Genomic DNA, 93,362 nt, shown 5'->3' on the forward strand with positions numbered 1-93,362 from the left:
CTGCGGTTGATGCGAGAACGGGCGTCGTCCTGCGGGCGGCAGGCGAGCCGCACTGCCGACTCGTCGACCGGGTCCGGCACTCCACCACCGACGCGCCCGCCCCCGACCTCAGGACACCGTGAACCCTCAGGACACCGCGAAAGCCCCCGCCTTCCCCTGGATCGGCCTGCTCACGCTCGCCGGCGCCGTCTTCGTCTCCGTGACGAGCGAGTTCCTCCCGACCGGGCTCATCCCCGATATGTCGCGCGACCTCGGGGTGAGCATCTCGCTCACCGGCCAGCTCGTCACGATCTTCGCCGCGACCGTCGTCGTCGCGACGACTCCGCTGACCCTGGTGACCCAGCGCTTCTCGCGCAAGAGCCTCCTCCTCGTGGCGCTGTGCACCATCGCGGTCGCCAACGTCCTCGCCGCGCTCGCCCCCACCTTCGGGCTGCTCATCGGCGCGCGCATCCTCGGCGGGCTCGCCCACGGCCTCTTCTGGGCGATCGTCGCCGCCTACTCCGCGCACCTCGTCGCTCCGGAGCAGCTCGGCCGCGCGACCGCGATCACGGCGGGCGGCGGATCCGCGGCCTTCGTCCTCGGCGTCCCCCTGGGCACGGCGCTCGGGCATGCGTTCGGCTGGCGGCCCACCTTCGCGATCCTCGGCGGCGTCGTGCTCGTGCTCGCGCTGATCGTGGTGAAGTTCCTGCCCGCGGTCGACCACCACATCCCGCTGCGGACCGGCGAGATCCGCCTGCCGGCGCGGAAGGACCGGACGCTCCCCCGCATCATCGGCGTCTGCGTCGTCATCCTGCTGGTGCTGATCGGCCAGAACACCCTCTCGACCTACATCACGCCCTGGCTCGAGAACGCCTCCTTCGCCCCCGACACGGTGCCGCTCGTGCTCTTCGCGTTCGGCGGCGCAGGGGCGGTCGGACTCGTCCTGGCCGGCTTCGCGACCGACCGGTTCCCCCGCTCGGGCTTCGTGGTCGCCGCGATCGCGGTCGTGCTGGCGCTCGCGGGCCTGGCCGTCGCCGCGGGCACCGGCGCCGCCACGGCCGTGGTCGTCGCCGCCGTGGTCTGGAACATCGCGTTCGGCGGCATCCCGGCGATGCTGCAGACCCGGATGCTGCGCACCTCCTCCTTCCAGCTGCGGAGCCTCGCCGCGGCGCTCCAGACGACGGCGTTCAACATCGGCATCGGCGGCGGCGCGGTCGTCGGCGGACTGGCGATCGACGCGAGCGGGCTCGACGTGCTGCCGTGGGTCGCGATCGTCATCGTCGCGGTGGGGCTCGTCGTCAGCCTGATCGTCGACGCCCGGGCGACGGCGGCGGTGCGGGCGGAGGCGGTTCCTACTCGCTGATCCTGTTCATGACGGAGGTAGAACGTGCTCCGGCGCGCGCCGATCCGCGTGTTCACGCTCGAGCTGGAACGTTCTTCCTCCGTTGTGAAGACGGCGGCCTCCGGCTTCGTGGACACGGCGGCGTTCCTCCGGCGCGAACACCGGGATGTCGTCCGCACGGCCGACGCTGCGCCGCGGGGAGCAGGGGATACGGTCGAGGGATGAGAGACGGAACCCGATGAGCCCGAGCACCCTCGAGCCGCCGCTGGCCCTCCCCTACTACGGGGCTCCGCCGATGGCGGCGCTCCGCCGCTTCTTCGGCAACTACCTCCGCTTCCGCGGGAGGGCGAGCCGGGCCGAGTACTGGTGGATCATCCTCCTCGGCAGCGTCCTCACAGGGCTGCTGCAGCTGGCCGACGGCGGTCCGTGGCGCCTCGACTTCACGCTGACCCCGTACCCGAGCGGCGCGCCGTTCCAGACCTTCTGGGTGTCGCTCGCCGCGGGCGCGATCGCCCTGGCGACGTTCCTCCCGTCGCTCTCGCTGATCTGGCGGCGGCTGCACGACGTGAACCGCAGCGGGCTGTGGATCCTCGCGATCCTCGTGCCGATCGCCGGCTACGTGTTCCTGCTGATCCTGTTCGTGCTGCCGCCGCGGCCGGAGGGCGCGCGGTTCGACTGAGGGGCGGACGCGTCGGTGGTGGAGTGCCGGACCCGGTCGACGAGTCGGCAGTGCGGCTCGCCTGCCGCCCGCAGGACGACGCCCGTTCTCGCATCAACCGCAGGAACCGTGATGCGCCCGAGCCCCAGGGTCGTGTAACCGGCTTCCTTCTCACCGGTGACCCTGGACGTGCCGATCGCGAGACAGATCACTGACCAAGCGAGAGCGGCGAAGAACAGCACCAGCTGCACGAAAAGGGGCAGACGCGATCCCGGAGGAAGGACCGCGAACCCGACGAAGAGCCAGATACAGGCGATCGCCTGGGCGAGAGTTCCCCACCCGGTGCTGAGAACACGTGTAAGCGCAGACCAACCGGGCAGCACTTCCACCCTCTCCGGCACCAGCGCAGGTACCCTCTCCGCCCCCGACATCATGCGCCCTCCGTCGGCGGCGCCAGGGCGACAGCGCCAGCGGCGCGCGCATCAGCCCGCTGCACCGCCCGATAGACCGTCGACCGCGCGACCTTGAACTCCGCCGCGAACTCGGCAACGATGCAGTTCCCGGCACGATGCTCTGCGACCAGATGCGCCTCGATCTTCGGCGACAGCTTCGGCTGACGGCCACGCAGACGCCCCTTGGCCTTCGCGACCTTCATCCCCTCACGAGTGCGGGCACGAATCAGATCCCCCTCGAACTCCGCGACCATCGCGAGCACGTCGAACAGCAGCCGGCCGATCGGATCCTCCGGATCGTGGACCGATCCCCCGATGCTGAGCTTCACCCCGCGGCGGGTCAGCTCATCAACGATGTCGCGAGGGTCTGTGATGGACCGCGCGAGCCGGTCGAGCTTCGTCACGAGCAGAGTCGATCCGGCGTTGCACGCAGCCAGCGCCTCTCGTAGCGCGGGACGCTCGCGGTTCCGGCCGGTCAGACCCAAGTCGGCGTAGATCCGATCGGATGGGACGCCGGCCGCCCGGAGCGCGTCCCGCTAAGCGGTCGCATCCTGCTTGTCGGTTGAGACGCGGGCGTATCCCACGAGCGACCGTGCGCTCAGTGTGTCAGTTGACGCCCCACCATCGGGCATCTCATCGGGCGGGTCTATTGCGACAAACAGCGCCGCGAGATTCCGGTCTCATGCGCGGCCATCCTGGGCGGCCGGATGACGACCCCTCATCGGACGCCGGACGCATCGACGCACTAGCCCTCCGAGGCTCGCGCCGCACTACCGTCGAATGCGCCCGACCAAGGCACCCCTAATCCAGTAAGGGGGTGTCCTGCCCGCAGCACGGTGAGGGTGGCAGCCCGTTCGAGCCGGGCCGGGTCAGAGGAGCCTCGCGCTGCGGGCGCGAGGCTCCCGCTCGACGCGGAGAGCGATTCCCTATCGGTACGCATGTCCAAATCCTCGCGCATCGAACAGGGGCCGGAGAGGCTCCTCGACGCCGGAGCGGCTGTCCTCATCTACTCCGGAGGTGTCCGTTAGGGGGACTTGGGTTCAGCCGGTCGTTGCAATACCACCGTGAGTCGGAGTGTTGGCGATGGGATCGAAGTTGAAGCAGCGTGCCCGGGGTGGCGCGGTTCTGGGAGCTGCCGAGGGAAGGGTCGAGTCGGTCGGCGGCCCGTGATGCTGTCGGCGTGCCGGTGAAGAGCCGCTCAACGGAGCAATCAGCTGCTTTCCGTCCGTCGCCTCGCAGGGGGTGTCTGCTCGGATCTTATGCTTGATTCGTCACATTGTTTAGTGGTTCAGTATCGCGTCGACGTTTTCGGTCGTTCCGTATCCCACCATTCGATGAGGTTGGCGTGCAAGATTAGCGCGAAGGCTTCGACTGCAAGGTCGCCTCCGGTGGTCAGGGAATCGATTGCGGCAGGGTCCCACTGGTCGAGATTCACTACCTCGTCAGTGGAGGTGGGTGTAGCTCGAATGGTTGTGTCAACGCTCCATCCGTTTGAGCTGTGGGTTGCGGTAGCCGCGATGACGTCGTACGGGGTGGAGTAGTGGCGGCGCATCCACCCCACGACGTCGGCGAGGTCGCGGGTGTCGGTCAATCGTTCTCGATCGGGGTGTAGACGGGGCATCCGGTCCCGTAGGGCGGTTGGATGATGGGTGCGGCGGTGGTGCTGCTGGTAGATCGGGTGTTTATGGTGCTGTCGATTTTGTAGGCGTTGACGATGCCGATGGGGTTAGCGAGGGCATCGGAGCCGTTGTAGGCGTTATATCCGAAGAGAACGAAGTAGACGGGTGTGCAGTTCGCGTCGTAGAGCGTCTTAGAGCCTGAGCTCCCGGGTGCGTAGAGGCCGTAGCTGAGTGTCTGCTGAATATCGAAGTTGGTGTCCGCGTCAAAGTGGCCGCGAGCGATGATGTGATTCAGTCCGAACCGGGAATTTCCGCAACGCAGCGGCAGGTGCGACAACCGTACCCAGGACGAGCGCAACGAACACCGTGGCGATTTTGCCAGCGGACCGATTTCGTGAGGTGTGCATGACTATTACGACCTTCATCCAAGTCCCCGCGCTCACCCCTTGTGAGCGGTCGTCGTGCACGTCTAGGTCTACTCCGCATAGCTCGGCAATACAACCCTGGGTGTTGCCGACACCCGGGCTTGGCAGCGGGACACGCATGCACTTCGAAGATCATCAGTGGGACAGTGTTCGTGGCAGCGAGCTGCAAGTTGGCGTCTGCGGGAGGGCCGTTCCCCGCACCAGCCCGGCGCGCGGGATGCGCCGCGCGCGGGCGCGGGCGGCAGCGTTCCGCAGGACAGCCGCTCGCGGCCATCACTGCTACTGCAGCGACCAGCGCCAGTTCCGAGCGCAGTAGGAACATCCCGCGCTGATGTCCTCCGGCCCGAACGTCGGAGTAATGATCGACGGTGCGAGCTTCACCGCCACAGGCTTCGCGGGACGATACCGCTGCCCGCAGACGTCTAGGCGCCCGGCCAACCATCCCCATACGGTATGCGCGCGGAACGGCCTAAGCCGCTCACCTCGTGCCATAACCTCGTGCCATGCGCACCCTTGAGCGGCTACTGCTCGCGGCGCTCATCACTGCTGCCTGCGCTCTTGTGGCGACGATCACCCTCCTGGGGTTGGCGTCCCTCGACTCCCCTCGGGACACGACTCCGCCATACGACCCCACCCCCTCGGTCCATCCGACCGCTCGTCCAATACCTCAGAAGATCGATGGCTGACCGGTCAATGATCTCTATACGGAACGTGCCGTGGTCTGCTCAACCGACGATCACGGCGGTACGCAGAGCCAGAACCCAGCTGGTGACGGCGCCGACCACCCCCAAGGCGAGCAGCAGCGACCTCCATCGAGCGTGGGAGCGCGTGCTGACGCGCATCGCTACGACCAGGAGAACGAGGGTCGCGAGGGCGACAGAGCACAGAGCCGGCCACGCGACGTGGAACCCCGTGCATTGAGGAGGAAGGGACTCGTTGCACGCAAACGTGAATCCGTCGAGGAAGACGCCCGCGACGAGGGCGAGGAGAGTGATTACGCCCGCGATCACGGCGGAAGCATTGAGCGACAGTGTCTGCACACCATCACTCTCGGACCAGCGAGTGAACGGCAGGAGCGCACTGGTCCATCCGGGTCGGATCTGTCCCGGAGACCGATCCCCATACGGGACGCAGGATTAGCTGAACTCGGCGCTGCTCAAGATCTGCGGACGAGCGTCGGAAGAACGCTGTGGTCGACGGTCTCGACGACAGCTGCGGTGACGACGGGCCCGACGGTGAAGCGGCGGGGTGGCGGATAGCTTCGCCGAGAAGGCGCCCGCGCAGCTCAACGAGGAGCGCGACGATCCGGGTTCGCATCTCAGGTCGCCGCCCCTACTCCTCGGGGGGCCTGAAGACGCGGCCAGCCGGGGTCGTGAGACGCATGACGACGGCGGCTCGTGCCCCACATCTCCCGCATTACGGGTCCATGTAGCCCCTGCGCGCATCGAGGCTCTTTTGTATACCACCGTCAGCGAACGTTTCGAGGTGTATGCGGTTCTGCGCGGTCACTGCAGCTCAGAGGAAGGTTGTAGCATCGTGGAAACCTGCCCGAAACGGTGTTTGGGATACAAAAGAGGAGTCCTCGCGGTGACCATCACTCTGGAGCCGCTTCCCCCCTCGCCCTGCTGGGAGCTACACATGTCAGCTGTATCCCGCACCACCGCTCCGCCCGCCTCCGGACACACGGTCGCCTCCGTCCTCGACTCCATCGGCTTCACCCGCGCGCAGTTCTGGATCTTCCTACTGATCCTCGCCGGGGAGTTCTTCAACACCCTCGAGCAGAACTCGGTGGGTGCCATGGGCAGCCACATCAAGGAGACGCTGCAGATCGGCGACATCCAGCTCACGACGATCAACACCGCCACGGTCATCGGCGGACTGATCGGCCGCGTGCTGGCCGGCTACCTCGCCGACCGATACGGCCGCCGCTTCTCGCTCAGCCTCAACCTGCTGATCTACACGCTCGGCGGCCTGCTCAGCGCCGTCGCGATGAACTACGAGATGCTGCTCGTCAGCCGCCTGATCGTCGGCATCGGCATCGGCGGCGAGTTCATGATCGGCCTGGTCATGCTCTCCGAGATGGTCTCCACCCGCTTCCGCGGCACCGCGATCGGCGCCGTCAACGTCGGCGCCGGGGGCCTGGGCAACTTCCTCTCCTACGGCCTGTTCCTGCTGCTGCTCGGCCCGCTGGAGACCCCGCTCGGCGGCCCCGACTCGGTGTGGCGCTGGTCGTTCGTGATCCTCGCCGTCCCCGCGCTGCTGGTCGTCTTCTACCGCCGCAAGCTGCCGGAGACGCCGCGCTGGCTGCTCTCGCAGGGCCGCACGGAGGAGGCGAACCGCTCGCTCGCGATCCTCGCCTCGAACTCGCTCACCCCCACCACTGACCGCCCGCCCGTCGAGCTGTCGCCGGACGACCTGCCGCCCGTGCGGATGTCCGCCTCCCCCGCCGCGGTGTTCAGCCGCCCGGTGATCCGCCGCACCGCCGCCCTCGGCGTCGCGTCCTGGATGGCCTTCGGCTCGCAGGTCACGCTGAACTTCCTGATGCCGACCCTGCTGGTCGAGCGCGGCTACTCCGTCTCGGAGAGCCTGCTCTACACGATGATCATGAACATCGGCTCGCTCCTCGGAGCGACGACCGCGGCCCTGATCGCCGGTCGCGTCGGCCGCCGCACCGCCGTCGGCGCCGCCGGAGTCCTCGGCTGCCTCACCGCGCTCGCCTTCGCCGGCTTCGGGAACGGCACCGGGGCGATCCTGATGCTCGGCGCGCTCTTCCAGTTCTTCACGATGGTCACCAACACCACCCTCGCCACCTGGACCGCCGAGATCTTCCCGACCGCGATCCGCGCCTCCGGCGCCTCGATCGTCAACGGCATCGGCAACATCGCCGGAGCGGTCATGCCGTTCCTCGCCGTCGCGCTCTACGGCTCGTTCGCCTTCGCCGGCGTCTTCGGCCTCGCCGCCGTGATGTACGCGGTGCTCGTCGTCGCCTCCCGCTTCGCCCCGGAGACCCGGGGACGCTCGCTCGAGGACGTCAACGAGAACGCGATCGCCGCCGCCCACTGACCCACCCCCGCCCCCGGCGCTCCGGCGCCGGGGGCGCGACCCACCACCGGACAGCACCACAAGGAGCACCATGGACACCCTCACCGTCTCGGCCACCGCCAACGGACTCAACTACCTCCCCGAGTACGTCGCCGACGTCGGCGGCCTGTTCGCCGAGCGCGGCCTCGCCGTCACCGCCACCGCCTGCGACCCCTGGACCGGCGTCCTCGACGACCTCGACTCCGGTGCCGCCGACCTCGCCCTCGGCGGGCTCTGGGTCCCCGGGATGTACGCCGGCACCAGCCGCGAGCTGACCGTCGTCGGCCAGCTCAACCACCGCTTCCCGATGACGATCGTGGCCCGCGACGGCTCCGGACCGGTCGGCCTGGACTGGCTGGCCGGCAAGGTCGTGCTCGCCCCGGGCGCCGGCGGCAGCGCGCCGTTCGAGTTCACCGCAGGCCTGATCCGCGAGGCCGGCCTCGACGTCTCCGCCACCCGCTGGGCGCGCGACCTGTCCACGGCGATGATGCTCGAGCTCTACCGCGACGGCCTCGGCGACGCGATCGTGCTCGACCTGCTCTCCGCGAAGGAGCTCGTCGCGGCCGGCGGCGGGCAGATCGTCTTCCGCCACCTCGACGCGGGCGTGATGCCCAACAGCGTCTACTACACCCGCACCGAGCGGGTCGAGGAGCTCGCCGACCGCACCGAGCGCTTCGTCGACGCGATCGAGACGGCGATGCAGCGGATCACGGCGGGCGAGGCCGGCGCCGAGATCGACGCGGTGCTCGCCGCGCGCTGGCCCGACCGCGACCCGGTGCTCCTGCACGAGGCCGCCGACGAGATGGCCGCCGGCGGGGTCTGGGACACGACCGTGATCGACGAGGCCGCCTCCGACCGCTGGATGCGGATCCTCGCGGAGGCCGGGCTCGTCACCCGCGCCCCCTCCCTCGCCGAGCTGACCGGCCGCACGACGGTCGGCGCGCGCTGATGACGCTCGTCCTCGCCTTCGAGCAGATCGCCGGGCTGCTCCCCGACGTCGACGTGCTCGGCGCGGTCGAGCAGGTGTTCGCGGACCTCGGCTCCGGGGCGCTGCACCAGGGCGCGCCGACGGCCCTCGCGGGCGAGGACGACGGGCTGATCCTGCCGATGGCGGTCCGCTCCGACGCCCTGGGCCTGGCCGCCGTGAAGCTGATGGCCGACCTGCCCGGCAACGCGGCGCGCGGGCTGCCGACGCAGCGCTCGACCATCCTGGTCACCTCGCTGCTCACCGGGGAGTGCGTGGGCGTCCTGGACGGAGCGCTGATCACCCGGGCGCGCACCGCCGCCGCCTCCGCGGTCGCCACCCGGCATCTCGCCCGGGCGGACAGCCGGGTGCTCGGGCTGATCGGCGCCGGCAACCTCGCCGTCGCGCACGTCCGCGCGCTGCAGGCGGTGCGCGACCTGGACGAGATCGTGGTCTGGTCGCGGTCGGACGCGACGCTCGACCGGTTCGAGGAGGCGGTGGGGCGCCCCGTGACCCGCGCCGCGGATCCGCGGGCCGTCGCCGAGCGCTCCGACGTGCTCTGCACGCTGACGCCGTCGGTCGAGCCGATCGTGCGCGGCGCCTGGCTGCACGCCGGCCAGCACGTGAACGCCGTGGGCGCCCGTCCGCGGCCGGAGCACCGCGAGCTCGACTCCGCGGCGATGGCGCTCGGCACGCTCGTCGTCGACAGCGCGGCCACCGCGCGGGCGAAGTCCGGAGACCTCGTCCTCGCGATCGCGGAGGGCGCCCTCGACGCGGCGGCCGGGCTGCTCGAGCTCGGCGACGTCGTGGCCGGCACCGCTCCCGGCCGCACCCGGGACGACGAGATCACCGTGTTCGACTCCGTCGGCCTCGCCGCGCAGGACCTCGCGGTCGCCGCCGCGCTGATCGATCTGGCGCGGCTGCGGGACGCGGGCAGCGCTGTCCGGCTGTCCGGCGTCCCCGCGGCGGCGGGCCGCTGATGCGCATCGCCGTCGTCAACTGCAACACGACCGAGTCGATGACCGAGACGGCCGCCGCCCGCGCCCGGCTCGCCGTCGGGCCGGGCACCGAGATCGTCGCGATCACGCCGAGCTGGGGCGTCGCCTCGGCCGAGGGCTGGTACGACAGCTTCCTCAGCGCCGCCGCCGTCCTGCACACCCTCGAGCGGCTGCCGGCCGGCATCGACGGCGTCGTGATGGCGGGCTTCGGCGAGCACGGCCGCGAGGGCGCCCGCGAGCTGCTCGACGTGCCCGTCGTCGACATCACGGAGGCGTCCGCGCACCTCGCGATGCTGCTCGGCCGCCGCTACGGAGTCGTCACCACCGTCCGCCGCGCGGTCGGCCAGATCGAGGACAGCCTCACCACCGCCGGCCTCATCGCGCACTGCGCCGCGATCGAGGACACCGGCCTCGGCGTGCTCGAGCTGGAGGAGGATCCGCAGGCGACCCTCGACGCCTTCGTCGCGGCGGGCGAGCGCGCGATCGCCCGCGGCGCCGAGGTGATCTGCCTCGGCTGCGCGGGGATGGCGGGGCTCGAGGAGCACGTCGGCGCGCGGCTGCCCGTGCCGGTGGTCGACGGGGTCGCGGCGGCGGCCGCGCTCGTCGATACGCTCGTCCGGCAGCAGCTCGGCACCAGCCGGATCGACAGCTACGCCCGCCCGCTGCCGAAGGAGCGCAGCTGGCCCGGCGGCTGAGCGCGGGGCCGAGCGGGGTGGCCGGCGGACCGCACAGGCGGGGCCGAGCGTGTTGAATGGTCGCACCGGCGTCGCGAGGAGGACCGTCATGACACTCGCCAGCACCGAGGAGTCGCTCGCCAGCCAGACCTACCGGACGCTGCGCCGGCAGATCATCCTCGGCCAGCACTCGCAGGGATCGCGGCTGGTCGAGGCCTCACTGGCCGCCGAGCTGCACGTCTCACGACTGCCGGTGCGCGAGGCCGTGCCGCAGCTGGCCAACGAGGGCTTCGTGCGGATGCTCCCACGCCGCTCCACCCGCGTCGCCCAGTGGAGCATCGAGGACGTCGTCGAACTCTTCGACGTCCGACTCAGCCTCGAGACCCTCGCCGCGCGGCTGGCCGCACAGGCCGTCGCCGCCGGCGCGTCACTGCAACCGCTGCTCGACGCGATCGACGCGGAGCACCGCGCCCTCGACAGCGAGGACTGGCTCGAGGTCGCCGAGACCTCGACCGTCGTGCACGAGGCAATCGTCGAAGTCGCCGGCAGCGCCCTGCTCTCCTCGCTGATGCGCGCCGTCACTGGGCGGATGACGTGGCTGTTCTACCTCACCAGCGCACGCGACCAGCGCCAGCAGTCCGACGAGCACCACGGCCTCCTCGACGCGATCCGCGCCGGCAACGACCGCCTCGCCGAGTCGATCGCCTTCACCCACATCGAGAAGGGCCGGGCGCCCTCCCTCGCGATGATCGCCGGACAGTAGCCACCAATGTGAGGCGGTGCCCCTGCGACCGGTTAACCATCCCCTTTCGGGACGATCCGGAGCGTCCTCGCAACGCTGCGCGTTCGTCGTGTTGCAACTCCTCGTCGTGCAGACATGTACAGAGTGAGGGGCCGAGGGGGTGCAACGTGGAGAAGGGCGATCGCGACGTCTTCGAGGAGCTGTTCGCGGCGAACTTCGACGACCTGATCCGCTATGTCCGGCGTCGCGCCCCGGAGCAACTTGTGGACGACGTGGTGGCCGAAACGTTCCTCATCGCGTGGCGCCGGCGCGGGGACCTTCCCGCGCATCCGCGTCCCTGGCTCTTCGCCACGGCCTCGAACGTTCTGCGCAACGCCGTCCGGCGGGAGGCGCGCGAGCATCTTGTCGCTGAGCGCGTCTGGCTACCGGGCGCAGCCGATGCCGACAGCTCCGCCGAGATCGATGCGCTCCAGGCGCTGCGATCGATGTCCGCGGCAGACCAGGAGGTGCTCGCCCTGCACGTCTGGGAGGACCTCTCGGACGCGGAGGCGGCGAAAGTGCTCGGGTGCAGTCGTGCCGCATTCTCGATGCGCCTGTCGCGGGCGAAGAAGAGGTACGCGGCGATCCTCGACCCGACTCGGCCGAGCCGTGCGCGGCTCACCGCGCTCCCCACGGAAGGTCTCTCATGACGAGCACCGACGAACTGCACGCCCTCAAGCGGGCCGACCCCGCACGCCGAGGAGACGACGCGGCCGACGCGGAGCGACTCCACGAGCGCATCCTCGTCAGCATCGAGTCCGAGACAACACACCGCGAGAGCCCGAGGACGGATATCCGTCGGCGGCTGATCGTGGGCGTGTGCGCGCTCGGGTTCGCTGCGTCTCTCGTCGCCGTAGCGGCGATCGCCGGTCGTCCAGCGGCTCCCGTCAGCACGGTGGCGCTGAGCGCAGGGGGGATCTCCCCTTCGGGCCTGGCGAGCTGGACGCCTGAACCGGAGGCAGGCGCACGCAGCTCCTCCGTCCTTGAAAACTGCATCGACACCCTCGACGCCAACTCGAACACCTCCGAGCCAGCTGACGTCGTGTCGGCGGACACACGGGGCACCGTCGAATCAGTGCTTGTCGAGAGCGGTCCCTACGTGGCCTGGTGCGTCGGAGAGAGCGCCACCGTCCCGACCTATCTACTGCTCGACGGCCCCGGCAACGCCACTCAGGCTCCTTCATCCGGCTCGATCGAGCTCTTCGCGTCCGGAGGGCACCTCCCGCCGGACGGTTACGGCTTCGCCGCCGGCACGGTCGGTCAGGACGTCGCCAGCATCACGCTGACCGAGGACGGCCATGAGGTCGCGGCGACCATCTCTAACGGGTGGTGGTCCGCCTGGTGGCCTAGCACCGACGACACCCTTCTCCTCGATGGAAGCATCACCATCGAGAACACGGATGGCGGAACGACGACGATCGGCGCTCAGACGCTCCAATGAGCCATCCCCATACGGGACGGCCGGTACGCCGCCTCTCCCCGACGGAATCGTGCGACGATCACCGCGTGAACTCACAAGTTAGGGCCTTCGACAAACGCTGGCGAGCCGAGTGGGGCGATGACGTGGCGCCGATCGGATGGCACATGCGCGCGCTCGGCTCCGGGGCCGACCGGTGGAGCAGATTTCACACCCTGCCGAAGTCGAAGCAGTACCCCGAGAGCCTGGAGGAGATGCAGACGGTTCTCGATCGCTACGTCACCTTGCTGACCGAGGTCGCGGGCGATCCTGCAGCCCCTCTGCTCGTCATCGCGCAGGAATGGGATCGAGACGACCTCGCGTGGACTCCGTGGATCGAAGCTCTTCTTCCCGATGCCGTCCACTGGAGAACCTCCGTGCACGACGAGACCCTCTACGATCTCCCAGCTCTGACGATCAGCTTCGGGCCACACCGACCCGAAGAACTCGAGCCACTGTTCCGCGCCGTCTCGAACGAGGAGGCGCACGTCGCCGTCACCGACGCCACCGCGAGCTGGCTCTTCGCCCCCTACGACGGAGGTGTCGACGTCTTCCTCAAGGACAAGCGACAGCAGGAAGACCTGCGAGCGAGTTTCTCGGACTGGCTACCGACGCCAGGACTTCCCGGTTCACCACCCGACAGCAACTGACGACCGGAACGGGTTCCGGCAATCGCAGCAGAGCGTTCGGTGAACCATTCCCATACGGAACGGCACAGAACGGTTGCAGCCGTCCGGCGTGCGGCGCTCCCGGCAGAAGAGGATCATCCCTGTCATGCCAGCATTCACAGGGCGGCCCTGGGTGTTCGACGCACTCGGGTCGAGCTCCGACCTCGACGCTGCGATCGAGTCGGCAGAGGACGACGGCGGCCTCGTCCGTCTCGACGCGCGGGCGATGCGGACGGCCGACGAGCTCTGGGACGTGTACGGCCGTCACTTCTCGTTCCCCACCACAGTGGAGAACTGGCCGGCCTTTCACGAGTACATTCGCGACCTGTCCTGGTTCCAGGCCTTCTCCTACTTGACCGTCATCGAGCACGCCGCGTTCATCCTCGCCGATGAGCCGCTGGAACGAGCGACCTTCCGTCGGCTGCTGAGCTCCGCCGGGCAAGCGTGGGAGAACAGCCCCGTGAAAGAGTTCCGCTTCAACTCAGTGTTCCTGTTCGACGTGAGCCCATCGACCGAATGACGCGAGGCGGGATCCAGTCGCTCGCAGGACCGCGACACGCTTCCGCAAGGGGCGCCCGTCCCCGTGGGTTTTCTTCGCGCCAGCCGACCTGATCGCCGGGAAGACTCCGGGGAGGGATCCGCTCGGCGGTACTGTCCACGCATGAGAGATGTCGACCAGCCCTTCGCCTTCGCGAAGATCGAGTGGCTCTCGCCCGAGGCCGGCGGACGCCGTAACGGGCCCCCGGCGGGCGTCTATGCCGTGAACTGCTTCGCGGTACACCTGAAGCCACGACACATCGGTCGCAGCGAACACTTCAGCGTGATCATGCAACGCGTGAACCCCGACTCGGCCGAGCAGTGGAAGCTCGACTTCTTCTCGCACAAGATTGCCGCCAGAGAGGTGAAAACCGGAGGGACGCTAGCCATCGCCGAAGGAGGCAGGCTGGTTGCGGTCGCTGAGATCCTCTCTCTTGTGGCGCCGTCCGCTCGCAGCAGCATCCCCCGCTAGACACTCAGAGGGGCCTCGCGGGTCCCAGTGAACGATCCCCATACGAGACGGCGGGCTCGGGAGCTCGTCATCTAATTGAGAGCGAGGTGCAACGATGAGCGCATGGATGAAGCGGCGACAGTACGGCGCGCTGACCTGCTGTGGCAGGAAGGTCGCCGAGCGGTCGCTCTTGAGCTCTTGCGCATGCAGGTTCGCCGCTTCCCCTCGGACACGATGGCCAGGCTCGCGCTGATCGCGAAGTACCGTGAGCTCGGCGCCCCCGACCAAGCAGGTCGCTGGGGGCTCGCTCTGGATGGCGAGACTTCGGACTTTGAACGAGACAGGGCTGCGCGCCTACTGGCAGGGGCAGGCGTCCGCGACCGGGATCTGCCCGACTTCCTCGCTCTGCCCTCTCGCGATCTTCCTCAAGAAGCTCTCGAGTTGCTCCCTCTGGTCGAGCGCTATCGCGCACGGTTCGATGAAGAGCACCCCTACGGGGAACCACCGCCGGGAGACCGGCTCGATTTCTCTGCCATCGTCCTCTTGTTCTCTTCAGCCGGGCTGACCATCGTTGCAATGGCGATTGTCTGGGGTGGCGTAGCCCTCGGCCTGCAAATGACCGCCTTCGCTCGATGGTCAGGTCTCGCCTGCGTCGGCATAGCCGCTCTCGGTTGCGTGACACGGGGCTGGTGGTGGTTGCGCTCAGGATCTCGAGTGCTCGGCTGGGCCTGGCTAGCGCCGGCCGCGATCGTCATGGCCGGAGTCATCCTCCTCATCACGGCCGCAGCTCACAACGGCGGAGAGCTTCATTTCACTGGGAAAGAGTGAATCGACGCGCCACCCGACGAGCGCGTCGCATGACGTCCCACGCGACCGGTCAGCGATTCCCTTTCGGGACGCGTGTGGTGGGTAGCGTCCGCCCTACTCTGACGGGATGGAACTCCGGACCGCGAAGACCCTAGGCATCCTCGCGATGGTGATCGGAACCCCAGTCGCCCTCCTCACCCACACGATCGGCTGGGTTCAGACCGGCTGGGAACCCGCCGCCGTGCAGTGCCAGCACAGCGAATACCCCGACGGGATCGACCTCTACTCCAGCCGCGTATCGGGCGAGAAGATCCTCTACCCGCTCGGCCTGTCCTGCCCCTACGCAGCCAGCGAGACCTCACCGGGCATCACCATCCGTCACTACAGGTGGGACGCCACCGCCCTCTTCACCGCAGCCGCCGCACTCGCTCTCGCGGGAACCGTCGTCGCGCTCAGAGCCGAACGCAAGCAGGAGCTCATCACCGAGTCGCAGGAAGAACGAGCGACGACATAGCGCAGCGCCCCCTCTGCCGGTCAACGATCCCCTTACGGGACGGCCGGTACGCCGACTCTCTCCCCGACAGAATCGTGCATCCGTGTCATGCCATCAGGGGTGCAGGGTTGAGCCAGACTGGCCGAGTGTCAGCACTGCGCCATTGGGCGCCATTCCCCTTCATCGCAGTCGCCATCGTCGCAACGGTAATTCTCACCGCTCTCCACCTGGTCGAGCTGTATGTGCTGACTACCCAGCAGCTCGCGCAGGTCGGGACTGGGCAAAATACCGCGGGAATAGTCGCGTTCTTCGCGGTCTACCTCATTCCGTCCGCCCTGATCGAAGGTGTGCTCATCGGGCTTGCTGCGTTCGCTGCCGCTCGGCTCCTGAAGCGCGGACGTCGAGTCTCGCAACGCGCGATCGCACCGCTCGTCGGTCTGGTCGCGGCGGTCGTCGCCCTCTGCCTAATGGTGGTGCCGTTGATCGGGTACGCCACAGGTGGGCTTCTCCAGCTGGGCGCCGGGATCGCGGCCCTCCTCTCGGGCGAAGCCGGAAGCGGCCCGGCGAACCTGATGGCAGCCATCGCGCTCGCCCTCCTCCTATACGTCGGAGCCTTCACCCTGAGTGCACGCCGCCTCTTCAATACCGCTGCGGCCGCGGACGCTCACGCCCGCTGACATCTACAGCTCCTCGGATGGACCCGCTGGACGATCCCCGTACGGGACAGCAGTGCCGAGACGCGCTTGAGGACAACACCGACCGAGCGCGTCGAGAAGTCCCGCCGATGTCAGGAGGGGTCGCGGTCTCCGCGCACTGTGAGGAACCAGGCGGTGTCATTGTCCGCGTTCGATGCGATGGCGTCGACACTCGATATCGGCTTCTCGCCAAGCGACGCGGGATCGATCTCGTGTGGGCCATCGGCGCAGTCGATCGCGTCGAGGGTGGTCGTCGTCCTCGTCGCCGGTCCCCCAGCCGTGGAAAGCGATCCGATTTCGAGGTCGATCACTCCTTCACCGAGGCAATCGAAGGTGATCGCGGTCGGCAGCGCCGGCCTCTCGAGGGTGACTTCGACGCGGCCGCCGTCATCGTCGGCCTCGACGTTCAGCGAGAGGACCGCTACGACGTCGCGATCCGTTGCCACGTCCGCCTGGCGCTCTTCGCGCCACTGCGTGATTCGAGGATCTTCACCGGGTACCGGTGTGCAGCCGGCGAGAGCCGCCACAAGAACAAGGCCAGCTGCTGTGTGGATGGGGCGGTGCCTCATTGCTCCACAGTAGAGGCACAGGACGCCGAAGAAGACCCATCATCACAGCGCCAGCGCTCGTCTCCTTCGCAGCGCGATACGGTGTGCTGACGAGGCACAGGGGGATGCGGTGGAATCGACGACGCGCCTGAGGCGGGTGGCCGGAGCGGCAGTGGCGGCGCTCACGATGACGCTCATGGCCGGGTGTTCCGGCCCCGACACCGAGGCGTACACCGATTTCGAGCGGGCGCAGGACGAGCGGGACACTCTTCCCGACGTCGGCACCGTAGGAGACGGCTACGACCCCGCCTCGATCCGTTACGTCGGCTCAGCCGACGGACTGGACGTCTGGATCGGGTCGCAGACCACGACCGGAGGCCGGTGCGTCATCGTGGACGGAGACGGCGACAACGAAGACGGAAGCGGCTGCGGGGATGAGCTGTCGCTGAACGGAGCATGGGCCGTCCAGATTCACACCGATGGCGCCGGTCCAGACGACCCCACTGGCCTCGACTGGACGAGCCTTGGCGAGAACGTGTCCATCCGCCGGTACTAACCACCCTGTTCCTCACGTCGACCGCGCGGACGAGCACGTGCGAACGACCCCTACCGGCCGCCCGGTCGACCATCCCCATACGGGACGCCGCGCTCGGAGCATCTCGCCTTGCTCGCGCAGCGTCGTGCGGAGGATCATCTCGAAGGTGGCAGATGATTGGTACCGCGATCCTGGGTGGGATGCCGCTGACCGTGACGAGTTCGAGCGTCGTCTCAGCCGAGCACGACCGCACAACCGTCAGCAGTACCTCAAGCTCAAGGCCATAGCTCTTCGTGACGCGGGCCTGATCGACGCCGCTCGATCCCTGCTCATCCGCGCAGTGGACTACCCCGAGCCGGATCTCGCCGTTGAACGCGCGCATAGTCGCGAGTTGCTCGGAAACATTGCTGTGCAGACCGGCGACGTGGAGGAGGCCCTGCACCAGTACCGGACGGTGATCCAGGAGAATCCGACCTTGAACGGCACATCGGGGTCGATACGCATCGCTGCCGCCGAGGTGCTCCTCACCCGAAAGGGGCCAGGAGACGTCGAGGAGGCCATCGCCCACCTCGACTCGTGGCCGGCTGAAGTCGGCTTCCAACTCTCGTCCGAGATCTTCCGGTGGCATCTAGCGCGCATCAGCGCGGCCACGATCAAGCGCGACGTCGACGCCGTACGAGAGTCTGCACGCGCTGCTCTGCAACTGGTCGAGGCCCCACCTCAATTCCGGTTCCACCCGACCGTCGGCCTCGTTCACACGGACCGCAAGACGCTGCGCCAGCTGCGTCGCTGGGCGAGGTGAACCCAAGCCACCTGCTCCAACAGCAGATGATGCTCTCAGCATCTCTCTAAGCCATCCCCCGACGGAACGCCCATGCGCTCTCTTCGGCACTGCTCTGGTAAGCGCCGAACTACAGCTGGGGAGAGACTTGGGGCATGTGGTTAGAGGGAATCGCGCTTGAGCGGCGGTTACGCGAGCTGGACACCCCTGGGCCCGGCGATGAGCCGGTTGACTTCGACGGTCAGCGACTGGCAGCAAAGGTGGACGCCCTCGTCGCACTGCTCGATGAGAGCTTTCCCAGGGCTGTAACGGCGGATCGTCCCTGGGAATGGCAGGACTCCGCGACCTTCACGCACGTCACGGTCGACGGTGCAGCAAACCGCACTTCGGCGAACCTCGTCATCTGCATCAGCCGACACGGAGACCTTTGCTTCATTGCCCTCGAAGCCCAGGAAGCGTATACACGCGAGGAGTTCGATGCGCTGGTCGAACCAGAGGACTTGTCATCGATACTGGCAGCCCTCGACACCGTGAACTTCACAGTCACTGCCGAAGAAACGCTCTGGGCCCGATACGACGGACCGCGCGTGATGAGCAACTCGAGCTGGATCGAACGCTACTTCGGGTATCCGATTTGAGCGCGCCCGGCGAGCAGGTCCGCGCGCCGAAGCTGCGTTGAGCGGTAACCCATCCCCTTACGGGACGAACCAGCTTGCCCCGCGGGAGCCGACATGAGCAGTGAACCGTCAGGGCGTGCTCTGCGCCCCACGTACGGTCAGGAACCAAGCCGTGTCGCGATCGGCGTCAGTTGTAGCCGCGCCGACGAGATTGATGGGGTCGGTGCCGAGGGAGGCCGGATCGATGTCGAGTGGGCCATCGCCGCAGTCCACGGTCCGGACAGTGGTCTTGCCTGTCGTGACCGTGCCGGTCTTGGAGTCGGAGTCGAGCTGCAGTTCGACTGTGCCATCCCCGAAGCATTCGAAGGTAATGGCGCCGGGCAGCACCGGTTGGTCGAAGGCAGATACCAGCCGATCCCCCTCCCGTCCCGCGCTCGAATCGGACGACAGCACAGCGAGGAAGGGACCTCCCGCGTCGATGTCAGCCTGACGATCCGAGCGCCACTGGGTGAGCTGTGCGCGATCAACGGGCTCCGGCGCGCATGCGGTCATGGTGCCCACGACAGCCAGTAGGAGTGTGAGTGCAACAGAACGACGACTCATCTGCCCACCCTAGGTCCGACCGAATTAGGTCGAGCGAGTCTCATCGTCCGGCATGGCGGAAAGTGTCGCACTGGGCGATCCCCTTACGGGACGCTCTCGGTCGCGAGTCGGTTGCTCCTCGTGGTGAGAGCCGCGTCACGCCTACTGTTCTCCCGTGGGAGAACTCAAGGGAACGAGCGCGGCGGCGGTCGAGGCCGCTTCTCGTCGCGCCGAGGGGTGGATACGCCGTGGTTGAACGTCTGGACAGTTGGGATCCGAGCGGGCTCTCGCCGGACCGGCAGACATCACCCCGCCAACGACGGTCGGTGAGACTGTCGATCGCGCTGGGCGCTCTAGCCGTCGTGGCGGCCGCGGTTCTGTGGGTGGGTGATCTGCTGTTCGGAGTGCATGGCCCTTCCCACTACGTCAGCATCACCAACGACACCGGAGCCTCACTCACCTGGTCCTGCTCCTGGTCCGATCTTCACCTCGCCGCCGCGGAGACGGGTCAGCTGCGCATCCTCGACCAGCCCGACCAGGACTACGGCTGCGTCCCACAAGCAGCGACCCCCTTCGTAGCGGCGGCGCACAACAACGACATCTGCCCGTCGCTCAACTCGATGACCGAGGGAAGGCAGTTCACGGCAACCGACTTCGCGAAGACCTACCGCTGCCCGTAGCTGCATACGCGACCGGTGAACGATCCCCAAACGGGACGCCTGTAAGACGGTCCGTCAAATGGGTCGAGTGCAGGCTTCGTCAATCGCTTCTTGCTCGTCGTCGGTCAGCCACGCTTCGCTCGTGCTGGGGAACCATCCCTGGTTCGGCCACTGGTCGATGAAGTCGGTGCGGCTGGGCGCGTCGGGGTTCTCGATGCCGTTCGCTTCGTAGCAGGGCACGAGGTACTCGGTCAGGTAGCTGTAGAGGTAGTCGATCTGCTCGGACGTCATGGGCACCACGGGGGTCGTGGGATAGCTCGACCAGCAGGTGAACGCGGCGACCGATTCGGCTTCCGTCGAGGCGGACGTCATGATGCTGACGGGTCCGCCGCCGGCGGCGTTCGAGCCGAGGTCGACCGTTAGGCCGGCCGCGGTGAGGCAGCCCAGGAGTGCTGTCGAATCGTTCGGGTCGCGGTATTCCTGGAACGGGTCGGCGGGTCTCGTCGCGTCAGGGAAGCCTGCCAGGACTCCTTCCCATTGGCGGTCCTGCTCCTGGATGCGCAGCTGCTCCTGCTCGTCGGGCGCGAGAGGTGTTGGGGCGGGAGAGGGACCAAGATCGGGCATCGGGTAGGCGACGACAGAGGAACTGGTCGCCTCAGGGGTGGGGCCAGGTGCGAGAGCCCACGTCGAAACCAGGGCGACCGCGAGGACGATGACGGCTCCGGCGGCGACGATCCAGATCACCCTCGCGCGGCCGGCTGGCGTGGGGTGGGTGCGGCTCTCGCCCAGGGCGGCGGCCGCGATGGATTCCGGTTCGTCGAAGGACCGCACGCGCTCGATGGCTTCTGCCGGCTCGAGGCCGGCCAGCTCCTCATCTATCCCGTCTCGGATCGCGGAGGCGACGTCACGAGGGACGGGCCGTAGCGCCCGATCGAGCCGCTTCAAGTAGGTCTGGACCTCGCGGGGTGCGCTGGTCGGGGTCATGTGTCGTCTCCTGCCACGATCGCTTGGACGGAACGGGTGAAGGGCTCCCACTGGCGGCGGAACTCGCCCAGCTCGGCCTGTCCGGAGGGGGTGAGCTTGTAGTACTTCCGGACCGGGCCCGAACCGCTCTCCCCTGCGTAGGAGGCGATCAGACCGCGATCCTTCAACCGCCCGAGCACCGGGTAGAGCGTGCCGATGCTGGCGATCATGCCCAGCGACACCAGCTCCTCCGACAGGCGCCAGCCGTACATCGGCTCCCGCGATAGGAGCCCGAGGGCGCAGTACTCCACCACGCCCTTCCGGATCTGGGCCCCCACGTCGACTGTCATGCTTTGCATGTTAGCGTGCGATGCATACTAGCGGTGGTGGGAATCTGTCGGTCCGACTACCGCGCGACAACCAACGAAGGTGTCCCACGATGACGACTGCTTCCACCGCGTCACGTCTCTCGACTTCAGCATCCGATGGATCTGTGAACGCGTTCATCGGCTGGACCGCCGCCGGCGTGGTCACTGTGCTCGCCGCCCTGGTTCTGATGTTCAGCAGCTTCATGGTGGCTCTGGGGATCACGGACGCGGATCCATCCGAGGGAGCCATCGCGATCGGCGCCGGCGGTGTAGGTGTCATCATCTGGATCGTCGTTGCCGCTGTCGGAGGTTACGTCGCTCCCCGGAGGCTTTCGCGTCGACCTGTTCTCGTCGCGTGGCTTCCAGCTGTGGTGAGTGCCCTCTGGTGCGGGATCGCTATCGGCCTGTTTCCCGTCCTGCTCGAGAAAGTCGTCTTGCCGATGTCGTTGACCCCTGTGCCGATGAGCCAGCCGCTCCTTTTCCAAGCGATGATCCTCACGGCCGGAGCCATCCCGGCTGGAGCTGGGTTGCTGGTGATCAATCTCGTGTTGCGCGTGATCAGAGCTCGCTGCGGCCGAGCCGCGGCGCACGAGAGGTGATGCGCCTGACGTCGGGAGTCAGAGCTCCTCGTGATCCATGGCGAGAGAGGACTGGACATCAACTAGATGAGGCACGGCGTCGGCTCAGTGCCCAGACGAGCGCGCCCGCGAGGAGCACCGCGCAGGTCAGCCCGGCGACGTGCACGACGAGCGACGGCATTCCGTTCTCGGGGAGCAGGAAGCCGTAGGGCACCCACCCGTCGGTCGCTCCGCGGACGAGCACGACGACGACCCAGACGATCGGGTAGGGCAGGACCACCCACAGCCGGCGCCAGGAGAGCGGTCCGCGGTCGGCGACGACGATCCAGTCGAGGAGGACGAGCGCGGGGAGCACCACATGCAGGACGGCGCTGACCCAGGGCGGAGCCGTCCCGGTACCGGGTACGAGGGTGTTGTAGATCACGGCGACGACGATCGAGTAGGCCGTCGCCGCGCCGCGGACGTAGCTCAGCCACACCGGCGTCGGACGGCGGGCGAGCGCGACCGATCCGGCGACGATGAGCACCGCGCTCGCGAGCAGGCTGGTCTGGTTCGTGAAGTAGCCGAAGTAGTCGAACGGATTCGGGTCGCCGGCCACGATGCTCAGCGCGTAGGTGTGGAGGATCACCGCGACCGCGGCTGCACCGACCGCGATGCGCGCTACACCCACGAATGGGCGGGTCGGTGCCGGGGAACTCATCGGGTCAGCCTAGGAGCCGTCGGGCTTCCTGCTGGCCCGCGCCAGACGTTCCCCTTCCCGAACCGTGCTGAGCATTTCAGGCCGAGACGCGACCACGAGGAAAGTGGTGACGTCGCTCAGCCTGAGCCGGTGGGGACGTTCTCGAAAGTGCGCAGCACGGTCGCGGTCGCGGCATGCCTAGTGGTCATGACGGGATGCACGGCGCAGCCTGCACCGTCGGCCCCGCCTCTGGCGACGAACTCGGACGACGGCTTCACCTCCCCGCTGACCGGCGACCTAGGCGTAGCGACGTTCACCGGGAGCGACGGGACCACCGGCGCCGTCCAGTTGAGCGCGGCGGACGGCCGGCTGGCCCTGACATCCGACGAGCTCGTCATCCCCACCGCGTCTTCCGGTTCCGTAGCGGTCATGGGAGCGCTCGATCCGATCGACGCGGATACCACCTGTTTCGACGTCGATTTCCCGATGCGTCTCGCGGACGCGGAGTCAGGGAAGCCCTACAAAGCGTGGCGGAACCTCGCAGAGTTCCATGGCGACCCGACAGCGATCAATCAACTCGTTCTCACGACCCGCCCGCAGGACGACCCCGACTGCTCAACCAAAATCCTCGCCATCGCTGACGTCCAGTGGAACGTGGAGCCGCAGCGCAGCACCCTCGTGGCCCGGGACGCCGGCCCACGTGCAGCAGCGCGTGGCGAGGTGTCATCCACGGACGGAGTGCCGACGTCGTACACGGTCGCTCGCAACGACCTCGCAGAGGACGTCGCGGCACGATTCGGCATGACGGCCGATGACCTGTTCTACCTCAACCCGTTCCGCTTCCCTTCGGACGAGATTCTGCGCGTCGGTGAAGAGCTGAACCTCACTGTCGCGGCGCGATGACCTCCCCCCGCGGGTACTCGATACCGGGCCTGGCGTTCCGGCTCTTGATCAATCCTTCGGAGTGCAGTGCATGATGTCCCGATGAACGTTGGAGAGCCCCCGCAACCGAGTGCAGCGACGCCCATCGTTCTCGCCTTGGTCTTCGGCGGTCTTGCAGCCGCCCTGGGAGCCGTAGCCTCCATTTACATGTGGGACCCGAGCGAGACGTGCAGGACCCGCGGCGGAGGCAGCCTGACGGGAGAGGGGTTCCTCTGGAACCCGCTGTGCTCAGATGGTTCAACCGTTCAGCCGATATGGATGACGTTGTCGACTGCTGCGGCGTTGATCGTGGCCGTGACATGCGTCGTCATTGCGGCCAGCCGTCAAGTTGAACGTGACGGACAGGAAATTGCGTCGCCCGACGTTCTGCACGACTACTCGCGCCAGACCCTGCCGGAGGACAACGGGCTCCGCAAGCTGGGCGATGAGTGGTGAGAGATGGCAACTCCGGGGGGGGGGGGGCACCCTCCCGATGAGCGTTAGACAGTCTCCTCGGCCGGATCACGCGATCCCCCTCGTTTTCACCGTGATCTTCACCGTTTTCGCCGCCGCTCTCGGGTTGATGTCCTCTCTCTACATGTGGGATCCGGCAGAGGCGTGCGAGGTTCGTGGAAGCTACTCCAGCTCCGAGAGCTTCCTGTGGAATCCGCTGTGCGTGGACGGTTCGGCTGTCCAACCGCTGTGGATGACGGTGGCTGGCGCTGCCGCATTGATCGGTGCCGGCGTCTGCGTCGTCCTCGCGATCGCTTTTCGAGTGCTCAACCACGAGCGGGAAGTCCCGCCGCCCGTCGTCTCGCACTGGGAGTGAGCAGTCAAAGGTAGATTCGCCGGATGACGACGACTCGGACCTCCCACTCGACTCTCGCCCTGCTGCTCGCCGTTCCGGTGTTCGCGCTCGTCGGTTGCGCCGGTTCGACGGCGGGGGCTCCGGCATCGACGTCGGCCGCCGCGCCGGCGTCGACCGCGACCGCCGCCCCGACGTCCGCCCCGGCTACTCCGGCGGCGACCGCGACTGCGGGTGCGGCGGCGGCTGGTCCGGTGTGGCCGGCGGACCCATGCCGGGACACGCAGCTCACGGTCACGGTGGAGGACCGGCCCGAGCTTTCCGGGGCGGGCCAGGAAGGGTTCGCGATCGTGCTCACGAACGCCTCGGATCAGGCGTGCTCGTACTTCGGGTGGCCGGGCGTTCTGATGCTCGGCGCCGATGGGACGCAGCTCACCACCGCCGGCACGTTGGGTGCGGAAGCGTTCCCGGGGGCTCTCGCTCCGGGTGAGTCGGCGCAGGCGGAGGGCCAGCTCTCGGCGGTCGGCGCATACGACTGCACGCCGACGACCGCGACGACCGTCCGGGTGCTCGTCACCTCGGACGGCGCCGGACCGGGAATCGACACGCCCTCCGATTTCCAGGTCTGCGGCGGGGACGGTCGCAGTGACTTCACGACCGGGCCGCTCATGCCGGTGTCCTGACTCTTCTGAGTCCCGGCTGCAGTCATGGATGGGTTCGAGGGTGGAGACAGCTTCGTGCTGTTCCTGGTTCTAGGTGCCCTTCCCTTCCTCCTTCTGGTCGCCGTGGTTTCGGTCGTCACGATCGGCATCCTTCAATGGATCGGAGGGCGGGGGCGGCCCCGTCCGTAGACTGAGTGCAACCACCCCTTCGGCACGGCGCCGACCGGAACTCAAATGAGTAAATGAAGCAATGAGCACATGGGTGTGGAGTTGATCGCTTTGTGGCGGCAGTCTTTGATCGCTCCTTGACGTCGCGCTACGCGTGCGTCGGATCACCGACGATTTCAGCGAGTCAGGAATTTCGCGAGAAACGTGCGGTAAATCACTGTGAGCTGCTGCAGATCGCTTACCACGACGTGTTCGTCGATCTGATGGATTGTGCTGCTGACGAGGCCGAATTCGGCGACCTCGCCATAGTGGGCGATGAATCGCGCATCGGAAGTTCCTCCGCCGGTATCCAACGAGGGAGTTCGCCCGGTCACGGATGTTACCGCCTCGGATAACAGCGCGACGTGGCTCGATCCAGCAGTGATGAAGGGGTCGCCACTTACCTCGACTAAGAGGGTGAAGTCGGTTGCGAACTCTTCTGCCGCCCGGCGGATCAAGCCCTCGAGGCTCTCGGCTGAATGAAGGTCGTTAAAGCGAATGTTCAGATGCGCGGTTGCTTCGGCGGGCACCATGTTGTTCGCCGCATTGCCGACGTCGATCGTGGTGATCTGGAGACTCGACGGCTCGAAGCACTCGGACCCCTCGTCGAGTGGTGTTGTGGCGAGTCGGTTGAGAACGCGGATGAGGCGGTGCACCGGGTTGTCGACGAGGTGGGGGTAGGCAACGTGCCCCTGGAACCCGCGCACCGTCAGGTTGGCGTTAAGGCTTCCGCGCCGTCCGATCTTGATCACGTCGCCGATCCGCTCCGGGTTCGTCGCTTCGCCGACAAGGGTGAAGTCCGGCATGTCGCCGCGATCGGCGAGCCACTCGAGCACACGCACGGTGCCACCCGTGGCCGGCCCCTCTTCGTCTCCGGTGATCAGGAGGCTGACCGACCCAAGGTCGAGCACTTCGGGCTGCGTCTGCGAGACCGCTGCGAGGAAAGCGGCGATGGCGCCCTTCATATCGCTGGCACCTCGACCGATGATCGTCCCGTCGCGGAGTGTCGCATCGAAGGGGTCGGAGCTCCACTCGTTAGAGCCTGGGGGAACGACATCGGTGTGACCGGCGAAGCACAGGTGCGGTCCGTCGATTCCTCGGCGGGCGTAGAGATTCGGGGTGCCATCGAAGTCCAGCCGATGAACGATGAAGCCAAGGCTCTCAAGTACGCCTGCCACGACATCGAGGGCTCCGTCGTCGCTCGGAGTGACCGAAGCACATCGGATCAAAGACTGCGTGAGCGCGACGGGGTCCACGGGAGCGAAACTATTCGGCACGGAGACACCGTACCTGCAACATCAACTGCATCTCGGAAAACAACAGCTTTCTGAGACGCCCGGTCGGCATCGCTGTCGCGGTGTCGGGTCCGCGCGATTCCGAGGTCGCAGATGTCTCGAAAATGCGTCTCAACAGAAACCGTCTCAGGGTCATGATTGCGAGGAGTTTGTGAGTCACACTGGTCGAGTGAGACTTCTTGGATACACCCGCGTGAGCACATCGAGTCAGGATGCGCAGTTGCAGCTTGACGCGCTGGTGGCTGTCGGCGTTCAAAAGCGCGACGTGTTCGCTGATGTCACCTCCGGGAGCAAGACCGCGATCGAGCGCCGAGGGATGAAGAAGCTCCTCGAGCATGCAGAGTCCGGTGACACCGTGGTCGTGTGGCGAGTTGATCGGCTTGGCCGCTCCTTGATGGACGTCCTGAACACGGTGAACCTGCTGCGTGACCGCGGCATCCACGTCCGGTCTATCTCTGATGGCATCGATCCGGCGACGTCGACGGGCCGGCTGATGCTCAACATGCTGGCCACCCTCGCCGAGTACGAGCGCGAACTGATCGTCGAGCGGGTGAATGCGGGGATCGCAGCGGCGCGGCAGAACGGCACACGCTTCGGCCGCCCACTGTCCGATCCTGCAGTAATCGCCGACAAGCTCGCCATCGCCTCCGATGCTCGAGCGAAGGGCCGCACCGCCGAAGACGCAGCACGACTCGTTGGCTGGAGTCGCGCCACCCTCTACCGTCACCAGCAAGCCCTCGCCGGCCGCGAGAGCACCGCCATGTAGCAAATGCCATGGACGGTGACGAGCGGTGGCGAATTCTCCGACTTCACGTCGAAGATCAGATACCCCTCGCCGCCCTCGCACGAGACATCGGCATCGGCCTCCGCACACTACAGCGCTGGCATCAGCTCTACCGAGAAAGCGGCGTCACTGCTCTCGATCCGCACCAGCGATCGGACGCTGGTGTACGTCGAACGCCGCCTGAGCTCGTGGCGTTCATCGAACGACTGGCTTTGAGCAGGCCGCGACCAGCGCTGACCACGCTGCACCGCCTAGCAAGCGCTGAAGCAGATCATCATGGCCTGTCGGCGCCGAGCTACGCCACCGTCAGGGAAATCGTGCAAGCTCTAGACCCGGCGCTCGTAACACTCGCGTTGGAAGGACCGGCCGCCTATCGAGACAAGCACGAGCTGGTGTTTCGCCGACGCGCCGAACGTCCCAACCACATGTCGCAGGCGGATCACACCGAACTCGACATCCTCATCATGGGCACCGGGGGCGCGCCCGATCTGCCGTGGCTGACGATCGTGATGGACGACTATTCGCGCGCGATCTGCGGCTACATCGTCTTCGCCGGGGCACCGTCCGCGATGAACACAGCACTTGCTCTCCGTCAGGCGATCTGGAGAAAGCCCGACCCGACGTGGGCTATGTGCGGGATACCTGACGTTCTCCACGTCGACCACGGCTCCGACTTCACCAGCCACCACCTCGAGCGCACCGCCATCGAGCTGCGCATCCGCATCATCCATTCCATCGTCGGCAGACCCCAGGGCCGCGGCAAGATCGAACGCTTCTTCCGCACCATCAACACCGAACTCCTCGCTACCCTCCCGGGGCACCTCGGGCCCGGCAGCAGAAGCCCCCACCCAGTACTTGATTTGGCGGCCCTCGACCAGGCGATCGGCGCCTTCGTCAGGACCTACAACGAGCGCCCGCATAGCGAGCTCGAAGCCTCTCCGCGAGACGCATGGGTTGCTGACGGCTGGCTCCCGCGTATGCCTGACGGCCTCGAACAGCTCGATGGGCTTCTTCTCACTGTTCCGAAGAATCGCGTCGTGCAGCGCGATGGCGTTCACTTCCAGGGCCAGCGCTACCTCGCCCCGACGCTCGCACCCTTCGTCGGGCACACCGTCACGATTCGATATGACCCACGTGACGTCTCAGAGATCCGGGTCTACGACCGCGACACCTTCGTCTGTGTTGCCGTCGACGAAGCTCACCCCAACCTCCGACTCAGCCTCCGCGACATCGAAGCCGCCCGCCGCGCCCGCCGACGACAACTCCGGCACGTCATCAACGACCGCATTCCCACCGCCACCGTCCGGGAGGAGCCGCACAGCGTCGCGCCCGTTCCCCATCGGCGTCGGCTACGCACCTATGAAGAGGACGAGTGATGAACCAGGCCTTCATCGTGACCAAAGAGCACCGACGCTTCACCGAGTTCGCCAACGCCGTCCGCAAGGAACGAACCATCGGCATCTGTCACGGTGATGCTGGTGTCGGCAAGACCAACTCCGCCCGCCGCTATGCGAACTGGGACGCTCTCGAGCCCTACATCAACGAATGGGGCCCGCGAGGAGATCACGACGCCAAGCACTACGCCCTCGCCAACCGATCCCGCACCGTGTTCTACACACCCGAAGTACTCTGCCGACCCAAAGACCTCATGCACGACATCGACCATTGGCAAATCAAAGTCGGCCTCTGCGCCGACGAACATCTGCGCTCCCTCGAACCTGACCCGCCTTTCAAAGCACGACCAGTGGCTAACCTCGTCGAGCTACTCATCATCGACGAAGCCGAACGACTCACACCCACCGCACTCGAGCTGCTCCGCGACCGACACGACCGCGAACACCTCTCCATAATTCTGATCGGCATGCCCGGCATCGACCAACGCTTCCGCCACTACCCGCAGCTCTACAGCCGCCTCGGCTTCTCCCACCATTACCGCGCCCTCGGTCGCGACGAACTCCTCTTCGTCCTCGACCGCCACTGGAAGCGCCTCGGCCGCACCCTCGACCCCGACGACTTCACCGACGCCCAAGCCATCGCCTCCATCGAACGCATCACCCGCGGCAACTTCCGCCTACTCGAACGACTCTTTCCGCAGATAGCCCGCGTGCTCAAGATCAACGACCTCGAAACCATTACCGACGACGTCATCGAAGCCGCTGCCAGCATCCTCGTCATCGGCAACTAGCGCCACGCAACGATCAAGAGACGCCGCCACTTAGCGATCAACTCCACAAACGCGGCGCGCCGAGCAGTGTTGTCCTATAACTTGTCACTCATTCTACGACTCGTGAAAGGGTCGGGTTCGGGGTTCTGTGACGACCGATGCTAGGCGAGGGACGATGATCTCCGTGACTTCGCTGGTGCCATTACCGGGTTTTGATTCCCAGGCCCACGTCTCCTTCATTCGAAGCAGCCCAGTTGGGTCGAGAACAATCTCGGAGACGCAGGATCCCGTCGAGGTCTCGCCGTCCTCGTTGAGCTGGCAGTAGCGGAACGCCACCGTGTCACCGGTTCGAGTGCCGACAAGGAATCCCCGCCGGACTGCGCCGCCGGCGTAGGTGGCCCACACCTCGCCGTCCGCTTCGTGGTAGTCGAAGACAGTCTCAGGTCCTACTTCGCCGCCGACTGTGTCGCGGACAGCCGCGAAGCGGTAACCGTCAAGAGAGGGCAATGAGCTCGATGCGTTCATAGGAAAAGACTAGGGACGAAGTGACGGCAACTCCGGGGCAGGGGATCTACCGGGTCCAGTGCAACATCTCCGGCGAGGAAGATCATGCGCGAGCCGGCGGGAACTGTCGCGGCGTACGCATACTGCGCTGCGCCGGAGAGGCTGTTGGAGCGGATGAGGCTCACTACTGAAGTCACTGGCGTCACGCTCCGCTGTCGTCGGCCCAACGAGTCTTCCACGGCCGGGCACCAGATCGGCCCGGTGAACCATCCCGATACGGGACGGTGCCGGCCCCGCCTGCCGGTTGCAAGTAGACAAAGGCGCGGTCTTGAGTACGGTGGCGCCGTGAAACGAACAGGCGAGGGAATGGCGGGACGGCATTGCGCCGCTACGGCGCTCATTGCTGCTGGCGCACTGATGCTCGCCGCGTGCTCAGGTTCACCAGCTCCGGAGGGTGATCCGATCCGGGCAGCTCGCGCGTTGCGCGACGCGCCGCTGATCGTGCAGGAAGGCAACGCTGCCGATACCTGCGGAGAGTTCGTGCTTGATCAAACCGAGCTCGTGCCCATCAACGCGGTCGCATGCCTCGACACGGCAGCAGCAGCGGGCGAGGAGGCGGAGCTCGCCTGGAGTTCTCTCACGGATGAAGGGGATCCCGTCGTCTCTTTCGCCTACACGGCACCCTGGAACGCAGGGATCGTCTTCTCTCTGACAAACGAATACAACTCCTACGCGGATGATCACGGTTGGACCACCGGCCTCTGCCCGGACGCAACCACCGCAACCTCCGATTTCAGCCCCGAGACGTGCCCCGGTCCTGTGGAGGGATGAGTCCACGCGGACGACGAAGATGGCCCGCTCAACCATCCCCTTACGGAACACATGATCGTGGAGTGCTGAACGTTCTGATTCATGGCGTGTTCACCGACGTGCCGGACCATGATGCTCATGGAAACACGAGAACTGGCATGGGGCATTCTGGCGTGGCCTGCCGTTGCGGTCCTCGCGCTGGTGCGAACCGCGGGCAGCTGGGATGTATCGGGCGGGTCCGCAGCAGGGCTCATCGCGGGCACGGCAGCTGCGTTCACTGTCGCGGGCGCACTCCTATGGCTTCCCTCGAGTCTCTGGCTCGACCGGCGGACACGCCGCACCCCGCGCGTCGGGCGGGCGGCCGCGTTCCTGTGTATGGGACTCGTGATCGGCGCCGCCGCCTCCCTCGCGCTGGTACTCGCGTCGGGAAACGCGACCTGGCCCTCCTCCGCGGGCCTCATCACGGAATACGCAGTCACGGCAGGAATCGCTTCCCTCCTCGGCTGGCTCCTCGCCGCCACCCTTCGTGCGAAGAAGCTGCCGATCGTTCAGACGGCGGCGAATCGCGTGAACCGCTGAACGATCCGGGTCGTCGATCGATCAGCGTGCCAGCAGCAGTCCGGCCAAGCCGATGACGACCGGCACCACGGCAAAGGCCAGGAAGAGGTAGGAGAGCACGAGTCCCACCGTCGACTCCCAGCGAGGACCGACGTGTCGTCGCGCCTGATGACCGACGAGGACGCCGGCCAGCGGGAGAAGGTACTGCAGCGTGGTCGCGACTCCGATGACCAGGGGATCGCCCACCCAAAGGTGGGCCACCGCCAGGTATCCGACGGCGTAGGACACGACGGCGAGAACGCCCAGCACGAACGCAGCCCGCGTCCACCCTCGTCCGCTCCGCCGCGCGGTACCCGTCTCCTTCATCACACTCATACCTCCACTGTACGAATCGCTCCTCGCGCATGCCCGCCCCTCGGAGCATGTGCCGGTCCTTCGCCCGACGTCTCGTTCGGTGACACGACCACGCCTCGGCGAGCTGCTGTCCAGCGTCAGCCGGCGAGCCGGCGTCCACAACGAGGACGCGACTCGGATTCGGAACATGTCCGATGGCTGCCTCGATAGCCTCAGCGCATGAAGATCCGAGCCGGTTCGCCTGACGATCGCGGGCCCTGCATCGACCTCTGGCTGGAGGCACTCAGAGCACGAGACGGATGCAGTCAGGACGACGCGGTCGCCGAGAGGGCTCGAGCGAAGTTCCACCGGCCTCTCGTTCGGTTCGCCGTCATCGGCTCGGATCCCCTCGGGTTCGCTCTCACCGTCGACACGGGCGATGGTCCGGGCCGACACAGTGCGCTGCTCGAACTGCTCGCCGTCGCACCGAGCGAGACAGGGCGCGGGCTCGGCCGGACACTGCTCGACGACGCGGTCCAGTCCGCCTCTCAGCTCGGCTACCTCGTCCTGAAGCTGCACGTCCGCGCCGGAAACGATCGGGCGGAAGGGCTTTACAAGGCGTCCGGCTTCGAGCCTCACGGGGATCCCGCGCCGCATCCGCTCGGTGGTCATCCGATGATCGAGTACGCGCGGACTCTGACTCACGTCAGCAACTGAGGACCTCCGGCCACCGATCCCCGTGCGGGCCACCTCGCGCGACCGGATCACATGCGCACTCAACGCTGGTCGAGCGGTCGGGTCATGGCAACCTCATCCCATGAGCGTGAGCGACGGACAGGCCTGTGCCCCACGGGACCTCGACGTGTTCACCGACCGACTCCGACTGTGCCGGCCCGCCGAGACCGACCTGGACGAGCTGTTCCGCCTCTACACCGATCCGCGGATCGCGGAAGAGGATCCGCTCCTCCTCCATCTCTCCGCCGATCAGACCCGGGCCGTGATCGCGTATCGAAGGACCCAGTGGACACGGGACGGACTCAGCAGCTGGGTGATCCGCCGGCGCGACTCCCCCATCGACAGCCGTGATCTGATCGGAATGGGTGGATGCACTCTGCTCTCCGATGCAGCCTGGAATGTGGCGTTCACCCTCCACCCCGACCACTGGAGCAAGGGCTACGCGCAGGAGGTCGCCCTCGCCGGCATCGAACTCGCCCACCGCCTCCGACCGGAGCTGCCCATCACCGCGGTCGTCGCAGAACGCAACGCACGCTCCCGCCGCACCATCGAGCGACTCGGCCTCGCGCTCAGATGGGAGGGTCCGGACGCGCACAGCCCAGACCCGACCGCACGAGTCGTGCTCTTCGCCGACCGCCAGCTCTCCGCTGAACAGGTCCGCCGGCTCACCGGCTGAACCCGATCGCCGATCGGCTCATCCGCCAGCTCAGCGAGAGCTCCCCTCACGGGCAGCGAGTCGGCACCGCCGGTGAGCATGGCGATCCTCCGCTGCGGGAACTGCAAGCGAAGCCGACCTGTCGGTCCACCAGCCGGCGCCTCCCCCTCCCCGCTCCTCGATCCCCGACCGCAGGGCAACGAGACACGACGACGCTGCGCTCGGGAGCCCACCGGCAACTCCTTGAAGGGGCACGGCCGTCCGTCGCCGGACGGATTCACGTCCACCTCTTGTTCATTCCGGCTTCGTTGTCCGGCGCCGTCGGCTGCCCTAGCGTTCGGCAGGTGGACACCAGGAGATCGACCTCGACCGGCTCTAGCTCCGTTGTGTCCTGGGTCGCTCTCGCGTCAACCGGCGTCGCCGCCGCGACACTCTGGATCGCGGACGCCGTCTGGTACGGGATCCCCGAGTCGGGTGGCCCGGGAGTCAGTCTGCTCTTCATCGGCGGATGGGGTCTTCTCACGTGCGCCGCCCTGCTCACGGTCGGCGTGCTCATCCATCTGGCGCCCTCCGCGCTGAGCCGCCACGGAAAACGCCCCGTCGAGTTCGTGCTGCCGAGCGCCGCACTCGTCCTCATCGCGGGGATCCTGCTCGCGCATCCGCTGGCGGGCAGCGCTTTCGCCTGACCCTCACCGGCATCGACCCTCGAAAATGTCTCGGCGCCTCCGGGCCCTCTCGTCAACGGGCTCTGGTGGCTTCACAATTACAGCGAGGGGTGCAACCGTTCGGGTCGGTGCACCCCTCGCTGCCGGTTGGCCGAACGCGCGCCAACCTCGAACGACCAGCAGCCAGGGATCGCCGATCGAGCGGTCACAGCCTAGATTTTCTAGACGGTCTAACTAAGTCCCCTTTGCGGGTGAGGTGGATCGTGCAGGCGATGCTGGTGCTTCGGCTGACCGCGGGCGCCGAGTTGGGAGCGGAGCGATCCGATTTCGAGGTCGATCACTCCTGGTACGGGTCGAAGCGGTGGGCGGGGCGGGGTGCGGTGGTCGTGGTGGTCATGGTCGGGCCTTCCTGTGCAGCAGTGGGAGAAGAGGAGGGGCGGGGACCGGCGCGAGCCGGTCCCCGCCGGGTGGGCTAGCTGAGCCCTGCGGCGTCGGTGGGGGTGCTGTCGCCGGTGACGACCTGCTCGACCGGGGAGAGCGCGTATCCCCAGGCCGCGAGCTGGCGGAAGTGCTCGGCCGTGCGCTCGTCGCCTCGACGCCAGGACTCCTTGCTCGTGTGCGCCTCCTGCCCTCCGAGCACGACGGCCAGCGCGACCAGGCGGGCCTTCGCGGGGTTCGCCTCGACCAGCGCCGCGAGGGCGTCGACGCGGTAGCCGGAGGGACGCTCGATGCGCAGCAGCGCGTGCGCGAGATCGCTGCCGTTGCTCATCCCCGACGACACCGCGAACCGGTGCGCGGTGAGGCCGAGAGCGATGACGCGATCCGCGTCCTTGGGGAGGGTCTTGCGGGCGAGGAACGTCGCGATCCCCTCGCGGCGCACCTTCTCGGCCGCGTTCCACGCCTTGTTGTTGGCGATGAGCACCTTCCGCTCCGCGGACTTCTCGGCATGCTCCTCCTCGGCCTCCTCCACGGTCTGCGGCTGCTCGGGGGCTCCGTAGGCGTAGGTGAATCCGGCGGCGGTCGGGTCCTGAACCAGGAGAGTGACCTCGACCTCACCGCGCCAGCTGGTGTCGATGAGCACTCCGCGGCCGGGAACGGCCGCGACTTGCTCGGGGGTGACGCTCTTGCCGTCCTCGCCGCGCAGCTGCCGGATGGGCGTCCACGTCGCCTGGTCGCCGTAGGCGTCGGAGCGGGTGAGGGTCTGGAATCCGTTGCCGGTGTACTCGGCGGCGGTCGCCGCGAGGAGCGCCTGGTGCGCGGCCTCGTCGCGGAGGGTCTGCGCGGTGTGCTCGAACTGCGCCGGGTCGTGGGTGGCGACCTCGATCAGGGTCGCGCGGGCGTCGGCGTCGTCCTCGAACTCCAACAGCACCGCCGCCTGGTCCAGGGTCAGCTCGTGCTCGTGCAGAACGGATGTGACGGTCGCGGACTCCGCGACCGCGAGGCCCTTCTACACCGCGTCGGTCTTGGTGCCGGTGCGCTTGGCGATCGCTGCGGCGGACACGCCCTCGAACGCGAGCTGCGCCCACGCGGCGGTGCGGTCCGCGACGCTCAGCTCGGCGCGCTGGTCGTTCTCGATGATCTGCTGAACGATCCGGTACTTCCGGGCCGCCAGCAATCAGTCAGGTGGACGAACCGGTCGTCAGGTCGGCCCCCTACGCGCACCAGTCGCGCGAGCGCCCGTTGACACTGCGCGCGGTGTCGCCGGTGCCGAGGTCGACGAGCACGGTCGAGGTCGCGCTGAAGCCCGGCTCGCCCGGGTAGTCGTCCGGCCTGCCCTCGACCGAGACGGTCTCGACGGCGAGGTACTGCCCGTTCGGCGAGAGGCAGACGCCGCGGATGCGCCCCGTCGGCGAGGTGCGGAACACCTCCGAGGTGCCGGACGCGTCGACGCGGACGACGGAGTACTGGGTCGCCCCCGTCTCCGGCGCGTACTCGGCCTCGAGCTCGACGTAGCTCCCGGAGTCGAGGAGCAGGATCTGCACGGGCGACGCGGTCGCGCTCACGTCCGCCGGGGGGAGGGCGAGCGTCTCGACCGAGCCGTCGGCCAGGTCGATCAGCGAGCCCGACTCCGGATCGGCGACCACGAGCCGGTTCGCGCCGGGCACGAATCCGCGCAGCTCCGCGTGCTGCCCGAGCGGGCTGATCGAGCCGGGCGTCAGCAGGTCGAGCAGGAGCACCGTGTCGTCGAGCGAGTGGGTGACGACGGAGGTGGTGCCGGGCACGAACATCCAGTCGCGCGCCCGCAGCGGCCCGCCGTCGATCCCGACCACGGGGACCGCCTCGGCCTTCTGGTCGGTGAGGTCGTAGGAGTAGAGGGCGCGGTCGAGCGGGCCCGACGGCGCCTGCCCGGTGAAGGTCCAGCCGAGCACGCCCTTCTCGGGCGAGGAGTGCAGCTCGCGCACGGTCCCGGGGCCGGGCAGCGGAATGACGCCCTCGGAGCCGGTGTCGAGCGTGACCGTGCGGAGGAGGTTCGTGTCGTCCGGCTCGATGGTCACGACGACCAGCACCGGGCCGACGACGGCGTAGTCCTGGATCCGGTCGGCCGTGACGAGGACCCGGGCGTCGCCTCCGGAGAGCGGGCGGACGCGGACGGCGTCGGGCTGCGAGGGGTCGTCGGCGGTGCGATCGAGGGTGAAGAGGTCGGGGTCCTTCGTGGTGAAGAAGGCGGAGACGTCGGCGGCCGAGCCGGTCGCGGCGCTGCGGGCGTCGTCGATCCCGATCTCGTAGCGGGTGGCGTAGCGGAGGGTGTCGGTGAAGGTGACGGTGAGCACGCCGCCGTCGAGCTCGGCGGTGTGCGGGGCGTCCGGAGCGACGCGGACGCGGTCGAGTGCGTCGGGCTCGAGAGCCTGGTCGAGGTGCAGGCGGGCGCGGGAGCCGTCGCGCTCGACCACGCCGTCGGTGCTGACCTCGAGGGAGGCGACCCGGGGCCCCTTCGCGACGGTGGCGGCGGTCAGGCCTCCGACCGCGAGGACGAGCACCGCGACGACCGCCCAGAACAGGCGGGGGAAGCGGGAGGCGCCTGCGGAGTCAAGGCCGGGAGCGCGCCGCGCGCCGCCTTCGGACCGTCGCCCGCTCTGCGCCGACGTGCCGCCGCCGGGAGACGCGCCGGGCTCGAGAGACGCGCCGCGCTCAGGAGACGCGCCGCGCTCAGGATTCGCGTCGCGCTCAGTAGACATACGGCATCGCCGGCTCGTCGATCGGAGTGACCGCCTCCGGCTCCAGCACGACCGCCTCGGCGCTGGTGACGCTCGGGTTCGCGCCGAAGCCGCCGCTCGCCTCCAGCCACTGCCCCTCCGACCAGGTGTCGGCCCAGCCGGCCTGGTAGACCGGCACGCCCACCGGCTGCGCGTCCACCGCGCAGCAGGTGACGACGAAGCGGGCGATGTAGAAGACGTTCTCGGGGTCGGAGGCGTCGGGGGTCACGAATCCGCTCACCGTCGCCGTGCGGCCGGCGAGGAACTGCTCGCTCGCGCCCTGACGCAGCAGGGTCGCCCAGTCGCGCACGCTGAAGGAGGCCGTGTCGCCGGTGGGCGCCGCGGCGGTCACGGAGGCGTCGACGGCGCTGGTGTTGACCTCGCGCTGCGTCGCGGTCGAGGCGGTGAGGGCGGCCGGCGGGAGCACGAGCAGGGCGACGGCGGCGGAGGCGATCACCGCGACTCCGGCCGCGACCGCGACCACCCGGCGCCAGGGGCGGGCGGGCGCGGGGGCGTGGAGGTGCTCGACGTCGTCATCGTGCGCGTGCGCGTCCTCCTCCGCTCCCGGCACCACCGCGAACGCCGCGATCAGCAGCACGCCGGCGATCACCGCGAGCACCACCGAGAACTCGAAGTAGCGGGGGTGGATGTAGAGGCCGAGTCGGCCGGTCGCCGCGAGCCACAGGGTCGAGACGACGCCGATCAGGCTGAGGACGACGCCCTTCCAGCGGGCGAGGAGGCGCTCAGAGCGCATAGTTCACCGCCAGTCCCAGCACGGCCGCGGCGAGGGCGACCAGCACGGTGACGCGCACCAGCGTCGCGGCCGAGAACGTGGTGCGGAGCAGCGCGAGCATCTTGACGTCGATCATCGGGCCGAAGACGAGGAACGCGATGATGCCTCCCGGCAGGAACGTGGAGCCGAACGAGAGCACGAAGAACGCGTCGACGTTCGAGCAGATCGAGATGACGAAGGCGAGCACCATCAGCGCCAGCACCGACCAGAGCGGGTCGCCGCCGAGCGTGGTCAGCACGTCGCGCGAGACGCCGACCTGGATCAGCCCCGCGATGGCGGCGCCGACGAACAGCGCCGGCATCATCGCCCCGGTCTCCTCGGCGAACAGCAGCACGCTGCGCCGAGAGCGGTCGCGGAGGGAGCGGGAGGGCCGCTCGCTCGCCTCGCACGCCGCGCGGAAGCGGTCGGTGAGCAGGCTCATCGGCTCGGAGTGGCGGCTGAAGATCCAGCCGACGAGGTTCGCGATCGCGAAGCCGCCGACGATGCGCCAGACGAGGATCCCGTCGGCCCAGCCGAAGGCCTGGTAGGTCGTGACGATGGTGATCGGATTCACGATCGGCGCGGCCAGGAGGAACGTCATCGACTCCGACACCGAGAGGCCCTTGACGATCAGCCCGCGCGCGAGCGGCACGTTGCCGCACTCGCAGACCGGGAGGAGCACGCCGAGCAGCGAGATCACGAGCCGCCGCGGGAGCGCCCGCTTGGGCAGGATCCTCAGCAGCACGGCCTCGGGCACCCACAGCTGCACCGCGATCGAGAGGACGATGCCGAGGAACACGAACGGCAGCGACTCGATGACGACGCTGATCGAGAGGGTGAGGAAGTCGCGCACCGCGTCCGAGAGGGCGTCGCCCGCCGCGTCCGGGGCGAGCAGGCGCGTCGCCACGAGGACGGCGACCAGGGCGAGCCCGAGGAGCGGCCCGCGCCGCGACCGCCGGGCGCCCGGGGACGCGCGGGTCGGGGCGGCGAGCGCGGATTCGGGGGACATCCCGACCCATCGTAGGCGGGGGTCCTGCGCAAGCCGGGGCGGGGCGCGGCTGCGACGTACCCGGCGAGTGTGAGCCCGGCCGCGCGAGGTCCGGCCGCCCGCGAGTGTCCGATGGTCGTCGCACTCGCGCTCGAGTGCGACGACTTCTGGACACTCGGTGCGAGGGCGGGCGCCGAGGGTCGCGGGAGGCGGGCGCGGCACTCGCGCAGAAGCCCTCCGGGTGCAGGATGAGCGCATGCCCGCCTCCCCCGCGCACCCCCTCCGCGTGCGGATGCAGCCGCGCGCGATCGACGAGGCGCACCGCGTCTCGAGTCCGCTCGAGCTGCTCGTCGACCTGACCTTCGTCGTCGCGATCGCGCAGATCGCCCAGCAGCTCGCACACGCCACCGAGGAGGGGCACCTCGCCGAGGGGCTCCTCCCCTTCGGCATGGTGTTCTTCGCCATCTGGTGGGCGTGGATGAACTTCACCTGGTTCGCCTCCGGGTACGACACCGACGACGTGCCCTACCGGCTGCTGACCCTCGCCCAGATGGGCGGCGTCCTGGTGCTCGCGGCGGGAGTGCCGGCCGGCTTCGAGGACGGCGACTACCGGGCGATCACCATCGGCTACGCGATCATGCGGTTCGCGCTGGTGAGCCAGTGGATCCGCGTCGCCGTGTCCACTCCGGAGCACCGCACCTCCGCCGTGCGCAACGCCGTCGGCTTCTCGATCGTGCAGGTCGGCTGGCTGCTGCGGCTGCTCCTGCCCGAGGAGGTCGGGGTGGTGAGCTTCCTGCTCCTGGTCGCCTGCGAGCTGGCCGTGCCCCTCTGGGCGCAGCGGGCGGGCGACGCGAACTGGCATCCGCACCACGTCGCCGAGCGGTACGGGCTGTTCACGATCATCCTGCTCGGCGAGGGCGTCCTCGCGGCGGTGATGGGCGTGCAGCGGGCGGTGACGGAGGCGGGCGTCAGCACCTCGCTCGTGCTGGTCGCGGCCTGCGGGCTGGTGATCGTGTTCGCGCTGTGGTGGCTGTCGTTCTCGCATCCCTCCGGCGAGCTGCTGGAGCGGCGGCGCGGCCTCTCCTACCGCTGGGGCTACGCGCACTTCGCGGCGTTCGCGGCCCTCGCGGCGCTGGGATCCGGGCTGGAGGCGGCCGTCGCCGCGACCGCGGGCCACCTCGAGGCGTCCGACACGGTGATCGGCGCGGCCGTCGCGGTGCCGGTCGCGGTCTTCGTCCTGACCCTGTGGGCGGTGCACGCGCCGCTCGGCGAGCACCAGCCGATGCCCGCGCGCCTGGCGCTCCCCGGTGTCGCGCTGGCGCTCGCGACTCCGCTCGTGGCGGGGACGCTCGGCGTGGGCGGGGTGCTGGTCGCGCTGGCCGCGGTCTCGGCGGGGCTGGTCGCCGCGGTGGTGGGGCGCGGGCGCACCGCGGAGTGACGGGGTCGGCGGGCGAGGCGCGTCGCCGTCGCGAGAGGCGCGTCCGGCACCTCGAGACACCGCCCTCGTCGGCGAGACGCCGGCCTGGCGGCGGTGTCCCGGCGTGAGCGGAACGCCTCGACGACCGCACTGCGGCAGCGGCTACCCCCGGCGCGGCAGCGGCTCCGGGCGGCGGGGCACCCAGCAGCGGACGCGCGAGCGGTAGCGCTCGAAGTCGGCGCCGAAGCGGGCGGCGAGGTCCGCCTCCTCCAGCGGGCGCACGGCCTGGTTCCAGACGACGGCGCCGAGGAGTGCGTACAGCACGACCAGCCACGACGAGAGCAGCAGCCCGACCGCCGCTCCCTGCACGATGCCGGCGACCGCCATCGGGTTGCGGACCCAGCGGTAGGGCCCGGCGATCACCAGCCGGTTGGTCATCGCGATCGGCAGCGGCGTGCCGTCGCCGAGGAGCGACATCGTGAGCCCCGACCAGATCCCGAGCGCGCTCGCCGCGACCAGCAGCAGGACGCCGGCGCCGACGACCGCGGGCGGCGCCGCTCCGAGGCCCACGCCCCAGCGCTCCTCCAGCGCGGCGATCACCAGCGGGACGACGACCAGCGCGCCACCCCAGAACACCGCGATCTGCCCGAGGGTCGCGGCGAGGTGCGATCCGGGTCGGCGGCCCGCGGTCGCGACCCGGAAGGAGAAGGGACCGGAGGCGATCCAGCGCGTGGGCACCCGGCCGAGCAGGAGCAGGCACGCCGCGACGACGGAGCCGCCCGCCGCGGCGATCATCGCGACGACGCCCCAGCCCGCCTCCCCCGTCAGGGTGGCCCAGACGGCCAGGGCGACCGCGACGAGGAGCGTCCAGGCCGTCGCGGTGACGGCCGCCCAGCGGATGCCCGTGGCGGCCAGAGCGGAGGCGCCGACGAACAGCGGGAGGTCGAGTGCCGCGACAGGGACGGGATCGAGGCTGCCGAGCGTCGCGATCCGCACGGCGGGGACGAGCGCCACGGCGACCCACCAGGCCGCGCCGCCGAGGGCCTGCACGGCGAAGTAGAGGCGTCCCCAGGGCATGGCTGCACGGTACTTCATAGCTGAACCCAAGGAACGACCCAGGGCGTTGACGGGCTCGGCGCCCTAGGCTCGGAACCAGTTCCCGCCGCCTCCACGAGAGGCGGCCCACCACGACGCCAAGGACGACGCCGATGAACCGCACGACCGTGATCACCGCACTCGCCTGCGGGCTCCTCCTCACCGCCGCCGCAGCCACTCCCGCTGTCGCCGCGACCTCGGACACCGCCGGGGACTCCACCCGCTCCGTCGACGAATTCGGCGTTCTCGCCGCGACCGACGGCGACACGCTGCTGATCAACGGGCGCGCCTTCCTCCTCGAGTAGGTCCTCCCCGCCGGGCACGGCCGCGAGGACGCCACTCGCGGCGCCGGCCTCCTGATCCGCCGCTGCGTCGACGTCGACGCCGCCGCGGCCGTATTCCTGGTGACGACGGTGCACGGCTTCTCCGGGCCCGAGATCCTGCCCGCCTACCGCGAGGCGCTGCGGCACCCGCGCACCGAGCACCTGGTGTCGATCTCGGACAGCGACCGCTCCCCCGAGCTCGACTACGCGGCGACGGTGCACCACGGGATCGACGTGGACGGCTTCCCCGCCGGATCCGGAGGAGAGGACCTCGTGATCCTCGGCCGGATCCACCCCGACAAGGGCACGGCGGAGGCGGTCCGGATCGCCGCCGCGGCCGGGCGGCGACTCGTGATCTGCGGCATCGTCCAGGACGAGCGCTACTGGCGCGAGGAGGTCGAGCCGCTCGTCGACGGGACTCGCGTCGTCTACCGCGGCTCGGTCGGGCCGGAGGAGCGCGCCCTCGTGCTCGGCGGGGCGCTCGCGCTCCTGCATCCGATCGGCTTCGACGAGCCGTTCGGCCTCTCCGTCGTCGAGGCGATGGCGTGCGGGACGCCGGTGATCGCGTACCGCCGCGGATCCATGGCCGAGATCATCGACGAGGGCGTCACCGGGTTCGCGGTGTCGTCACGGGAGGAGGCGGTCGCCGCGGTCGAGCGGGTCGGGCTCCTCGACCGCGCGGCCGTGCGAGAGACGGCGCGCCGCCGCTTCGCGGTGGATCGGATGGTCGACGAGTACCTGGTGGTGTACGCGGGAGTGCTGGGGCGCTGACGCCGGCCTCGCGTCGGCATCGGATGCTCGCGTGACTCCCGGCCCTCTCACCGAGTCGCCCGGGAGGGCTCGTTCTCGATGCGGAGAACGAGCCCTCCCGGGCGACTCAGCGATGCTGATAGGAAGAGGCCGTGCCTCGACCTCATCTCTTCGTCACCCGCGGAAGCCTCCTCCACTTCGCCTGCGACGCGTGGCTCCTGCCGACGGACCGCTTCCTCTCGTTCACCGACTTCTGGCGCGGGGTCCCGCAGCTGGAGGATCGCGCACGCGCCGCGCTGACTCCGGAGTTCTCGGACGGCCGACAGGCGGCACTGCCGCTCGCGCCGCGCGACGGCGAGCCCACTCCCGTCCTCACCGCCGTCCCCGATCACGCCGTGCGCGACGCCGAAGACAGCGAAGGACTCGCCGACATCGCCCGCCGCCTCCGGGCCTTCGTCGAGGTCGCCGCGCGGACGGCGACGAGGGATCGGCGCACGAGGCGGCCGCTGCCGCTCCTGGCCGTGCCGCTCTTCGCGACGGCGGGAGGCGGATCAGGGACCCTCCGCGACGCCGTGCTCGCCCAGCAGCTCCGCGTGCTGCGGGAGGCCGCCGAGGCGTTCCAGGTCGACATCGCGATCGTCACCCTCCGCGCCGACGTCCACGCCTTCGCCCAGTCCAGGCGGCGACTCGATCCCGCGACGTCCTGGCTCGAGCTGGAGGCTCCGGCCCTCGAGGAGGCGCAGAGCCTCGCCGAGCGCGCCCGGCGCCGCCGGCTCGTGCCCTTCCTCGGCGCCGGGACCAGCGTCAGCGCCGGCGGCCCCTCCTGGGACGGACTGCTCGAGGAGCTCGGCCGCGAGATCGGGCTCGACTCCGAGACGTCCGCGGTCCTCAGCGGGAAGAACGTGCTCGACCAGGCGTCCTACCTCGCGACGCTCTTCGACGAGGAGCAGCCCGGACGGTTCGCCGAGGCCGTCGCCCGTGAGATCGGATCCCTCGAGCGGTACGGTCTCGCTCCGGCGCTCCTCACCGCGATCGACTCCGAGCAGGCCATCACGCTCAACTACGACCGCCTCTTCGAGACGGCGTCCGAGGACGCGGGCGTCCCCCGCGCCGTCATCCCCGGCGACCACGAGGGCGACCACGAGCGCTGGCTGCTCAAGCTCCACGGCACCGTCGACGACCCGTCCTCGATCGTCCTCACCCGCGACGACTACCTCGGCTTCGACTCCTCCCGCCGCGCACTCTCCTCGATCGTGAAGGCCACCCTCGCGACCCGGCACCTGCTCTTCGTCGGCTTCGGCCTCACCGACGACCACTTCCACGAGATCGTCCACGACGTCCGCCGCGCGTTCCCCTCCTCCGCCTCGGGAACGCTCGCGACCGCGCTCACCCTCTTCGCCGACCCGCTCGACGAGCGCCTCTGGCAGGGGAGGCTGCGGCTCGTGCCGATGCTGCCGGTGCCCCGCGATCCGTCCCGCGTCGGCGAGGCCGCACGCGTCCTCGAGATCTTCCTCGACGCCCTCGCCGCCTTCGCGACGGACGCTCACTCGTACCTCCTCGCGCGGGGGCACGAGAGCGCGATGACGGCCGCAGAGCTGCGGCTGCGGGAGCGGCTCATCGCGCTGCTGCGGGAAACGACGGCGGAGGAACGGGCGACCGGAGCGTGGCAGGAGGTCGCGGGGATGAGTGAGCGGCTGGGTGGGGACGGGCGCTAGCTCGGACAGCGCTCGTCCCTCGAGGGCCGAACGGCCGAGCCGGCGGTCGTCGGCGAGTCCTGCGCGGATGGACCAAGGACCAGCGGATCGACTGATCGCGGGCGAGAGGTCACCGACCTCCCGCCCGGCACCGCTCAGACGGCGTCGTGGAGCTCGACGTTGTCCTGATACTCGAAGTGCGTCTGGACACGATCCGAGACGTCGATGTTCTGCAGCTTGCTGGACGCTGGGATGAAGCCCACCAGACCACGCTCCTCTGAGCAGCCCCATGGCGACGCCCTTGCCTGCTGCGCCCAGGGCGAGATCCGTCAGATCCCGCAACTCCTTCGACCCCCATCGGACGCGGTAGACGGGCGAGTCCGGGTAGCGGGAGTCGACGATCGACTTCCACTTGCCCCATCGGTCTCCCTCACCGTCGGTGAGGAACCCGTTAGCGACGACCACGGGGACGCCGCCCGTTCCCGGACGGAGCAGCTCGATCTGGAACGACTTGTCCTCGCTCAGGTAGGCGTTCGCGACCGATGCCCCGAGGACACCTCCCACCGCCGCTCCGACGGCCGTCACGACCGCCGTGCCGCCGGCCATGCCGAGCCCGCCCGCTGCGAGGGTGCCGCCGCCGAGCAGCGCGAGTCCGTGTGAGCTCGCCGCTGCGCCGGTGAATCCGCCGAAGACGCCGAGCGAGCCGATCGCGCCGCCGATGGCGGGAGCGGCGAGGAGAGCGACCGGCGCCGCCATCGCGAGGACAGCGATGCCGCCCACGATGATCTTGGAGGTCGCGTCGAGGTCGGGCTTCTCGTATTCGAGGAAGGCCTCGTAGTCGTGCAGCTCGCCGAAGGTCCCCTGGGCCTTCTCGAAGCCCGGGATCTCGTGCTTGTGCTCGGCGCAGAACTGGGGGACGCGCAGAGCGCCGCGCTCGCGCACCGCCATGTTGCCGCAGCCCACAGCCACGCACGGGAGCGTCGCGGATCCGCAGCCCTGGCAGACGTAGACGGGAAGCTGCTCCGCGGGACGGTTCGACTTCCGGTGCCGAGCCGTTGCTGGTAGCGAGCAGGCGCGCCTCACGACAGGGCTCCTCCGGCGCCCACAGAAGCTAACCGCGAAAGGACGGCCGAGCAGACGGGGCAGGCTGGGGACAGCTCCGCAGGTTCGTGTACACAGGGGCGTGCGAGAGCTGCCAACCTTGGTCTGCCTGACCACCAGTCGACGTCGAGTTCGCGGCCGCGTAGCTCTGTGATTTCGTCCACGCCAAACCCCCAGGCTCAACCGCCGCGAAAGGACTCTCGTGCTCTTAGAAGACCTCACCGCGACTGCGCGACTGGCCGGCATCGTGCCTGGGCGCGCCGTGACTGTGCTGGCGGCCCAGATGCATGGCTCAAACGCGGTCGAGGTTACCTATCGGGACGACAACGGCGCACTAGGCCAGGTGGTGCTGTTTCGAGACGACGAGGCGAAGATCTCACTGCACCTGGATTCGGGCCGTCCGTTCGATGCCGAACCGCGCGACTTCCGCCTGGCGGCCGAGGCACAGCGCATCATGCTCGCAGGTTTGCACGACCCAATGCTCGCGGTGGCAACGAGTGACGTGCAACCGTTGCCGCATCAGATCCGCGCGGTGTACGGCGAACTGCTGCCGCGCACGCCACTGCGGTTCTTGCTGGCGGATGACCCCGGCGCGGGCAAGACGATCATGGCCGGGCTCTACATCAAGGAGCTGATCCTTCGAGACGACGTGCGCACCTGCCTGGTGGTGGCCCCTGGTGGGCTGGTGGAGCAATGGCAAGATGAGCTCGCGCTGAAGTTCGGCCTAGAGTTCGAAATTCTCGCGCCCGGCGCGGAGAACACAGCACCAGGCAAGAGTGTGTTCGAACAGAAGCGGCTGCTGATTGCGCGGATGGATCAGCTCGCCCGCAACGAGGTGCTGCTAGAACAGGTGGAGCAGGCAGAGTTCGATCTGGTCGTTGTGGACGAGGCTCACCGGATGAGCGCGTCGTGGTTCAGCGGGGAGCTGAAGCCATCAAGGCGTTTCCAGCTCGGCGAACTTCTGAGCGAGCGCGCCCGGCACTTCCTGCTGATGACGGCGACCCCGCACAACGGCAAGGAGGAGGACTTCCAGACCTTCCTCTCGCTGCTCGACCGCGATCGTTTCGCCGGTCCCGGTGACCGTCACGCCCAAACCGGCACAGCCGATGGGCTGATGAGGCGCATGGTGAAGGAAAAGCTGGTTACCTTTGAGGGGCGGCCGCTGTTCCCCGAGCGAATCGCGGAGACCGCTGCGTACCGTCTGTCGCCAGACGAGCAGTTCCTCTACGAGGAGGTCACCGAGTACGTCCGAAACGGGATGAACCTGGCCGACCGACTGGAGGGCAAAAGGAGAAACACGGTGGGCTTCGCCCTCACCGTGCTCCAACGTCGTCTCGCGTCGAGCCCCGAGGCGATCTTCGAATCACTGCGCCGGCGGACCGAACGGCTAGAACGCACCCGCACCGAATTGCTCGACGGCGTTTTCGAAGCTCCGCCGCGCGAAGCCCTCCTATCCCTACTTGGTGACGATCAAGCCAGCGGCCACTTCGACACTGACGAACTCGACGCCGCCGAGTTGGAGGAGGCCGAGGAGGAACTCGTCGACGCGGCGACCGCAGCGCGCACCGCAGTCGAGTTGGAGACCGAAATCGCCGATCTTCGAAGACTGACCGAGTACGCGCGGAGGCTGCTGGACTCGCAGCAGGACGTGAAATGGCGCGAACTGCGTGGAGTGATCGAGAGCCAAGTGCTCACGACACCCGCGGGCAAGCCGCGCAAGCTCATCGTTTTCACCGAGCACCGCGACACTCTGAACTATCTGGAGCGTCGCATCACGCAGCTGCTTGGCAGACGCGAGGCCGTGGTCTCCATCCACGGCGCAGTGCCCCGCTACGAACGCCGCCGAGTCACGGCCGAGTTCACGTCGAACCCCGAGGTGCAGATCCTCGTCGCTACCGACGCCGCCGGAGAGGGATTGAACCTTCAGGCCGCGCACCTGATGGTCAACTACGACCTGCCATGGAACCCAAACCGCATAGAGCAGCGGTTCGGCCGAATTCATCGCATCGGGCAAACCGAGGTGTGCCGCCTATGGAACCTCGTTGCCGAGGACACCCGCGAGGGCGAGGTGTTCATTCGCCTGCTCGAGAAAATTGAGGAACAGCGCGCCGCCTACGGTGGCGAAATCTTCAATGTGCTCGGCACCTCGCTCGGCGACTTGTCGCTTTCCCGCGTGCTGCGCGACGCGATCCGCTACGGCGAGCAGCCCGACGTGAAAGCGAAAATGTGGGAGGTCATCGACGAAGGCGTTTCCGCTGGGCTCCAAGAACTGCTTAACGATGAAGCCCTCGCGAGCGAAGCCCTCGCACCCCTCGAATTGGAGGTACTACGCCGCCAGATGGAGGACGCGAGGGCCAAACGCCTTCAGCCGCACTTCATCCGCGATGCCTTCCTAGAGGCCTTCAACCGGGCAGGCGGGCGCATCGAGCGACGCGAGAAGGGCCGCTATGAGATCACCCATGTCCCCGCGACCATTCGTGAACGCGCGGGGCGCGCACCCGTCGCACGCCGCTACGAGCGGATCACCTTTGACACCGCGACTATTGACGTGCAGGACACCGCCCGCGCCGAACTGCTCGCTCCCGGCCACCCGTTGCACGACTCGACGCTCCAGCTCGTCATCGACCACTATGGCCCGGTGCTCGACCGCGGCACTGTGCTCACCTCGGACGCGGTGAACGAGCCGACCCTGCTCGTCGGCGTGCTTAACGAAGTCCGCGATTCCACCGGACAGACTGTCAGCAAGCGATTCGGGTACTCCTTCGTCGACGCCGACGGCATCGTGCGCGAGGCCGGCACCGCCCCCTACCTTGACCACGCCTCCGCCGACGAACTACTGCGCGTCGCGGGCATGAGCCTGCCGTGGCTCACCCAGCGGGAGAAAGATGCCGTCTCTTGGGTGATTGCCGAGCAACTCCCCGTATTTGCTGCCGACGTAACGACCCGTCGCACGCACGAGTACGAGCGCGTCCGCGAGCGCGTCGCCATCCGACTAACGCGCGAGGTCAACCGCCTGTACACCGAGGCACTGAAAACCGACGCGGACGCCGCCGCCGGCAAAAAGGTGCGCTACTCCGCCGAAACGCTTCGCCGCCGCGCCGAGGAGCTGGAACAGCGCCGCGAAACTCGGCTCGCGATCATCGAGCGGCAGCTCGCCATGTCACCTGTCACCCCGCGCATCACCGCCATCGCTCTCATCATGCCCGCAACCGTCAAGCCTGGGGCGCCCAACAACGCGGCAGCAAGCGCCCTTGCCCGCGCGGCGATCGAACGCCGGGGCGTCGACGCCGTGCTCGCCGCCGAGCGCGCCCTGGGCCGTTCGCCCGAAGAGCAGGCGCACGATAACCCCGGCTTCGACGTGCTCTCTCAATCTGCGGAAGGGGCAGGCATCCGCATCGAGGTCAAGGCCCGCGTCGAAGGGTCCCCCACGTTCACCATCACCCGTACCGAGGTGCTCACCGCACTCAACGCTGCGCCTGACCACCGGCTCGCCCTTGTGCGCGTAAGCGCCCACGGCCCCCAGCACGACCAAGTGCATTACATCGGCAACGCCTTCAAGGGCGTCGAACCCGCTTGGCTCACCGACTTTGATGTCGTGTCCCAAAACCTCTCCTGGAACGACTGGTGGGCACGCGGCGGGGAACCGTTCTAAGGCGACGTTCCCGCAAACCCACCCGCAGCTCGCACAGCCTCAGGCCATGTCGGTCGTCTCTAACCCCGCCGGTAGACTCCCAAGTCGAGTACACCAAGCGCGCGAGCGCATCGAAAGGATCACGTGACAACCAAGCGCAAGCTGATCGAGGTCTCGATCCCGCTCGACGAAATCAACAAGCAGTCGGCGCGCGAGAAGTCGATCCGCTATGGGCATCCGAGCACGCTGCACTTGTGGTGGGCACGTCGACCGCTGGCGACAGCGCGAGCAGTGCTGTTCGCACAGCTCGTCGATGACCCGTCGGTGCGCGAGGAGGAGTTCCTCGCCGAGGCCCAGCAGAAGGGACACGAAGACCCCGAACGTTGGGCTGGCCACCGCATCAAACAGGAGCGCGAGCGCCTGTTCGACCTCATCACTCGCATGGTCGATTGGGACAACCTGGGCAACGAAGCCCTGTTCGATGCCGTACGCGCCGAGATCATGAGGTCCACAAACGGAAATCCGCCCGCGATCCTCGACCCCTTCGCAGGCGGCGGCACCATCCCGCTGGAGGCACAGCGCCTCGGGCTGGAAGCACACGCAAGCGACCTCAACCCCGTCGCCGTGCTCATCAACAAGGCTCTCATTGAAATCCCTCCAAAGTTTTCCGGGCGCGAGCCGGTGTTTCCCGGCGCGGCGGGTACTCGCGCTGAATGGCCTAAGGCAACAGGCCTCGCGGAAGACGTACGACGGTACGGTGAGTGGATGCGTGACGAGGCGCGGAAGCGCATTGGCCATCTTTACCCAAAGGCAAAGCTTCCAGGCGGTGGCGAAGCGACCGTCATTGCGTGGATCTGGGCGCGCACGGTCACCTGCCCGAACCCAGCCTGCGGCATCGAAATGCCCCTTGCGCGCTCGTGGTGGCTTGGGAAAAAGAAGGGCAAAGAAGCATATGTTGTGCCTCACGTAGTCGACGGAAAGGTCGACTTCGATATTGGTCACGATGCCGACCGAGGTCCGAGCGCAAACGAGGACGGAACCATCGGGAGGACTGGGGCGACCTGTATCGCATGCAAGACCGCCGTGTCGCTCTCGTACATTCGAGAACGGGGCAAAGCCGTGGGCCTCGGGCGTGTGCTCATTGCCACGGTCGCTGAAGGGCACCGTTCTCGTATCTACCTGGCACCCGACGACGTAGCTCGCACCGCCGCTCAGGTCGCCAAGCCCAGCGATCTACCTGAAGGGACGCTCGCCGCGAACCCACGGGACTTCAAGACGCCCAATTATGGCATGACGACGTTCTTTTCTTTGTTTACCAATCGCCAGCTGACGGCGCTCACTACGTTTAGCGATCTTGTGTCAGAAGCCCGGGAGCGCGTTCTTGCAGATGCGTTGGCCACTGGCATTGCTGATGGCTCCCGTCTCGAAGCAGGCGGCAGTGGAGCGGAAGGATATGCGGATGCGGTTGCAACGTATCTCGGCTTGGCCGCAGACCGAATTAGTGATCGGAACTCCGCGGTAACAACGTGGGACTCCAGCCCTTCTAAGGAGCAGGTGCGTGGCATTTTCGCTCGACAAGCTATTGCCATGGCGTGGGATTTTGCGGAGGCCAACTTCTTCGCAAAATCGAGCGGCACCCTCGCCGAGAGCATGATCCAGGTGGCCAACGCCGTCGAACGTCTGCCAGCGGGGAAGGCGGGTGAAGCGCGCCAGGCAGACGCAGCATCTCGAGTATTGAACTCGTTTGTCATCTCGACCGACCCCCCGTACTACGACAACATCAGCTACTCGGAGCTGTCTGACTTTTTCTATGTATGGCTCCGACGATCCTTGCGTTCGATTCACCCTGGAATCTTCGGGACGGTGCTTGTCCCAAAGGCGGAGGAGCTGGTTGCTAACCCCTACCGACACGGCGGTACGGATGGTGCTAAAGCATTTTTTGAGACCGGCTTCGAGAGCGTTTTCTCTCACGCTCGACAGACGGCCTCCGACGAGTACCCGATCACCGTCTACTACGCATTCAAACAATCTGAAACTGAAGACGGCGGCCAGGCATCTACGGGATGGGAAACCATCTTGGGGTCCATGGTTCGCGCCGGTTGGGTGGTGACGGCAACCTGGCCAGTTCGAACCGAACTTGCCAACCGCATGATTGGCTCCGGCACCAACGCACTCGCGTCGTCGGTGGTTCTGGCGTTGCGCCCACGGCCGATGGATGCGGCAGTAACCGACCGTCGCGGCTTTATTGCGGCGATGAAGCGGGAGCTTGGGCCAGCGCTGCGAGAGTTGCAGGAAGGCGGGATCGCGCCTGTCGACCTCCCGCAGTCGGCTATCGGGCCGGGCATGGCGGTGTTCTCACGGTACACAAAGGTCATCGAGTCAGACGGCTCGGAAATGTCGGTACGTTCGGCACTTGCCCGCATCAACGGGGTGCTGGACGAACTGCTGACTGAGCAAGAGGGTGACTTCGACTCGACAACCAGGTTCGCCATCGCGTGGTATCGCAGTAACGGCTACGAGGCAGGGGCGTTCGGTGATGCTGAAAACTTGGCGCGCGCCCGTGCCACCGCGGTTTCAGCGATGGAGCGTGGTGGCATTCTGAGCGCACGCGCGGGTAAGGTGCAGCTCTACAGTCCCGTCGAGTTGCCCAGCGATTACGTCGTTGCGGCTGACCAGCACACCTCTTCGTGGGAAGCGCTCCAGCACACAATTCGCATCCAGGAGACCAGGGGAATTCCGGCCGCGGGTGCGTTCCTGCAGAATGCGAGCCGCCGGTCCGACGGCGCGGTCGACCTCGACCTCGTGAAGGAGCTGGCGTACTTGCTGTTCCAGGTGGCCGAGAAAAACGGCTGGACAAAAGACGCCATCTCATTCAACGGAATCGCCACATCCTGGTCTGAGCTGCTCGACTCCGGGCGCACGACTATGCCCTTAAGTACCGCCCCCGAGCTCGACTTTAACGCGCTCGATGAGTAGCTGCTGAGTAATGCCAAGACGTAGAGACGAGTCGATGCCGGCGACTTACCAGGAGTTCGTCTCACTGTGCCGTCGGTACGATCGAGACCAGCTCCTCATCGCCGCGCTTCGTCCGTCGACGGAATTGTCGTCCGACACGCCATCGGGGGCAGCTGAACACATTTCCTTAGCTAGCTCCCCGGTATTCTGGGACGTCAGGAGGCCTTCTAATGGCGACATCAAACCGTGACCGCATGGGGCGGATGTTCGAGATCCTTGCTGAGGCGCTCGACCCGTTCATCGCGGAGGTGCTGGAACCTCAGATCGGTGATTCCGATTGGGCTCTGGTGGTCAAGCTCGCTGACGAAGAAAAGGGCATCACCGGCAAGGCATACAGCCGAGAAGACCCGTCAGTGCAGCTTCGAATGCTGACCGAGGGGCTGACGGGTCGGGTGAAGAAAGGCTGGTATCCGTTCAAGGGGACCGTCACTCGCGAGCACGAAGCGTATGCGAGCCTTCTGCGGGAGACGCGGAACCAGTGGGCACACAACGCCTCATTTGATGACGATGCAGCGCTGCGAGCGCTCGACTACGCCCGCCTGCTGCTGGCCTCAGTGGGGCAGGTGTACGCGGCCGACAAGGTCGACGCGATCCGACTCGACCTGCGCAGGATCGCTACGGGCAAGCAAGACACGCGCGCATTGAAGTCCTCGACAGTTGTGCCCGGAGCGTCGGGGCTGGCCCCGTGGCGACAGGTGCTGAAGCCGCGGAACGAGGTGGCGACAGGCAGCTTTCAGTCCAGCGAGTTCGCCGCCGATCTTTACAAAGTCGCCCACAATCCCGCCGCAACGAGCGGAGAGTATTCCGATCCGACGCAGTTCTTCGCCCGCACTTACCTCACCGAGGGTCTGCGTGATCTGATCAGCCGCGCAGTCAAGCGCCTGGCGGGGGATGCGAATGCCTCGCCTGTGGTTAATCTTCAGACGAATTTCGGCGGGGGCAAATCCCACTCAATGCTCGTGCTGTGGCACCTGGCTGGCGGCCTGCCGCTTAACCGGTTCCCACAAGAGGCGCAGGAGCTGCTGGCTGCGAACGGCTACCCGACGGAAGGCATCACTGCCGGTCGGGTCGCGTTGGTTGGCAATCATTTCGCGCCGCAGGGCGAGACGAAGGACGACGGCACCCGCGTGAATACGTTGTGGGGCGAGCTGGCGTGGCAGCTCGGCGGACGCGAGGCGTATAACATTGTGCGCGAGCACGATGAAAAGCGCACCAACCCCGGCGGCGACCTGCATGTGCTGCTGTCGAGGTATGCACCCGCGGTAATTCTGATCGACGAGTGGGTCGCGTACGCCCGGCAGCTTTACGGACGCGAAGATCTCGCGGGCGGCACGTTCGACACGCAGTTTACTTTCGCGCAATCCCTGACTGAGGCTACGAAGTCAATTCCTGGCGTGATGCTGGCCATCTCGATTCCCGCTTCGCATGACGGGGACCGAAGCGGCGAGGTCCCCGGCGCAGCTGAGGAAGTCGGGGGTTCAAACGGCCTGGATGCACTTAATCGCCTTCAGAACGTCGTGCGCCGCGTGGCTGACCAGTGGCGTCCCGCCTCGAGCGATGAGGCGTACCGGATCGTGAAGCAGCGGCTGTTCGAGTCGGAGGATGCGCCGGCGCTCGCGCAGATCGCCGCGACCGCGAAAGCGTTCACTGATTTTTACCAAGCGAACGCCACTGAGTTCCCGAAAGAAGCCCGAGACCCGCACTATGGGCGACGTATCCAGCAAACTTACCCGCTTCACCCAGAACTGTTCGACCGGCTCTACGAGGACTGGTCTTCGCTGGAGCGGTTCCAGCGCACCCGCGGCGTTCTGCGGTTGATGAACGCTGTTATTCACGCGCTTTGGATCGGCGAAGATCAAGGGCCACTCATCCTGCCCGGCTCGATCCCGCTTTCAGTCGCATCCGTTAACGCGGAACTGACGCAATACCTCCAGGACTCATGGAAGGCAGTCATCGACGCCGACGTCGACGGGGCAAACTCCGAGCCCGCCCGCATTGACAGCGACAAGCCCGTCCTCGGGCAGCGGTCGGTGACCAGGCGCCTGGCCCGCACGGTCTTTTTCGGTGCGGCTCCGACCATCGGCACCGCACACAAAGGCATTGACACCCAGAGAGTCTTCATCGGAACCGCCGTGCCCGGCGATGTCGTCGGCAACTTCCACTCCGCACTGGGCCAGCTCGGCGACCGCACGACCTACTACTACTCGTCGGCGGGCAAGCACTGGTACGACACTCAGGCGAACATTACCCGCCGCGCGAAGGACGCCGCTGACGCGCTGCACCCTGAGGACGTGTGGGCCGAGATAGTGAAGCGACTGCGCGGCGAGGAACGCACGCGCTCTGACTTCGCGGGCGTCCATGTCGGCCCGACTGATTCCGGCGACATCCCTGACACCGACCAAGCCAGGCTTGTCATCCTGCACCCGCGCTACCCGCATCGTCGCAGAAAGACCGACTCGCCCGCGCGCATCTTCGCCCAACAGGCCACCGAGCGACGTGGCACCGCGAATCGCGCTAACCGCAACATGAACGTCTTCCTTGCGCCCGACGAGGAACGCCTGGCTGAACTCGACCAGGCAACGCGCTCGTTCCTGGCATGGAAAGAAATTGCCGAAAAGTCGAACGAGTTGAACCTCACGCCGCAGCAACTGGCGCAAGCCACAGACAAACGCGACCAGTTCGGCCGGACCGTCACCGACCGGCTCGCCCTGACTTACCAGTGGGTGCTCAACCCAGTTGCTCCCGACCCCGGCTCGCCCTTTGAGCTGGAAGAGGTCAAGGCCGATGGGCAGACAGGTTCGCTTGCCGAGCGCGTCGCGAAAAAGCTCGGCAACGCAGGTGCATACTCCACCCAGCACGCTGCCCGCTCGATCCGCCTCGCGCTCGATACGAAGGTGCCCGCCGCCTGGTCGTCCGGCCACGTCGCTATCGGCGACTTGTGGAGCCTGTATGCGCAATATCCGTACATGCCGCGCCTGCGCTCCCGCGACGTTCTCATCGACGCCATCGACAATCAGCCGCTGCTCTGGCAGACCGAAAGCTTCGCCCTCGCCGACCGATACGACGAAACCACCGGCCGCTACAGCGGGCTCTGGCTACCCGGCGACACCGGACGCGCGCCCGTCACCGATGCCACTCTGATAGTGACGCCAGCACTCGCCGAAGCGCAACGCGTCGAGGATACAGCCGCGATCGCTGGCAGCGGCATGGACGAGTCAAACGCAGATGCGTCCATCTCGGGCGCAGCCCCCTCCGCTGTACCAGGGAATGCGACGACGGTCCTACCCACGAAAAGGACCGTGGTAACGCGATACGTCGGCAGCGCGCCGATCAGCGCCGAACGCTATTCAGCAGATTTTGCCAAAATTGCCACCGAGGTCCTCGCACACCTTGCCGCATCCGGCGCAAATATGACAATTTCGCTCTCGATCGACGCCATTCACACTGACGGCTTCTCCGAGCAGCAGCTTCGCACCGTCCGTGAAAATGCCACCACCTTGAAGTTCACAACCAATGAGTTTGAGACGGATTAACTAAGGTCCGATTGAATGGCTAACAGGGCCTCAGCGGTTCGAACCGCTGCTTGAAGGTAGGGGTATCCACGGTCAGATTCTCTGATGCATGGGTTCCTCCGCGCCGTGGATGGCGAACGCGTCAGATGGATGCGCGCAGAAGCTGGTGTTACGCACGACCGCTGTTATTGACCGCGGGTACACTTCAGAAGTACCGCAACATTACTGTCGCGTACTCTCAGTCGGACCTCGTGCTGCCCCTGGCCCTCGCGACTCTTGACAGCGACGGCACCGTTACCGACCGATCAACCTTCGTTACAGAACCCATCACCATCGCCGTCTCGGCAAAATCGATAGTTGTTCTCACGCTCCTCTTCTGCTTCCGCCGCTCGCCTGTCAAATTCCGCTTCTCGTTCGCGCCAGGCGTCAATTTCCTGTGCCACCTCGATCTCGAGCGCACGACGACATTCTCCTACAGTGCCGATGTAATTGGCGGCCACGGAGTTGCCTGCTTGCGCTATGAGTCGCGCGTACGGTCGGGCTCCATCGGCTATGGACGCTCGCGGCACATAATCGATGTAAGCCACAGTGTCATCGCCTACACCATTCTTGCCCACGCCCCCCTCCATGCTCGAGGCACTTGGGCGCCACCAGCCTGTTCTGACTAGTTCTTCGTTTATCGATCCACCCGGCGGTGCGACACTGGCCGCACCATTGCCGCCGTTGAGCCGATGAATGAACCCTTCACTCCTGTGCGGCTCGCTCATGACAACCAGTACTTCCTGCCCGATCGGGAGAGCCATTTCCATTTCCTGCCGAGCTTGTTCGACACCGTTCTGAGTGGGCTGACAGGCTTGAGCGACCGGTTCGATGAGATCCAGGGTCACGGTGGCCCCGTCTACCCTCAACGTGGAAAGGTCACCGGCCTCTGGGCGTCCAGTGATCTTCCCTGAGAAAATACGTTCTTCAGCGTGAAGGTCAGCTGCAAGCATTTCCTGCACGTCACTGACTGCTTCATCAGTCTTCAACGCCCTGACGCTGACGATAGTACCTTCGCTTTTACTAGTTCCAGGTGAAATGTCTTGGGAAACGACGGTCCAGTTAGATTTACGCCAAATGCTCCGCTCGTTGAGCTTGTCCTCAGCGTTGATCTCAAGCCGGAGTCGATTTGCCAGCTTTTCAGCCTCGCTAAGTCTCATACCAACCAACATTGGAACGCGAACCTCACCCTCCTGCGGCCAATATTCGGGGGCAAAGGTTGCGCTAGGAGATGAGACTGGCGTTGCCGGGATAGTGGAGGCCGGTGTCGGACTTGCGGTAGGGGAGCCAGGAGCAGCGGACGAAACTGCAGGTACTTGACCGGCATCACTTGCGTCTCGGCCCTGAATTGTGCCCCCTGTGGCGTTCGCGAAGACACCGACGAGCACGACGAGCGCACTGACGATTAGAGCAATTTTCTTGTGGCGCTCGTAGCCTTGGAGGCGCAGACCCCGCTTGTCCCGCATAGCGCCGGCAAGCACGAGAATTAGGTCCACGAGCACCCATATCCCAAAGCCGCCGAAAGTCAGCAACTTCAGGATTGCGGTTCCCGTTTTGCCGAGGTAGAAGCGGTCGACGCCGAACCAGCCAAGGAGCAGTGCGAACAGCCACGTCACCAGGAACGACTTATCGCCGGTGCCAGCATCTCTAACGTACCTAATGATTGGAGGCCGCGGCGGAGGCTGAGAGGACATATTCTTTCCTTAGTTCATGGGGCATGCTTAGCGAAACACGCGTCACCGGGGGTGCCCTTCGATCGGGCTAATCGACGAGGTCGTCGTAACGTATTGCTTCCAGCAGCTCTGCAAGTTCGGGCTCATCCGACAAGTCGAGCGGCATGAACGCCTTCGTCACTCCGACCTGTCGAACATGCAAGTCCGTGCAGGTGTCGTTCAGCACCTGTATCGAATCCGTCGTTGCCCATTGAACTCCATCGACCGCGGCGCGATTTATTTTCGCCGCGACCAGTACATGTGGAATATGATTTCCGTAAGAATCGGAATCAGCAACCGCAACGGCAACGAATCGGACCGAGCGCAAACCGGGCGCAACTGCAAACGCCTCACGAGCGGTCACAAGAACACATCCAGCTACCGCGTGCTTATGCCAGTCCGCCGCTTCCTTTTTTGGCAGAGTCTTGATTGTAAGTCGTCCCGCGGGTGTAAGGTCGGGCTTTCTCTGCGGCATCGCGTCGGCAGCAGGCACGATTACGACCAGTGTTGCTTCACCGCCAGAGACACTCAGAGGAGCAGCGGCGGCGTCGTTGTCCTCAAAAGCGGCGGCCAGTGCCGACATTACGACTTCCGGCTGGTTGTCGACAAGTGATTGCCACTCCCTGTCGAGCACAGCTTGCGCATCTTCCTGTTGTGTCGCCAGCTGCCATCGGTGCCAGTCAATCTCCTGCCGAGCATCCGCCTCTGCGTTTGCAAGAGCCTGGCGCCGATGGTCGCGGGCGAACCAGCTAACACCCTGAAGATGTGCCGCTCGGTGGAGATTCCAGATCTCTACCTCGTTGATCTCATCCAGCGGTGGAGCCAGCGGCCTCGTCGCTGGTGGGAATTCCTGCCGGTGCAGGTTGTCGATGCGCTTGTAGACCTCGATGAGCTGTTCTGCTGCTTCTGCTCTGCTTGCGGCTTCTACGGACCGGGTGACCGAGCCGCTGGAGGTGCGACGAGCAACGCCGAGGCTGGTGGAGTACGTCACCGGTCCGATACCGGTGGAGAACCCCGGTGCCCCTGCGCCCAGGTGGAGCCGCGCGGCGCGCGGACCGAGGCTTGTCCTCACCCCGCGGCTCGACACGCGCACCCGGACGCCGGGTACTAGGCGCACTGAGAATCCCATGGTTCGCAGCCTAGAGGACAGCGAAAGTGGTGTTTGTTGGCAGGTTCGGGCGTCTCTGGAGCGGTCCGGGTGATCCTTGATCCGTGGCGCAGCAGTGGAGGTTCGAACGTTAGTGAGTGGGAGTAGGACGAGCGTCTGGCAGTGACGCAGTGCTCGGGCCAACAACGCACCGGCACGGCGTCGCCCGCGGTGAAACGCTCCCACTGCGCCGCCTCCAGCACATCACGCTCCGGCGGGTAGATGCTCATAACGTCAGCGACCCCGCGTCGGGGAAGTTGTTGCCCGCCAGTAGGAGGAGCGGCTCGTGGGGTCGCCGGGGCCGCCGATCAGGCCGGCGCGCGATCAGGGACGGCGCGGATCCGGCCAGCACGGCCTGCTCGCAGGCGGCCTTCGCGGCGCCGTACGAGGCGGGGTCGTCGGAGGGAGCGAGCAGCTCGGCGTCCTCGTCCGCACCGACGACCGCGTTCTCGGCGTAGACGCTCGTGGTCGAGACGAGGACGTAGGCGCTGCAGCGCAGGTCGCGGACGGATCGGCGGACGTGCTGCGGGGTCGAGGAGACGTCGATCACCGCGTCCCACGACGCCGCAGCCACGGCGTCGAGGGCGTCGTCGCGGTCGCGGTCGGCCCGGACGAGGGACGCCCCCGCGGGCACGGCCGTCCCGCGCACGAGGCAGGTCACGTCGTGGCCGCGCCGCAGCGCCTCCGCCGCGACATGCCCGCCGAGCCAGCCCGTGCCTCCGAGGATCAGCGTTCTCATCCCCGCATGCTCGCACGGGCCTCCTCGCGCGAAGCCCGCTGAGGTGCCCGAGTTGGTCCCGAGAACGCTGAAACAACTGCATTCCCGGGCGACTCAGCGCAGTGGGCGCCGAGCGAGCGCCTCAGAGACAAGTGCCCCTCCAAGGACCCCCGGACACCCGACCACCCGACCACCCGAGCCCGCCCGCGTCCTCTGTCCGGAATCACGCGGGCGGCTCGGGTGCCCGAGCGGCTCACACGACGACGAAGGCGTCCAGGATCAGCGAGTTGCCCGTGGAGGCGGCGTTGCGCTTGCTGCCGCGGCGGATGGTGATGGTGTGCTCGCCGGCGCTGAGGGTGCTGCTGGTGAACACGGTGCGGGCCGAGCGGTTCGTGGCGCTGTAGCGGTCGACGGAGGCGACGAGCACGCCGTCGATCAGGACCTCGTTGATGCCCGAGGTCGGGGTGATCCGGCTCACCCAGCTGACCTTCGTGCCCCGGAAGCGGAGGGTCGCCGAGGCCGTGGAGGTGCTGGAGTACGAGATGCTGCCGCCGCTGTCGGCGGTGCTCGAGAGCGTCGCCCAGGTGCCGACCGTCGCGATGACGGCGGCTCCGTTCTGGTACGTCCCCGCCGCCGGCAGCGTCGAGGTCGGGGTGGGCGTGGACGTGGCCGTCGGGGTCTCGGTCGGAGTGGGCGTGTCGGTGGGCGTCGGCGTGCTGGTCGGAGACGCCGTCGCGGTGGGGGTGGGCGTCGACGTGGAGACGGTCCCCGCGGTCACGACGAAGGCGTCGAGGATCAGCGTGGATCCGGTGGACGCCGGGTTGCGCGTCGTCCCGCGGCGGATCGTGACCGTGTGGGTGCCGGCGGCGATCGGCCCGCTCGTCCAGACCGTCTGACCCGAGCGGGTCGTGGGGCTGTAGCGGTCGACGGTGGCGACGAGGACGCCGTCGAGCAGCACCTCGTTGATGCCGGAGGTCGCCGTCATCCGGCTCACCCAGCTGACGCCCGTGCCCGAGAAGCGGAAGCTCGCGGACGCTCCGGCCGAGCTGGAGTAGCTGATGCTCCCACCGCTGTCGGCGGAGGAGGAGATCGTGCTCCAGGTGCCCGCCGTCGTGATGAGCGGCGAGGAGTTCTGGTACGTGCCCTCGCCCGGGATCGACGAGGCGGGCTCGTCGGGCAGCGGAACGACCGGCTGCTCTGCGAGCCAGCGGTCGAACGTGTCGAGCATGTCCTTGTTCGTCAGGCTCGGCACGTTGTGGCCGTTCGGAGCGCCCTCGGTCGGCGTGTAGAGGACCACCGCCTCCTTCGCGACAGGCTTCGCGAGCGCGACCCACGCCCCTCCGTGCACGGCGATGGGGACGAGGACGTCCTCGGTCGAGCCGGTCGTGCGGATCCGCGCCCCCGCCCACGAGGCCTGCGGCAGCAGCGCGGGGTCGGTCGCCGGGATCGTCGAGGGGTCGTTGTCGTAGTCCGGCAGGACGCGCCCCGGATCGCGGCGGGCCATGTCGGCCATGTCGTAGACGCCGGCCGCGTGGTACGCGCCGCGGATCTCGGGGACCAGCTTGTTGCCGTACGCCCAGCAGAGCAGTGCGCCACCGCCGGAGTTCGAGCGGAGGAAGCTCGCCCCGATCCGCCACGTCTTCTGGAACCAGGCGACCGCGTCCACCTGCATGGCGACGGCCCGCTTGTTCGTGTAGATGCTGCCGCCGTAGTTCGGGCAGATCGAGATGACGCCCTTGTCGACGGCCTGGTCGGCGCTGTACTGGTAGGCGCCGGACAGGGCCGCGTAGGTGCTCCCGTTGGCGTGGTAGTACCAGTAGACGACCCGGCCGATGCGCTGCGAGGGGACCGCGGTGTGCGGGACGAAGAGCCGCGCGCGGTCGGTGCCGATCATCACGTCGATGATCTGGTACGGCTTCTTCCCCACGCGCGAGATCGCCGTGTCGCTGCGCCCGAGCTCGTTGGGCAGCGGCGGGATCACGCTGTAGTCGGGCGCCGCGGACGCGGTCATCGCGTAGGCGAAGGCGGATCCGACGCCGAGGGCGGCTCCGGTGAGGACGAGACGGCGGCTGTGGCGCGCAGGAGAGGACATGGGATCCCGACGTGGAGAGGGCTGCTCGGTCGGCGGAGCCTGACCGGAAGGTGTGAGGGGGGTGCTGCGGTCCGGATCGGACCACCGTGGAGGGGGCGCGGTGCGGTCCTTCGGGGGACCGTGCGGGCGGGCAGGCGCGAGTGTATCCTCCCGCGTCCGCCGCGCGACCACCAGACCCGCTTCAGGGACACCCGCGGCGGCGCTCCCACCTGGCGTCGAGCAGCGGAGCGATCCGGAGAAGGTCCTGGTGAGAGCGCTATCTCGCGCCACTGCTCCGGAGATGCCCGCCACGGGAGCGGAACCGCATCGTGTCGGTGGCGGAACTCCGGGGTCCCGCGGGGCCGGCACGGATCCAGGCCGCCCTGAGCCCGGCGCGAGTGCCGTGCGCACGTCAACGCTCTCGCAGGGGACCCCCGGATAGGTCGCGCTTTCTGGACACCACCTGAGCGCTGGTTCAGCGCTCGCTCTCCCCCTTCTGCGTGCCCACCGAATCGGGGGCCCGTCGTCCGCCGCCCACGTCCCGTCTCAGGGGGACAGGGCGCCTCCGAGCCGCGACCTATCGTGATCCCGCTCCATCCGGAAGGCCCGGCGAGGCGCCCCGGGGGGAGGTCGATCCGTGTCGAACGCGCATGCCCGGCCGAGCCACGACCGCTCGATCGCCCTCGGCCTCGTCCTGCTCCTGCTCGCCGCCGTCCTCGTGGTCCTGCCCGCGTCGAGGGCCGCGGCGGCCACGGTCCTGCTCCAGGAGGGGTTCGGCGGCACCAGCGTCGCGGACTCGGCGTGGCAGGCGCTCGACGGGGGCTGCATCACCCGGGCGACGACCGCACCCCCGGCCGGGTCCTCGAACCTCGGCGTCTGCGCCAACCGGACTCAAGCCCCCGTCGCCGCGACGAGTCCGGGCTTCCTCCAGCTCACCGATGCCCGCAACGACGCCAAGGGCGGCGCGGTCTTCAACCGGCCCATTCCTGCCGCGGGCGGCATCGACGTCCAGTTCGACCAGTACCAGTACGGAAGCTCGCTGACCGGGGCCGACGGCATCGGCTTCTTCCTCACCGACGGCTCGAAGTCCCTCACCGCGGCGGGAGCTCCGGGCGGATCGCTCGGCTACGGCCAGTCGGCGACCGTCGACGGGGTGAACGGCGGCTACCTCGGGATCGGAATCGACGCCTTCGGGAACTTCTCGGCCAGGCCCCCCGCCGCGCCTACCCTCGGCCTCGGCTCCGACTGCCCCTCGAACTCCGGGTCGGCGCTCCTCACGGCGAACAAGATCGTGGCGCGCGGACCCGGGCAGGCCAAGAGCGGATACTGCTTCCTCCAGTCGGCCTCGCCTCCCCTGCTGACGTCGGTCCGCACGACGGCCACGACATCGACGGGCGCTCCGCCCGCGTCCTACGGGCGCACGATGCGGATCATGGTCTCGGCTGCCGCCACTCCCGTCGTCACGGTCTACTGGGGAGGGACAGCGGGTCTGCCCGCCGGGCAGCTCGATCAGCTGATGCAGTTCACGATGCCGACCGCAGCGCCCTCGACCTACAAGCTCGGCTTCACGGCGTCCACTGGTGGATCGAACGACACCCACCTCGTCCGCAACGTCTCCGTCTCGTCCATCAACACTCTCGACGACATCACTCTGGTCAAGCAGATCGACCGCACCACCACGCAGCCCGTCGCCTACGCCGAGGGATCCGTCATCCCCTACCAGTTCGTCGTCACGAACGGATCCATCCGGGGCACGCTCACCGGGATCGTCGTCACGGACCCGAAGGCCGCGAGCATCTCCTGTCCGACGACGACCCTGCTCCCGCTCGCCTCCACCATCTGCACGGGATCCCATACGGTCACGGCCGCCGAAGCGGTGGCCGGCTCGTTCGTCAACACGGCGACCGCTGCAGCGACGAAGACGGAGACGATCTCGAACGTCGTGACGACGACCCCCGTCACCAGCAAGACCGCCACCGTCACCGCCCCCATCGCCGCCCCGGCTCCCGCTCTGACCCTCACCAAGACCGCCCTGCTCACCGACACGAACGGCAACGCCCAGGCCGACGCGGGCGAGCAGATCCGCTACTCCTTCCTCGCCCTCAACTCCGGCAACGTCACGCTGCAGACGGTCGCCGTCGCCGACCCGAAGGTCACCGGCATCACGCCCGCCTCGACTCAACTCGCCCCCGGAGCGAGCGCGACCTTCACGTCGGCGCCGTACACGGTCCTTCAGACCGACATCGACAAGAACACGTCGCTCGTCAACACGGCGACCGTCTCCGGGCGCACGCTCGCGGCCTCGCCCGTCACGATCACCGCGACCTCCACGGCCACCACGCCGATCCGCTACGCGCCCTCGATCTCGCTGACGAAGAACGGCACGATCCCGACCGGCGCCGCCGTGGGCTCGACCGTCTCCTACAGCTTCACCGCCACCAACACCGGCAACACCGGGCTGAGCGCCGTCGCGGTCACCGACCCCAAGAGCGGGCTCTCCGCGCTCGCCTACTCCTGGCCGGGGACCGCCGGGCGCCTCGAGATCGGCCAGACGGTCACCGCGACCGCGTCGTACACGCTCACGCAGGCCGACGTCGACGCGGGCCAGGTCCTCAACACCGCGACCGCGACCGGCACCCCTCCGACGGGCGCCGCCGTCACGGCCACCGCCTCGCGGACGGTGACGATCGCCCGCACGAACGACCTCGCGCTCACCAAGACCGCGAACCCCGCCTTCATCAGCGCCGCCGGCACCGTGGTGACCTACACCTTCCGCGCGACCAACACCGGCACCACCACCCTCACCGCGGTCGCGATCAGCGACCCCAAGAGCGGGCTCTCCGCTCTCACCTACTCCTGGCCGGGCACTTCCGGACGCCTGCTGCCCGGCCAGGTCGTCACCGCGACCGCCGCCTACACGACCACCGCCGCCGACGTCACCGCCGGCACGATCGCCAACACCGCCACGGCGACGGCGACCGGCCCGACCGGCGGGGCGTTCACCCGCACGGCCTCGGTGAGCATCTCGGTGATCCCCGATCCGGCGGCCGACGCCGCGACGGTCGTGCAGGGCGGATCGGTGGTGATCGACGTGCTCGCGAACGACGGGCCCGCCGCGACCGGAGCGACCTTCTCGCGCGCGCAGCTCTCGGCGACCCCGAAGGCGATCGGAGGCGCGGCGACCCCCGCCCCCGCCACTCCCGTGCAGGGGTCCGTCTCCTGCGTCGCGAGCGGAGCGACCCGCGGCCAGTGCACCTACCGCCCGATCGCCGCCTTCGTCGGCACCGACGTCTTCGACTACTCCCTCTCGGGCCAGTACGGCACCTGGAACGTGCGGGTCACGGTCACCGTCACCGCGCTGAACCGCGCGCCGGTCGCCCGACCCGACCGCGTGGTCGCGACCACCGGCGGCCCCGCCGTCACCGTCGCTCCGCTCGCGAACGACACCGACGAGGACCCGGGCACGACCCTCGCCCTGGCGGGCACGAGCGTCCCGGCCGGGCTGCGCGGCACCTTCTCCTGCTCCGGATCCACGTGCACCTACACGCCCGCGGCCGACGGCTGGACCGGGAGCGCGACGATCGCGTACACGGTCACGGACGGCGCGCTCACGGCGGGTGGCACGATCACGGTGTGGGTCGATCCCGCTCCCCTCGTCCGGCGCGGCTTCTCCGGCACCGGCAGCACGAGCGGAGCGGTCGGGCTCGGCGCCTGGACCAGCTCCTCCGTGGTCGCCACGCCTGTCGCGAGCTGCACGGCCGGTCGGCCGAGCACCCTCGTGAGCTGGTCGGCCGCCGCTGGAGCGACCGGCTGGACCCTCGAGCGCCGCCTCGCGGGGACGACGCCCGGCCCCTGGATCGTGATCGCGGCACCCGCCGCCTCCGCGACGAGCTTCACCGACGACCGGGTCGGTGAGGGCCGCAGCTACCAGTGGCGGGTCCGCCCGGACCTGCAGCGCTGGCTCGGAGTCGCGTCCGCCGCCTCGACCGCCGTCGCCCAGCCGGCCGTCACCACCGCCGGAGGCTGCTGATGCCTCCCCGCCGACACCCCTCTCGTCCTGCACGTGTCCTCGTGAGGGAGACCACGCCCGCACCGGGCACCACCCACCAGAAAGGAACGGTCGCCATGACCACCACAGCACCCACCCGTCGCAGCCCCTGGAAGAAGATCGCCCTCACCGGCGGCGTCCTCCTCGCCGCGGGAGCCCTCGCCGGCGCCGGCGCCTTCGCCGTGTTCACCGACTCCGGGACCGCCAGCGTCACCGCGGACGCCGGACAGCTCGACATCAACCTCGACGGCACCTTCATCGTGACGGACATCGCGCCCGGAGACACCATCCAGCGCCCGGTGACGATCGTCCTGCCGAACGCCACCAACGACGGCGACCTCGTCTCGTCGGTGCGCTTCTCGCAGGCCGTCACCAACGACGTCGTGGGATCCGACACCACCGACCAGAACCGTGTCGGCCAGTCTCTCGTCTCCGGCCCGAACGGCCTCGACTACCGCCTGCTGACCTGCTCCACCGCCTGGACGACCGCCCCCACCACGACTCCGGCGGGCCCGTACTCCTGCAGCGGGACCACCACGGTCACCGGATCCGGCAAGCTGTCGTCCATCGGCGGCCAGGCCGGCGCGGTCGACTTCACCCCGGCGAACTTCGGCATCACTCCCACCACGACCGGGACCTTCCCCTCGGACGCCGGTGACGTGACGCTGAACACGCTGATCGAGCTCGTCCTGCCGACCGCGGCCGACAACGCGTACGAGAACGCCTCCGCCACGGTCACCTTCACGGCCGCCGCGATCCAGCGCGCCGGCATCCAGAAGTAGACCGTCCCCCACCGCCTCCGCCCTGCCCGGCCGCCACCGGCGCGGGGCGGAGGCATCCCCCTTTTCCTCCCGGAGTCGTCCCCATGCCCCACGCCCGTGCGCTCGTCGCCGTCCTCGCGGTGGTGCTCCTCGCGCCCGCGGCGAGCGCCGAGCCCGTCGGCGTGCTCGACGTGCGCGAGCTCTCGGCGCCCGGATCCCTCACCGACCTCGCTCCGGGCGACCGCGCCGAGTGGGCGGTCGAGGTGACCAGCACCGGCCTGTCGCCGCAGGGGGTCTCCGTGGCCTTCGCGGTCGACGGAGGGACGCTGGCGCAGGACCCGCGCGACGGCCTCCAGCTGTCCGTCGAGCTCTGCGGCTCGGCGTTCACCGTCGCCGAGGTCGTCGACGGGGGGCGCACGGTCGAGCGCTACCTCTGCCCCGAGGACGCGATGCCGCTCGGATCCGGGCCCGCGGCGACGCTCGGCCGGCTCGACGGCGTGCGTCCGCTGGAGCGCGGGGCCACCGTGGGCGTGCGCGTCCGCGTCCTGTTCCCGGAGTCGGCCGGCAACGGGACCGAGCTCGCGGCGGCGTCGCTGCGGGTGCTCGTGGGCACGACGGAGGAGGATCCCTCCGCGACGCCCGGCCCCGGCTCCTTCCCCGGAGCGGCGGGCAGCGGGCTGGCCGTCACCGGCCGCGACCTGGGCGCTGCGCTCCTGGGCGGGATGCTCGCCCTGGGCTCGGGCGTCCTGCTCGCCGCGGCTGCGCGCCGTCGTCACCGGAGGGAGCAGGCGTGAAGGCCCTCCGCGCTCTCCTCGGCGGCCTGGTCACGATCGTGGCCGTCGCCGGCATCGCCGTCTTCGTCCTCTCCGCGCTCGGTCTCGTGCGGCTCGTGCCGGTGCTGTCGAACTCGATGGCGCCCGGGATGCCCGTCGGCTCCCTCGCCGTCACCCTGCCCGTCGACCAGGCCGCGATCCGCGCCGGCGACGTGATCGTCTTCACCGACCCGGACGATCCGGGCCGCCGCGTCATCCACCGCGTCACCCTCGTCTACTCCGAGGAGGAGGCGGCGGCACTCCGCGGCCGCGAGCCCGGCCAGCTGGCGCTCACCACCAAGGGCGACAACAACGAGTCGGCCGACCCGTGGATCGTGACGATCGCGGACGAGCGGATCTGGCGCGAGAGCTCGGTGGTGCCGCTGCTGGGCTGGCCGAGCATCGGCCTCGCCCACCCGGAGGCGCGGTTCGCGCTCTTCGCCGCGGGCGGCGCGGTCATCGTGGGCGCGCTCCTGATCGCCATCTGGCGCCGCCCCGCGGAGGTCGCCCCATGAGCGGCGCGCACCGCTCGTCGGACGGCACGCCGCCCCCGGAGCCCCTGCGTCCGCCCGCTGAGCACGGGCGGCACAGCGCCCGGCCGTCCTCCCGCGACCGTGGAGCCCCGCGCCACTCCCCCGAGGTCCGCCGCCGCGTGGTCTCCCGCGCCGGCCTGGCGGGACTCGTCGCCGGCGCGCTCGTCCTCGGCGCCGCCGCCACCGCCACCGCCGTGCTCCTGGACCGGGGCTCCGTGAGCGCGCGGGTCGCCTCCGGCACCGTCATCGCGACGTTCACCGGCACCGGAGCGACGACCGTGCCGGTCCCCGTCGCGGGACTCGTCCCCGGCGGCACGGCCCGGCGCCTCCTCGACCTGACGAACGCCGGGACCCTGCCGATGTCTGCCCTCCAGCTGCAGACGGCCACCGGCACCGACCTCTCGGACGGCCTGCAGCTCGCGATCGAGCGCTGCTCGCAGTCCTGGTCGGCCGACGCCGCCACCTGCCCCGGCACCGTCACCACCGTGTCGGCCGACCGCCCCGCCGCCTCCCGCCTCGATCTGCCCGGCTCCCCCGCCCTCTCCGTCGGAGCGACCGACCACCTCCGCCTGACCGTGCGCCTCTCGGAGTCCGCGCCGTCCGCCGCGCAGAGCACCTCCGCGACCCTCACCGTCACCGTCGTGGGCCTGCAGCGGCCGGGCCGCCAGCTGTAGGCGCGGCGGGCCCACGCCTCGGCAGCACCACCGCCGCGCCGTCCCCTTCCGCGCTGAGGTGCCCGGGACGGCCGTCGACACGCCGGAGAGGGCGACCGTCTCGGGCGACTCAGCGGGGCCGCGGGTACCTCGGTGATGCCTCGCTACTCGCGCAGGGCCGCCACGGCGTCGTGGAAGCTCGGCACGTCGGAGAGCACGCCCTCGGGGCCCAGCACCGTCCAGGTCGTGCCCGTGCGGATCAGGACGCCCAGCTCCTCGGCGGGCCAACGGCGGGTGCGGCGCAGCTCGAGCACGAAGACTCCGGGACGCGCCTCTCTGATCTCGGGAGTGCGCCGGTCGGGCAGCATCACGAGTCCTCCCCGAGGGTCAGCGGTAGACGCTCCACTCCTTCTTCACGATCCGGCGCTCCTCGCCGTCGACCGCGACGATCCACTCGCCGTCCTTCTTGGCCACGACCCGCCCGCGCAGGTACTGCGGCTCCCAGCCGTCGGCCTTGTTGACCCACTTCACGAACCGCGCGAACCGCCCCGGTGCCACGTCGTCTCTGGACATCTCTCGACTCCCCTCGTCGTCACCGGCACGTCCATCGCCCTCCGTCAGGAGAGCACCTCGCCCAGCGCGAGGGGGACCTCTCCTGTGAGGTCTCGAAGCCGGTTCACCGACGGTAGAACGCGCTGCTGGAAGTGGACGAGACCGTTGACTGATCGACGATCGTCTGGCAGTGGGGTCAGGATGCGGCAGCGGAATCAGGAGTCGAACAGCACGTGCGGCCGTCCGGCGTCGACGATCACGCGGGCGCGCACCCCGTAGACGTCCGCGATCAGCGCCGGAGTGAGCACCTCCTCCGGGGTGCCGCCCGCGACCACGCGCCCCTCGCGCAGCACCAGCAGCGCGTCGCAGAACAGGGCCGCGAGGTTGAGGTCGTGCAGCGCGACGACCGTGGTCACCGGCAGCGCCCGCACCAGGGCCAGCAGCTCCAGCTGATGGCGGATGTCGAGGTGGTTGGTCGGCTCGTCCAGCAGCAGCTCGCGCGGCTCCTGCGCCAGCGCCCGGGCGATGTGCGCGCGCTGCCGCTCGCCGCCCGAGAGGGTGTGCCAGAGGTGGTCGGCCTTCGCCTCGAGACCCACCTGCTCGAGGGCGCGCTCGATCGCGCGCAGGTCCTCGGCCGTGTCTCCGCCCAGAAGGGAGCGGTGCGGTGTCCGCCCCAGCCGGACGACGTCGCGGACAGGGAGGTCCGCCTCCGTCTCGGCCTGCTGCGTCACCGTGGCCACGGCCCGGGCGACCTCGCGGCGGCGGAGCGAGCGGAGCGGCGCGCCGTCGAGGGTGACGACGCCGGCGTCCGGAGCCGCGGTGCCCTGCAGCAGCCGCAGCAGCGACGACTTGCCCGAGCCGTTGGGCCCGAGCAGTCCCACTGTCGAGCCGGGAGCGGGGCGGAGCGAGACCCCGTCGACCACCAGGCGGCCGCCCCGGCGCCACGAGACCCGGTCGGCCTCGAGCGTCACGAGCGGCCCCTCCGCCGCAGGAGCAGCAGCATGAACACCGGCACGCCGACGAGTGCCGTGCCGACCCCCACCGGCAGCGGAGTCGGCGCGAACGCCACCCGCGATCCGGCGTCGACCCACACCAGGAACACCGCGCCGAGCAGGATCGTCGCGGGGATCACCCGCGAGTGCCGCTGGCCGAACACGAGTCGCGCGGCGTGCGGCAGCACCAGCCCCACGAAGCCGATCGCGCCGGCGATGCTCACCAGGGTCGCCGTCAGCAGGGCCGTCACCACCAGCAGGAGGAGGCGGGTGCGGCCCACGTGCACGCCGAGCGACGCGGCCACGTCCTCCCCGAAAGCGAACGCGTCGAGCGTGCGCGCCGCGGCGAGGCAGACCACGGAGCCGAGCAGCACGACTCCTCCGCTCAGCGCCACGTCGTCCCAGCGCATGCCCTCGAGGGAGCCGAGCAGCCAGAACATCACGCCGCGCGTCTCGTCCGAGTCGGCGAGCGCGAACACGATCAGCGAGGTCAGCGCCGAGAACAGCTGCGTGCTCGCCACCCCCGCCAGGATCACGCCCGAGGTGCCGCCCGCCGAGAACCGCGTGAGCAGCAGCACGAAGCCGAAGGCGACCAGCGCGCCGACGAAGGCGCCTCCGGAGAGCCCGACCACTCCTCCGCCGACCCCGAGCACGCCGACGAGCACCGCGCCCGTGGAGGCTCCGGAGGAGACGCCCAGCACGAACGGGTCGGCGAGCGGATTCCGCAGCAGCGACTGCAGGATCACTCCGCACACGCCGAGCCCCGCCCCGCAAGCCGCGGCCACGAGTGCGCGCGGGAGGCGCTCCTGCCAGACGATCGCGTCCTCGGCCGCACGCACCGGGACGGAGGCGAGCCCGAGGTGGTTGAGGAGGATGTCGCGGACGTTCACGAGCGAGACGTCGGCCGGGCCGAGCGTCACCGCGACGCCGACCGAGAGCGCCAGCGCTAGCAGCCCGCCGACGACCAGCGCGGCGGCGGCAAGGCCCCGCGGCACCCGGCGGACGAGGACCGCGCCCGTGCCCGTGCCCGCGCCCGTGCCCGTGCCCGTGCTCAGAGCGAGGCCCCGTTCTCGTCCCACCAGGCGCGGATCTTCTCGAGCCCGTCGACGAAGCGGATCGACGGGTTCATCTCGGCGCCGTGGAGCGCGATGAAGCGGCCGTCCTGCACCGCGGGCAGGCTGCTGGTCAGCGGGTCGGAGCGGAGGAACGCGGTCTTGTCGTCGAGGCGGTCACCGGGGAAGCGGTCGCGCTGCAGGTCGCCGAGGACCAGGACGTCCGGGTCGGCCGCGACGACGCTCTCCCAGCCGACGGCGGGCCAGTCCTCCGTGCGGTCGGCGAAGACGTTGGTCATGCCGGTCGTGGTGCCGAGCATCGAGGCGAAGTTGTAGCCGCCGGCCATGTAGGGCGTCTTGGTGTCGGCGAACCAGAAGGCGACGCTCCGGCCGCCGAGGTCGACCCCCTCGGTGGCGGCGGCGGCACGCTCCTGCAGCTGCGCGACCAGGGCGTCACCGCGCTGCTGCACGTCGAAGACCTCGGCCAGCTCGTGGATCTCCTGGTAGAGGACGTCGACGGTCAGCGGGACGGTGCGCGTGCCGCTCCCGCCGTTGACGCTCGCTCCGTTGTCGCAGTCGGAGGGGGCGAGGTAGGAGCCGATCCCCGTCTCGGCGAGGCGGTCGCGCGAGGCGACGCCCTCGGGCGCGTAGTGCCGGCCGAAGGAGGCGGTGACGAAGTCCGGGTCGGCACCGAGCAGCACCTCGTAGGTGGGCGCGTTGTCGGCCAGGCGCGGCACGCTCTCGTTCGCGGAGGCGAGGGTCTCGAGCACGGGGTCGGTCCAGGAGGCCGTGCCGACCATCCGGTCCTCGAGGCCGAGGGACAGCAGGATCTCGGTCGAGTTCTGGTCGAGGGAGACGACCCGCTGCGGAGGGGCGGTGACGGTGGTCGCGGTGCCGCAGTTGTCCAGCATGAGCGGGTACGAAGTCGTGCCCTCCCCCGCGGCGGCCGTGCTCTCGGGCTCGATCTGCTCGGAGGCGCCGCAGCCGGTGAGGGCGAGCAGGGTCAGGGCGGCGAGGGCGAGGGCGGCGGGGCGCCGTCGGTGCGTGGACATGGATCTCCCGTGGTTCGTGGGCGTCGGTCGTCGGCCCGGTTCATAGGCCCGGTTCATGGGCCCGGTTCATGGGCCCGGTTCATGGGCCCGGTTCATGGGTCCGGTTCGCAGGCAGGGCTCGTCGGCCCGGTCCGTCGGCGGGCGGCACCTGCGTCTCGGCGCGGAGCCCGGGTAAGCATAGCCTTACCTCACCTAAGCCCGTCCATCCGCGCCAGTCGATCCGCGCCACCCGCCTTCGATCCACCCTCGGTCCCGCCCGCCGGCGACTCCGCAGAAGTCGCCGTGGTCGCGCGCGAGAACGGCGACCTCCGAGTTCTCGATGCACTCAGAAGGCCCGGAACAGCCGAGTAAGCGGACACCTGTCGCGCACCTCGCCTCCGCAGCCCCCAACCAGGTGGACAGCACCCCGGACACGGTTCCCCTGAGGGCGGGAGAGCGCGATCCTGAACACCGACGATCGACGGCTCCCGCCCCACCGCCCGCCGACCGTCACGGAAGGAACCCGTTGCCCCGCCACTCCGCCCGCACCGCCGCCTCCGGCCGGTCCGCGCTGGTGCGCAAGGCCGACGCGTCCGGCTACCGGCCCGAGATCGAGGGACTGCGCGCCGTCGCGTCCCTCCTGGTCGCTACTTTCCACATCTGGCTGGGCCGCGTCTCCGGAGGCGTCGACGTCTTCTTCGTGATCGCCGGGTTCCTCACCACCCTGACCCTCCTCGGCCAGATCCGCCGGTTCGGGCGCGTGCGTCCGATCGCCTTCCTCCGGAGGCTCGCCTCGCGGCTCTTCCCGGCGGCCGCGGTGGTGCTGGTCGTCGTCGCGGCGCTCGCTCCGCTCCTCCTGCGCCCCTCGCAGCTGCTGCAGACCTTCACCGAGGTGCTCGCCTCGACCTTCTACGTCGAGAACGTCGCGCTCGCGCGGGCCGGAGTGGACTACCTCGCGCAGGACGACTTCCACTCGCCGGTGCAGAACTTCTGGGCGATGTCGGTGCAGGGGCAGTTCTACCTGGTCTGGCTCGCCCTGGTGCTCGTCGCGACCCTCGCCGCCGTGCTGCTGCGGCGACGCGCGCAGCTGCCGCGGTTCCTGCTGGCGCTCGTCGCGGCGCTCACCGTCCTCTCGTTCGCGTTCTCCGTCGTGCTGGTCGGGATCGACCAGCCGACCGCGTACTACAGCACCCTCGCCCGCTCGTGGGAGTTCGGGCTCGGCTCGCTCGCGGCCCTCGTGCTCCCGGGACTGGCGATCCCGGCGACCCTGCGGGCCGTTGCCGGGTGGCTGGGGCTGATCGGAGTCGTCTCCTGCGGGTTCGTGCTCCAGGTCTCGAGCGCGTTCCCCGGCACCGCCGCGCTCTGGCCGACCCTCTCGGCGGTGCTCGTGCTCGTCGCCGGGACCGGCCCCGCCCCGGAGCGCGGAGTCGGCCGGCTGCTGGCCCTGCGCCCGCTCGTGTGGCTGGGCGGCCTGAGCTACGGGATCTACCTCTGGCACTGGCCGCTCCTCGTCTTCTGGCGCGAGAGCACCGGCGAGGACCCGACCGCCCTGGCGGGCCTGGGCGTCATCACCGCCGCGATCCTCCTGGCCGCCATTTCGAAGCGCTTCCTCGAGGACCCCCTCCACCGCCGCGCCCCCGCCGAGCGCCCGCACCGCCTCCGCGCGCTCGCCCCGGCGGCCCTGCTGGCCGTCGCCGCCCTGGTCGGAGCGACGGGCCTCACCGGCACGAACGCCGCGATCGCCGCCGACCTCGCCCGCGCGCACGCCCTCCCCGTCTCGACCGAGGGCTGCGTCGGAGCCGCGGCGCTCGCGAACGCCTGCCCCGACTCCTGGACCACGAGCCTGCCCGCCGTCGACGCCTCGGAGGACGGCTCCGCCCTGAACACCGACGAGTGCAGCACGGGCAACTCCGGCACCGCGCTCAAGGAGTGCCGCTTCGGCGACCCCGCCGGCCTCCGCGTGCTGCTCATCGGCAACTCGCACGCGGCGTCGTTCTTCCCGGCGCTGCGCGGCGTCGCGGAGGAGCGCGGCTGGGACCTGCACACCTACTACAAGACGGGCTGCGTCTTCTCGACCGCGGAGCGGCGCGACGACTCCGCCTCCTCCCGCCGCTCCTGCGACGTCTGGAACGGGAAGCTGCAGGAGGAGCTCGCGGGCCAGGAGCCGTACGCGCTCGTCGTCACCGCCTACTCCGCGAAGAAGTCCGTGTTCGTCGACGCGTCCGGCACCCCCGACGAGCAGGCCGGCATCGACGGGTTCCACGAGTCGTGGGCGCCGCTGATCGCCCGCGGATCCACGGTGGTCGCGATCCGCGACAATCCGGTGCTGCCCTCGCTCTCCCTGCTGGCCTGCGCCGAGGAGCCGGGCTCCGCGGCCGACTGCAGCGTGCCGCTCGACGAGGCCTTCGCCGACCGCGAGCTGATGGCCGCCGCCGCCGAGGACTGGCCGGGCGCCGCCGCCGTCGACCTCACCCGCTGGTTCTGCGACGACCGCGGCTGCCCCCTCGTGATCGGCGGAGTGAAGGTGTACCGCGACCTCGGGCACCTCACCGAGTCCTATGCCCGGACCCTGGCGCCCTACCTCGGCGAGGCGCTGGACCCGCTGGTCGGCTGAGGGCCCTCGCGCTCGCCTCCGGACGCATGCAAGACTGTTTATACGAACAGGGATCGGAGGAGCCGATGGGCCACTCCCACGGCGTTCCGGCCGGCTCCGCCGCCGCGCGGCACCGGCGTCCGCTCGTGGCCGCCTTCGTGCTGACCGCGGCGTTCATGGTCGTCGAGTTCGCGGTCGGAGTCGCGACGGGCTCGCTCGCGCTGCTCTCGGACGCCGCGCACATGGGCACCGACGTGCTGGCCCTCGGAATGTCGATCGCCGCGATCTCGCTCGCCGCCCGCCCCGCCGCGAAGGGCCGCACCTACGGCTCCTACCGCCTCGAAGTGCTGGCCGCCCTCGCCAACGGCCTGCTGCTGTTCGCTGTCGCCGCGTTCGTGATCGTCGAGGCCGTCCGCCGCTTCGCCGAGCCGCCCGCGGTGCCCGGCGGCCCCCTCCTGATCACCGCCGTCGTGGGCCTGGCGGTCAACCTCGTGAGCCTGCGCCTGCTGTCCGCCGGGGCGAAGGAGAGCATCACCCTCCGCGGAGCCTCCCTCGAGGTGCTCGGCGACGCGCTCGGCTCGATCGGCGTGATCGTCGCGGCGATCGTGCTGCTCACCACCGGCTGGGCGTGGGCGGATCCGATCGTCGGCGTGCTGATCGGGCTGCTGATCCTTCCCCGCACCTGGTCGCTCACGCGGCAGGCGCTGGGGATCCTGATGGAGTCGGCGCCCGCGCACGTCGACCTCGCGGCACTCGAGCGCGACGTCTGCGCCGTCCCCGGCGTGCTCGCGCTGCACGACCTGCACGTGTGGACGATCACCTCGGGCATGGAGAGCGCCACCGGCCACGTGGTCGTCGCCCCCGACGCCGACTACCGCACCGCGCTCTCGCGGGTGCTCGCCGTGCTCCGCGAGCGCCACGGCATCGACCACGCGACCATCCAGTGCGAGCCCGAGGCCTTCCCGGAGACGACGCATCGCGTCTGAGCGCGGGGGTGGCGTGGCGCGCGGCCGCACGCCTCCGCATGCCCACGACCCTCCAGGAGTCGTCGCACTCGACGTCGACTGCGACGACTCCCGGCTCCTCGACGCTGCGGGCCTCGCCCGCCCCTGAGCACCTTCCGATTGTTGACGTGAACATGTACAGTCGGCCGTCAGGGCGCGTTCACGTGAACACGCCCGCATTTCGATGGCGAAAGAGAGACCGCATCAATGTCGATGTCCTTCAGAAGGGTCGCCGCGCTCGCCACGAGCGCCGCCCTGGCCACAGGAGCACTGCTGGCGATCCCCGCCGCAGCGGCCCCCGCTCAGGCCGCGGACGCGTTCCGCATCACGCCGAACCCCGCCGCCGCCGGTGAGGCGTTCGAGGGCTGGGGCACCAGCCTCGTCTGGTTCGCGAACGCGACCGGCGGCTATCCCGAGGCCCTCCGCGAGGACCTCTACCAGAAGGTCTTCGGCGACAGCGGCCTCGACCTCAACATCGCCCGCTACAACATCGGCGGCGGCAACGCCTCCGACGTGAAGGACTACCTCCGCCCGGGCGGCGCCGTCGAGGGCTGGTGGAAGCAGAACCCGGCCGGCGACGCGTCGACCTACGGCGGCACCTCCACGAAGCTCGCCGACCGCGACGCGCTCCTGGCCAAGTGGAACGCGGACGACCCCGCCTCCTACGACTGGACCGCCGACGAGACGCAGCGCTGGTGGGTCGAGAGGCTGGCCGAGGATAAGCAGATCTCGCACTGGGAGGCGTTCTCCAACTCCGCCCCGTACTTCATGACCGAGAGCGGCTACGTCTCGGGCGGCTTCGACGCGAACAGCGAGCAGCTGAAGCCCGCCGCCGAGGAGCAGTTCGCGAAGTACCTCGTGAAGGTCACCGAGCACATGGAGGACGAGTACGGCATCGAGTTCGACACGCTCGACCCCTTCAACGAGCCGAACACGAACTACTGGGGCACGCAGCTCTCCAACGGCGTCCCGACCGGCGGACGCCAGGAGGGCATGCACGTCGGACCGACGCGCCAGGCGGGTCTGATCCCCGACGTCGCCGCCGCGCTGGACGCCTCGACCACCGACGCCGGCCTCGCCGCGATGGACGAGACCAACCCCGACATCTTCGCGACGAACTGGGCCGCCTACTCCGCCGCGATCCGCGCCGAGGTCGACCGGATGAACGTCCACACCTACGGCACCTCGGGCCGCCTCAAGGTCCGCGACCTCGCGAAGCAGGCCGACACCGACCTGTGGATGAGCGAGATCGAGGGCAACTGGGTCACCGGCTTCGACCCCACCAACATGGAGAACGGCCTCGGCATCGCCGGCCGCATCAACGACGACCTGCGCGAGCTCGAGCCGAAGGCGTGGGTGCTCTGGCAGCCCGTCGAGGACTACTACAACATGCAGCAGCCCAAGCCCAAGGGCGAGAACCTCAACTGGGGCTCCGTCTACATCGACCTGGACTGCAAGCCGTACCAGGAGAACGGGACCGAGGTCTGGAAGTCGGTCCGCCGCGTCACCGACGCCGGTGGCGACTCCACCAAGGCCCCGGTCTGCGGCGTCGAGACGAACTCGAAGTTCAACACCATCCGGAACTTCACCAAGTTCATCCACGAGGGCGACCACCTGATGCCCTCCAACGACAGCTCCTCCACCGCCGCCGTCCGCGGCGACGGCTCGGGCGCGACCGTCGTGCACACCAACAGCACCGCGACCGAGAAGACCGTCGTGCTCGACCTCTCCCGCTTCGGCACCATCGCCGACACCGCGACGGTCACGCCGTTTGTCACCACGAAGGCCTCCTCGGCCGCTGCTCCCACGAGCAACGCCCTGGTCGCCAAGACGCCGGTGAGCGTCGACCGCATCTCGCGCACCGCCACGATCACCGTGCCCGCCAAGTCGGTCACGAGCTTCTCGATCGACGGAGTCTCGGGAGTCGCCGACTCCGCCCCCGCCCTGCGCGACGGCCACCGCTACCAGCTGGTCGGCACCCAGAGCGGCAAGGCCCTGACCGGCAACCCCTCGGGCGCCGCGACCACGATCACCGGCCTCGCCACCGACTCCGCCACGGCCGCCAAGCAGACCTGGACGGTCCGCGAGGTCGCCGCCGGCGAGCGCGAGGCCACCCGCCGGGTCGTCCTCGTCAACAGCGACGGACGCGTGCTCGGAGCCACGACCGCCGGCACCGACCTGCGCTCGCTGTCCGTCGACGCGGCGAAGACGACCGCCGCGACCCGCTGGATCGTCAACACCACCGACGGCGTGAACTTCTCGCTCGTCAACGAGTCCATCGCCCAGTCGCTCGACGTGAACGGCGGCTCCAGCGCCGACAACGCGTCGGTCGGCGTCTACACCTCCAACGGCGGAGCGAACCAGTCGTGGTCCCTCCGCGACCTCGCCCCGACCGCCGGCCAGACGATCGCCGTCCGCACCACCGCGGGCGTCGCTCCGACCCTGCCCGCGAGCATCACCCCGCAGTACTCCTGGGGAGCCGGCGCACCGCTCGCCGTCACCTGGCAGCGCCCCGCCGACTCGGCGTACGGCGCGACCGGCCGCGTCGAGGTGCCCGGCACCGCGACCGACCTCTACGGCCAGACGATCACGGTCACCGCGCTCGTCGACGTCGGCGGACTGACCGCGACCGACCCCGTGTCGGTCACGGCCGCCGCGGGCGCCTCGGTCGCCGGAGTGAAGGCCTCGGCCCCGACGACGGTCCCCGCCCGCGTGGGCGCCTCGGCCAGCACCTTCCCGGTGCCGGTCGTCTGGGACTGGACGCCGCTCACCACCGCCTCCCTCGCCCGGGCCGGGCAGGTGACGGTCTCGGGAACGGCGACCGCCGACGGCGCGACGCTCCCCGCCACGCTCACGGTGCTCGTCACCACGGGCACGCTCCGCAACTTCAACCCGGACGCCGGCATCGTCGCGACCGCGTCGTCGTCGGAGTCGGGCTACGGACCGGAGCGCACCCGCAACGGCGTGGACGGCGACAAGGGCTGGTCGAACTGGACCAACGGCACCAAGGCCGCGCAGAGCTCGCTGACCTACACCTTCCCCTCGACCCACCAGGTCGAGAAGGTGTCGGTGCAGTTCCTGGCCGACGGCGGCACCAGCTGGGCGCAGACCTACCAGCTGCAGTACCAGGCCGCTGACAGCACGACCTGGACCGCGGTCCCCGGCTACGAGTCGGCCGTGGCCCTCGCGTCGCCGGCCGGCGGAACGGCTCCGACCCTGGTCGCGTCGTTCGCGCCCGTCACGGCCAAGGCCTTCCGCGTCGTGATGAACGCCTACGACAACACGCACCTGATCGTGGCCGAGACCAAGCTCTACGAGGCGGTCGCCTCGCCCGCCGCGGTCGCCACGCTGGGCGCCCTGCGCGTCGGAGGAGCGGGCATCGCCGGGTTCGACCCGGCCCGCACCTCCTACGCGGTCACCGTCGAGGGCACGGCGATGCCGGTGATCGGAGCAGTGGCGACCGACTCGGCGGCCACCGTGCGGATCACCCAGCCGACGACGGCGAACGGCGGAGTCGCGACCATCGCGGTCCGCGCGGCCGACGGCTCCGTCACCTCGACCACGACGGTGACGGTGACCCTGAAGGCGCCCGCCGCCCTCGCGGTCGCGGTCACGGCGACCACCCGCTGCATCGCCGGCAAGGTGACGCTCACCGTCGCGGCGAAGAACGAGTCCGGCGTGCCGGTCTCGATGACCATCGCGACGCCCTCCGGGTCGAAGCAGGTCACCGGAGTCGCGCCCGGCGCGAGCGGCAGCGCCGCGTTCACCACGCGCGCGGCCTCGGTGCCGGCCGGCCAGGCCACCGTCACCGCGACGGGCACGGTCGACGGTGAGCAGGTCACCTCGGTGGCGACGGGAGCGTACGCGGCCCGCAGCTGCTGACGCCCCCTCCGACACGGACCGCCTCCGCCCCTCCGGGGACGGGGGCGGTCCGTCGTTCGCCGTCGGAGCGGCGCGGCGCGGGCGGCGCGGCGCGGGCGGCGCGTCGCGGGATCCCGATACGCCCGCGGCGCGGGCTACTCGATCAGCACGGATCCGTGCCGGTCGGGCGGCCGCACACCTCTGCGCCGGTGGAGCGACCGCGCACCCTATGCCGGTCGACCGGCCGCGGCACGCGGCGTATCGAGACCCCGCTCAGTGCCCCGCGGCCGCCTCGTCGCGGGTGCGCAGGCGCGAGACGCCCATCACGACGGCCGCGATGACCAGACCCAGCACGAGGCCGAAGATCATCGAGACGAAGGTGTCGGCCAGCCACACGACGACCGGGCCCGCGCCCTCGACCGCGTGGGTGACGACGTGCACGAGGTCGTACGGACCGTGCCACACCGTCTCGGCGAGGTTCGCGACGACGAGGTGCCCGCCGACCCAGAGCATGGCGAGCGTCCCGATGATGCTGATCGCGCGGAACACCACCGGCATCGACGCGACGATCCTCGCTCCGGTGCGCCGCACGCCGCGGGCCGCGTTCTTCATCAGGCGCAGGCCCACGTCGTCGATCTTCACGAGCAGCGCGACGGCGCCGTAGACGAGCACGGTCATCCCGAGCCCGACGACCAGGAGCGCGCCGAGCGTGGGCCAGATCCCGAAGTCGGGGTCGAGGCCGTCGAGCGCGATCAGCATGATCTCGGTGCTCAGGATGAGGTCGGTGCGGATGGCGCCGAAGACGAGCTTCTTCTCGTCGCGCGCCTCCGTCTCGTGGCCGCCGTGCGAGACGCCGAACCACTCGAGCTCCTTCTCCGCCCCCTCGAAGCAGAGGAACGCGCCGCCGAGGATCAGCAGGTACGGCAGCACCTGCGGCGCGAACGCCGAGAGCAGCAGCGCCAGCGGGATGATGATGACGAACTTGTTGAACAGGCTCCCCAGCGCGATCCGCCCGACCACCGGCAGCTCCCGCGCGGGCGTGAGGCCCTGCACGTACTGCGGGGTGACGGCCGCGTCGTCGATCACGACGCCCGCCGTCTTGGCGCTCGCCTTCAGGGCGGCGGTGAGGATGTCATCGACAACCGCGAGCAGGCCGACCGACATGTGCGTCTCCTTGGAGGTCCGGGGTGAGAGGGCTCACAGTATCGCGAGCTCCGCGGTCGAGCGGGCACGGGGAGGGGCGTGGGTGCGGCAGAGGGGGTCCGGTGCAGGGGATCTCGGTACGCCGGCGGGGTCGGCTCCTCGATCAGCGTGAAGGGCGGGAGGGCTCCGCGGGCCGGCTCCGCGGAAGCGTCAGGAGGCGGCGGGGGCCGGGCCGGTGCTCTCGCGGACGATGAGGCGGGTCGGCACGAGCGAGACGCCGGTGCGCTCGCCCGACTCGAGCTCGCGCAGGAGGATGTCGACCGAGCGGCGGCCCGTGTCCCCGAAGAACTGGCGCACCGTCGTGAGAGGCGGCCAGAAGCTCGCCGACTCCTGCATGTCGTCGAAGCCCGCGACGCTCACCTCGCCGGGCACGGCGCGTCCGGCCTCGTGCAGGGCGCGCAGCACGCCGAGCGCCATCTGGTCGTTGGCGGCGAAGATCGCGGTGACCTCCGGATCGGCGGCGAGCCGTTTGCCGAGGCGGTAGCCGGAGTCGGTGGACCAGTCGCCGACCAGCACCTCCGGCACCGGGGCTCCGCGCTCGATCAGGGTCGACTCCCACGCCTCGTGGCGCCGCTCGGCGGAGTAGGAGCGGTCCGGGCCGGCGATGTGGTGCACGGTGCGGTGTCCGAGTCCGAGCAGGTGCTCGACGGCCTGGCGGGCGCCCGACATCTGGTCGGTGTCGACCACCGGGTACTTCTCGCCGCCGGCGGAGTCGACGACCACCACGGGCAGGTCGGGCGGGAGGACGATGTCGGCCTCGTCGAGCAGGTGCGCCTCGACGATGATGATGACGCCGTCGACCGCCTCCTCGCTCAGCCGGTGGAACGCGACCGACACCTCGCCCTGGGTGGGGTGGGAGACGGGGATGAGGGTGATCGAGTAGCCCGCGTCGGCGGCCGCGATCGCGATGGCGTCGAGGGTGCGCATGTTGCCGAACGAGGACAGCGTGAACATGATCACGCCGATGCTGTGGAAGCGGCCCGTCCGCAGGGCCCGCGCCGCGCTGTTGGGCCGGTAGCCGAGGGCCCGCATCGCCTCGAGGACCCGCTCGCGCGTCTCGCCGTCGACGTTCTGCTTGCCGTTCGACACCCGCGAGACCGTCTGGCCCGAGACGTTCGCGCGCCGGGCCACGTCGGCCATCGAGACGCCGCGTCGCGGCCGGGTGGACGGGGACGGGCGGTCGGTCTCGAGTGACATGGGCTTCCCTTTATAGCGCGCCGCCCGTCAGCCGTGGTGCATCGTGCGCCGAACCGTGACGCAGGAACAGTCGCGGGTGGCGACGTGGACATGCTACGGTGACGCTCTGCCATGTTGACGTGAACATGGCGGGCCCGCACTACTCCCCGAACGGAATCCCATGACGACGACGTCTCCCCCCGTCCCGCTGAGCGAGGTCGCCCCTCCGGCGTCCCCCCTCGCGGCCCCGAAGTCGCGGGCGAAGAGCGAGTGGAAGGGCCTGGCGTTCGTCGCCCCCTTCCTCGTCGTCTTCCTCCTGGTCTTCATCGCCCCGGTCGTCTACTCGATCTACCTCAGCCTCTTCCGCGAGCAGCTGGTGGGCGGCAACTCCTTCGTCGGCTTCGCGAACTACGCCGCGATCTTCACCGACCCGAACTTCTGGGAGGGCTTCGGCCGCGTCCTGCTGTTCCTCGTCGTGCAGGTCCCCGTGATGCTCGTGCTGGCCCTTGTCGCGGCGCTCGCGATCGACAGCGGCCGCCTCCACGGCACCGGCTTCTTCCGCATCGTGGTCTTCCTCCCCTACGCCGTCCCCGCGGTCGTCGCGGTGCTGATGTGGGGCTTCATCTACGGCGACAACTTCGGCCTGGCCGCGAACGTCAACGACCTGCTCGGCTCCGACGTCGTCCAGCCCTTCTCGCGCGACTGGATCCTCGCCTCGATCGGCAACATCGTCACGTGGGAGTTCGTGGGCTACAACATGCTCATCTTCTACTCCGCGCTGAAGACGATCCCCGGCGAGCTCTACGAGGCGGCCGAGATCGACGGCGCCGGCCCGATGCGCGTCATCCGCTCGATCAAGCTGCCCGCCCTGCGCGGCGCGATCGTCATCGCCACGATCTTCTCGATCATCGGCAGCTTCCAGCTGTTCAACGAGCCGAACATCCTCCGGACGCTGGCGCCGAACATCATCACCACCTACTTCACCCCGAACATGTACGCCTACAACCTGTCCTTCGCCGGTCAGCAGTACAACGCGTCGGCCACGGTCGCCATCGTCATGGGCGTGATCACCGCGGTGATCGCCTACGTCGTGCAGCTCCGCGGCGCGCGGAAGGAGAACTGATGGCCCTCGCGACCGCTCCCCGGACGCCCGCCCGCGCCCCGAAGCGCCCGGCCGCCCGCCGCGGCTCCTCGGTGCAGCCCAAGAAGTCGATCGCCTTCACCCTGCTGATGTCGGTCTTCATCCTCTACAGCCTCGTGCCGCTGGCCTGGCTGGTCATCAACGCGACGAAGACGCAGGCCGGCCTGCTCTCGAGCTTCGGCCTCTGGTTCGACGGCGACTTCGTCTTCTTCCAGAACATCGCCGACACCCTCAGCTACCGCGACGGGATCTTCCTCCGCTGGCTCGGCAACACCCTGCTCTACGTCGTCGTCGGCGCCGGAGGAGCGACGCTCCTGGCCACGCTCGCCGGCTACGGCCTCGCGAAGTTCCGCTTCACGGGCCGCAAGGCGGTCTTCGCCGTGGTGCTCGGAGCGATCGCGGTGCCCGGCACGGCCCTCGCCGTCCCGACGTTCCTCATGTTCAGCCAGCTCGGCCTGACCAACACCCCGTGGGCGATCATCATCCCCTCGCTGATCAGCCCGTTCGGCCTGTACCTGGTGTGGGTCTACGCGGTGGAGTCGGTGCCCACCGAGCTGCTCGAAGCGGCGCGGATGGACGGGGCGGGCGAGTTCCGCACCTTCTTCACCATCTCCATCCGCCTCCTCGCCCCCGGCATCGTGACCGTGCTGCTGTTCTCGGTCGTCGCGACCTGGAACAACTACTTCCTCCCGCTGATCATGCTGAGCGACCCCACCTGGTACCCGCTCACCGTCGGCCTCAACCAGTGGAACGCGCAGGCCACCGGCGTCAGCGCGCAGCCGATCTACAACCTCGTGATCACGGGCTCGCTCCTCACGATCATCCCCATCGTCGTCGCCTTCCTCGGACTCCAGCGCTTCTGGCAGTCCGGTCTGAGCGCCGGCAGCGTCAAGGGCTGAGCCCTCCCCCTACCCATCCCCCGGCCGGAGCGTCCTGCCCCGTCCACAGCACCCGCAGCACGAAGAAGTGAAGGGAAACACCACCATGAAGATCGCCCGTTCCGCCCTCAGGCGGACCCTGACGGTCGCGGCCGTCGCGGCCCTGGCCGCCGGCTCCCTCGCGGCCTGCTCGTCCACCTCCGGTGGCGGCACGACCACGAGCGCCGGCTCCGCCGCCGACCTCGACTCCGCCCTCGAGGCCGGTGGCAAGATCACGTACTGGAGCTGGACCCCCAGCGCCGAGGCGCAGGTCGCCGCGTTCGAGAAGGCCTACCCCAAGGTCGACGTCGAGCTCGTCAACGCCGGCACCAACAAGGACGAGTACACCAAGCTCGAGAACGCGATCAAGGCCGGCTCGGGCGCCCCCGACGTCGTCCAGATCGAGTACTACGCCATGCCGCAGTTCGCGCTGTCGGACTCGCTCCTCGACCTGTCGCAGTACGGCATGGGCGACCTCGAGGACAAGTACTCCGCCTCCACCTGGGGCAGCGTCAACATCGACGGCAAGCTCGTCGGACTCCCGCAGGACTCGGGCCCCATGGCGCTGTTCTACAACAAGACCGTCTTCGACCAGTACGGCATCGCCGTCCCCGCCACCTGGGACGAGTACGTGGCCGCGGCCGAGAAGCTGCACACCGCCGACCCGTCGAAGTACATCACCGCCGACACCGGCGACGCCGGCTTCGCGACCAGCATGATCTGGCAGGCGGGCGGCGAGCCGTTCACCACCGACGGCACGGACGTGAAGATCGACCTCGCCGACGAGGGCACCGCCAAGTGGACCGGCGTCTGGAACCAGCTCGTCGAGAAGAAGCTGCTCTCGGACACCCCCGCCTGGGGCGACGAGTGGTACAAGGGCCTCGCCGACGGCTCCATCGCCTCGCTGGTGACCGGCGCCTGGATGCCCGGCGTGCTGGAGTCCAGCGTCCCCGACGCCTCCGGCGACTGGGCCGTCGCGCCGATCCCGACCTACGACGGCACCGCCGTCAGCGCCGAGAACGGCGGTGGCGGCCAGTCCGTCACCAAGCAGAGCGAGAACCCGGCGCTGGCCGCCGCGTTCCTGCGCTGGCTGAACAGCGACCAGGCCTCGGTCGACGTCTTCCTGCAGAGCGGCGGATTCCCGTCGACCACCGCCGACCTCGACAGCTCGGACTTCACCGGTCAGGAGTCGGAGTACTTCGGCGGCCAGAAGATCAACGAGGTGCTGACCCAGGCCTCGAAGGACGTCCGCTCCGGCTGGTCGTACCTGCCCTACCAGGTGTACGCGAACAGCGTCTTCGGTGACACCGTCGGCCAGGCGTACGCCAACGGCACCAGCCTCGACCAGGGCCTCGCCGACTGGCAGAGCAAGCTCGTCCAGTACGGCAACGCGCAGGGCTTCACCGTCTCGGAGTAACACCACTGCTCGACGCGGGGCCGGCCGGATCGCTCCGGTCGGCCCCGCGTCGTTCTCACGCTCGGACACACCGGGCACCGATCCTGAGGGGGATCCAGATGACCACCGCTCCCGAGAGCCGCTTCGCCATCGGCGCCGCCGACTTCGAGCTCGACGGCCGCCCGCACCGCATCCTGTCGGGGGCGCTGCACTACTTCCGCATCCACCCGGACCTCTGGGCCGACCGGATCCGCAAGGCCCGCCTGATGGGCCTGAACACCATCGAGACCTACGTCGCCTGGAACGCGCACGAGCCGCGCCGCGGCGAGTGGCGCGAGGACGCCGGGCTCGACCTGGGCCGCTTCCTCGACCTGATCGCCGCCGAGGGCATGCACGCGATCGTGCGCCCCGGCCCCTACATCTGCGCGGAGTGGGACAACGGCGCCCTCCCGGCCTGGCTCTTCCGCGACCCCGAGGTGGGCGTGCGCCGCTCGGAGCCGAACTACCTCGCCGCGGTCAGCGACTACCTGCGCCGCGTGTACTCGATCGTGGCCCCGCGCCAGATCGATGCCGGCGGGCCTGTGGTCCTCGTGCAGATCGAGAACGAGTACGGCGCGTACGGCTCCGACAAGGAGTACCTGGCCGAGCTCGTGCGGGTGACCCGCGACTCCGGCATCACAGTGCCGCTGACCACCATCGACCAGCCCACTCCGCAGATGCTCGCCGACGGCAGCCTGCCGGGCCTGCACCTCACCGGCTCGTTCGGCTCGCGGACCACGGAGCGCCTCGCGACGCTGCGCGAGTTCCAGCCCACCGGGCCGCTGATGTGCATGGAGTTCTGGTGCGGCTGGTTCGACGACTGGGGCACCCAGCACCACACGACGGACGCCGATGCCTCCGCCCAGGAGCTCGACACCCTGCTCGCGGCCGGCGGCTCGGTCAACATCTACATGTTCCACGGCGGCACCAACTTCGGCCTGACCAGCGGCGCGAACGACAAGGGCCGCTACGCCGCGATCACGACGAGCTACGACTACGACGCCCCGCTCGACGAGGGCGGCGACCCGACCGCGAAGTTCTGGGCGTTCCGCGACGTCATCGCGCGCTACGCGCCGGTGCCGGAGGAGGTGCCCGCGGTGCGCCCGCCGGCCCCCGCCCTGACCGCTCCGCTCGTCCCCGGCCCGGCGCTGCTCGGCCTCGGCCAGGCGTTCGGACCGGCCGCGCACCTCGACGCGATGGCCAGCTTCGACGACCTCGGCCACGACGACGGCTTCGTGCTCTTCACGACGACGCTCGACGGCTCCTCCGCTCCGGCCCGCCTCGTGGTGGGCGAGGAGGTGCGCGACCGCGCCTGGGTGCTGCTGGACGGCGTGCCGGTGGGCGTGCTGGCGCGCGACCACCACGAGCGGGCGCTGACGCTGCCGAGCGGACGGGGCGAGCTCGCGATCCTGGTCGAGAACCAGGGCCGGGTGAACTACGGCACGCGCATCGGCGAGCACAAGGGCCTGATCGGAGGCGTGACGCTCGACGGCGCCCCGCTGACCGGCTGGGCGGCGCGTGCCCTCGCGCTGGAGTGCCTCCCCGACCTGGCCGTCGCGGCGCCGGCGTTCTCGGCCGGACCGCAGCTCGCCTCCGGCTCGTTCGACCTCGACGAGCAGGCCGACCTGTACGTGGACACGCTGCACTGGGGCAAGGGCCTGGTCTGGGTGAACGGCTTCCTCCTCGGGCGCTACTGGCGCCGCGGACCGCAGCGGACGCTGATCGTCCCCTCGCCGGTCACCCGCGCCGGCCGCAACCGCGTCGTGGTCCTGGAGCTGGAGGGCATCGCCGAGCCGGAGATCCGCCTGCTCGCGGGAGCCGAGCTCGGGCACACCGAGATCTGAGCGGCGGAGCGGAGGCGGGAGCGGCCGTTGGAGGCATGGGTTCGGGGTTCCCGGCTCCGTTGTGCGAGTGGGGCCGGGCCGACTCCGGTCCGCACGCGCTGCCGGACCGCCTCCGGTCTGCGGGTGCCACCGGGCCGCCTCCGTCCTGCGGGCGGCGCCGGGCCGCCTCCGGGACGCGGGGCTCTGCTAGCCTCAGGCGCCCCGGTGCGGCGCCGGCGGGCGAAGGGGGAGACATGATGTCCAAGACACTGCTGCGCACGACTCTGATCGGAGGCGCGCTGCTGCTCGTCCTCTCGGGCTGCGCGGGGACCGCGACGAGCGGATCGACGCTCCGCCCGTTCACTCCGACGCTCCCCTCGTCGTCGGCCGCCCCGTCCGCCACCGCGACGGCCGCCGCCCCGACCGCCGACACCGCTCAGAAGACCGGCGAGCAGGTGGCCGCCGTGCTGACCGGCGTGCAGTTCGTGCCCGGCGAGTACGCGAGCATCCAGGAGATGCTCGACTCGATCTACCCCGGCCTCACCGCGACCGACGCGAGCTGCCTCTCGCCGTTCGGCCTGCGCTGGGACACCGCGCAGCCCGCCGCCGGACTCTCGTACGGCACCAGCGCCGACCGCTCCATGACCGCCGTCGTGTCGAGCACCGGCACCGCCGACGCGGCCGCCTCGCTCCTCGCGAGCGCCACCGACGCGACCACGCGCTGCGCCTCCGGCTCGACGCTCTTCGCCATGCAGGGCGTGCCGGTCGAGACGACCGTCGAGCGCACCGAGCAGACGCTGACCGGCGCCGACGAGACGCTCGGCTGGAAGGTGTCCGGAGCCGTGGGCGGCAAGCCGTTCTCGCTCGTGGGCATCACCGCGCGCGTCGGCGGCGACGCGGTCGCGCTCGTGGGCTGGGACCCGACGACGAACACCTCGTACGTCCCGCGCGCGACGCAGCTCGTCGTCGACGGGCTGTAGGGCGCTGGGCGCTGGGCGCTGGGCGCTGGGCGCTGGACGCTCTGAGCTCTGGCTCTGAGCTCTGAGTCCTGCGCTCGACCGTCCTCCCCTCCGCGAGAGTCCAGGAGTCGTCGCACTCGACGCCGAGTGCGACAACTCTTGAACAGTGGGCGCGGGTCGAGCGCCGGGACTCCGAGCTTTCGGCGCTGCATTTCGACGCCCTCTCCTTCGCGACTGTCCGGGAGTTGTCGCACTCGACGCTGAGTGCGACAACTGTTGAACGGTGGGCGGAGGATCAGGCCGAGCGCCTGAGCTCAGAGCGCTGCGCGTTGCGCGTTGCGCGTTGCGCGTTGGGCTTCGGGCTTCGGGCTTCGGGCTTCGGGCTTCGGGCTTCGGGCTTCGGGCTTCGACGCTCGCTCCTCCGCGAGAGTCCAGGAGTTGTCGCACTCGACGCTGAGTGCGACAACTCTTGAACAGTGGGCGCGGGTCGAGCGCCGGGACGGAGCGGGCACCGGGCGCCGGGCACCTCCCGAGCTTCGGGCAGCCCGCACACGGCGCTGGAGCGCGCCTCAGGCCAGCCAGGAGAGGGTGCCGCCATGGGCGGCCGCGCTCGCGAGCGGGACGCCGTCGGCGGCGAGCAGGAACGGGGTCGGCTCGGGTGCCGTGCGGTCCCCGCGCGCGGCGACGAGGTGCGGGAGCAGCGCCTCCGCCTCGAGCGTCACCAGGCTCGCGCCGCGATCGGCGACCGTCGCCAGGACGCTCTCGCGCGCGGGCCACGGCAGGTAGACCAGGGTCCCGAGCGAGACGACGACCGTCCGCAGACCCGGCGGCACCGCGTCGAGCAGGGCGGGCAGCTCAGCGGCCGCATCGCCCGCGACGATCGTGGGCGGGTCGTCCTGCAGAGTCTCCACGGCCGAGCGGAGCCGCGCGGTCCGCTCCGGACGGTCGGGCGGGAGCAGCGCGCCCAACCAGGCGACGTCCTCGGGCGAGCGGACGTCGAGCGGCGCCAGGTCGAGCCCCCGGCGCCACGCGACGACCGGCAGCCGTGCCGGCGCCGCGCCTCCGCTCACCGCGCACCGCAGCAGAGGCGCGCCCGACCCGAGCCGCGTCTCGCCGTCGCTCGCCGTGAAGGCGTAGGAGTACCGCTCCGGCGCCAGGCAGAGCCCCGCGGAGGCGCCGATCTCGACGAGCGCCACCGGCTCGCCCGGCTCCGTGATCCGCTCGAGCGCCGCGACCAGGGGCGCGCACCGCAGCGCCTCGTTGGTCTGCGTCCTCCGCTCCGCCGCCACCGGCGCCACCCGCGCCCACTCGCTCCGGAGCCATGCGGCGAATCCGGCGCCGTCGACGTCGGGCACGCCGAGCAGCCGCGCGACCGAGAAGAGCAGGGACGGCTGCCGGTGCTGCGCGGGCAGCTCGTCGATCAGGGCGAGGAGGCGCGCATCCTCCGTGATGGCGAGCGCCCACTCGACCTGCCGCTCGGAGGTCTGCGCGAGCTCGACGGCGGCGCGGCGGAAGCGGTCGGCGGAGGAGGGCATGCCTCCATCCTGAGGGAGCGGCGCCACGGTGCCTGCAGCCGGGCGGAGGACCTGCGCGGCGGGCGACGGCCTCGCCACCGCGGATGTCGGTGGTCGCCGATAGAACGGACTCATGTCCGACACCGCTCCGAGCCCCGCGTCCGCGCAGGTCCGCGAGCGGCGCCTGCTCGACATCCGGCGGATCTACGCCGAGCCGGCCGCGCTCGAGCTGCCCCGTGGGCAGGAGGTCGTGGCGCGGTGGCCGGGCGCCGAGATCGTGCCCGTCGAGTCGCACTGGCTGATCCCGGAGGTGCACGGCGACGAGGCGAACGTCGCGCGCTGGGTGCGCATCAAGACGGAGGCGCTCGTGCTCGGGGTGAAGAAGTCGCTCGTCACGCGCCCGAACGGCCGCTCGGCCGACTTCATCGCCCCCTCCACCGCCAACGGCTGCGCCATGGCGTGCGTGTACTGCTACGTGCCGCGGAGGAAGGGCTACAGCAACCCGATCACGCTCTTCACGAACATCGAGCAGATCCAGCGCCACCTGGCCCGGCACATCGCCAAGCAGGGCCCCAAGGCCGAGGCGAACCAGTGCGACCCGGAGGCCTGGGTCTACGACATCGGCGAGAACAGCGACTGCTCCGTCGACGCGCTGCTGAGCGGGAACGTCCGCGACCTCTGCGAGCTGTTCCGGATGTCGCCCACCGCCAAGGCGTCCTTCGCGACCAAGTACGTCAACCGCGAGCTCCTCGAGTGGGACCCGCTCGGGCGCACGCGCATCCGGTTCTCGCTGATGCCCGCCGAGACGGCGAAGGTCACCGACATCCGCACCTCGCCGATGGCCGAGCGGATCGCGGCGATCAACGACTTCGTCGACGCCGGCTACGAGGTGCACGTCAACTTCTCGCCCGTGATCCTCACCGAGACCTGGCAGCAGGACTGGACCGAGCTCTTCGACCAGCTCGACGCCGCCCTCCACCCGCGGGCGAAGGCGCAGCTCGCGGCCGAGGTGATCCTCCTCACCCACAACGAGGGCCTGCACGAGGTGAACCTCGGCTGGCACCCCACGGCGGAGTCGCTGCTCTGGCAGCCGGGACGCCAGGAGCAGAAGCTCTCCGAGAACGGCGCCGTCAACATCCGCTACCGACGCGACCTCAAGCGCGCCGCCCTCGACCGCTTCCGCGCCCTCCTCGCCGAGCGCCTCCCCTACTGCCGCGTCCGCTACGCCATCTGAGCGTCGGCACCCCCGCCGGAGCGGTGGCGCGACGACTCGCGGAGGAGCGCACCCTCCCGCGCACGCCGAGTTACCGCCGCGGAGACGGCGTCTCGACGGAGCCGCACGCCCTGTCCAGTGAGCGCACCGTCACGCCTCCTCCCGCTCCACACGCCCCGCCGAGACACCGCCGGCCCGCCCGACGCACCACTGCGGCGTCTCGCGCACGAGCGCGGTGTCTCGACGCAGCCGCACCGCCCACCGGAGGCACCAGGCAACTGAGCCCCGGAGTCGCCCGGCTGGGGGTCCGCCCGGCGGCCGGGGCCACTGCTTCGCATTCCGGATAGCGGCACGTGCGCTCCGAACGAGGGGCGTACTTTCGGAGAACAGCCGGAGGGACGGCCCGACCGCCCGACTCCACGGGCCTGCAGAGCAGGCGTCAGCGGGGATCGACGGCTCGGCGCGACGGCATCCGGGCTCGACATCCCGGAGCCCGGCACCCCCGGATCGACACTCCGGACACTCGACTCGGCGGCACAGCACACCCCGGGTCCTGCTCACCACGAACACCCCCACCATCTCGCACTCCCCCTCCCGGCGGCACTCGCCGGGGCACCCCACCGTCGCGGCCGGCACCCGCGACACAGCACAGAACGGCGGCACGCACCATGGGCGCTCTCCTCTACGGCACTCCCCCCACCTCGCACGAGATCGACGACCGCGCGCTCGCGCACCTCCAGATCGTCATGATCAACAAGTTCCGCCGCGACGAGGCGTTCGCCTTCCAGCTCGACGCCTCGAGCGCGCACGGCACCGGACGCCAGACACTGTGGCTGCACCCGACCATCCCCCTCCAGTTCTCGTTCCACGGAAGCCGCATGCCAGCGATCAACGCCACCTGGGTGCGCGCACTGATGGAGGAGGCCAACAGCGGCCGGGGCCTGCGGATCGTCACCGAGCCGGCGCAGCAGCCCGAGTCCTCCGGGCTCACGCACGCTGCCTGAGCGCGCCGTGTCCAGGCGCGACGACGACGAGCCGATGGAGGTCACCGACTTCGTCGAGCTCGCCGGTGCAGTGCACGACGACGCAGGCTTCGAGTGCTCCTCCACTGTCGACGGCGTGACGGGCGCGCTCTGCGTGCTGCCCGACTCCCTGGTGCTGCGGAGCGCCGGCACCGGCGACTCGACCCGCGTCGGCACCCGCGACATCCGCTCCTGGCGGGCCACTCCGGCCGGCGCCACCTTCTCGCTCGCCGTGGAAGCCGGAGCGCGGCACACCGTGGTGCTGCTCACGCAGTTCCAGGCGGCGACCGTCCAGGCCATGACCCGCGCCGCCGGACCCGCGACTGGTTTATCCGCTTAACGAATTCCCCGTTCGGGGCACGCGGTGAGAAGCGCTCCTCGTGCGACCCTGATCGGGATGAACGAGAAGGACGAGGTCATGCGCTCCGACATCGGCGGGCGTGACATCGAGCAGGCGCGGGCCCTCTTCGAGCAGTCGTACAACGGGCACCGCTTCGTCGTCGAGCCCGGCGAGGACTTCTCGTACCGTTACACCTCCGTCGGCGACGGCGATGTGACGCTCCGCGGCAGCCAGTTCGCCGGCTCCGTGCAGGGCTCGATCCAGACCGAGGGCGAGTACGTCGTCTCGTGGCTGACCGCCGGCGCGGGCGTCACCGATCTCGACGGCGACGCGGTGACCCTCGGATTCGGGCAGCCGGCGATCTTCGTCAACGACCGCCCCAGCCGGTTCGAGTTCCACGACTACCGCCAGAACCTCATCCACTTCGACGGCGCGTACCTCGAGGGCATCGCGGAGGAGGTGGAGGGCACCCGCGGCCCCCTCCTCTTCGACACCACCGCACGACCCGAGGGCGCGGCGCTGCGGCGCTGGTCGGCGACCGTCGCGACGGTCGCCCGGGTGATCTACGACGCCGACAGCTCGCCGCTGCTGCGCCGCGAGGCCGACCGCGCGGTCGCCGTCGCCCTGCTCGAGACCTTCCCGCACTCGACGCTGGACACCCCCGGCGACCTCGGAGTACCCCGCTCGGGGCGCCTCCGCCAGGCGATCGAGTACATGTACGAGCACGCCCACGAGCCGCTCCGGACCGAGCAGATCGCCGACGCGGCGGGCATCGGCCTGCGGACGCTGCAGACCGAGTTCCGGCGCGAGTTCGGCTTCACCGCGGTCGACTACCTGCGGCGGATCCGGCTGGACGGCGTGCAGAAGGAGCTGCGGGCGGGCGAGTCCGGAGTCGTCAGCGTCAGCGAGGTCGCACGGCGCTGGGGCTTCGCGCACCTCGGCCGGTTCTCGGCCTCGTACGCCCACCGCTTCGGCGAGCGCCCCAGCACCACGCTCGACACCTGAGGCGTCAGAGGTAGTCGGTCCCGCCGTCGTCCTCGCTGTCGTCGCCCTCGCCGCGCGGCTGCACGGTCGGCCGCGCGGGCTGGAGCCGTCGGGTCTTCTCGCGCATCGACTCCACCGCCTCCGGGTCGTCGAGGTCGACGCCGCGGTCGAGCGCCGGGCTGGTGAAGAGCTGGCTGGCCGGTCCGACCAGGAGACGGGTCTCGCCTCGCAGCCCCTCGTCCGAGAGCGACGGCACCACGACCAGGTCCGACTTCCCCACGTTCGCCAGCGCCTGCGCGTACTCGACGACCGCCGAGCACACCTCGTCGCCCAGCAGCACGAATCCGCTCGCGTAGTACAGCTTCTGCATCTCGCCCTCCCCTGGATCCCGGACCGCCCCTCCGGTCGGCCCGTCCCCCGACGCTAGGACGGCGCCGACCGGGCGCCCCACCCCTTGACGGGGGTGGAGCGGAGGGGTCAGATTCCGCGCGGAGGGGCCAGAGTCCGCGCGGAGGGGTCAGAGTCCGCGCGGAGGGGCCAGAGTCCGCGCGGAGGGGCCAGAGTCCGCGCGGAGGGGTCAGAGTCCGCGCGGAGCGGGCAGTCGCAGCGCGGTCGCGAGCGCCTCGACGACGCGGGTCGCGCGCACGTCGCCGACCCCCTCCATCCGGTTGGTGAGGAACGCGAAGCCGACTCCCGCGTCCGGGTCGGCGAAGGCGACCTGTCCGCCCGCGCCGTCGTGCCCGAAGCCGCTCGGCGTGAGGCGGCCTACCAGGCGGTCGCGGAGGCGGGGCTCTCGATCCCCGGCGACGTCGCCGTGGTGTCGTTCGACGACGACGAGCTGGCCGCCTACCTCCGCCCCGGGCTGACGACCGTGGCGCTGCCGCACGAGGAGATGGGCCGCCGGGCGGTCGAGCTGCTGCTGAGCGGCGCTCCGGGAGAGCGGGTGCTGGTGCCGATGCCGCTGGTGGAGCGGGCGTCGACGCGGCGAGACCACCGGAGGCGACGACTCCGACTCCCGCACCTCCGCCACGCCCCGACCGCGCCGCCGCCTCGGGGTGATCGCCGCCCTCGTCGCC

The 93,362-nt window shown here is 69.2% G+C and carries 86 protein-coding genes and 2 pseudogenes; 57 read left to right on the plus strand and 31 right to left on the minus strand.

Annotated elements, in window-relative coordinates:
* Positions 1–118: 118 nt before the first annotated feature.
* Together C5D09_RS09745 and C5D09_RS09750 are read left to right on the plus strand one after the other, a co-directional pair.
* Positions 119–1,342, plus strand: coding sequence for an MFS transporter (locus C5D09_RS09745; RefSeq protein WP_104223333.1), 1,224 nt, complete (start codon positions 119–121; stop codon positions 1,340–1,342).
* 217 nt (positions 1,343–1,559) lie between these two features.
* Complete coding sequence (locus C5D09_RS09750) at positions 1,560–2,000, plus strand: DUF805 domain-containing protein (RefSeq protein ID WP_181065714.1); 441 nt, start codon at positions 1,560–1,562, stop codon at positions 1,998–2,000.
* Positions 2,001–2,409: 409 nt separating this feature from the next.
* Here the strand turns inward: C5D09_RS09750 and C5D09_RS09760 are convergent.
* From C5D09_RS09760 to C5D09_RS09765, 3 genes and pseudogenes are all read right to left on the minus strand, one after another.
* Positions 2,410–3,063 (minus strand): annotated as a pseudogene (locus tag C5D09_RS09760) (recombinase family protein).
* A 955-nt stretch (positions 3,064–4,018) separates the two neighbouring features.
* On the minus strand, positions 4,019–4,387 hold the full coding sequence (locus tag C5D09_RS17125) for a hypothetical protein (protein ID WP_146076920.1): 369 nt from the start codon (positions 4,385–4,387) through the stop codon (positions 4,019–4,021).
* Between the two features lie 813 nt (positions 4,388–5,200).
* The gene (locus tag C5D09_RS09765; protein WP_104224248.1) at positions 5,201–5,515 is read right to left on the minus strand and encodes a hypothetical protein; all 315 of its coding nucleotides are present in this window, start codon (positions 5,513–5,515) and stop codon (positions 5,201–5,203) included.
* Between the two features lie 598 nt (positions 5,516–6,113).
* Here C5D09_RS09765 and C5D09_RS09770 point away from each other — a divergent pair.
* The 13 genes from C5D09_RS09770 (at position 6,114) to C5D09_RS09825 (ending at position 16,062) form a co-directional block, all read left to right on the plus strand.
* Positions 6,114–7,538 carry an MFS transporter gene (locus tag C5D09_RS09770; RefSeq protein ID WP_104269196.1) on the plus strand — a complete coding sequence of 475 codons (1,425 nt, stop codon included), beginning with the start codon at positions 6,114–6,116 and terminating at the stop codon, positions 7,536–7,538.
* A gap of 70 nt (positions 7,539–7,608) precedes the next feature.
* The gene (locus C5D09_RS09775) at positions 7,609–8,505 is read left to right on the plus strand and encodes an ABC transporter substrate-binding protein (RefSeq protein WP_104238902.1); all 897 of its coding nucleotides are present in this window, start codon (positions 7,609–7,611) and stop codon (positions 8,503–8,505) included.
* Positions 8,505–9,500: an ornithine cyclodeaminase family protein gene (locus C5D09_RS09780; protein WP_104269197.1), complete on the plus strand. Its 996-nt coding sequence runs from the start codon at positions 8,505–8,507 to the stop codon at positions 9,498–9,500. The genes C5D09_RS09775 and C5D09_RS09780 overlap by 1 nt, the downstream gene beginning before the upstream one ends.
* Positions 9,500–10,213, plus strand: a complete 714-nt coding sequence (locus C5D09_RS09785; protein ID WP_104269198.1) for an aspartate/glutamate racemase family protein — start codon at positions 9,500–9,502, stop codon at positions 10,211–10,213. The genes C5D09_RS09780 and C5D09_RS09785 overlap by 1 nt, the downstream gene beginning before the upstream one ends.
* An 88-nt stretch (positions 10,214–10,301) precedes the next feature.
* Entirely contained in the window at positions 10,302–10,955 is a 654-nt protein-coding gene (locus C5D09_RS09790; RefSeq protein ID WP_104224667.1) for a GntR family transcriptional regulator, read from the plus strand.
* A 146-nt stretch (positions 10,956–11,101) separates the two neighbouring features.
* Positions 11,102–11,623: an RNA polymerase sigma factor gene (locus C5D09_RS09795; protein WP_104269199.1), complete on the plus strand. Its 522-nt coding sequence runs from the start codon at positions 11,102–11,104 to the stop codon at positions 11,621–11,623.
* Positions 11,620–12,414 (plus strand): hypothetical protein, encoded by a 795-nt coding sequence (locus C5D09_RS09800; protein ID WP_104269200.1) that lies wholly within the window; start codon positions 11,620–11,622, stop codon positions 12,412–12,414. Before C5D09_RS09795 ends, C5D09_RS09800 begins: the two co-directional genes overlap by 4 nt.
* 65 nt (positions 12,415–12,479) lie before the next feature.
* The gene (locus C5D09_RS09805) at positions 12,480–13,079 is read left to right on the plus strand and encodes a hypothetical protein (RefSeq protein ID WP_146084472.1); all 600 of its coding nucleotides are present in this window, start codon (positions 12,480–12,482) and stop codon (positions 13,077–13,079) included.
* A gap of 151 nt (positions 13,080–13,230) precedes the next feature.
* Positions 13,231–13,617, plus strand: a complete 387-nt coding sequence (locus tag C5D09_RS09810; protein ID WP_181065713.1) for a barstar family protein — start codon at positions 13,231–13,233, stop codon at positions 13,615–13,617.
* Between the two features lie 141 nt (positions 13,618–13,758).
* Positions 13,759–14,106 (plus strand): hypothetical protein, encoded by a 348-nt coding sequence (locus C5D09_RS09815; RefSeq protein ID WP_104269203.1) that lies wholly within the window; start codon positions 13,759–13,761, stop codon positions 14,104–14,106.
* A 102-nt stretch (positions 14,107–14,208) separates the two neighbouring features.
* Positions 14,209–14,913 carry a DUF6584 family protein gene (locus C5D09_RS17130; protein WP_146082457.1) on the plus strand — a complete coding sequence of 235 codons (705 nt, stop codon included), beginning with the start codon at positions 14,209–14,211 and terminating at the stop codon, positions 14,911–14,913.
* Positions 14,914–15,019: 106 nt separating this feature from the next.
* Complete coding sequence (locus tag C5D09_RS09820) at positions 15,020–15,406, plus strand: hypothetical protein (protein WP_104269204.1); 387 nt, start codon at positions 15,020–15,022, stop codon at positions 15,404–15,406.
* Positions 15,407–15,531: 125 nt separating this feature from the next.
* Positions 15,532–16,062, plus strand: a complete 531-nt coding sequence (locus C5D09_RS09825; RefSeq protein ID WP_104269205.1) for a hypothetical protein — start codon at positions 15,532–15,534, stop codon at positions 16,060–16,062.
* Between the two features lie 110 nt (positions 16,063–16,172).
* Here the strand turns inward: C5D09_RS09825 and C5D09_RS09830 are convergent, their stop codons facing one another.
* Entirely contained in the window at positions 16,173–16,649 is a 477-nt protein-coding gene (locus C5D09_RS09830; RefSeq protein WP_146085625.1) for a hypothetical protein, read from the minus strand.
* A 109-nt stretch (positions 16,650–16,758) separates the two neighbouring features.
* Between C5D09_RS09830 and C5D09_RS09835 the strand changes: the two genes are divergently transcribed.
* The 3 genes from C5D09_RS09835 (at position 16,759) to C5D09_RS09845 (ending at position 18,582) form a co-directional block, all read left to right on the plus strand.
* Positions 16,759–17,184 (plus strand): hypothetical protein, encoded by a 426-nt coding sequence (locus tag C5D09_RS09835; RefSeq protein WP_146078955.1) that lies wholly within the window; start codon positions 16,759–16,761, stop codon positions 17,182–17,184.
* A gap of 145 nt (positions 17,185–17,329) precedes the next feature.
* Positions 17,330–17,965, plus strand: coding sequence for a tetratricopeptide repeat protein (locus C5D09_RS09840; RefSeq protein ID WP_146076931.1), 636 nt, complete (start codon positions 17,330–17,332; stop codon positions 17,963–17,965).
* Between the two features lie 134 nt (positions 17,966–18,099).
* Positions 18,100–18,582, plus strand: a complete 483-nt coding sequence (locus C5D09_RS09845; RefSeq protein ID WP_104223359.1) for a hypothetical protein — start codon at positions 18,100–18,102, stop codon at positions 18,580–18,582.
* A gap of 108 nt (positions 18,583–18,690) precedes the next feature.
* Here the strand turns inward: C5D09_RS09845 and C5D09_RS09850 are convergent, their stop codons facing one another.
* Positions 18,691–19,122 carry a hypothetical protein gene (locus C5D09_RS09850; protein ID WP_146076932.1) on the minus strand — a complete coding sequence of 144 codons (432 nt, stop codon included), beginning with the start codon at positions 19,120–19,122 and terminating at the stop codon, positions 18,691–18,693.
* 347 nt (positions 19,123–19,469) lie between these two features.
* Here C5D09_RS09850 and C5D09_RS09855 point away from each other — a divergent pair, with 347 nt between their 5' ends.
* Positions 19,470–19,823, plus strand: coding sequence for a hypothetical protein (locus C5D09_RS09855; protein WP_104269206.1), 354 nt, complete (start codon positions 19,470–19,472; stop codon positions 19,821–19,823).
* A gap of 54 nt (positions 19,824–19,877) precedes the next feature.
* Here the strand turns inward: C5D09_RS09855 and C5D09_RS09860 are convergent, their stop codons facing one another.
* Positions 19,878–20,786, minus strand: a complete 909-nt coding sequence (locus C5D09_RS09860) for a hypothetical protein (protein ID WP_104223362.1) — start codon at positions 20,784–20,786, stop codon at positions 19,878–19,880.
* Positions 20,783–21,115 carry a PadR family transcriptional regulator gene (locus C5D09_RS09865; RefSeq protein WP_104269233.1) on the minus strand — a complete coding sequence of 111 codons (333 nt, stop codon included), beginning with the start codon at positions 21,113–21,115 and terminating at the stop codon, positions 20,783–20,785. The genes C5D09_RS09860 and C5D09_RS09865 overlap by 4 nt, the downstream gene beginning before the upstream one ends.
* 143 nt (positions 21,116–21,258) lie before the next feature.
* On the opposite strand from C5D09_RS09865, the gene C5D09_RS09870 reads away from it, so the two are divergent.
* On the plus strand, positions 21,259–21,732 hold the full coding sequence (locus C5D09_RS09870) for a hypothetical protein (protein ID WP_104269207.1): 474 nt from the start codon (positions 21,259–21,261) through the stop codon (positions 21,730–21,732).
* A gap of 58 nt (positions 21,733–21,790) precedes the next feature.
* Here the strand turns inward: C5D09_RS09870 and C5D09_RS09875 are convergent, their stop codons facing one another.
* Positions 21,791–22,411: a Pr6Pr family membrane protein gene (locus C5D09_RS09875; protein ID WP_104269208.1), complete on the minus strand. Its 621-nt coding sequence runs from the start codon at positions 22,409–22,411 to the stop codon at positions 21,791–21,793.
* A gap of 129 nt (positions 22,412–22,540) precedes the next feature.
* Here C5D09_RS09875 and C5D09_RS09880 point away from each other — a divergent pair, with 129 nt between their 5' ends.
* From C5D09_RS09880 to C5D09_RS09895, 4 genes are all read left to right on the plus strand, one after another.
* Entirely contained in the window at positions 22,541–23,293 is a 753-nt protein-coding gene (locus tag C5D09_RS09880) for a LysM domain-containing protein (RefSeq protein ID WP_104269209.1), read from the plus strand.
* A gap of 297 nt (positions 23,294–23,590) precedes the next feature.
* Positions 23,591–23,767, plus strand: coding sequence for a hypothetical protein (locus C5D09_RS17505; protein WP_181027276.1), 177 nt, complete (start codon positions 23,591–23,593; stop codon positions 23,765–23,767).
* Positions 23,768–23,858: 91 nt separating this feature from the next.
* On the plus strand, positions 23,859–24,140 hold the full coding sequence (locus C5D09_RS09890; protein WP_104223367.1) for a hypothetical protein: 282 nt from the start codon (positions 23,859–23,861) through the stop codon (positions 24,138–24,140).
* A gap of 23 nt (positions 24,141–24,163) precedes the next feature.
* Positions 24,164–24,799 carry a DUF4232 domain-containing protein gene (locus C5D09_RS09895; RefSeq protein ID WP_104269211.1) on the plus strand — a complete coding sequence of 212 codons (636 nt, stop codon included), beginning with the start codon at positions 24,164–24,166 and terminating at the stop codon, positions 24,797–24,799.
* A 323-nt stretch (positions 24,800–25,122) separates the two neighbouring features.
* Here C5D09_RS09895 and dapE read toward each other — a convergent pair whose 3' ends face one another.
* Positions 25,123–26,241 (minus strand): succinyl-diaminopimelate desuccinylase, encoded by a 1,119-nt coding sequence (gene dapE, locus C5D09_RS09900; RefSeq protein WP_219812919.1) that lies wholly within the window; start codon positions 26,239–26,241, stop codon positions 25,123–25,125.
* A gap of 208 nt (positions 26,242–26,449) precedes the next feature.
* On the opposite strand from dapE, the gene C5D09_RS09905 reads away from it, so the two are divergent.
* Genes C5D09_RS09905 through C5D09_RS09915 form a run of 3 tightly spaced genes read left to right on the plus strand, consistent with a single transcriptional unit; the run spans position 26,450 to position 29,249 of the window.
* On the plus strand, positions 26,450–27,046 hold the full coding sequence (locus tag C5D09_RS09905) for a recombinase family protein (protein WP_104223370.1): 597 nt from the start codon (positions 26,450–26,452) through the stop codon (positions 27,044–27,046).
* Between the two features lie 8 nt (positions 27,047–27,054).
* Positions 27,055–28,440: a Mu transposase C-terminal domain-containing protein gene (locus C5D09_RS09910; protein ID WP_104223371.1), complete on the plus strand. Its 1,386-nt coding sequence runs from the start codon at positions 27,055–27,057 to the stop codon at positions 28,438–28,440.
* Entirely contained in the window at positions 28,440–29,249 is an 810-nt protein-coding gene (locus tag C5D09_RS09915) for an AAA family ATPase (protein WP_104223372.1), read from the plus strand. Before C5D09_RS09910 ends, C5D09_RS09915 begins: the two co-directional genes overlap by 1 nt.
* Positions 29,250–29,342: 93 nt before the next feature.
* Here C5D09_RS09915 and C5D09_RS09920 read toward each other — a convergent pair whose 3' ends face one another.
* Entirely contained in the window at positions 29,343–29,753 is a 411-nt protein-coding gene (locus C5D09_RS09920) for a hypothetical protein (protein WP_104223373.1), read from the minus strand.
* A gap of 324 nt (positions 29,754–30,077) precedes the next feature.
* On the opposite strand from C5D09_RS09920, the gene C5D09_RS17135 reads away from it, so the two are divergent.
* Positions 30,078–30,563: a hypothetical protein gene (locus tag C5D09_RS17135; protein ID WP_146076936.1), complete on the plus strand. Its 486-nt coding sequence runs from the start codon at positions 30,078–30,080 to the stop codon at positions 30,561–30,563.
* Positions 30,564–30,680: 117 nt separating this feature from the next.
* Positions 30,681–31,121 (plus strand): hypothetical protein, encoded by a 441-nt coding sequence (locus C5D09_RS17140; RefSeq protein ID WP_146085626.1) that lies wholly within the window; start codon positions 30,681–30,683, stop codon positions 31,119–31,121.
* Positions 31,122–31,142: 21 nt separating this feature from the next.
* Here the strand turns inward: C5D09_RS17140 and C5D09_RS09935 are convergent, their stop codons facing one another.
* Positions 31,143–31,475 carry a hypothetical protein gene (locus C5D09_RS09935; RefSeq protein ID WP_104226378.1) on the minus strand — a complete coding sequence of 111 codons (333 nt, stop codon included), beginning with the start codon at positions 31,473–31,475 and terminating at the stop codon, positions 31,143–31,145.
* A 198-nt stretch (positions 31,476–31,673) separates the two neighbouring features.
* Between C5D09_RS09935 and C5D09_RS09940 the strand changes: the two genes are divergently transcribed.
* From C5D09_RS09940 to C5D09_RS09950, 3 genes are all read left to right on the plus strand, one after another.
* On the plus strand, positions 31,674–32,150 hold the full coding sequence (locus tag C5D09_RS09940; protein ID WP_104223376.1) for a GNAT family N-acetyltransferase: 477 nt from the start codon (positions 31,674–31,676) through the stop codon (positions 32,148–32,150).
* 100 nt (positions 32,151–32,250) lie between these two features.
* Positions 32,251–32,844: a GNAT family N-acetyltransferase gene (locus C5D09_RS09945; RefSeq protein ID WP_104269213.1), complete on the plus strand. Its 594-nt coding sequence runs from the start codon at positions 32,251–32,253 to the stop codon at positions 32,842–32,844.
* Positions 32,845–33,167: 323 nt separating this feature from the next.
* Positions 33,168–33,509 carry a hypothetical protein gene (locus tag C5D09_RS09950; protein WP_146081495.1) on the plus strand — a complete coding sequence of 114 codons (342 nt, stop codon included), beginning with the start codon at positions 33,168–33,170 and terminating at the stop codon, positions 33,507–33,509.
* A 451-nt stretch (positions 33,510–33,960) separates the two neighbouring features.
* Here the strand turns inward: C5D09_RS09950 and C5D09_RS09955 are convergent, their stop codons facing one another.
* The 5 genes from C5D09_RS09955 to C5D09_RS09970 form a co-directional block, all read right to left on the minus strand.
* Positions 33,961–34,857, minus strand: a complete 897-nt coding sequence (locus C5D09_RS09955; protein WP_146085627.1) for a hypothetical protein — start codon at positions 34,855–34,857, stop codon at positions 33,961–33,963.
* A 78-nt stretch (positions 34,858–34,935) separates the two neighbouring features.
* Entirely contained in the window at positions 34,936–35,103 is a 168-nt protein-coding gene (locus C5D09_RS17510) for a hypothetical protein (RefSeq protein ID WP_181135025.1), read from the minus strand.
* 37 nt (positions 35,104–35,140) lie between these two features.
* Entirely contained in the window at positions 35,141–36,466 is a 1,326-nt protein-coding gene (locus C5D09_RS09960; RefSeq protein WP_104269215.1) for a hypothetical protein, read from the minus strand.
* Between the two features lie 187 nt (positions 36,467–36,653).
* A complete protein-coding gene (locus tag C5D09_RS09965; protein WP_104269216.1) occupies positions 36,654–37,436 on the minus strand; it encodes a TIGR03943 family putative permease subunit in 783 nt (260 codons plus the stop codon).
* Positions 37,426–38,463: a permease gene (locus tag C5D09_RS09970; RefSeq protein WP_104269217.1), complete on the minus strand. Its 1,038-nt coding sequence runs from the start codon at positions 38,461–38,463 to the stop codon at positions 37,426–37,428. Before C5D09_RS09970 ends, C5D09_RS09965 begins: the two co-directional genes overlap by 11 nt.
* Positions 38,464–38,698: 235 nt before the next feature.
* Here C5D09_RS09970 and C5D09_RS09975 point away from each other — a divergent pair, with 235 nt between their 5' ends.
* Positions 38,699–39,880 (plus strand): low temperature requirement protein A, encoded by a 1,182-nt coding sequence (locus tag C5D09_RS09975; RefSeq protein ID WP_219813064.1) that lies wholly within the window; start codon positions 38,699–38,701, stop codon positions 39,878–39,880.
* A gap of 141 nt (positions 39,881–40,021) precedes the next feature.
* On the opposite strand, the gene C5D09_RS09980 is transcribed toward C5D09_RS09975, so the two are convergent.
* Positions 40,022–40,936: an isoprenylcysteine carboxylmethyltransferase family protein gene (locus C5D09_RS09980; RefSeq protein WP_104269218.1), complete on the minus strand. Its 915-nt coding sequence runs from the start codon at positions 40,934–40,936 to the stop codon at positions 40,022–40,024.
* Positions 40,937–41,067: 131 nt separating this feature from the next.
* Here C5D09_RS09980 and C5D09_RS09985 point away from each other — a divergent pair, with 131 nt between their 5' ends.
* The 6 genes from C5D09_RS09985 to C5D09_RS10010 all read left to right on the plus strand — a co-directional run bounded on the left by C5D09_RS09985 (position 41,068) and on the right by C5D09_RS10010 (position 55,001).
* Entirely contained in the window at positions 41,068–41,259 is a 192-nt protein-coding gene (locus C5D09_RS09985) for a hypothetical protein (RefSeq protein WP_104223384.1), read from the plus strand.
* Between the two features lie 99 nt (positions 41,260–41,358).
* Entirely contained in the window at positions 41,359–42,048 is a 690-nt protein-coding gene (locus tag C5D09_RS09990; protein ID WP_258066969.1) for a glycosyltransferase, read from the plus strand.
* A 131-nt stretch (positions 42,049–42,179) separates the two neighbouring features.
* Positions 42,180–43,742: an SIR2 family protein gene (locus C5D09_RS09995; protein WP_104269219.1), complete on the plus strand. Its 1,563-nt coding sequence runs from the start codon at positions 42,180–42,182 to the stop codon at positions 43,740–43,742.
* A 1,282-nt stretch (positions 43,743–45,024) separates the two neighbouring features.
* A complete protein-coding gene (locus C5D09_RS10000) occupies positions 45,025–48,474 on the plus strand; it encodes a helicase-related protein (RefSeq protein WP_104269220.1) in 3,450 nt (1,149 codons plus the stop codon).
* A 123-nt stretch (positions 48,475–48,597) separates the two neighbouring features.
* Positions 48,598–51,429: a DUF1156 domain-containing protein gene (locus tag C5D09_RS10005; protein WP_104269221.1), complete on the plus strand. Its 2,832-nt coding sequence runs from the start codon at positions 48,598–48,600 to the stop codon at positions 51,427–51,429.
* Between the two features lie 233 nt (positions 51,430–51,662).
* Complete coding sequence (locus C5D09_RS10010; RefSeq protein WP_258066970.1) at positions 51,663–55,001, plus strand: Swt1 family HEPN domain-containing protein; 3,339 nt, start codon at positions 51,663–51,665, stop codon at positions 54,999–55,001.
* Positions 55,002–55,285: 284 nt separating this feature from the next.
* Here C5D09_RS10010 and C5D09_RS10015 read toward each other — a convergent pair whose 3' ends face one another.
* The 4 genes from C5D09_RS10015 to C5D09_RS17515 all read right to left on the minus strand — a co-directional run bounded on the left by C5D09_RS10015 (position 55,286) and on the right by C5D09_RS17515 (position 60,688).
* Positions 55,286–56,635 (minus strand): NINE protein, encoded by a 1,350-nt coding sequence (locus tag C5D09_RS10015; protein WP_374953807.1) that lies wholly within the window; start codon positions 56,633–56,635, stop codon positions 55,286–55,288.
* Positions 56,636–56,780: 145 nt separating this feature from the next.
* Positions 56,781–57,722, minus strand: coding sequence for a hypothetical protein (locus C5D09_RS17145; RefSeq protein WP_146085353.1), 942 nt, complete (start codon positions 57,720–57,722; stop codon positions 56,781–56,783).
* A 382-nt stretch (positions 57,723–58,104) separates the two neighbouring features.
* Positions 58,105–58,617, minus strand: coding sequence for an NAD-dependent epimerase/dehydratase family protein (locus C5D09_RS10020; RefSeq protein WP_104269224.1), 513 nt, complete (start codon positions 58,615–58,617; stop codon positions 58,105–58,107).
* 232 nt (positions 58,618–58,849) lie between these two features.
* Positions 58,850–60,688 carry a hypothetical protein gene (locus C5D09_RS17515; RefSeq protein ID WP_181027253.1) on the minus strand — a complete coding sequence of 613 codons (1,839 nt, stop codon included), beginning with the start codon at positions 60,686–60,688 and terminating at the stop codon, positions 58,850–58,852.
* Positions 60,689–61,304: 616 nt separating this feature from the next.
* Here C5D09_RS17515 and C5D09_RS10030 point away from each other — a divergent pair.
* From C5D09_RS10030 to C5D09_RS10050, 5 genes are all read left to right on the plus strand, one after another.
* Positions 61,305–64,697 carry an Ig-like domain-containing protein gene (locus C5D09_RS10030; protein WP_104269225.1) on the plus strand — a complete coding sequence of 1,131 codons (3,393 nt, stop codon included), beginning with the start codon at positions 61,305–61,307 and terminating at the stop codon, positions 64,695–64,697.
* 95 nt (positions 64,698–64,792) lie between these two features.
* Entirely contained in the window at positions 64,793–65,497 is a 705-nt protein-coding gene (locus C5D09_RS17945; RefSeq protein ID WP_104226366.1) for a TasA family protein, read from the plus strand.
* Between the two features lie 83 nt (positions 65,498–65,580).
* Positions 65,581–66,270: a hypothetical protein gene (locus tag C5D09_RS10040; RefSeq protein WP_104269226.1), complete on the plus strand. Its 690-nt coding sequence runs from the start codon at positions 65,581–65,583 to the stop codon at positions 66,268–66,270.
* A complete protein-coding gene (locus C5D09_RS10045) occupies positions 66,267–66,803 on the plus strand; it encodes a signal peptidase I (protein WP_104223395.1) in 537 nt (178 codons plus the stop codon). The genes C5D09_RS10040 and C5D09_RS10045 overlap by 4 nt, the downstream gene beginning before the upstream one ends.
* Positions 66,800–67,495: a peptidase gene (locus tag C5D09_RS10050; protein WP_104248042.1), complete on the plus strand. Its 696-nt coding sequence runs from the start codon at positions 66,800–66,802 to the stop codon at positions 67,493–67,495. The genes C5D09_RS10045 and C5D09_RS10050 overlap by 4 nt, the downstream gene beginning before the upstream one ends.
* 143 nt (positions 67,496–67,638) lie before the next feature.
* Here the strand turns inward: C5D09_RS10050 and C5D09_RS10055 are convergent, their stop codons facing one another.
* From C5D09_RS10055 to C5D09_RS10075, 5 genes are all read right to left on the minus strand, one after another.
* On the minus strand, positions 67,639–67,842 hold the full coding sequence (locus C5D09_RS10055) for a hypothetical protein (protein ID WP_104223397.1): 204 nt from the start codon (positions 67,840–67,842) through the stop codon (positions 67,639–67,641).
* Between the two features lie 19 nt (positions 67,843–67,861).
* Positions 67,862–68,047, minus strand: coding sequence for a hypothetical protein (locus C5D09_RS10060; protein WP_104223398.1), 186 nt, complete (start codon positions 68,045–68,047; stop codon positions 67,862–67,864).
* A gap of 194 nt (positions 68,048–68,241) precedes the next feature.
* On the minus strand, positions 68,242–68,997 hold the full coding sequence (locus C5D09_RS10065; protein ID WP_104226361.1) for an ABC transporter ATP-binding protein: 756 nt from the start codon (positions 68,995–68,997) through the stop codon (positions 68,242–68,244).
* Positions 68,994–70,097, minus strand: a complete 1,104-nt coding sequence (locus C5D09_RS10070; RefSeq protein ID WP_374953808.1) for a FecCD family ABC transporter permease — start codon at positions 70,095–70,097, stop codon at positions 68,994–68,996. The genes C5D09_RS10065 and C5D09_RS10070 overlap by 4 nt, the downstream gene beginning before the upstream one ends.
* A complete protein-coding gene (locus C5D09_RS10075) occupies positions 70,070–71,122 on the minus strand; it encodes an ABC transporter substrate-binding protein (RefSeq protein WP_104248045.1) in 1,053 nt (350 codons plus the stop codon). The genes C5D09_RS10070 and C5D09_RS10075 overlap by 28 nt, the downstream gene beginning before the upstream one ends.
* Before the next feature lie 505 nt (positions 71,123–71,627).
* Between C5D09_RS10075 and C5D09_RS10080 the strand changes: the two genes are divergently transcribed.
* From C5D09_RS10080 to C5D09_RS10090, 3 genes are all read left to right on the plus strand, one after another.
* Positions 71,628–73,715: an acyltransferase family protein gene (locus C5D09_RS10080; protein WP_181135026.1), complete on the plus strand. Its 2,088-nt coding sequence runs from the start codon at positions 71,628–71,630 to the stop codon at positions 73,713–73,715.
* A gap of 65 nt (positions 73,716–73,780) precedes the next feature.
* A complete protein-coding gene (locus tag C5D09_RS10085) occupies positions 73,781–74,680 on the plus strand; it encodes a cation diffusion facilitator family transporter (protein ID WP_104226358.1) in 900 nt (299 codons plus the stop codon).
* 231 nt (positions 74,681–74,911) lie between these two features.
* The gene (locus C5D09_RS10090) at positions 74,912–78,580 is read left to right on the plus strand and encodes a glycoside hydrolase (protein WP_181135027.1); all 3,669 of its coding nucleotides are present in this window, start codon (positions 74,912–74,914) and stop codon (positions 78,578–78,580) included.
* 252 nt (positions 78,581–78,832) lie between these two features.
* Here C5D09_RS10090 and C5D09_RS10095 read toward each other — a convergent pair whose 3' ends face one another.
* Both C5D09_RS10095 and C5D09_RS10100 read right to left on the minus strand, forming a co-directional pair.
* Positions 78,833–79,723, minus strand: a complete 891-nt coding sequence (locus C5D09_RS10095) for a DUF808 domain-containing protein (RefSeq protein ID WP_104269229.1) — start codon at positions 79,721–79,723, stop codon at positions 78,833–78,835.
* Between the two features lie 189 nt (positions 79,724–79,912).
* Positions 79,913–80,959 (minus strand): LacI family DNA-binding transcriptional regulator, encoded by a 1,047-nt coding sequence (locus C5D09_RS10100; RefSeq protein ID WP_146076621.1) that lies wholly within the window; start codon positions 80,957–80,959, stop codon positions 79,913–79,915.
* 160 nt (positions 80,960–81,119) lie between these two features.
* On the opposite strand from C5D09_RS10100, the gene C5D09_RS10105 reads away from it, so the two are divergent.
* The 5 genes from C5D09_RS10105 to C5D09_RS10125 all read left to right on the plus strand — a co-directional run bounded on the left by C5D09_RS10105 (position 81,120) and on the right by C5D09_RS10125 (position 87,234).
* Positions 81,120–82,061, plus strand: coding sequence for a carbohydrate ABC transporter permease (locus C5D09_RS10105; RefSeq protein WP_104223405.1), 942 nt, complete (start codon positions 81,120–81,122; stop codon positions 82,059–82,061).
* A 107-nt stretch (positions 82,062–82,168) separates the two neighbouring features.
* Positions 82,169–82,978, plus strand: a complete 810-nt coding sequence (locus C5D09_RS10110; protein ID WP_258062773.1) for a carbohydrate ABC transporter permease — start codon at positions 82,169–82,171, stop codon at positions 82,976–82,978.
* Positions 82,979–83,063: 85 nt separating this feature from the next.
* Positions 83,064–84,413 carry a sugar ABC transporter substrate-binding protein gene (locus C5D09_RS10115; protein ID WP_104223423.1) on the plus strand — a complete coding sequence of 450 codons (1,350 nt, stop codon included), beginning with the start codon at positions 83,064–83,066 and terminating at the stop codon, positions 84,411–84,413.
* A gap of 98 nt (positions 84,414–84,511) precedes the next feature.
* Positions 84,512–86,275, plus strand: coding sequence for a beta-galactosidase family protein (locus C5D09_RS10120; protein ID WP_104261385.1), 1,764 nt, complete (start codon positions 84,512–84,514; stop codon positions 86,273–86,275).
* Positions 86,276–86,508: 233 nt separating this feature from the next.
* Entirely contained in the window at positions 86,509–87,234 is a 726-nt protein-coding gene (locus C5D09_RS10125; RefSeq protein WP_104269230.1) for a hypothetical protein, read from the plus strand.
* A 548-nt stretch (positions 87,235–87,782) separates the two neighbouring features.
* Here the strand turns inward: C5D09_RS10125 and C5D09_RS10130 are convergent.
* On the minus strand, positions 87,783–88,748 hold the full coding sequence (locus C5D09_RS10130) for a DUF2332 family protein (protein ID WP_181135028.1): 966 nt from the start codon (positions 88,746–88,748) through the stop codon (positions 87,783–87,785).
* 112 nt (positions 88,749–88,860) lie between these two features.
* On the opposite strand from C5D09_RS10130, the gene C5D09_RS10135 reads away from it, so the two are divergent.
* The 4 genes from C5D09_RS10135 to C5D09_RS10150 all read left to right on the plus strand — a co-directional run bounded on the left by C5D09_RS10135 (position 88,861) and on the right by C5D09_RS10150 (position 92,307).
* Positions 88,861–89,961 carry a spore photoproduct lyase family protein gene (locus tag C5D09_RS10135; RefSeq protein WP_104269232.1) on the plus strand — a complete coding sequence of 367 codons (1,101 nt, stop codon included), beginning with the start codon at positions 88,861–88,863 and terminating at the stop codon, positions 89,959–89,961.
* Between the two features lie 647 nt (positions 89,962–90,608).
* Complete coding sequence (locus C5D09_RS10140; protein ID WP_104223411.1) at positions 90,609–90,944, plus strand: ATP-dependent DNA ligase; 336 nt, start codon at positions 90,609–90,611, stop codon at positions 90,942–90,944.
* Between the two features lie 7 nt (positions 90,945–90,951).
* Positions 90,952–91,302 carry a hypothetical protein gene (locus C5D09_RS10145; RefSeq protein WP_104223412.1) on the plus strand — a complete coding sequence of 117 codons (351 nt, stop codon included), beginning with the start codon at positions 90,952–90,954 and terminating at the stop codon, positions 91,300–91,302.
* Positions 91,303–91,359: 57 nt separating this feature from the next.
* Positions 91,360–92,307 (plus strand): AraC family transcriptional regulator, encoded by a 948-nt coding sequence (locus C5D09_RS10150; protein WP_104223413.1) that lies wholly within the window; start codon positions 91,360–91,362, stop codon positions 92,305–92,307.
* Positions 92,308–92,311: 4 nt separating this feature from the next.
* Here C5D09_RS10150 and C5D09_RS10155 read toward each other — a convergent pair whose 3' ends face one another.
* Both C5D09_RS10155 and C5D09_RS18000 read right to left on the minus strand, forming a co-directional pair.
* Positions 92,312–92,656, minus strand: a complete 345-nt coding sequence (locus C5D09_RS10155) for a hypothetical protein (protein ID WP_104223414.1) — start codon at positions 92,654–92,656, stop codon at positions 92,312–92,314.
* Between the two features lie 207 nt (positions 92,657–92,863).
* On the minus strand, positions 92,864–93,172 hold the full coding sequence (locus C5D09_RS18000; RefSeq protein ID WP_374953809.1) for a serine hydrolase: 309 nt from the start codon (positions 93,170–93,172) through the stop codon (positions 92,864–92,866).
* On the opposite strand from C5D09_RS18000, the pseudogene C5D09_RS18005 reads away from it, so the two are divergent.
* A pseudogene (locus C5D09_RS18005) lies at positions 93,074–93,362 on the plus strand (substrate-binding domain-containing protein); the annotation flags it as partial. The gene C5D09_RS18000 and the pseudogene C5D09_RS18005 sit on opposite strands and share 99 nt — an antisense overlap.

Source organism: Rathayibacter sp. AY1C9, from assembly GCF_002932315.1.
In the GTDB taxonomy this organism is placed as follows: Bacteria; Actinomycetota; Actinomycetes; order Actinomycetales; family Microbacteriaceae; genus Rathayibacter.

Excerpts from the sequence above, each read along its gene's own strand:
- C5D09_RS09750 (WP_181065714.1), top strand. The coding sequence starts at position 1,560 with ATGAGCCCGAGCACCCTCGAGCCGCCGCTGGCCCTCCCCTACTACGGG.
- C5D09_RS09770 (WP_104269196.1), top strand. The coding sequence starts at position 6,114 with ATGTCAGCTGTATCCCGCACCACCGCTCCGCCCGCCTCCGGACACACG.
- C5D09_RS09775 (WP_104238902.1), top strand. The coding sequence starts at position 7,609 with ATGGACACCCTCACCGTCTCGGCCACCGCCAACGGACTCAACTACCTC.
- C5D09_RS09780 (WP_104269197.1), top strand. The coding sequence starts at position 8,505 with ATGACGCTCGTCCTCGCCTTCGAGCAGATCGCCGGGCTGCTCCCCGAC.
- C5D09_RS09785 (WP_104269198.1), top strand. The coding sequence starts at position 9,500 with ATGCGCATCGCCGTCGTCAACTGCAACACGACCGAGTCGATGACCGAG.
- C5D09_RS09790 (WP_104224667.1), top strand. The coding sequence starts at position 10,302 with ATGACACTCGCCAGCACCGAGGAGTCGCTCGCCAGCCAGACCTACCGG.
- C5D09_RS09800 (WP_104269200.1), top strand. The coding sequence starts at position 11,620 with ATGACGAGCACCGACGAACTGCACGCCCTCAAGCGGGCCGACCCCGCA.
- C5D09_RS09815 (WP_104269203.1), top strand. The coding sequence starts at position 13,759 with ATGAGAGATGTCGACCAGCCCTTCGCCTTCGCGAAGATCGAGTGGCTC.
- C5D09_RS17130 (WP_146082457.1), top strand. The coding sequence starts at position 14,209 with ATGGATGAAGCGGCGACAGTACGGCGCGCTGACCTGCTGTGGCAGGAA.
- C5D09_RS09820 (WP_104269204.1), top strand. The coding sequence starts at position 15,020 with ATGGAACTCCGGACCGCGAAGACCCTAGGCATCCTCGCGATGGTGATC.
- C5D09_RS09830 (WP_146085625.1), bottom strand. The coding sequence starts at position 16,649 with ATGAGGCACCGCCCCATCCACACAGCAGCTGGCCTTGTTCTTGTGGCG.
- C5D09_RS09845 (WP_104223359.1), top strand. The coding sequence starts at position 18,100 with ATGTGGTTAGAGGGAATCGCGCTTGAGCGGCGGTTACGCGAGCTGGAC.
- C5D09_RS09860 (WP_104223362.1), bottom strand. The coding sequence starts at position 20,786 with ATGACCCCGACCAGCGCACCCCGCGAGGTCCAGACCTACTTGAAGCGG.
- C5D09_RS09865 (WP_104269233.1), bottom strand. The coding sequence starts at position 21,115 with ATGACAGTCGACGTGGGGGCCCAGATCCGGAAGGGCGTGGTGGAGTAC.
- C5D09_RS09875 (WP_104269208.1), bottom strand. The coding sequence starts at position 22,411 with ATGAGTTCCCCGGCACCGACCCGCCCATTCGTGGGTGTAGCGCGCATC.
- C5D09_RS17505 (WP_181027276.1), top strand. The coding sequence starts at position 23,591 with ATGACGTTGTCGACTGCTGCGGCGTTGATCGTGGCCGTGACATGCGTC.
- C5D09_RS09895 (WP_104269211.1), top strand. The coding sequence starts at position 24,164 with ATGACGACGACTCGGACCTCCCACTCGACTCTCGCCCTGCTGCTCGCC.
- C5D09_RS09910 (WP_104223371.1), top strand. The coding sequence starts at position 27,055 with ATGGACGGTGACGAGCGGTGGCGAATTCTCCGACTTCACGTCGAAGAT.
- C5D09_RS09915 (WP_104223372.1), top strand. The coding sequence starts at position 28,440 with ATGAACCAGGCCTTCATCGTGACCAAAGAGCACCGACGCTTCACCGAG.
- C5D09_RS09920 (WP_104223373.1), bottom strand. The coding sequence starts at position 29,753 with ATGAACGCATCGAGCTCATTGCCCTCTCTTGACGGTTACCGCTTCGCG.
- C5D09_RS17140 (WP_146085626.1), top strand. The coding sequence starts at position 30,681 with ATGGAAACACGAGAACTGGCATGGGGCATTCTGGCGTGGCCTGCCGTT.
- C5D09_RS09935 (WP_104226378.1), bottom strand. The coding sequence starts at position 31,475 with ATGAGTGTGATGAAGGAGACGGGTACCGCGCGGCGGAGCGGACGAGGG.
- C5D09_RS09940 (WP_104223376.1), top strand. The coding sequence starts at position 31,674 with ATGAAGATCCGAGCCGGTTCGCCTGACGATCGCGGGCCCTGCATCGAC.
- C5D09_RS09945 (WP_104269213.1), top strand. The coding sequence starts at position 32,251 with ATGAGCGTGAGCGACGGACAGGCCTGTGCCCCACGGGACCTCGACGTG.
- C5D09_RS09965 (WP_104269216.1), bottom strand. The coding sequence starts at position 37,436 with ATGCGCTCTGAGCGCCTCCTCGCCCGCTGGAAGGGCGTCGTCCTCAGC.
- C5D09_RS09970 (WP_104269217.1), bottom strand. The coding sequence starts at position 38,463 with ATGTCCCCCGAATCCGCGCTCGCCGCCCCGACCCGCGCGTCCCCGGGC.
- C5D09_RS09975 (WP_219813064.1), top strand. The coding sequence starts at position 38,699 with ATGCCCGCCTCCCCCGCGCACCCCCTCCGCGTGCGGATGCAGCCGCGC.
- C5D09_RS09980 (WP_104269218.1), bottom strand. The coding sequence starts at position 40,936 with ATGCCCTGGGGACGCCTCTACTTCGCCGTGCAGGCCCTCGGCGGCGCG.
- C5D09_RS09985 (WP_104223384.1), top strand. The coding sequence starts at position 41,068 with ATGAACCGCACGACCGTGATCACCGCACTCGCCTGCGGGCTCCTCCTC.
- C5D09_RS10010 (WP_258066970.1), top strand. The coding sequence starts at position 51,663 with ATGGGGCGGATGTTCGAGATCCTTGCTGAGGCGCTCGACCCGTTCATC.
- C5D09_RS10020 (WP_104269224.1), bottom strand. The coding sequence starts at position 58,617 with ATGAGAACGCTGATCCTCGGAGGCACGGGCTGGCTCGGCGGGCATGTC.
- C5D09_RS17515 (WP_181027253.1), bottom strand. The coding sequence starts at position 60,688 with ATGTCCTCTCCTGCGCGCCACAGCCGCCGTCTCGTCCTCACCGGAGCC.
- C5D09_RS17945 (WP_104226366.1), top strand. The coding sequence starts at position 64,793 with ATGACCACCACAGCACCCACCCGTCGCAGCCCCTGGAAGAAGATCGCC.
- C5D09_RS10040 (WP_104269226.1), top strand. The coding sequence starts at position 65,581 with ATGCCCCACGCCCGTGCGCTCGTCGCCGTCCTCGCGGTGGTGCTCCTC.
- C5D09_RS10050 (WP_104248042.1), top strand. The coding sequence starts at position 66,800 with ATGAGCGGCGCGCACCGCTCGTCGGACGGCACGCCGCCCCCGGAGCCC.
- C5D09_RS10055 (WP_104223397.1), bottom strand. The coding sequence starts at position 67,842 with ATGCTGCCCGACCGGCGCACTCCCGAGATCAGAGAGGCGCGTCCCGGA.
- C5D09_RS10060 (WP_104223398.1), bottom strand. The coding sequence starts at position 68,047 with ATGTCCAGAGACGACGTGGCACCGGGGCGGTTCGCGCGGTTCGTGAAG.
- C5D09_RS10075 (WP_104248045.1), bottom strand. The coding sequence starts at position 71,122 with ATGTCCACGCACCGACGGCGCCCCGCCGCCCTCGCCCTCGCCGCCCTG.
- C5D09_RS10085 (WP_104226358.1), top strand. The coding sequence starts at position 73,781 with ATGGGCCACTCCCACGGCGTTCCGGCCGGCTCCGCCGCCGCGCGGCAC.
- C5D09_RS10090 (WP_181135027.1), top strand. The coding sequence starts at position 74,912 with ATGTCCTTCAGAAGGGTCGCCGCGCTCGCCACGAGCGCCGCCCTGGCC.
- C5D09_RS10095 (WP_104269229.1), bottom strand. The coding sequence starts at position 79,723 with ATGTCGGTCGGCCTGCTCGCGGTTGTCGATGACATCCTCACCGCCGCC.
- C5D09_RS10100 (WP_146076621.1), bottom strand. The coding sequence starts at position 80,959 with ATGTCACTCGAGACCGACCGCCCGTCCCCGTCCACCCGGCCGCGACGC.
- C5D09_RS10105 (WP_104223405.1), top strand. The coding sequence starts at position 81,120 with ATGACGACGACGTCTCCCCCCGTCCCGCTGAGCGAGGTCGCCCCTCCG.
- C5D09_RS10110 (WP_258062773.1), top strand. The coding sequence starts at position 82,169 with ATGTCGGTCTTCATCCTCTACAGCCTCGTGCCGCTGGCCTGGCTGGTC.
- C5D09_RS10115 (WP_104223423.1), top strand. The coding sequence starts at position 83,064 with ATGAAGATCGCCCGTTCCGCCCTCAGGCGGACCCTGACGGTCGCGGCC.
- C5D09_RS10120 (WP_104261385.1), top strand. The coding sequence starts at position 84,512 with ATGACCACCGCTCCCGAGAGCCGCTTCGCCATCGGCGCCGCCGACTTC.
- C5D09_RS10125 (WP_104269230.1), top strand. The coding sequence starts at position 86,509 with ATGATGTCCAAGACACTGCTGCGCACGACTCTGATCGGAGGCGCGCTG.
- C5D09_RS10130 (WP_181135028.1), bottom strand. The coding sequence starts at position 88,748 with ATGCCCTCCTCCGCCGACCGCTTCCGCCGCGCCGCCGTCGAGCTCGCG.
- C5D09_RS10135 (WP_104269232.1), top strand. The coding sequence starts at position 88,861 with ATGTCCGACACCGCTCCGAGCCCCGCGTCCGCGCAGGTCCGCGAGCGG.
- C5D09_RS10140 (WP_104223411.1), top strand. The coding sequence starts at position 90,609 with ATGGGCGCTCTCCTCTACGGCACTCCCCCCACCTCGCACGAGATCGAC.
- C5D09_RS10150 (WP_104223413.1), top strand. The coding sequence starts at position 91,360 with ATGAACGAGAAGGACGAGGTCATGCGCTCCGACATCGGCGGGCGTGAC.
- C5D09_RS10155 (WP_104223414.1), bottom strand. The coding sequence starts at position 92,656 with ATGCAGAAGCTGTACTACGCGAGCGGATTCGTGCTGCTGGGCGACGAG.